The organism is Desulfovibrio simplex, assembly GCF_055387835.1.
In genome coordinates, this window is record NZ_AP042377.1 from 1617672 (window position 1) to 1733014 (window position 115343).

Sequence of the window (115343 nt, forward strand, 5' to 3'; positions counted from 1 at the left end):
TGGACAACCCTGTTCACCTGGGATGCGGACAATATCGAAAGCTTGCGGGCGTCAGGCTTTGAGCATGTTTTCTATCTGCCCCTGGGCACGGATCCTGAACGCTTTCATCCCGACAAAGGCGCGGATGCTCCTGCTGCGTGGCAGGCGGATCTCTCCTTTGTGGGAAATTCGATGGTGTACAAAGTGGGCGGGCGCCTGAAGCACGGACGCTTTCCCCGTGCCCTGCTGCTCCCCTTCAATGAGGTTTCACAGGCTTTTATGGAGAGCGAGCAGCGCTCTGTGGCCGACTTTCTGCGCGATGCCTTTCCTCAGGTATTTGCCCTGTATGAAGCCCTGCCAGATAATGAGGCAAGGCTTGCTTACGAAACCGCCGTCACCTGGCAGGCCACGCGCCTGTACCGCAATGGCTGCGTGCGCCGCCTTTTGCCCCTGAAACCGCTTATTGTGGGTGATGACGGCTGGAAGGCGGAATTCAGGCACGAGCCTGTCCAACCGCGCTATCTGGACGCGCTGAGTTACTATACCGACCTGCCGCGCTTCTATTGCCGCTCGCTGGTGAATTTCAACTGCACCAGCAAGCAGATGAAAGGGGCGGTGAACCAGAGAATTTTTGACGTGCCCGCCGCCGGAGCCTTTGTTCTTACTGACTGGCGACCTCAGATGGAACAGCTCTTTGAACCGCATGAAATGATCTGCTACCGTGAGCCTGATGAAGCGCCGCATCTGGCGCGGCACTATCTGGCCAACCACACCGAACGCAAGACCGTCGCCCTGCGGGCGCGCAAGCGTGTTCTGGCCTGCCATACCTGGGCCCACCGCCTGCAAACGCTGCTACAGCACATGCGTCAGGTATACGGAACCCCTGCCGCCAAAACTTCCCCGAGGCACAGGGAGCGCGCATGAGCGCAGACCCCATACTTGTCCTTCAGATGCACCGGATGGGGGACCTGATTCTTACTGTCCCTCTGCTCATACACCTGCTGCGTCATCGCCCTGAGCACGAACTGTGGGTCACAGCCGAACCACAGTTTTTTCAGGGGCTCATGCCCCTTTTGCCCAACGTGGTTTTTTTCCCGCCAAGTCATTGCAATGCACTGGCCGAGCGTCATTATGAACTGGCCATTAATCTGAGCAGCCGCCCGCAGGCTCTGGACTGCCAGGCGCGACTCAAGGCGTCCCGCAAGCTTGGGCCGGAACTGCTGGCAAAAAACAGCGTACCCGGCTGTTTCAGCAATCAGCATGTCCGCGGCTACTGGCAGTTGTACCGGGCCGCCCTGACGCAAAATAACTGGAACAATTCATTCCACTGGGCTGACCTGCACCTGCTGGACCTTTTTACACATCCCGACCTGTCGGGGGTTGCGCATCCACGGGCAAAGGCTGCCGGTACAAGGCGCGTTGGACTGGTGCTTGGCGCGAGCGAAGCGGCCAAACGGCCGGATGTTGATTTTTGGGCAAGACTGGCGCGCCGTCTGGCCGCAGAAGGCGCCCTGCCACTGCTTCTTGGCGGCCCTGCGGAACAGAAAATGGGGCGTGAAGTGGCCCGTAAAGCCGGACTGCACGGCGCTGACCTGTGCGGACGCCTGTCTCTCAAAGACTTGGCGGCGCTCATGAGCACACTGGATCTGTGCGTCACCCCTGATACTGGCCCCATGCATCTGGCGGACATGACAGGCGTGCCGATTCTGAACCTTTCGATGGGGCCGGTCCATGCCCGTGAAACAGGGCCGTCGTCTCCAGGGCAGTATGTATTGCGCGCCGCCATGAGCTGCGTCGGCTGCTGGCAGTGCCATCGCAACCAGCTTTATTGCAAGCAGGCCTTCACGCCACCCGGTGTGGCTGCCCTGATTTTGAGCCTGCTGCAGGCGTCTGAGCGTCCGGCTGTGCCTCCGGGTTTGGCCCTGTCCCGTACCGGACGCGACGCTCTGGGGCTGCACAGCCTTGAAAGGCTGGATGCTCCGGCAGAAAAAAGTTGCCGCCCGCTGCTGGAAGATTTCTGGCAGGCCGTCTTTCTTTTTCTCTATGACCCCGACCAGCGCGTTTTACTGGTACAGAGGCTCGAAAAGCTGCATGCCGCCTTTCCTCGCGTGACGAAAAGCATTACCACGGGCCTTGCCGCGCTGTGCGGGCAGTGCGCGCAACATCTCAGGATGTCCAGATCAGGCTTGCCGGGCGGCTTCTGGCGTTCTCAGCCGCCCGCCATACGTCTTTTTACAGGCTACCTTCATATGCGCTTGCAGAATGATGGCTATTCCTCCCATGCCTGGAACAACGCGCTGAAAACTCTGGACGAAATCAGTTCTTTTTTCACCCGGTTGCCCTGAGAATCTTTCCTTCCGCCAGCATGGCCCAGCTTTTACGGCCTCGTCCTCTTTTCCGCCCAATCCCGGCAATACTTGCCTCCGCCGCCGGGCACAAAATTCGCAACATTATAATATAATTTATTTTTTATTTTGGAACACTCTTTGAATGGGATGGGCATCAAGGAGTGCATGATGCAGATTATTCCCACCAGCGCCGGGGCATTCGATGCCATCATCAGCAGCAGCAAGGAAAACTCTTCCTTTGCGGACTTTTTCGCTTCCGTGCATGACGCTATCGACAGCATGCAACAGGGCAAAAATGTTTCAGTAAGTTCGGCGCTTGAGGAAGAGCAGCCCGCAGCCGCTGCGCCCAAGGTGCAAAGCCCCTACAGCCGCGCCACTACAAACGGCGTAACATACACGCTGGATGAGGTGTGCTTCACCAAGCAGGAGCTGGCGCAGTTGCGCTACGACCTTGTGAAGGCCGGAGCGCCAGAAACCGCCCTGAAAAAACTTGATGCCCTGGCAGGACAGCCCGACGGCGCAACGCTGGCTCAGGTTATGGCCAGCCTGCAGACCTTGAACGGCGCTCCTCAACTCAGTGATGACGATAAGGCCCAGATCACGTCGCTGCTCAAAAAAATAGACTCTTCGGGCGTTCTGGATGCGCGGGTGCAGCAGCTCATGGCCGAAGGCAAGGGAGAAGCGGCGCTCGGCACTGTCTATGCTTTTGTTTCGCAGATGGACGCCACCACGGTTCTTGAGGTTGGCGCGACGGAAGCCCTTGCCTTCGGACGTGGGCTTGGGCTTGACTCCTCAAATCTGCAGACGCTGGCCAACAGTTTTGGCGGCAACAGCGGCGTTAATCTTCTTGTGGGGCAATTTTCCGCCCTCATGGCTCCTGCAAGCGGCTTTTTCAATGAACAAAAGAGCTCTCAAAAGCAGTTGGACGCCGCCCTGCAAACGACCTTGCAACCCCTTGTCAGCAAGGCCCGCGCCCGTACGGAAAAAGAACGTCAGGCGAGCGCCCTGCGCATAAAAGAAGCCCAGCAAAGCAAGGTTCTCATCAGCAAAACGGTATCCAAGAACAGCCGTCAGATGCTGGACGAGACGTTGAATGCCGCTGGCAACGAAGGCGCAAGGTCCGTTGACGCCGAAAGCGTACTGCGCCAGAGCGACGCCATAAGCAGAAAGCTTGACGGCAGTCAGAGCGCTGGCATTGGCCATGCAGGCAGCCAGGACGCAAAAGCCACTGCTGACACAGGGTTTTCCAAGGCTTCTTCCAACAGGGAGCAGGCAGCCAACACGCAGGGCGTCACCAACAGACGATCCGAGGACACTCCCCTGACGCGTACGGCTGATGAGCGCCAAAACGATACAGGCCGCCGTCACACAAGCGAAAATCACCAGGACGCCAATGCCGATACTGGGCGTGATGCAACATGGAGTGAACTCACCCGCAAAGTTGAAACAAGCCCCCTCTTTACCATGCGGCAGGACACTCAGGTCGCGGCCTCAATGATGCAAAATCCCACTGTTGCCGTTGGGCAGGCCGAAGCCGTTTCGCAGCCCGCACCCCTGGCCAGATACGTTGGGCAGCAGGTTGAGCAGGGCCTGCTTTCAAGTGCCCGCAATGGCACCACCCGCCTCGACCTGCAATTGCACCCGCAGGAACTGGGGGCCATCACCCTCAGCCTCAGCCTGCGCAACGGCGAAGTCAGCGCGACCATACGCTCGGAAAAGACTGAAACAGCCGAAATAGTCACCCGTCAGCTTGAAGCCATCCGCACCAACCTTGAACAGCAAGGGCTTAAAGTCGACAAGGTAGAGGTGCAACTGAACTCCCGCCAGCAGGACGAAAATGCCTGGCAAAACCTGGATCAACACAACTCATGGCAGGAAGAAGATGCCCGGCGTGAAGAACTTGCGCGGTTAAAACAACTTTCAACAATGCGAAACTCTTCAGATAATCATGAAGACACCATTTTGGAACAGCCTGTGCATTCTTCTGCCCATGCGGCAAGATATGCCACCCGTTCATTAAATGTGGTGGCGTAAAAACAGCCGAGCGTGAGGAACAAGCCATGGCCAGCAGCATAACAACGTCACTGAACCAGACCAACAATGAGTTCAATACCGCCCTGAGCAAACAGAAGGGCAGTAATCTGGACAAGGACTCCTTCATGCTTTTGCTGGTAACGCAGTTCAAGTATCAGGATCCGTTGAACCCGATGGAAGATAAGGAATTTATTGCCCAGATGGCGCAATTCTCCAGTCTCGAACAGCTCATGAACCTCAATACGAGCATGCAGGGGCTTACAGATGCCACCAACAATCAGCAAATGATCAACGCCACGTCGTACATTGGCAAGCAGGTGACGGTTACGGGCAATTCCATAGGCAAGACGACCGACGAGACCACCAAGGAAGTCACCATAACACGTTTCCGGTACGCCCCTGAAAATAATACCGTTGGCGGCACCATCACGGTTCGCGATGCCGATAACAATGCCGTCTACGTTGAAGAAATCAGCGCCAAGAACAAAGGCACGACTTACGAATTCTTATGGAACGGCAAGAACACTGACGGCACTGTGGCAGGCGATGGCGTATACACGGTCAGCCTTGTACTGCGCGACAGCAACGGGGACGCGGTTCTTTCTGACCAGGTGGTGGACGCCAAGGTAACAGGCGTTGTGACTGATAGCGGCGTGGTCTACCTCGGCCTTGAGGGCGGCCAGCTCATGCCCCTTGCCAATGTACGCCAGGTCATGTTGCCCGCGACTACAGCCGCAACTGAGGACAAGGATTCCGGCACAAGCACGGGCACCGATACAGACACCGGAAGCGGCACTGCCACCACGAGCAGTAAGGTAGCCAGCAGCGCAGCAGCCATCAGTAAGGCAGCCAGTGATGCGGCAGCCAGCAGCGCAGCGGCCATCAGCAAGGCAGCCAGTGATGCGGCAGCCAGCAGCGCAGCAGCCATCAGCAAGGCAGCCAGTGATGCGGCAGCCAGCGGCAAGAGCCTTCTTGATGACGTCAACATCGGCAACATCAATCTGAGTGACGTGCTTTAACGACAGTAAACCGGTAAAAAGAGCCAGGCCAGCGCACGCCAGCGTGCCCGCTCAGAAAAAAGATATCCCCCTATCCAAGACACGGAGGAAGTTATGGGTCTTTCAGCCAGCATGTGGACAAGCGTTTCAGGCCTGCTCACCCACGGCCAAAAAATGAATGTGGTCGGCAACAATATAGCCAACGTGAGCACTCTTGGCTTCAAGAGTCAGCGTATGGACTTCAACGATTATCTGTACAGGAGCATAGGCACCACCAGCGGCACCAACCAGATCGGCGCGGGAGCCGGCGTGTACGCCATCCTGGGTGATTTTTCGCAAGGGTCGCTTGAAACCACCAACTCAGCGACTGACCTTGCCATTGACGGCAACGGGTTCTTCCAGGTGCGTAAGCCCAATAGTGAGCAGATGTACTACTCACGCGCTGGCGACTTTTATTTCAACAAAAACCGTGAACTCCAGAATCCTGAAGGCTATTTGCTGCAGGGATGGAAGGTCAATAACGAAAAGAAGCTGACTTTCAACAACGGCGCGACCAACCTTGGCAACGACAAACTGAGCAAATCAGCGTACGTTGGCTCAGGCACCCCCACCGACATAGTGCTGGACAGCTGGAACATCATCCCCCAGCAGACCACCAATGTCACCTTCACAATGGGTCTTACCAATGATGGCAATGGCGATCGCACCACAAGCTCCACCAGCCCCATGACCGCACTCTTCGATCTGTGGAATGGAACAAGCAATCCCCCAATGGCCGATACCGCCTATGCCACGCAGTCCACCATTGATGTTTATGATGAAGGCGGCGGCACCCATACACTGACGGTCTACTATGACCAGGTTGACGCCAGCAAGACAGATTCCAGCGGCAATACCATATACAACATCAAAGGATTGCCCGCCGGGTACACGGTGTATGAATATCTGGTCACCATTCCCCCTTCGCAGGACAACCGCAGCTTTGGCGGCGCAGGCTACGACGAGGCCACCAACACCTGGACTACTGAGCCGACCAAGTTTTACAACGACCCCACGGCTGGCACCAATAAGAATGCGGGTGTGCTCATGAGCGGCGTCATGATCTTTAACGCCAGTGGCCAGTTGGTCAACCAGACCGCCTACACCTATGGCGCTACGGAAACTCCTGCCGCCAACGATCAGGTGGCCGTGGATCCCTCGCTCAAATCTTCCTGGCAGCCAACCAAAGTATCCAGCAACGGCCTGCCGGTTTTTTCCGCCAACTTCACGGGACAGCCCCTGTCCAACAGTGTGAGTGAAACCATGTCCAATGGCGGGGGAACTCCTGTAAGCCAGGTGCAGAATTACATTACAGAACTGGACTTCGGCCTCAAAAGCATGGGCACTCCTACGTGGACAAATAACACGACATCACTCGCCGATCTCGCGGTGCACAGTCCTACTCCACCGGCCACGACGCCTCCTCCGTATGTCGACTATTCCAATGTTCCCATTATGGGCAACGCGCAACGTCAGGAATACGCCAGTGTGGCCAATACCACGTCCTACACCGTACAGAACCGCACGCAGGATGGCTATGCTTCAGGCACATTGAGCAACGTGAGCATAGATAACTCCGGCGTCGTTCACGGTGTCTATTCCAACGGCAAAACCTTGCCCCTGTATCAGATCGCCATGTACGATTTCCAGAATTACCAGGGCTTGTACCGCGAAGGCGGCAACCTCTTCTCTGCTACAAATGATTCTGGCGAACCGCGGCTGGGTGTGGCGGGCGACAATGGCTTTGGCACGACACGGGCCTACAACATCGAACAATCCAATGTGGATATGACCACAGAATTCGTGCAGATGATTTCGACCCAGCGTGGCTTCCAGGCGAACTCCAAGGGCATAACCACGGTGGACACCATGCTGGAAACCGTTATCGGCATGAAGAGATAGCAGGCAAGCTGTTTGAAAGGATGGAGGGGGCGGCTCAAGCGCAGCCGAAAGCTAACCTCTCCACGGCGTTGGGGATAGCGCTGTGCCCTTTCGTTCCGTGCAGGCGTCGGCCATTACGGCCGACGCCTTTTTGTAAATCAGCACCACCTGCTAGAGGGTGGTGCTGATTTTGTATGGAACCTTCAGGCCAGCGCTATACGGCGATTTTATATCGGCAGATGGCCTTTGAGGGTGAGCGTCCTAAAGGAGCTGAGCAAGTCCGCCTCTGCGTGCAACGACGTGGATACCCCGCGCTTACGCCTTGATATCAAACGCCTGCCCAGGACAGTTGCCAGAACACTTTCAAGCAGTTTCAAAGTGAAATTACCTCACTGTAAAGCCTGCTCCGGGCAATGCGGCCCCGCCTGTCAGCCCCTGACAACACTTTGTGTAACATGACGAAAAAAATTGTAAATTTCTGCTTGACACTTTGCCATTTTTTCACTTAAAAGAACACCTCACAGCGCGTCCCCATCGTCTAGCCGGCCCAGGACAACGGCCTTTCACGCCGTCGACAGGGGTTCAAATCCCCTTGGGGACGCCAATTTTTGGTTTATAAAGAGCGGCAAGGTACAAAATACCTTGCCGCTCTTGCTTTTTAGCGATTCGGGCTTTCTTCCGAATCCAGCCAAATCCAGGCTAATCCAAGAGCTTTGCGGGTATTTTTGCGGATATCGAAATGCGGTAGTAGTTCGATATCCGTTTTTTCTTTTAATGCTCTGAAATATAAAAGCATTATTGTCCAAGCGGGTATCCTTAAATCCACACTAATTCAAGGAGAACCGACATGGCATTGACCGATTTTCAGATCAAAAATTTGAAGTACACTGGCAAGCCCATGAAAGTCGCCGACGGCGGCGGCCTGTACCTCTACCTGTCTGCTTCCGGCAAAAAACTCTGGCGTCTGGGCTACTATTTTGAGCGCAAGGCAAAAGTGCTCAGCTTTGGAGAATATCCGGTAGTCACCCTGCAAAAAGCCCGTGAAAAGCGCATGGAGGCCAAACAACTCCTGGCTGACGGCATTGATCCTGCCGCGCAGAGAAAAATCGTCAAAGAAGAGCAGATATCGGAAGTGAAGGACATGTTCCGGAATATCGCCCAGGAATGGTTCGAAGCCCGGACAACCGACTTCACGGAAAAGCACCGGGGAACGGTCATGTACCGCATGGAGAAGTACATTTTCCCGGTCATCGGCACTGAACACATCGCCCGGATGGAAGCCCTGGATATTCTGAAGGTCATCCAGCCCATTGAGCAGAAAGGCCAGAATGAGACCGCCCGCCGCCTGCTGCAAATCATCGGGCAGATCTACCGTTTTGCCGTGATCACAGGACGGGCCAAGCGAAATCCGGTCACAGACCTTTCCGGCGCGATACGCCCCAGAAAGGTCACGCACAGAGCGGCCATCACCGAGCCGAAAAAGGTGGCCCAGCTTCTGCGCAATATTGATGACTATGACGGCTATTTCCCCATCGTATGCGCTCTAAAGCTGGGGCCGCTGGTCTTCGTCCGCCCAACCGAACTTCGAGCCGCAGAATGGAGCGAGTTCGATTTTGAAACCAGCGAATGGCGCATCCCGGCCACGCGCATGAAAATGAAGCAGATACACATCGTGCCGCTCTCCAGGCAGGCGGTGAGCATCCTGAAAGAGCTGCAAGAGTTTTCAGGCAGCGGAAAGCTCCTTTCCCCTTCCATCCGCACTGTAACGCGCCCGCTGGCCGACGCCACCGTGCTCAACGCCATACGCCGTATGGGCTACGCCAAGGATGAAATGTGCATCCACGGTTTCCGTTCCCTGGCTTCCACTCTGCTCAACGAACTCGGCTACAACCGGGACCGGATTGAGCGCCAGCTTGCCCACGGTGAAAGGAACGACGTGCGTTTTACACTCCAGGACCTGCACCTGAGCTTCCGTCAGCACAAGGCCTTCCTCGGTGGACTTCTTTTCCAGGGCGCGTAGGCGCTGTTTCATGGATGCCAGCCCATGTCGCATCCAGATGGAACGCACACTGGGGGAGAAACAAATACACCTTGTTTGCGCAACTTGTTACTGGCCCGCACTTGCCCGTGGGTGGGAAAATTGATGGCAAAAGTGGTCACGGCGGCTTCCGTGGCTTCTTCAACTGACGCGGCAGGCCTTGGCTATGTTGCCGAGTTCGGCGGCGAGATTCAGAAGTCCGGTCTTGTGTTTGATGACGTCTTGAATGATGACGGTTCATCCCCACGCCTGTGGGGAACACTAATCCGCGACGTGCGCAGTGATGAATCTGTGCGGTTCATCCCCTCGCGTGTGGGGAACACAGTATAGTCATGGGATGGCCTCTGGCAAAGGTTTTTAGCTTGTCCATGCATATCCGCTTTACGCGGGTGGGCCATCCCATCCTTTACATCTGCATTTAAACCAGTCTGGCAATGTGCTTCATGCGGTCACCAGGAAGCAAAGCCACCGGCGGCACATCAATCAGCGTATGGCAACCGGGAGCAAGGCGTGTGGTGGCCCTGGCGCAGGATACCAGTACTTGTGCCGTCAGGGCAGGGTTGTCTATGCGCATGTCAAAGCTCAGGCGCTGGTTGGAAGTACTCCCAGAGGCGCCGATACGCTCCATGAGTACGCCGTGCGAGTTGTCAGCCACAGAATCCAGCTCTTCCTGGCTACTTACTTCGCGGACATCCAGGGGATCGCTGCTGAAATAGGGGTCAGCGGCGATCCGTTGTTTGATGTCGGCAAAAGAGGCCCCGGCAGCGGGAAGGACATACACCAGCCGTGAATGTTTGCCTCCGCCGACAGGAATTGTAATGGAGCAGGCATTTTCCACTCCGGCAATAGACCTTGCAGCTACGGAGTGCCCCATGGAGCGGCCACGCCCGAAGTTGGTAAAGGTCGTTCCTACCGGGGTCATGGCTTCAAAAAGCGCGCGCAGGACCGAGTCCGTCCCTGGGTCCCACCCCGCCGCTGTTATGCACGTCCGGCCAGATGCCTTGGCCACCTGATCCAGCTCTGCGACCAGCTGGGGAATTTCCGAATGAATATCAAAACTGTCCACGGTATTGATGCCCTTTTCCATGTAATGCCGGACATCTGCAGGAACATTGCGTGATGGCCCACAAATAACTGCAACATCGGGTTTGCCCTTGGCCGCCATAAGGGCGTCAATGGAAGCATAGTCCGGCAGCCCCCGCAGAGAAAATGCCTGCGTTCCCAAAGACGGGGCGCGCCGCACCACGCCCAGGCAGTCAAAATCCCGGGCGCTTAGCAGGCAGTCTATGACGCCTTTACCGATATTGCCCAGGCCATGCACAGAAATTTTAATTGGATTCATGTGTTGCCTCCCATGATGTTTACTTTCTTGTGGTGTATGGTGCGCACTCCAATAAACCTCGGGGCCATGCGCGGAACCGAAACAGATCGCCCAGCCGTAACTGATTACGGGGCATATTCAACCATGCCCATGAACTTTCAGACGAGAAAGGGAACCTACTGGCGTAAGTTCCCTCATGGAAAATTTTTTATGTCTGTAAACCGGGCCGGGAAACGTGCCTATCCGAACCGTGAACCGCGTGGAAACGTTTTAAAACACGTATCCCCGGCATGCCGACAGACGCGAAGAATTGTCGGCTAAAACCGGGTGCGTGTCCATTGCTTTTTCACCTGATGAAGCGTTGTCTGTTTACTGGATTTTGCATCTCACGGATGCCAGGAGCCCAGCTACTGCGAAAATTTCAAATAATTTTATATAATTATTTTAGCGCTGATTGCCAAAAAAGCATGTGCACTGCCTGGGGTGGCGGATATCGTACACTGTGCAACCAGATGCGGCATCAATGGCGCTGGCCCGGAACGATCAGACCAATATGCCTGTACTGCTCGGACAGATATTGCACAAGATGTGCGCGCAAGATGGTATTTTTTTCGGCAATAATTGATTGCAAATCAGGAATAATTTCAGATGTTCTACGTGCAGACAAATTAACAGCAAAAAATAATTTATAACTATGTTTATTATTATACAACAATGAATGAGTGGCATTCATTATATGTGTAATGCCATAACAGTATGCGAAACCGGCAGATTTGGCCTTCCCCATTTGTCGATTCAGCTGTACATTGACAAAATGATTAGTTGGTTAAATTTAAGGCCCACAAAGATCGTTTTTAGGGGATTAGCATCATGAAACTGCCATCATTGCCTCCAATATTAAAATTTCAGGTTGTCGTTAAAACCCTGGCCGTTCAAGCGTCTATCTTATTAGGCATCTTGTTTCTGTTCTGGGGTTTGCAGCGCGCGTATTCAGCGATTGACGCCACAACATTTCCGGAACCCATGCCCATACCTGCCGAGGCGGACAAACTGCCGGAAATCGAGAAAGGAAAAATCCTGCTGGATTCCATTACCTTCCAGATGCGGCGCGAGTTGAATTCCACCTTTGGCTGGAGCCTCAACGACATCATTTTTAACCGTTTTGTAATGGACAATCGCGCCTACCGTCAGTATGGCGTATACCACGCAACCCGGTTTCTCCTTGACCTCTATTCCAGCCAGATAGCCAAGCTGGGCAGCAGTGACCGCGAGAGCGAGTTTTTGTACAAAGCGCGCATCAACAGCTTTGCCATTGATCCGCGCAGCTTCATGCTCCCCTCCGCCGAAGGCTCCTACAAAAAGGGCTTCAAATTGCTGGAGGATTACAAAAAATCACTGGACAACGGCACTGGCGTGTTCAACTGCCGCTCGGATGACCTGTATGCGTCCTTTGTGGCCGTAACCGGCGAAAATATGCTGGGGTATGCGTTGGGACTGTTGCAGAACGCACAGGACATGCCGTTCTACACGCTGGATAACCGTATTTATGAAGTGCAGGGCATTGTGCTGGTTCTGCGTGATTTTATACACACCCTGTACATGCTGTATCCGGAAATACGGGCCAAAAACAATGAAGAAAACATGGTTTCCGCCATGTCGTATTTGACCCGCATCTGTGACTACGATCCTCTGTACATTACGTCGTCCTTCAACTCCGGCGAGCTGGTTTTGTCGTACCTGCTGTTTGCCAAAGCCCGCCTGGAGGATATCCGTAACAGCATTCGCATGTAATATCATGACGCAAAAAGGCTGCGGAGAATTTACAGAAAAATTCTCCGCAGCTTTTACATGCTGTCATGCAACACATTTATCATATGACAGTACAAATTAGCTGATGCGCAGCGCGTTATTTATGTTTTCAACAGAATCCAGCCGTCACTGACGGCTGGATTCTGCGTTTGGGGGTCCGCTCTCCCGGCATGCCTGCATATGCAGGTCAGGATTGATCCTGTGGCTTGCAAAAGATGTCGTCCCTATTGCCCCGCAGGAAGGAAGGCAAACGGCGCTGTTTCCTTGAAATGCGCCGAAGCTTCCCCGGAAAAGATTGCCCCGTTCTGGAGAGTCAGCTTTTTCACCTGAGCTCCAGGCTTCAGATCCAGCTTGTCCATAGAAACCCAGAAGGTGTTGGGGCTGGTGGCAGAGTCAAAGTAATAGGTCAAATTTTTCTGGTCGGCGATGGAGCGCCAGATGGTCGAAGAGATATTCGGCTGGCCGGGAGTGGTGATGCCAAGGGGCACGCTTACCGCGCGCTGAAGGCTGATCATGCTGGCAATGGCCTGATTATTAAAGTTTTTTCCGGGAACGGCATCAATGTAGTTTTTGTCCACAGCCTTGGGGATGGCATCAAGAAAGAACGAGGCACGGGCAAAGCGGTCAGCCGCGCGGTTGGTCCCCGGCAAAAAAACCAGCCCTCCAATTTCCTTCCAATAGGCATTCAGGGCAAGCTGCTGATCATAGCTCGGCGAGTTGGTCATCACGGTGTAGCCCTTACCGTGATGTATGACCAGTTTACCCTTGATATACTCAAAAATGGCCGAATCGCCTGTAACATCGGAAATCGCCAGATGCATTGTGCTTGCGGCCCCATTGGGCAGTTTTGGAGCCGCGATCTGAAAGGGTTCGTTCTTGAGCGCGGCTACTGTTTCCGCAACAGTGGCGAAATTGTCCAAAACATACTGAGCCCAGGTCGCTATGGAGATGACGGGTTTTTCAGGATCCAGCTGGCCATAGTCTGACTCCGCCAGATACAGGATGCTGGTCACAAGCCCCTTTTCATTCATTCCATCCGTTGTCCCCGCATCATACCCGGCGGCAGTGACGCTACCGTACTTTGATACCCAACGCACAGATCGGCTTCCCGCTGCTCCATTTTTATTCATCCCTGCCGGAAAAGCCCACAGGTTGGTGCCCATGTCTTCCTTCCAGTCCATATTCCGGCCTGTAATGACGACATTGCCGTCGGCAGAGACGTACAGCGTCCTTGTACAGGCCAGCACAGGTTCGCAAGAAATTGCCGCAATCAAAAGCAAACTGATCGCGGACGAAACCCACCTGAATATCTTTATCTTATGGATCATAGAACGCTCCTGTGAGCAGGTGTTGGTGATAAAATAAAATGCGGGACGGCATCGAGGCAGGCTCAGTTGCCAAAAGCAAACTTGGCCACATTGGCGAAAACAGGCACAGGGGCAGCCCGCAAAATAACCATCGCAGTAACCAGTCCAAAAATTAAAAATAAAAACAGCTATCGTCAAACGTAATATCTTGTTTTGAGTACCCCTTCGACCAAACAAAATATGGCTGACAACAAAGAGCAGACACATACAAAAGCCTTTGAAAGCGGCATTGCCAGGAACGGTTGTACTGCCCCCATGCAAACATTCCCTTTTTAGTACAAAGCTAAACTGGGATCTCCCATACGTAACTATAAGCTTTCACTGTAAAATTATCTGGGAAGTTCTGCCTCACACTCGCGAAATATGGCATGGCCCAAAACAAAAATTGCCTACCCGTCAGACAACCGGTCTACTACGAACTATATGTGCCCCATGAAGACGATAACAGCAGTTGCCGAAGTTCGGCGCACCATATTCTCGAAGCCGGGCAGGCCATCATGGCCGGAAAAGGGGGTTCAGCCGTTGGGCTGACTGAAATCCTGAACGCAGATGGTGTGCCCGAAGCCATGCGTAGCGCGTTGCGGATTGGGACCACCAAAATTATGCAGCGCCTGACCAAAGCAATAGAAGAAGCACGCGCTGATGGCTCGCCGGCTGTTGAGGGCGATGCTCTTTTCTTGGCCGAGACTTTGTACGAGCTGTGGATGGGGGCGAGCCTTCTCGAAAAAATTACCAGAAATGACGAGCCGCTGAAAACCGCTATGGCTGCAACTCGCCACATTTTCAATATTTCCCCGGCCCAATAAGGAGGTTATGGAGCGGCATCGCATTGCCGACAAGTAAATCTGTTTCTACTTTATAGTCGACCGGTCTAATATGAAACACGTCAGCTTAGTCAATAAAAAAGGGACCCTATCATGAACAATTTCACTTTTTACAACCCGACCCGTATCCTGTTCGGCAAAAATACCATCGCGCGACTGGATGCGCTTGTCCCTGTAAAGGCTCGCGTGCTCGTTCTGTACGGAGGGGAAAGCGCACGAAACAACGGCACTCTGGACGAGGTGCGTGCGGCCCTCGGCGACCGTGTGATGCTCAGGAATTTGGCGGCATAGAGCCCAACCCGGCCTTTGAGATATTGATGTGAGCCGTTGAGCAGATCAAGCGAGAAAAAAATGACTTCTTGATTGCCGCGGTGGCGCCACGGTTATTGACGGCACAAAAGTCATCGCCGCAACCGTCTGTTTTGAGGGCGACCCCTGGTCCATTATGGAAACGCATGGCTCCAACGTAACCCAGGCTCTGCCCTTCGCCAGCGTGCTGACCTCGCCGGCGACCGGATCGGAAATGAACAACGGCGGTGATACCCCGTAGCGCAACGCAGGCCAAGCTGCCCTTCATGAGCCCCCGTGTCTTTCCGCAGTTTTCCATACTTGATCCGACCAAGACCTTTACCTTGCATGAAAAACAAGTTGCCAACGGCGTTGTTGATGCCTTTGTTCATGTTGCCGAACAGTATCTGACCTATCCGGTCGATGCCCGCGTTCAGGACAGGTTTTCCGAAGGGCTGCTGCAAACCCTGATTGAGATCGGTCCGAAACTCATGACTGACAAGCAGAACTACGACCTTTGCGCCAACCTGATGTGGACGGCGACCCTGGCGCTCGACGTACTGATCGGGGCGGGCGTTCCCCAGGGCAGGTCAACCCACATGACAGGCCATGAACTGACCGTCCGTTACGGCATCGATCTCGCGCGTACCCTGGCCATTGTGCTGCCAGCCAATCTGCAGGTTCGGAGAGCGGCGAAACGTGAAAAACTTCTGCAATACGCCGCCCGTGTATGGGGCATCACCAATGGAAATGAAGAAGAACGGATTGACGCCGCCATCGCAAAGACGCGGACGTTTTTTGAGGGTCTCGGCTTGCCGACCACTCTGCCCGCATACGGCCTTGGCCAGCAGGATATCGACGCCATTGTCGGGCAGTTTGCAGCGCACGGCATGACGGCGCTTGGCGAAAAGAGCGACCTTACCCTGGCGATCAGGCGGCGTATACTGGAAGCAGGCCTTTAATCCTGCATGGTCAAGCATTCATCAACAGTAACACAATATCCGCCAATATTGGAGGAAGTCATGGCCTCACGCCACAACCAATCCGTACCCCGACGAAGTGCTGAAAGTTTTTCCTGATGCGACTGACAGCGAGGTGGATCAGACGCTTGATGACGCCCACAATGCCTTTCTTTTATGGAAAGACACCCCTTTTTCCGAGCGCAAGGTCATTTTGCAACGCGCGGCGGACTTGTTGCGCGAGCGGGCCACCGACTAAGCGCTGCGCAGTCGCTTATAGGACACTACCGGGCAACCACGACTGCCAGATATGTTCGCAGTGCGGGCCTTTACGGAGACCAGACGGTGATCCTGGCCGACTTGAGCGATAGCGATATCTCGCAAGCTGCTGCTGGGCTGCTTAAAACGGCGATGCCCCATGAGGTCGTAACTCACGGGGCATCTTGTCACCAGTAACTTGTTACCAAGTTCCGGCTTTAACTAAAAGAGTGTTTAACTCATTGGAATTATTTGGCGTCCCCAAGGGGATGGACAGGTACGTCCCAAATATCGAAGATAATATATTATTTGCCGAAATCGTTTTTGTCAATATCAGGAAAAATACCTGTAAAGACGGGATGTTATAAAAGATATTGTTGGACGGTGTTGGATAGGGAGTGATATTCTGCCGGTTCCCCTGAAGAAACAAAAAACGAGATCCGGCCATTGACTTCCCGTGTCGATACCAATAAATAATATTTATTGGTATCGACAGCAGAGAAGGCGCACAATGAAAAACACATCCGTTTCCCTTGGTGAATACTTCACCAATTTTATCGACACCCAAGTGCAGGCCGGGCGTTACGGCTCTGCCAGCGATGTTGTCCGGGCCGGGCTGCGGCTTCTGGAAGAGCATGATCTCAGGCTGAAAGCATTGCAAGAGGCGCTCAAAGCCGGAGAAGAATCGGGCGAGCCCGCTCCCTTCGACAGTGACGCCTTCCTCGCGAAAATGCGGGCCAAACATGCCGAAAAGTAAGCGTAGTTAACCCCGTCGAATTCGATGGGGTTAGAGTTAGCGTCTGAATTTTGCCACCGACGGTGGCAAAATTCAGTCAAGATGCCACGCGGTAAAATCACTGCCGCTCTGGAATATATGCGGAGCATGGAGGAATAACATGTCCAGACGGTTACTCGATAAACTTCCCAAGATGATGGAAGGCCCTGAATTTGTCGACGCATGGGAGGAATCCAGTGAGGAATTCTCCATTGCCCGCAAGGCTGTCTATCTGCCTGTGCAGGATCAGAAACTGCTCGCCAAGGCCTTGTTGGAAGAAGCAGTAGCGGAAGCTACGCCTTTTCTCGAAGATCTGACCTCCGAATATGCAGAACGGGTGGAAGAAAAGTGAATTTTTCTGATGCCCTGCATGGGCAAGAATGGCTTCTCCAGCGGCAGTGTGCATGAAAATCCTCAGCTACAGCGACTTACACCTTGAATTCCCACATGCCTGGAGTCTGCCGCCAGACATTGACGGGGATGTCCTGGTGCTCGCTGGTGATATCATTACCTTCAGGAATTTTACTCCACTGGAAACTCTGCTGCGTGATTGGGAGAAGCCTGTTCTGTTTGTCGCCGGGAACCATGAGTATTATACGCGCATACCCATGCGGGAGGATGAGGAAGAATTCAGGGTCTGGCTGGCCGAAAAACTGCCACAGGTACATTTTCTACGCGATGAAGGCGTTACTATTGGCGGCGTTAATTTTTTCGGCGGCACGATGTGGACGAATTTCAAATCCGGCAATACCAAATCAATGCGCTACGCGGAAACAGCTTTGAACGACTTCCGCTATATCCGTAATGATGGAATATTCACTCCAGAGTCCAGTATTGCGCAGCATCAGCAGTTTATTGTCGCCTTGGAGCAAGGGTTTAGTACGCGACCACCCGGCCCCAATGTTATCATCACGCACCATGCGCCAGTTATAAATCCCAGGTCTCAATATTTGTTGAGTCCGCTGGAACCGGCATTTGTCTCATACGAAATGGGACGCTATATTGAAACATACGAACCTGACTTATGGATATATGGGCATACCCATGAATGTGACGCCCAGCGCATGGGGAAAACACGGATTATTTCCAACCAATTAGGATATCCTCATCGCTCCGGAGGCTATGAAAGCACAGGGGGCTTTGATAATTACGGATGCCCGGTTGAGGTTTGACATCACTCCTGCTTGGCTGCTCTCTCAGATGAGAGTAAGGTGGGGGCATCTGAATATGTGCCGATGAGGGAACAGTTATGAGTCGCAGTGTTCGCAAAAAACCGATTATGAGCTGGACAACCTGCCGTAGCGAGAAGGACGATAAAAGAATCTGGCATCGCCGCTGGCGGGCTCATGAGCGGACGGCTCTGGCCTCCTCTCCCTTGGGTGACGAAGATGGCAATCTACCCGTCTCTGTGAATCAGCTCAGCAACGTCTGGGATATGGGAAAGGACGGACGGCAATATTGGCCGCTCGCCAAGCAGAAGAAAACCGCCAGACGCTTCGCCCGCAGAATCGGGCGTGGCCGCAAGGAGCGCAAGGCGCTGGAAGCGCGGCTTATACATAAATTTATGGGAAAGTAGTATGAAGAATTATCCGGCATTGCTGAAAGAAGTAAAAGACCGCATCCGACAGGCACAGATTCGGGCCACACTGTCCGCCAATGCGGAAATGCTTTTCATGTATTGGGAAGTTGACCGTATTATTGATGAGCAACGAGATGCCGAGGGCTGGGGAGCTAAAGTTATTCAGCGGCTTGCTTTGGATATCCGCAACGAATTGCCGGAAGTCAAAGGTTTTTCAGAAAGAAACCTCAAGCGGATGCTCGCTTTTTATAAAGAATATAGCAGCTTGCAAATTGGGCCACTGCCGGTGGCCCAATTACCTGACGTAATCGAGCCTTCAATCAGGCCACTGCCGGTGGCCCAATCTAAGGGAGAAGGGGCAACGGATCAGAGTGCAAAATTGCTTGAATATGTCCTGCACCTCCCGTGGGCGCATAATGCTCTACTTCTTGGAGTTAAAAGTATTACGGCTCGCCTCTGGTATATGGCGCAAACCTTGGAACATGGCTGGAGCAAGGACTGGCTGATTGGACAAATCAAGGGCAACGCCTTTGAACGCCAGGGCAAAGCCGTCACAAATTTTGTCACCCACCTTCCGGCACCACAGTCCGCCTTGGCGCAAGAGTCTTTGAAAGATCCCTACCTTTTTGACTTCCTGACTTTGGAAGAGCCTTTCCATGAGCGCGAGCTTGAGACCGGCCTTGTCGCCATGTAGAGAAATTCCTGCTGGAACTCGGCGCTGGTTTTGCCTTTATCGGCAGGCAGTATCATGTGGAGGTCGGTGAGCAGGATTTTTACATCGATCTGCTTTTCTACCATACGCGCTTGCGCTGCTATGTGGTTATCGAACTCAAGCGAGGGCAATTCAAGCCCGAATATGCCGGGAAGGTTAATTTTTACTGCTCTGTGGTTGACGACTATTTACGGCATGAGCACGACAATCCGACCATCGGCCTGATTCTCTGCCAAACCCATGATCGGGTTGTTGCCGAATACACTCTGAAGAATGTGAACACCCCCATCGGCGTTTCCGAGTATGAATTGACCCGCGCTCTCCCGGACAATCTCAAGTCCAGCTTGCCTACAGTGGAAGAAATTGAGGAACGGCTGGAAGAAAAGTAACGGATGGTCTCTTAACCGTCAGTGCATTGTGCGCTTGCTGATGGTGTAAAATCTGCCACGTGATGGTTGATTTTACACCATCAACTTTGTCGGCCCATAAAATAAAACAAGGAATTTCCTTTCTTCAAAAATCACGTCAAGAAAAATCTTCGCAAATATTTGGTTGCGGCAAGTTGCAGTACGTTGTTGGAGGTTGCGATGTTGCCTCACCTCGGAATTTCCTAAAAAACCTATGGTACGGTTTCTCCATACAAAAGTAGCAAAATGCTTGCTACAGCATGGAGGATTGTACAATGGCGGTTCAAAAAGAAAAGAAGGAAAATCCTGTTCATATCCCAATGCGCTGGATGCGTGTAGAAGAAGCTGCGCAATATCTGCGTGTTTCAACGGATTTTCTGAACAAGGCGCGAACAACTAAAAACCCGAATATTCCTTTTACCCGCATTGGCGGGCGTGTTCTCTACGACCGGCACGCTTTGGACAGCTTCCTGGAATCGCTGGAAAAGATCTGATTGCCCATGCCGTCGCCCTCCGGCAACCGCTGCGGGCACAATCCATACAGTCCGCGCCTGAATGCCGCCGTTTCCATCCCCAAAGGGAAAGGCGGCTTTCCGCGCATTCTCTCCCTGGCGGCGGAGCGGGCCAAGGCCTGGTATTTTCATCCAAAGAAATGCCCGCCATTGCAGATTCATTCCGGCAGGCAGATCCGGAGCGAGCGCCGGGAGGCCTGCCAGATCGTCCTGGAAAGCATCCTGCGGCATCTTGATCTGGCGTCGATGTGTCTGGGTACACCTACTCTGGCCAATGGCTTCATCGACATCGACATAAAGACCATCTCGCACGACGCCGGCATCGGCCAGCGTCGCTGTGAACGGGCCATTGCCCTGCTCAAGCGGGCAGGCTTCATGCGCGTCCAACAACCCAGGCGGCAAAATGAAGAAGGCTCGTACTTTGGCTGCCAGGCCATCCGCATTGTCACCGAAACACTTTTTGAGTGGCTGGGGCTTGGCCCGATGCTCCAGAGAGAACGGGCCAGAGCCTCCGAACGGCTCCGGCGCAGAGCCCAGAAGGCCAATCGCAGGCTGTCGGATTCCATGCGCCGCGCGGTGCAGGGGATAAAGAAGGCGAGCTTCATTCCCCACCCATCACCAGACAAAGAACAGCGGACGCTGGCCTGGAACCGTTCTTGGGGGCAGTTGGTTCTGGAAGGTCTGGAACCGCACGAGGCCCAGCGACGAACCAACGAGTCCTTGGGGTATCCACAGGGATACAGCCCTGGCCAGGAATATCTACGACGATGACGGCAGATTGGAGTACAGTGAAGCCCCTTCGGAGGCTTTTTGCGTTTCAGTGCCCTGAAACAGGCTGCAAGCAGCATAGTGTCGTTAAAAACTCTCAAAAGAGAAACAGCAATAGCTTGGCATGGCTGCTTTTCTTCTTTCAGGCATCAAGGGGCTTGGGCTCAGAAGAATAGGTGTCGCAAGGTCTGGCCGTATATGTCGCGCATAAATCCCCAAGAGGCAAAAATGAAGAAAGCGGAAAGCAGCGCCCTCGGCGCGGCCACGAGGGGAAGAGATGAATAAGCCGCGCTCAGAACACACCTTAAATGTCTTGCACGGCATAATCATATATGTTCCCGGACAAACGCCGCTCGCTCTTCAATCGACGCCAAGGGGAGCAAGGCGATATCATATCCCAGAGCCTCATACGTGTTCACCATGGCCTCAAATGTGGCCACCGCTTCCGCCCAGGTCTGCTTTCGCTCCGCGTCGTCATGAAAAATTTTCCGCCAGGGCGGAGCGATGAATACTCGTTTGTTATAACGGAATTGTTCAGCCGCCGACTGAGTATGCGCCGGCACATCCAGACCGTAGACACGCAAATAGCCGACCACGTCCGGCACCCCGCGATCAAAAAAGATCGGCCCTTCAAGGGAACCGGCCTCATGGTACGAACGCAATTCCCAGCCGAGCATCAATTCCGCAAACGTCTGCCGATCCGCCCAGGGCAGCGCGGAGCCTCCAATGAGCACTTGATCCTGAATAATGGCCCGCCCGGCTTCAGGCATGGTTGTGCAGCCCAGGTCTTTCAGGGCCATGAGTAGTGAGCTTTTACCTGAAGCCGGGACCGCCGGAAATGATGTGGAAATTGTTATGTGCGTTCATAGATTCGTCTTCATGCTTCAAGGCCATGCCTCAAGGTTATTCAAACAGAGTATCTCTGCGCCTCTATTCTGAAAAGTCTTAATGCTCCTTGCATAATGTTGCAGGAATCTGAACAGTTTTCAAACATCTATAAAATATATTGCAGCATCTTGAAACATACTGAAATCACAGCGCATTTGCAAAAAATGTTCAACATCCCGTGATATACTGCAATCTCTTGAGAGGACAGGACAAGGGAGGTGGCCCCACCTTTTTGGTGTTCCCCCTCCCGGCCTGCCCTGCGGGGCTGGCTTACTCGCCTGCGGCTCGACGCAAAAACAATTAGCTGTCTTGGGGGTATTGCTCAAAAGGTTGTTTGTCATTCAAAAGAGTACTCTTTGCCCTTGACCCAAAGGCAAAAAGCGTCCAAGCGGCTAACATATAACCTAAAACTTACTTTTTTAGCCACTTGTATTAATTTACCATCAGCTATAGTCTTGTCCAATTTTTATCCTCAAACAACAACTGGGGCAAATATGGCAACTGAAGAGAGCAATAATATGCCGTCTCTTTGTAATGTAATATTACAAGGGGTTATGGATCATTTTTTACACCCTCTACATAAATTTGCGGCAGTACATCCACAGTATATCACTAAAATTCCAGGATTTCTTGTATCTCCTCAGGCGATTAAAATATATGTGGGGCGGACCCATGTCGCAATTGAGTATTCAGGACCAGAGGTCGTTGAGGAGTTACCTGAAGATGGAAAAGCAGTAATTGATATTTATTACCATGATATGTCACTAAAGGACATAAACATTTTGGAAGAAATTATTGGATTTGACTGTGAGTCTGATTCCACCACAAAAATACAGCTTCCTTTGTCAAGCATAATAGAAAATGGAATATTTTTTACAAATCGCGGCTTCGACAAACTTCAAGAATTGGGTTGGAACTTTGCAGCTCAGAGTAGTGTAGTTGGGTTTAATGCTTTTTCTCCGTCTTTCATGCCTAAAGAATTCGTAAGAATTATTAACACTTCATTTTTTAATTCTGAACCAAAAGTTGGATTGCAAACTAGGCATATAAAATGGCTTGATGCTATACCTGTTGAGTTTGACCCTAGTGATGATGAGTATGATTCATTTGAAATACCATTTAATTTACTTTTTGAGTCACTTAAGCACGCAGCAACATACATTTATCCAATGCCAGACGGGTATAAAAACTCTAAACTCTCAAAAATAAACAAATTTATTGAATTCTGGGGTGATGAATTAAAATCAGAAACTGATATTACAAGATTTCTTTCCAGTAGTGATAATAGTTTTATTCTGACCATGAGGTTTTGCTCTCAAGATGTTTATCCAGAACTTGAATGTATTTGGCAAAGCGAAAAACGGAAAAATATCCGACCAGATTTTTTTCTCTTAATACCAATGGATATACTGACATATTAGAATTCAAAAGACCATTTGTATTTAAGAATACAATAGTAGGTTCAGAAAATAGAGAAACTTTTTCGCGTTGGTTACACTCTTATATAGCTCAGACTAGAGTTTATTCTGAATACTTTGACGACCCAAATAACAGAGCGTGGTTTGAAAATAAATATGGATTCAAGGTCTATAAGCCTCGCCGATGGCTGGTGGTTGGCAGGAGAAGTGATTTCTCAAATGATGTGTGGCATAGTATCATTTCGGAATTTCCGACAGTCGGTATAATTACCTATGATGATTTAATAGATGGTGTTATCGCTCAACTGTATAAATAATACTAAATTAGAAGATCATGGTGGGTATGATATGAGTAATGCAGTGGGTATTGATGAAATAGATTTTTCAATTTTTAAAGTTGTATATGTTTTTAGTAATAAATACCTGTCTTCTTCTGAAGTATTACTGAATTTGCCAAAAGAAGACGTTTTAGAAGAGCTATTAACTCTAAATTTGGTTATGTATATTGATATAATGAATGAACATCATGCTATAAAGATATCAAAATCTCAATCTTATGATATAGATAATTATTATGAATCTATTCGTGGTCTAAAATATATTTGTGATAAAGAAGATGCGATTGGAATAGAATTTATGGTAGAAGTTGATAATTTTTTTGTATCAAGATGTTGGAGACCATCTTTACGCAGAAGATGAAGAAAATGGAGAAGCTTATGATATAGATTATGACCAAATGGCTAAGATTTGTATAATGTATAATATTTGCGAAGAATTGGATAAATTTTTAATAGCATGTAACATTGCTTACCCTTTTATTTTTTATATTTCAAAGCGATTACATTTCATTGATGGCGAACCAGAAGGTATTGATGTCAATGAATTTAATTGCATAAGAATGTTCAATGATAGTTTTTACAAGGTTGGAGACTGGCCTAAATTGGAGGGTCTAAATTTACTCAATACATATTTATGGGTAAATGGTCATATAGACTTATTTAGTGGGAAAAGTGATAAAAAATTGGGAATTGCACTCTGTGCTTTTTTAAAGCTGATACGTAATAGAGGGGTTGGGGGATATATAGATATGCTATGGGCGATGATTGGCATTGAAGCAATATTTAATGACAAAGAAAAAGCAACTGAAGAATCAATATCTAGTCAAATTATCTCCAAGTCACAATTTCTGTTTGGAGAAAGCCCAACATTTAGGAAGGTATTAAAGAAAATGTACTCTACTAGGTCGTTGTTTATTCATGGCAACCTTAAATTTCCTGGGCTATTCCCATTTGAAGAAGACGAGGAGCAAGGCATTACTAAAGCTAAAGAGTTGGCTATAATTCTCTTGATGGCTAGCATCCAAAAAGCAGTCAAAAATAACTGGGGTGACATTCGTTTTGGCTACAACGTCTATGCTTATGAAGAGTAATTAAATTTATCTGGATAGTTTGGCAAAAATATTTTAATCTATCTCTCTTGTTTAGGGAGTATCAAAGTTTGAGGTGTCAGCTCTGAATGGAATTTTTGTAATAGCCCTAAAATTTAACAAAGCTCAATCTTGAAGTCTTTATCATCAAAGTTTTCAACTACAGCTATTTCCCATTCCGCTATCAAGTGGAATTTTTTTGCAACACTGTCTTCGGTATATACGGAACAACTCCAAGTCACTCTTCCTAGATGATTATATAAAAAAGGACCTGGATTTCACCCCAAGTCCTTGAAAAATGGCGGCTAGGGAAGGATCGAACTCCCGACTGATCGCTTAGAATGCGATTACTCTATCCGGCTGAGTCATGGGCACCTTAATAAAATTAACCTGGAAATCAGCTAGGTTCTGACACCCGCCTTATCAATTCCCGTATCTCCTCCACTCGCCAGACGGTGGTACGCGGCCCCAGCTTGACCGGCTGCGGATACTTGCCGTCTTTCACACCCTGCCACCATGCCGAGGCGCTGATACCCAGTACATGCAACACCTGGGGCAGCCGGGCAAAACCCTCCTGCGGCAACGGAAGCGGTGTTTTGGTTTCTCTCGCCATAATCAGACGCCTGTTTGTTCTTGGCGAACCTTGTCGCGCAGAGTTTTAAGGTAATCGGCCCATTCATCCATCATGCGGCGGCGTTCCGGTAGATACTCCGCATAATTGTACGCGGCCCGGACGCCGTTCCGGTCGCCGTGGGCCAGTTGGCGTTCTATCCAGTCTCGGTTGTAGCCGAGTTCGTTCAGCATGGTGGAGGCCATTGCCCGAAATCCGTGCTGAGTCATTTCGTCTTTGGAGTAACCAGCCGCCCGGAGAGAGCGGACAAGGCTGATCCGGTTCATGGGAGTGTCTTTTTCAGTGTTGCCCCTGGCCGGAAAAACATATTGGCCCTGGCCGGAGAGCTGGTGGACTTCCCGCAGGATTTCCACTGCCTGACGCGCCAGCGGAACGATGTGCATTTGCCGCATTTTCATCCGTTCCCCAGGGATGCGCCATTCGTTCTTTTCAAAGTCTATTTCTTTCCATTGCGCCAGAGCCAGTTCAACAGGGCGCACGAACACCAGAGGTGAAAGCCGCAAGGCGCAGCGCACCGTAAAAGTTCCCTTGTAGTCGTCCAGGGCGAGCAGCAGCTTGCCTATGCCCTTTGGCTCTTTTACCGCCGAAAAGTGCTTGTAGACCCTTGGGGTCAATGCTCCACGCAAATCGGCGGCGATATCGCGTTCCGCCCTGCCTGAGGCGATGGCGTAGCGAAAAATGCGCCCGCACTCGTTCAAGGCCTGATGCGCCATGAAGCCCGCTCCTTTATCTTCGGCTCGACGTAAAGCCTCCAACAACTCCGGGGCGGTAACGCTTTTGACTGGACGTTTGCCGACGGCCGGGACACATATTTTTCCATGCGCCGCAGGATGTGGTTTTTGTATGCCGCCGTCCAGTTGACCGAATATTTTTCCAGCCACTCCAGAGCGATTACCTGAAAAGAGTTCTTGGCGGCATTGACGGCAACTGCTTTGGCTTCCCGCTTGGCCGTGCTGGGGTCTATGTTGTCCACCAGCAGCTTTTTTGCCTCCTCCCGGCGCTCCCGCGCTTCCTTCAAACTGACGGCGGGATATGGCCCTATGACCAGCAGTTTTTGTTTGCCCATGAATCTGTAGCCCAAGCGCCAGGACTTGTTGCCCTGCGGAGTGATGTAGAGATACAGCCCGCCGCCGTCCGAGTGCTTCTGTGCCTCCCCGTTTCCTTGCTTGCGCTTTACGAAAGTATCTGTCAGTTTCATGTTCACCCTCCAGTTGTAAAATCTTCATAATTTCAGCCATATCCAAGCGAAACAAGCGCCGAAAACGTACCAGCAAATGTACCAGCAATGGACGTGTATTTTGCCGGATTTCACTGGTTGCATGCCCGGTCAAAATTTCCGGTAATACTTTGATACTACTGGATAAATGCGCCTTAAAAGATTGTCTGAAATTGAAAGTATCGTTTTCCGCTTTGTTCAACATCTCTCGTGCTGAACTGGCGATGAAAGTATGCGCCTTGTCGCCGCCTTCACCGCTGGGGAACATCTCCCGAAGCAGTTTTTCATGGGGCGTGGTCACCATTTCTTCAAACAAGGCCTTGATGGTACGGCTCTCATCGGCCAACATGCACGACAAATCGTAAAGCGTGGCGGTGCGGCCCTGGCTGTGTCGGATCATGATGCAGCAGTGCAGGAGCGCACCACTGAGCATGGCGAACGCCGCTTTCGACCAGTGATCCTCCAGGCCTTTGCCGTTGGGATCGACCAGCATGGCGGCCATGTTCTGCACGTCCGGAATCACCATCAGCGTATCCAGGCGGAGTTCTTCCAGGGGGTTGAAAGCGGCGGACGCGCCGGAAGGATCGGAGGGGTCGAAGCGCAGCACAGCCTGGCCCTGCGATTTGCGCCATCCGGCTGTGAGCGCCCAATTCTCGCCCTTGATATCCAGCACGATGCTGGAGCCTTCCCAGGCCAGGAGCGTGGGCAGGATCAGGCCGATACCCTTGCCGCTTCTTGTCGGCGCGAACACCATGATGTGTTCCGGGCCGTTGTGCCGCAGGTAAAGCTGCACCTCCTCCGGCTTTGATTGAAACGAGCGCCAGAGTGAAGCCAGCCCGGCGTACTTCTTGAGCCAGCCGCCCACATAGACGCCTTTGCCCTCAAAGTAGCCCATCGTGCGGATTTCTTTCTCTTCCGCCCAGCGGGCCGAACCGTGCAGGTTGGCATTGGCCCTCAGTTTTTTCATGAAGGCCATCCAGTAAGCGATGACGATGAATTGTGGCAGCAGAAACAGCGCCTGGCTGTGCGTTATGGCCTGTTCAATGAAACCGTAGGTATCGCTGGAGCCGAATTTTTCCTGCCAAGCGATCACCGACCAGAGCGCGTACCAGGGGAGTCCAAAGGCAACGCCCCACGGTTCGCCGAGCGCCGAGTGATAGCTTAAATAGGCGGCGATGCGCTGGGTTGCCAGCACCAGGCTGGCCAAGCCGAGCAGAAGCATGAACGGCAGATAGAGCCAGCGCAGGCCGCTTTTCTTTTTCTCCGCGCCCAGGCCGTATTTTGCGGGCATGACATTCTCCGATGGAGGCCGTCATGCGGCGCTGGGCTGAGGCGCGTGGCCCGCAAAGTGCGAATACGGTTAGCGCCGATTGCTGTACGGCTGCTGAAACACCAAATCTTTGGTGACAATCACATTGAACTGATAGCCGGGCCGGATTTCCAGCGTGGGCTTGATGTTGATGTTTTTTTGCAATAGCTGGAGCGTGGCCTGGCCGAGTGGTGCGGCCAGGGCGGAACCCATTTCGTCCTGCAAGGTCGGTGTCTGGTTTCCCTGCCCGGAGTTGCCGGAAGTATTCAGGGCGTCCATGGAATAGGACATGCCGCCCGTGATCATGCTCATCAGGATGGCCGAACCGAAGATGCGCAGATAATGGTTGTTTACTTCATCCGTGTACCCGGCGTTGCCCGCCATATCCGCGCCGGGCATGGCTCCCAGCGTGACGGCGGAACCGTCCGGGAACACAAGGCGGTTCCAGGCCACCAGCACCCGTTCCTGGCCGTAGATGACGCGGGAATCATACACGCCGAAGAGCTTTGCCCCTTGCGGAATAAGCAGTTGCCGCCCGGTTGCCGTGTCAAAGACGTTTTGGGAAACTTGGGCAATGATGTTGCCCGGCAGATCGGAATTGATGCCCGTGACCATGACGCCGGGGATCACCGCGCCGGTTTTCAGCTCCAACGGCTGGCCAGCCGTACGGGTGTGCGGCAGAATCCAGGTTGCATCTTTTTCCGCCCGGCTGAAAAAGGCTTCCTTATCCTTGTCGGCGGCGGGATCGTAGCCGTTTTCCCGCAGGGCGGAGAGATCGCGGCCAGCATCCGGGGCGCTGCCACGCCGCTGATCTTCCCGCAGCATCGCCGCCTGCTGACCAGATTGGCCAGACGTGTCTGACTTTTTCTTTACACCGAGGGGCGCGGAAAGCGCCGTGAGCTGAGCCTGCGCCTTCATGCGGCGCAGGTTTTCCAGTTCCTGACGGTACTGATCCGGCTGTTCTGACGACTTCTGCACCACAATCAGCGGCTCGCGCCCGCCCGCCGTTTTCGGCTCCGGAACAACCAAAGCCGGGGAACCGGCAGGCGGTTTCAAGGCGAGGCCTTTGCCTTCGCCCATGAGCAGGGGCCGCTCTTCTTCCTTGATGTCCACTTTGGGTGTTGCTGCCTGTTTTTCTTCCTGGTTGTGAGCAAAATTCACGCTGTAGACCAGGATGCCGAGCAAAAAGAGCCCGGCCAGCAGCACGGCATAAAGCGGCCAGCGGCTCATGCGGGCCACGCTGACCTTTTTCACCGGTTCCAGGCTGTTGGGGGTTTTGTCGCTCATATTTCCCCCTATCGCATGGCGTCCATGCCCGAATCCCAGGCATGGCGGGCTTTTTGTTTTGCCTGGTCAATAACGGAACGCCGGAACTCCTGTTCCGTGCGGCTCTGGCCGGCTTCCGGCTGACCGCCGGCAGTGTATGACCGGGCAAAGGCCTTGCCGTCCGAAAGCCGCAGTTGCAGATACCAAGCGCTTTTTTCGTCCAGAGCATCCAGGGTATAGGCGACGACCAGCACATCAGCGGATTCCGCAGCGGCCAGAGTGAAGCCCTTGGCCCGCAGGCTTTTTTCAAAGGCGGCGGCGAACTCGTTGCCCGCATCCTTGGCTTGGAGCAGATGCAATGAGGTGTAGCCGGGTGGGTACAAGGCCGTAAGGCAGGACACGGCATCGTCGGCAATGGCCGAGACCGCGCCGCGCTCCGGCAGCGGCCCGCACCAGGAGCCCACCGGCCCGTGCACCGCGCAGCCGGAGGCCAGCAGCACGGTCAGGCAAAGAGAAAGGAATATGGCTCGCATCACTTATTCCCCCTTATGACTTCCACTTTTTCCTGATCGCCGCCCACGCCGATAATCAGGGCAATGCGGTCAAAGAGGCCGTCTACGATCATGGCCAAATCCTTGACCCGGTAGTTGACCAGCACATCCTGTTTGCCCTTGCGCACCAGCAGCACGGGCATTTCTCCGGAGGTGGATTTTTCGGGCAGGCGGATGAAGGTCTGCCGCCCGTCATCGTAGACGCGCTCAGGCTTCCAACTCGCCTTGCCTTTGACCTCATAATTGAAGTTGAGGGCGGACAAGTCCGCCGCTTTGCCGTCCACTGTGGTGGACTGCCACTCCTTTTCTTTGGCGTCCCTGGCCTGTTTCCAGGCGGCCAGCTGTTTCAGGCTTTCCGAATACAGAAAGCCCACATACGGCGTATGGCCGGAACGCTGGGATACAAGGCGTAAATGGTACACCCGGCGGTCGGTGGTGATGACGGCGGAGCTTTCCAGGCCCGCGTCCACAGGTTTGATGAAGAGGTGCGCGGCGGCATTCGCGCCGGAACCGGCTGTACCGGAATCCACCATCCAGCGGGAGGAATCGCCCACCACGATTTCATGCACGGTTTCCCCGGCCTGCAATTTCACATCGCAGACCTGCATGGGCGCGGCCACAATGGTGGGCAGGCTCGCGCCATGCACATAGACCACCTTGCCGCCGCCCGTGAGCACGGGTTCAACGCTCTGGCGCGACCAGTCTCCGGAAATCCGGAGGGCCTTTTTCTCGGCGGCGGTCAGCGGCACGGTTTTGGGGCTCAGGTAGTCGATTTCGGGCACGGCAGCTGCCGCTGTGGCCGAATTGCTCGGCGCGTTACCTGCTTCGGCTTGCAGCGCCGGGGGCCAACCCTCCGGAACCGGGGCAGCGGCAAGGGCCGGAGTAGCGAACAGTGCGAAAGCGCAGACAAAAAGCAGTATCTTTTTCATGAGGAACCTCATTCCTGATTATTCTGGGGCTTGACAGGAGCCGGAGCGCCGACCACCTTGCCGGCCGAAAGCGCGGTGATGTAGACGCCGCCGGGGTTGCGCAGAATCACCGCGTCAACGGTCGGCGGATTGATCTGGATCGTCACCGTGGCTTCATAGCTGTGGGAATCCAGCAGAACGCCCGCATGACTGCGCACGCTCTCCACCCATTCCACGCGGTAGGAATCGGAGCTGACCGGCAGGGGCAGGCCTTTGATCTCCACATGCACCAGCTTGCCGGATTTGGCGATTTCATAGGGGTTGTTGGCTTCGTACCACTCGCGCAGAACGCCCTTGGCGCTTCCGGCCATGAAAAAGGACAGGCGCTCGATCATTTTTTGCTGGAGTTCCACGTCCGCCGTGACCGTGCGCCAGGAACTGACGCAGGCCGCGATTTCCGCCAGGATCAGGCGCTGCGGCGTGGCGCTGGCCCTGTCCGCCCGCGCCACCACAGCGGATTTGCCCAGCTTGTCCACCTCGATAATGTAGGGAACCGTTTTCACCTGCCCGGCCTGCATGACGTTGCCGGTGAGGGAAATGCCGGTGAGCAGCAAGCAGATGAAGGCGACCATGCGCCATTGCGCGGCCCGGCTGATATAGGAGCCGCACCGCTCCAGCCATTCTTCCCGTCCGTTCAGATAGGGATTGTCTCTTTTGCCAAGCGGAGCGGCAGGCAATGGCGCTTCCGCCTTGGAATTTTTGAAGCGCATAGACGATCTCCGAAAAGGCCGTCTTGCGGCGCTGGGCTGGGGCGCGAGGCCCGCATGGTGCAATGTGGCGGCAGCCGACTATTTGTCGCTGTTTTGGTTCATTTTTTTGCCCGTTCCAGGCGTTCCTGCATTTCAGAACGTGTCCGGGTGCTGAGATCCTTTTCACCGGAGGTTTTGGCGTCTTGACTTGCTCCCCACAGGGCTTTCGCTACGCCCATAGCCCCCGTGCCTTCCATTCCGGCCACCTTGGCGGCGTCCTTCACGTTCTGCACGGTGTTGCTTCCGGCGACCATCGCGCCGATGGCCGCGCCGCCCACAGCGGCGGCGGAAGCGGTTAGCGCCGCCCCGCTGGAAACGTGCGAACCGTTGATAATGCCCGCGCAGACATCCGGCAGGGATTTGACCAGGGCCAGCAGCACCACCGACGCGCCGATGACCACAAAGATGTCCTGAAGCTCCGCCGTGGACGTGGAAAAGCCTTCGATAAAGGCGATGCCTATGCCCAGCACGAATTGCATGACAAAGAGTTTGAAGGCCACGGCCAGCACATAGCGGATGGCGTTGACGGCGTAATCCTTGAGAAAGGAACTGCCGCCGAAGGCCACCAGGATCAGCGCCGCCGCCATGGCCACCATGGCTTCGCACTTGATGAAGACCACCTGGGCGGAGATGAGCGCGAAACACACAATGATCACCAGAGCGGCGATGAGCAGAGCGATGGAGTTTCCCGGCGACCAGATGGAGAGTTTGTCCAGCACCAGCTTGACGAGCTGCATGCCGGTCAAAAACGGCGACTCCGAAGAGTAGCCGCCCGGCGTCAGTTCCTTGCCAATCGCGCCGAGCCCGTTGATCAGATTTCAGGCCCATTCCTGGTAATAGTTGATGACGGCCAGGAAAAACCCGGCCATGAGCAGAAGCATGACGAACTGTTTGAAGATGTCGGCAACCTGGTCGCGGTTGAGCGCCGCCTTGATGCCCAGAAAACACACCTCCAGGATGACCAGCCAGCGGAACACGACCAGGGCGTAGCGCTTCAAGGTCGGCTCCCAGGTGCTGGTTTTGTTGTAGAACTCGCGCACCAGCGTGGACACGAAATCTTCATTGGCGGCATGGGCCTCGCTGACGCCGATAAAGACCGCGCCCAGCGCCAAAGCGAGAACGGACAGGGGCAGATAATTCCGTTTCATGGAAACACCCGCCTAAAACGGGTCGGGCTTGGCTTTGGCCCTGCCGATGCGGTTAGTTTTCAGGGTGTTCCGCCAGGCCTCCTCAGACATCTGGCTTTCCTTTTCCTGCTTCATCTGGCTGGCCAGTTGGGACTGCACCTGCGTGGCCATGAGTTCTCGCAGTTGCCGGGATTCCTGCACCTGGAGGGCGGAAAGCTGATTGCCCGCCATGATGGCCTTTTGCTGGCCGTCCGGCGTGGAAAGCAGATTGTCGATGTATTGCTGGAACCGCGCCGGATCGCGCTGCAAGTCCGCAAGCTGCTGGCCGGAAAGCTGGAACGTGGCCTGTGACGCGGTATCCACCGATTCCGCCCACTTGTCCCATTCCTGGCGGTAACGGCGGTTGGCTTCTTCCACTTGGGCCGGGCTGGCTCCGGCCAGAGTGCCGAAGAGCGCCTGCTCCGGGAACAGGTTGGTGAAAATCTCGCCAAGGGCAACGATGTCGCCGCGCTGTGTGCGCAACGTGCTGGAAAGGCCGGCCAGGCGCATCAGACTGTTTTTCAGCTCATTGACCAGGTTGGCCGGGAGCTGTGCCGTGTTCTGGAGCATGTTTTCGTACTGCTCGATATTTTGGCGCACCATCTCAATCTGCTGGCGCGTCTGCTCCACGGCCTCCTGGTACTGCTTGAGGGCGTTGGAAAGCTGTTCCACATTGGTGATGCGATCCAGCATTTGCACCAGCATGTTGCTGCAATTTGTGCAGGTAACGGTAAGCGCATGAGCGGGCGTGACGAGCAGCACCAGCACGGCAAGGCTCAAAAAATACTTTTTCATACGAACTTCCTTATTGAGGGCCGGGAGGCCGAAACCTCCCGGCGTTGTGGTCACGCCGCGCCGCGCTCGCGCAGCCAGGCCGCCTGCCATTTATCCGGGCCGTATTCCGAAGCCAGAGCGCGGATGCGGGCGATGCTCTCCTTGTCGGACGCGCCGACGAAAGACAGCGTTTTGCCTTTGAGGGCGAGCTGCACCTTGCGCCGCCCCTGCGGACTGACGATGTAGTAGTCCTGCTTGGGAGTGCTGGTTTTGAGGATGTGGATCTGTTTGTCGTTGAGACCCATGCTCGTGTAGAGTTCCTTCTGCCCGGCGTCTTCGGCGGCGCTGTTGGGCAGAAAAATCTTTGTCGGGCAGGATTCCGCCAGAACGTCCAGAATGCCGGAGTTTTTGGCGTCGGAAAGGCTCTGCGTGGCCAGGATCACCGCGCAGTTGGCCTTGCGCATGACTTTCAGCCATTCGCGGATCTTGGCCCGGAACACCGGATGCCCCAGCATGATCCAGGCTTCATCCAGCACAAGGATGGTTGGCGATCCGTCAAGGGCCTTTTCAATGCGCCGGAACAGGTAGGTCAGCACCGGCACCAGGTTTTTGTCGCCAAGGTTCATCAGGTCTTCGATCTCAAAGACCATGAAACGGGAGAGGTTCAGGTTGTCGGAGTCCGCGTCCAGCAGCCGCCCCATGGCTCCCTGCACGGTGTAATGCTGGATGGCTTCCTTGATCTCCCGCGTCTGAACCACATGGTAGAAGCTGGTCAGAGAGCGCAGATGCGGCGGGTTTGCGGCCAAGGTCAGCATGGCCGTGTGGATGGCGTTGCGATGGCTGGGCATGACCGTGAACTGCTGCAACTCCATGAGGGAGACGATCCATTCTTCCGCCCAGGCGCGTTCCTCTTCCGAGTCGATGCGTTGGAGCGGCGCAAAGGCGAGCTTTTCCGCGTTGCCGATGGTGTAATGATCGCCGCCCGCCCCGAAGCAGAGCGGAAACAGGCTCATGCCCTTGTCAAAGGCGAAGATCCGGGCGTTTTCATAGCAGCGGAACTGTGCGGCGATGAAAGCCAGCAAGGTGGATTTGCCCGCGCCGGTCGGCCCGAATATCAGCGTATGGCCGAGGTCTCCGGCGTGGATGTTGAACCAGAACGGCGTGGAGTTGTCCGTCATCAGCACGGCCAGCGGTCTGGAGTTGGTCGGATAAAACGGGCAGGGATTGACCGGGGAGCCCGTCCAGACCGAAGACAGCGGCAGCAAATCCGCCAGATTCAGCGTGTTGATCATGGGGCGGCGCTGATTGGCGTAACTGTTGCCCGGATGTGTGCCCAGCCAGTCCTCCAGGCAGTTGATGGATTCGATCCGGCAGCCGAAGCCCAGCGTCTGCACCGTGCGTCGCAAGTCCCGCGCCCAATCCTGCAAGCGCTCCGGATCGTCGTGCATCAGGACAATGCAGGAAGTCAGATAGCCCGCGCTGACATAGCCGCCTTGGACTTCCGTGAGCGCGGTTTCCGCGTCCTCGGCCATGAGCAGGACGTCACGGTTGGCGTGGGCGTTGGGGTTATTGAAAAACTGATCCAGGAATCGGTAGACCTGCTGCCGCCAGCCCTTGCGATACCCGTTGATCTCCTTGGCCGCGTCATACTGATCCAGGCAGATGAAGCGGCTGGAGAAACGGTACTCCAGGCCCAGAGCGTCCAGATCGCGCAGCATGGCCGGGTAGGATTCCTGCGGCAGGCCGTCCAGGGACAGCACGGCCAGATGACGGTTGCCCAGGCGCGGAATGATGCCGCCCACCAGGTCTTCACTGCCGAGCAGTGCGTCCAGATACATGGGCGTTTTCGACACCCGCACAGGCTGGAGTTCGCCGGAGACACAATGCTGGAGATGTGAGAGCAAATCCGACTGGAGCCAGGCGGAGCCGTCCGCATCTTCCACTTCATAATCAAGCAGCCGCTCCATGCGCAGCACGGCGGAAAGCGCGTCTTCCAGCTCTTCCAACATATTCCGGAAGTAGGCCAGGGCCTTTTCCAGAGCGCCGGACGTGGCAACGCCCGCCTGCGCTTTGCCCGCGATTTTCGCAGCCTGGAAGTTGGGTTTGTAAGTGACAGTCAAGACGGTGCTGGTGCTGAAGCACCTGTTGCCGCTGAAGTGCTCCCGGCGCTCTTCATCAATGAGCCGCGTCACCGGATCGGGGAAATGGCTTTTCTCCGGAGCCGGATACGCCCTGTGTGAACTGCGGATGGCGTCCATGTGCAGCATCCAGCCGCTGCCCAGCAGTTTCACCGCGCTGTTGAAGCGGCTGGAAACCAGAGCCAGATCGCTTTCCGTGGCGCTGGCCGTATCCTGGCCGCGCACTTCCCAGCCCGCCAGAAGCGAGCCGTCCTTATTCAGGATGACGCCGGGCTCGATGAGTGCGGCATATGGCAGCAGGTCCGGCAGGCCTTTGGTTTTGGCGCGGTAGTCGATGAGCTTCAACATTTGAAGCCTCCCGCCGTGCGCCAGCGGCTTGCCCTGGCCGGATAAAACTCTTGCTGTTTGACGTGCCGCAGCCGGACCCGGCTCATGATCGAATCGGCCTTGGCCATGCGCCGGAGCGCGAATACCGCCGCGATCCAGAACATGATGGCCGACACGATGGAAACCGCCGTCAGACCGCCCACGCCCACCAGCAGCGCGATCAGGGCGCTGGTCATGACCAGTTCCCGTTCCGCGCCCAGCACATGGGCATGCCGGTGCAGCGATTGGTGAATGGGGAGAAAACGCCGCTACATATCCGTTGGGCCGCTCATATTACGGCTCCGGAGAAAGAAAAGGCCGAGTTCACGATGCTGGCGGCAAAGGCGATGAAGGAAATGCCGAAGACCACGGACAGCAGCAGCTTGAAACCGCCGCTGATGTCGTCTTTGTTCATGATGAAGATGACGCCGCACAGCGCCATGGCCACAATGGCGATCCATTTGCCGGCAGGGCCGGTAATGGTGTTCACCACCCGTTCCAGGGGGCTGGAAAATTCCGTGATGCCGCCTGATGCGGCGGCGATGTCAGGAAAGCAAAGGCAGACGGTCAGCAGGCCGAAAACGGCCATAGGCTTCAGGCAAGAAAAGCGGGAATCAGCGGTGAGAAGAAGGCGTTTCGCGTACATAACGATCTCCATCATGGAGGCCGTCATGCGGCGCTTGGCTGGGGCGCGTGGCCCTCAGATGCAGGCGGGTTTTGCAGCGCGGGCACTGAAGTTCGATGTCTCCGGCTTCAAGAGCGCCACGCGCCAGCAGGCGGTTGCAGTCCCGGCAGCGAATCTCCGGGGGCGTTGTGACGGGCGCTTTCATAAGGAACCGTCCTTATGCGGCGCTCGCCGTGTAGAGCGTGTCTGTTTCATAGAATTCCTCCTTGTGGTTGAACCTGTTGACTTTGACGATGCTGGAAATTCGCCGCTGATTGTCCGGCGTTTTTTCCGTGTAGACAGCCAGATCCACGGCCCTGCCGATGAGTTTCTGCTTGGGGCCGAGTCCGGCTTCCTCCACCAGTTCTTCCAGGCGTGGTAAGGCTTCTTCCGCGCTGTCCGCGTGGAAAGTGGAAACGCCTCCCGGATGGCCGGTGTTCCAGAGCTTGAGCATTTCCAAAGCGGCGGCGTCCCGCACTTCGCCCACCAAAATACGCTTGGGCGCGTAACGCATGCTGACTTTGGCCAGAGTGCGCATGTCCACGTTGGCCAGCACGGAAGTGCGGAAAAAGACCGCGTTGGGGCTTTTTGATTGCAGTTCCGCTGTATCCTCCAGGATAAGCAGGCGATGCGTGGGCGTGAGCCGGTCAATGGCATCGATCACCGCGTTGACAAAGGTTGTCTTGCCGGAAGATGTGCCCCCGACCACCACGATGTTCAGGCGGCGACAAACCGCGTCTTCAATAAGGTTGACGGCCTCCAGGGTGAGGGAACCTGCAGCGGCGTATTCCGCCAGGGTAAATACCCGGCTGGCCTTCTTGCGCAGCGAAAAAGACGGCCCCGGCCCGACAATGGGCGGGAACGTGCCTTCAAAGCGAGAACCGTCCAGGGGGAATTCGCCTTCTACAATGGGGCTGCGCTCATTCACCGTGAGGTTCAGGCCGCTGGCCACCTGCGAAAGAATGAGCCTGCTTTGCGCTATCGGAATTTTCCCGATGCGATCATGATCCCGGCCATACTTTTCAATCCAGAGCGAGCCGTCCGGGTTGAGCATGATCTCGATCACTTCCGGATCTTCCGGGGCGTTCATGAACAGCGGACCACAAGCGTGGCGCAGGCCCTCCAGCAGGCGTGGATCGTCGCAGGGGCGCATGAGCATCAGCGCACCGCCTTCAGGACGAAAACCGCCACGTTGAGCAGCGCCGAGACCGCGACAATGGCCGCGAGCCATGTTGTGCTGTTCTTGAAGGCCTGAAGCCTGACCGCGTGATCGTCAAAGACTTTACGGATGCCTTCCACCGAAGCGGAGGAAAGGCTGTCCGTCAGTTGCCCGACCGCAGCCGCCACGCCGGAGACATAGGCGTCTGTTTTATCGACCATCAGTCGGTCCAGGCCTTCTTTGTGCCGGGTCTGGAGTTTTTTCACTTCCGTCAGGTGCGCGTTCAAAATGGTGACGACCATAAGAATGGGATCGGCCTTGTCCACAACCTTTTCATGCGCATGGGCGAGAAGCGCCCGCACCTGCTCAAGAGAGAGTCCCGCGCCATCCGGCAGGATGTTTTTGTCTTCAAGTGTGGCGGCGAGTTCTTTCACTTCTTTCATATATTCAGCGTCAGACATGCGCCCCCCTATGCGATGGCGGCCAGTTCCACCACGGACACAAACTCGTTCCAGTACCGGGCCAGACGCGAGCGCATGACAATGGACTGACTGGAGTTGATGCCCGTGGCAAAGCTCTGGCGCTTGGCGAACAGCATTTCCAGATCCTTGCCCAGCGTGGCCTTGTTACCTTGGGGGATGGTGATGACCGCATGAAACTGGCTGCCGAACTCCTGATAGACCTTAAATTCTTCAAAGGGGCGGTCATCCATGCGGATTTCTCCGAAATAGGGATTCAGCCAGACCACGAGGGGAGAGCCGGGAAAGCCCATTGCCAGGGAACGCAAGCCCAAAGCCGTATCGGCAACGGCCTGCCCTCCCGTAATGACGGTATGGAAATAGACGTTGTGGCCGCTTTCCGCTAGAATGCCCAACACATCGTTTTCCCTGATGTAACTGTTGAGAGCCAGAAAAGACGAAGCGCCGTTATCCACAATGACGTGCGTTTCCGGGGGAAGTCCGGCGATGATGTTGATCAGTTCGTCAAACGCGCGGGGATCGATGTCGCCGTTTTTCAGGATGTCCAGGCGTTTCACCTCAAATTCCTTGAACCCCGCCAAGGTGGCGTTTACCGGGTCAGTGTCAAAGGCCATGACCTCTTTGCCAGGTGGCGCAGCACCTGGTACAGGATGACAGCGATCATGGATTTGCCCACGCCGCCTTTGCCCTGCTGAATAAAATGAATGGTCGCCATAGCTGGTACTTCCTTTTGGTTAAATGGCTTCTTCGGGATTCATGTCCCGTGGATCGGGAAATTTACCGCTGGACGCCGTGACATGGCGCGGCCCTGCGGTACGGGCAGGAGTCGCCGGTAGCGCCGATTTCGGTTTTGGGGCGGGCTGCTGCTCGCCAGGCCGATGTTTGTCCAGGGACAGACGGCGCATGTGGTAGCAAAACGCCCCATAGGACATGGTGATTCTGCCTTCGTCCTTCAGGCGGCGGTGAATCTGGGAGTGCTTCCAGCTTTTCTGAAGAAATTCCTTGATATTCTCCAGACAAGCCACAAATTCAATTCCCGCCATGTTGTTGGAAAGGTGCTTTTGGTCAGAATCCATGGCCGTTTCCTTTGGCCTCGCCATAGCCAAAGATTTTTTCGCAGAACCTGGAGCGTGGGGAATACAGTGAAATTGTGTATTTTTTTCGCCTGCGGTCTTCAATATCCGCCAGTGAGCTTCCATCTTCCGTAACCTCCTTCAATAAATTTTGAGGAATTTCCTTCTTTACTTAACAGGAATTTTTGAATAGACAAGAAAGGAATTTCCGGTGTATTGGGTAAAACCGGAGGCAAGACATGACAACAAAAAACAATTTTGCCATGGCGCTGGAACGGGCTTTTGTGGAGCTTGTGGCGAACAGGGTGAAACAACGCGGCTGGAAGAAAGGCGAATTCGCGGCCATGCTCTGGCCGGATGACACGCCGAAAGCCGCAGCCGCCAGGTGGACGGCCATGCGTAATCAGGCATCCAACACAGGAAAGCCCCAAGGCGTTCAGATATCGGATGCCCAACGCATGGCGGAAGTGCTGGGGGAAGACCTCAGCTACCTTCTGGCTGTGGCAAAAGAACAGGCCTGGACGCAACCGGGGGAATAAAGAAAAACTCCAAGAAGTAATTTCCTGGAGTTTTCACAACATTTTCCTTGTTAGGATGGATACGGCTTTTTATGAAGGCTCCCAAGCAAATGTCCATCTCCGATCAGGAGATCGACCTTGAAAAGGCCATCGCCGCCGCCCTGGAGAAAATCCTCGCGCCGGTCGCGGAGGTGATTTGCGAGATGGAGCGTATACGCCGGAAAGAATATCTGACGGAAAAAGAAGCGGCGCTGTTGTTTTCGTTGTCGGCGGCGACACTGAAGACGCAGAGGCGTCGGGGAGGAGGGCCGAAATATGCACGTAAGGGAGCACGAATTCTTTATTTACGAAAGATGTTGAGGACTATCTACATAAGTAAAGATTGTTTAGGCTTCATTGAGAGTACCCTTGATCCGCGTATGGTGTTTAAGCTCATAATAAATTAAACTATTGACCAAAGACACATATTCACATCGCGAACACCCTTTAGGACAGCAGATGATCGACCCAACGACGCAGGCCCAGCTCAAAGAGGCGATTGCAGATTGCATAGGCTCTGACCGTGGTATTTTGGATGCTCTTAGAGAAGAAATCCGCCCTCTTAAATCTGCAACTCGTCAAATACAACCGCGAGCTACAACATCTATCTCGTTAGTAGCCACAGATGGTGGAAATAACCAGCTGCAGTTTGATCCATTTTTAATTCAACTTGTTCGCGTAGTTGACAGCAGCAACAATGAATATTGCTTAGAGGCTGTGTCCCCGACGACGCCGCTTGAAAAGCTCGACAAATTTCAATTTAATTCTGACGGCACACCGCGAACATCTCTCGGCAAGATGATGAGCTTTTTGGGCGTTGATAGCTTAGCTAAACTGTCCCATATGATCAGGCCTACAAGAAAGGGTGAGCCGGTATCCCCCAGTTGGGTTCAGGTATACAGAGAGCTCGTTGAGTGGGCGATTTTGTTTGCACTGCTCGACAAAGACTTTGGAACGGACACCTTGATTATTTGTGATGGCTTACTGAGAAGTAAGGTTTTTGCTCAAGACCTCTTCCCCAAATTACTCAACGGCATGAAGAACCGTATAGAAGCTCACTACACTAACAGCCGCCGACAAATTTTACTTGCTGGCGTAGCAAAACACAGCAAAGTGCTTTCTCGTTATCGCTTGGCGATGGCCTTGGAGGGCGTTCTCCTGACGGATTATCCCGCGTATGTAGAAGTGCCAAGAGAAGTTGAAGAACGCGCATATGTTTGGTCAGAGTTTGCACGGGGGGATGATCGAGCAAGTGATGGGGGTGAGGTAAACAAATTTGTCGGTGGGAAAATGTTTTTAGTTAAGTTTGGGAATCGTAAGCGTGATCCTATTTGGCCAGTTGATATTTTCCTCCCACAAATTTCCAGTTCTCAACTGATTTTAGGCTCTATGCTAACGGATGCGATCAACGGCTTTCCTGTTCCACATTATCCGCGCTGTTTGCAAAAAGCACACGAAAACGCTGCGTTGGTCGATTTTGACTTTGATATTTTGCAAGACTTCATTTACGAGGGAGTTCGTGGGAGTCTTGGGGCGCAAGCAGAGCTGCTAGATGCTTTTCAGTTGCAAGACGCTGACCCTGCTCAGCGTAGGTATAGTTAAGGAGAAGACATGCCTGATATCCAGCTTTTTCCTACAGAGCAGATAGTCGGTATTTTTCGAGGGTTCCAGCAAGGGGGAATGGAGTTCCATGCGGATTTGGTTTTACCTTACCGCAATGAATTTCAAAATATACCCATGCATGGACAGTTCATCCTTGTCCAACTCGAAACACCTGATGAAGCCGTTCTAGGCCGTATTGCGTCTTTTTCTTCAGAAGGTAAGCTTTCTCACGGTTCTGGGGAAGAGTTTAATATTAGAGCCGTCCGCGATGGTCGACCAATTCCGGAAGATTTGCGCGAACAATATTTGAAGTATCGTGTGAATATAAGAGTTCTTGGAATATTGAGAAAAAATGGCAACGGACTAACATTTGTTCCATCACATCGTCGGTTGCCCCATGTGGGAAGCAAGGTAGCCTTTCCAAGCGATGAGGTATTACGTGAAGTAGCTGCACACAATCTAGAAGGAGCGCCGATTGGGCATTTGGCTTTTGGTGAATATATATATGCCAACGGTTGCAAAAATTTTGAAACACAAGAATGGATGCAACTCCTTTCACCTGAAGTCCAAGTTCACTTTCCCATTGAATCACTGGTTGCGCGAAGGAGCTTTGTCTTTGCACGTGCAGGCTTTGGTAAGTCAAATTTGAATAAATTACTTTTCAGTAGACTTTACAAAAATACGCCTCATGTAACCAAACGCGGAGACCGTAGAGTACCGGTGGGTACTGTAATCTTCGATCCAGATGGTGAGTATTTTTGGCCAGATGATAAAGGCCGCCCAGGATTGTGTGATGTTCCTGATTTGGAAGACAAGTTAGTCGTATTTACTGATCGCAGAAGTCCTAGCCCCTTCTATCAATCTTTTGTTGCTGGCGGTATAAGATTAGATATTAGGAGATTACGTCCTAGCGATGTCATTGCAATCGCTCTTTCGCCAGAACGCCAAGATCAGCAGAACGTTCGTAAGCTGCGTGGATTATCGCAAAACAGATGGGAAGATTTGGTTAATATTATTGACGAAAATGGCAACGCGACACCATTAACAGATATTTGTCGTTTGTTAGATCTTGACCCGCAGCGACAAGAAGCAGAAGCTCTTGCGGCACGCGGAAATATGACTGCAATAGTAAGAATGCTGCACAGTAGAAGCAGCCAACTCATGGATATGCTTACGCAGGCTCTTTCTGACGGCAAACTTTGTGTTATTGATGTCTCTCAAATGCGTGGTGGGCAGTCCTTAATTTTATCCGGATTAATTCTAAGGCGCATTTTCGATCGAAATCAACAAGAATTTACTGCGGCTGATCCCAATACCATTCCTACTATTGCGGTAGTTGAAGAAGCTCAGTCTGTATTAAATGAAAATGCGCCAGCAGCTGAACCATACGTAGCTTGGGTAAAAGAAGGCAGAAAATACGATCTTGGGGCACTGCTAATTACTCAGCAGCCTGGGAGTATTCCCGTTGAAATTCTTAGCCAGGGAGACAACTGGTTCATTTTTCATCTTTTGTCTGCGGCCGATCTTGCTTCACTAAAACGTGCCAACGCCCACTTTAGTGACGACCTATTGAGTTCTCTTTTGAATGAACCAATTCCGGGGCAGGGAGTGTTTTGGAGCTCAGTTGGCGGGAAGCCATATCCTATCAGCTTGCGTATTTTATCTTTTGAAAAAGAATTCAGCATGTTGGATCAGGAATATAATCGGCCAGCAGGAAACACTTATGCTCAAGCATTATTAGGGAATGTAAGTAGTTGTAATTCCCCTGCATCTGTCGAACCTTGTCAGGCAACTCCACCAGCTGGACTTCTTGAGCCTATAAGAGAAGATGATTGTGCCCCTATCGATGTCATGGGAAAAATTAGAGAACAAGCTATCGAAGCCCTGAAGCTTGATCAAAACCTCATTGATAAAATTGAATCTCATGAAGGTGTCGCCTGGGGAGCGATTAAAGCCTTTCTGCTTACCAAAATTCCACAGCATCTTGATGATAGAGATACATTTGCCTATCAATTGGTAAAGATCGCTATGGACACATTATATGGTTCTCAGGATAGTGGTTGGGAGGCCTATCGTAACCCAGAGCGAAACGGTACATCCTATGTTCGCTCAAAGGGTTAGCCCGTGAAAAAGATTCCAGATGCTGCCCTTAATGGGCTATGCCCATACTTCACAATGTTTCCACTCGATTTTCCCTTTAAGATACTTGCCCGAAGGGCGCGTAAGGGGAGCCTCGTTTTGGATCCTTTTTGTGGCCGAGGTACCACTAATTTTGCAGCAAGGCTATTGGGATTAGACTCTCTGGCGGTTGATTCAAGCCCTGTTGCCACTGCGATTACAGCAGCAAAGCTCGTTGCCGTAACGGCAGAAGAGATCGTGGGCGAGGCCCAAAAAATCCTTGAAGAAAACGGCAATTCAGACATACCGCAAGGAGAGTTCTGGGAATGGGCTTTTCATTGTGATGTCCTGCGATCTGTCTGCATACTGCGGGATAGCTTTTTGAAAGACTGCACTACTGGACCGCGTATCGCCCTCAGAGGGGTAATTTTGGGTGCCCTTCATGGGCCGAGACAAAAAACATTTGCCAGCTACCTTTCAAACCAATGCCCACGCACTTATGCGCCTAAACCAGCTTATTCAGTCCGCTTTTGGAAAGAAAAACAACTTACGCCTCAGCGCGTTGACGTGATTGGCGTTATCTCACGCCGGGCAAAACGCTATTATTCTGAACTCCCTACAGTCTTTTCCGAAGTGCGCTTATCCGATAGCCGCCAGGGACACTCTTTCTCCCTTGGCAACGGTTCTTCTGGGTTTAATTGGATCATTACCTCTCCTCCGTATTATGGAATGCGAACCTACATTCCAGACCAATGGTTAAGAAATTGGTTTGTCGGGGGGGCTGACACTGTTGATTATAGCAACGACAGGCAAATTGCCCATTCAACTCCAGAAATTTTTGTGGATAATTTGCATCGTGTTTGGCAAAACGCGGCCGAAGCGTCTAATCCTGAAGCCAGATTAGTCATTCGTTTTGGCGGCATATCTGACCGCAAGGCAAATCCGCTTGAGTTAATCAAGCAGTCGTTGATCGACAGCGGTTGGCGACTCTCGGCTATACGAAGAGCGGGGACATCAGAAGAAGGCAAGCGACAAGCGGATTCATTCTTGCGAAAAAAGTCCGTTCCGTTATGCGAATATGATATTTGGGCGAAGAAAGCTTAACCGCGACTTCTTCTATGCATGCTTCCTTCGAAATATTTTTCTGTTAGCTATTAGCCTTTTTTACTTCTGCAATCATTATGTGATGAAGTTTTTCAAGGTTTTTCTGGGTAAGATCTTTAAGCGATTTTAGAGGTTTCTTTAAGCCAAGCTTAATCTCTGCGACTTGGTATAATTGCTCTTTTGATAAGCCGAGCTCATTGGAACGTGCATAAATTGGCTTGTAAAAGTTGCTTCCATTTCTCAGTATTTGTTCTTCTGAGTTTTGGGCGTTGCATAGCTATCTGAGCGTATAGCCAGGCAATTGCCTTTTCCGAATCGCTGATAGCAATTTCTTTGTAACTGGTAACCGCGAACTCTTTTTTTAAGCTCGCCCATATTTTGGTGCCAGCTGTTTTTGCTGCCTTTCCAGCAGCTATATTTAAGTCAATGTACTCTGTAGCAAGTTCTTGAATTTTTCTAGCTGTCTCGTTGGATATATGCTTTCCGCCAGGGTCTGTCGTGACAACCGTTTTCTTGACGACTCTCTCCGTCTTGATGGTAACATCACCGCCAGCAACAACATTATTGTTGCCTCGAACATTTTGGACTTGATGAGAAGAGTTAGCGGATACGGGTTGGTTTAACTCTTTGACATTCGCGTACCAATTATCACGAATTTTTTTAAGCTCCGCTTCTGAAAACTTTCTCCCCTTTGGATGTTCAGGATTGTAGTGCCCAACCTCTGCATGACAGTCAAAGCATAAGGGTATACAATTTTCGAATGTGTCAGATCCCCCCTTACTTTTTGGTTTAATATGATGCAGTTCGATCCTAGTTCCACAGAATTTTTGACAAAGACAACAGCACCTTTGGCACGAAACAAGAGCGTCATCAACAACAGCTTCAGAAAATCCCATGCCTATTAGTCTCCATATATTTATACGTCAATATTCTATCTTTTACAAAACGCAATACTGAAAAGTTCCAGAATTAACTCTGAGACAGCGATAGTTCGAGACTTTTACTATACTTTCCGCAAATTCTTCTAGGAAGAAATATCCTGAATCTTTGTTGATGTTAAAAAACTAAAGACATTTGTATAGCTAATGCCCTCTTCAGAAATTTTTGTAGCGGCATAATTGCGCCAATCCAAGTTGCCTGTTCCAGGAAAATTCACCCATAACTCTCTTATAACGCTCATCGCTTTTTCTGCCCATTGGGTCAAGCTATCAGCATGAATGAAACACAAGCTGCCAAGGTGTGGCCTTGCTGCATCATCAACGAATAATGCCCGAGAACAGAAAACGGGAGCGAAGGTGACGCCTGGGAGTTTTTCTTGCAAAAAATTTGGATGCCCATTTGCTTGCAATACTTTTCTTTTAGGAATGACTGCATTTTCTTCTGTGTCGGTATAGTCTTCAAATACGATTCCAGTGTTGCCAATAAACCACCAAGGATCTGGGCCACCTTGTTTTGATGAGTTGTCCGCAAGAAGTCCTAATAGTTTCCCAAGAGAAACCTGCGCCGCCTCAAAATGGTCTGCGTCTTTTCCGCTTAATCCTTGTCTGATTTCATTGAAATATTTTTCTATTTTTCGGCTGTTTGACCTGCCAAATTTCTCAAATAAAAATTCTATAGATTCAACTTGTTCTGATATAGTTGGATCATATACAGGACTAAAATGAGCTTCCGGAAAAAAGCGAGTTAGGCTTCTAAGCCATGGGAGGCGCTCTGCGGCAGAAGCAGCAGACCGGTAGCTCTCCCTTGCTGCATCCAAGTCAGAAGGACTGCCGGCCATAAAAGATGCATTGCCACATAAGTATAGCCAGAGGGCTCTATAGCCTCTTAAGTCGTTTCCACTCAGATGAGACAATGCATCCTTACTCGCATTGAGTGCTCCAGAATAATCTTCATTCCATAAACAGTCTTGATATCTCACTTCATATTTTACGGAGGATGCTAACTCATTACTGGCAGGGAGCGGTGATTGTTCGAGGGAATCACGCAAGCCAATGATAGCTGCATCTGCTGCATCCCATTCTTTGCCGTGAGCAATAAAAAGGTCGATATTTTCTTCAAGCAGACTAAATGACGCCCCCTTTGACTGTTCAATCCCGAATATAATTTCGGCTTGAGCTTCTGGATGTAAACATCTTCTGTTTTCAATTTTATAAAAGAACTCGTGTAGTTTATCTCCTGTTATTAGTACTAGGGCATAGTCTGTAGAGGAACGGGTACATCTGCCAATTGCCTGAGTCACACGTGTTTTTAAACGGTTGCAAAAAAGAACAGCTGAACCTAACCTGCTGACAAAAAAGCGTTCTTGGAGATTCGTTGATTCAGGCAGTCCATTCAAAATCAAGTATCGGCATTCATCACCTAAAAAATCTATCCCATCATATCTATTTGCCAGTATTGCCAGTGCATTATCTGTATCAACAAATTCTTTTTTTGAAGTTTCGATATCCGTAGCATTAAACACCTTAAATCTCTGTACTGCTTCTGTTTCGCTCGCAAGGTTCGCAACTTGCTCACTTGCAGGGTTGCTAGGTGTTAATATTAAGGCCCTACCAAATTTTTTAGCCCATTTAAGCGCTTGAGATAGTGACTGTCTTTCACTTGTAAATGCCATGGGAAAAACAATAAACCGACGCCCAATACCTTGTTTATCCCATCCTTCGGGGGCTGGTATTCTATGAATTTTTTCGCGCCCAAAAATTCTCTCTAGGTCCCCACCTTCACCGAGAGTCGCAGACATATATATTCGTTGTTTTGCCTGCAAAAATGGGTCAAAACTTTTTGTCGGAGGAGTTAGTGGACGAATCAGTATAGAATGAGCTGAGTAGTACAAATGGCAAGCTAAAAGGTGATCGCGGATCATTATCCACTTAAAATAGAGTTCGCCTTGGTCCGCACTAAGCTGTTCATCAAGTAGACTGATAAGATTATCTTTAATCGTTAATAAGGCTGGAGTTGGCAACTTATTCACAAAAACTGTGTCTAGCTGGGGGTCATCCCTATAATCATAACGCGTCCTATCATAATATGGCATATGCTTTTCTAGTGCAGACCAAACCGATTCAAAAACAACTGGGGACTCAAAGCGCTTTATATTCAAAGACCAAAATGAGGTTACGTAGTTTTCAGCGGAATGGGCATCGTCAAAAATTAATGTCTGGACATCACGGAAAAAAGGGTTTGTATTAAAAAGAGAACTGTATGTAGTAACAGCAATTGTATCCCCAGTTAAAAACCTTGATTTATCAGATTCAGGGTAGCCCCTCTGACTTCCAACAAACCCTGTGGCTTCAATGCCATATTTCTCATGCGCTTGAGCCACAACCTGATGAACCAATTGCCGTGTAGGGCAAAGAAAAACGCATCGTTCTTGAAATTTCCGCCTCCGCCACTCCGCAATGAGGAGCCCCACAAGTGTTTTTCCGCTACCTGTTGGCAATTCTAGTGCAAGGTCTGGCTCGCCTTGGTTGGCTACATACGCCCGCAACATATCTGCCTGCTGTGACAGTAGACCCTCAACCGTTCTATTTCTAAGATCTCTGAAGAGGGATTCGGGGCTTTGTTCAGAAGAGGCGGGGGGCGTTGGAATTTTGAAAGCCATATAAACCTCACATTTTTTCATAGATGCCCTTGTTCGTTCACTTCATGGTATAATACCATCGAATAAAAAGCATCTCCAACAAGGTTGGAAATATTGCATTACATCCAAGGATATCGTTTCGGTAGAATATTTTGAGCCCAAAATGCGAAAAGGGCTCAGGGCAAATACCGTAAGCCCTGGTAATCTCAGATTAGAGATATTTTTTGAGTTCAACATCTTGAATTTAATAGGTGAACTTCATTCCACCTGCGCCCCAATTCGTTCAATAAACTCCACAATTTCCTCCGCCCGCCAGACCGTTGTGCGCGGGCCGAGTTTCACCGGCTTGGGGAAGCGGCCTGTTTTGCAGCCCTCCCACCAGGCGCTTTTGCTGATGGGGACAAGTTGCAGGACTTGGGGGAGCCGAAGAAAACCCACTTTGGGAATGCTTGTCATGGTAGTCATTGTTACACCACCTGATAGGTCTTTGGTATTTGCTGGAAGCGTATCACGACTTTTTTGGCGAGCCGTTTTGTACGTGAAAAAGTATGGTTTGGGGAGTTATTGGATGGCATTGCATTGTACTATGTGGACAAATTTTTTGTTGGCAGGGTTTGATAAATCCATGTTTCTGTCTTTTTGATGGTTAAAGGTGGCTGCAACAAAGAAGCTGCGCACCGCTCGAAAGCAATGCGCCGCCTGATGGTATGGAGACCGCCTTATTATTTTTCCGCTTTCAGTTTATCCAGATAGTCGGCCCATTCCTGCATCATCCGCCGTCGTTCCGGCAGATATTCAGCGTAGTTGTAGGCCGCCCGCACATCGTTCCTTTCGCCGTGGGCGAGCTGGCGCTCGATCCAGTCCCGGTTGTAGCCAAGTTCGTTGAGCAAGGTGGACGCCAGGGAACGGAAGCCATGAGTGCTCATTTCATCCTTGGCGTAGCCCATACGGCGTATGGCGTTGAGCACGGTGGCGTCGGCCAGCGGGCGCGTTACAGTGCGGATGGAAGGGGAAAGGAGCTTGCCGTTGCCGGAAAACTCTTGCAGCTCTTACGGAATTGTTACCGCCTGCCTGGAGAGTGGCACGATGTGCATCTGCTTCATTTTTATGCGCGTGGCCGGAATGCGCCATTCGCTGGTCTCAAAATAGAACTCTGTCCACTCTGCGCCCCGAAGTTCGGTCGGACGAACGAAGACCAGCGGAGCCAGCTTCAGAGCGCACACGATAGGGAAATAGCCTTCATAGGCATCAATATTGCGCAGAAGCTGGGCCACCTTTTTCGGTTCGGTGATGGCCGCTCTGTGCGTGACCTTTCTGGGGCGTATCGCGCCGGAAAGGTCTGTGACCGGGTTCCGCTTGGCCCGGCCTGTGATCACGGCAAAGCGGTAGATCTGCCCGATGATTTGCAGCAGGCGGCGGGCGGTTTCATTCTGGCCTTTCTATTCAATGGGCTGGATGACCTTCAGAATGTCCAGGGCTTCCATCCGGGCTATGTGTTCCTCGCCGATGATCGGAAAAATATACTTTTCCAGGCGATACATGACCGTGCCCCGGTGCTTTTCCGTGAAGTCGGTTGTCCGGGCTTCGAACCATTCCAGGGCGATATTCCGGAACATGTCCTTCACTTCCGAGATCTGCTCTTCTTTGACGATCTTTCTCTGCTCGCCGGGGTCAATGCCGTCAGCCAGAAGTTGTTTGGCCTCCATGCGTTTTTCACGCGCCTTTTGCAGGGTGATTATCGGGTACTCGCCAAAGCTGAGAACTCTTTCCCGACGCTCAAAATAATAGCTCATGCGCCAGAGCTTTTTGCCGGAAGGGGACAGGTAGAGGAACAAACCCTCGCCGTCCGTCACTTTCATTGGTTTTCCGGAGTACTTCAAATTTTTGATCTGAATATCCGTGAGTGCCATGCCGATCTCCTTGGTTTAGGGTGGATTTCAGGATACCCGTCTGGACGATAATGCCTATAATTTCATGGCATTAAAACAAAAACCGGATATCGGATTGCTAACGCATTTCGATATCCGGGAAAATATCCGGTTTACTCTTGGATAAGCCTGGATTTGGCTGGATTCGGCAAATGGCCCGAATCGCTAAAAAGCAAGAGCGGCAAGGTATTTTGTACCTTGCCGCTCTTTATGAACCAAAAATTGGCGTCCCCAAGGGGATTTGAACCCCTGTCGACGGCGTGAAAGGCCGTTGTCCTGGGCCGGCTAGACGATGGGGACGCACTATGTTTTTTGGCTGGGCTGCAAGGACTCGAACCTTGATTAACGGAGTCAGAATCCGTCGTCCTGCCAATTGAACGACAGCCCAACACGAAGAGTGTGTATATGTGATGGTCGCCCGACTGTCAAGCAAGAATTCTAAAAAACTAATTTTTCTTGTCTACTCCGCGGGTGGGGATATCTCCACCTGCCCTTCTGGCTTGGCGCGACAGCAGATGAAAAACCCGTTCCGCGCGATAAAAAAAGCGTGCACTGCCACCGGCAGCAATCCGCCGCTGCCCCACACCACCAACGGTTGGCATGCCCTACTCCCGTTATAGCGTGTCCGCTGCCAGAAGCCTCCCGGTGCAAGCTTTCAAAAAAGCGTCCCATCATAAAGAAGCAACTACCCGGGCCAAAGGCGCTGCCCAACTGCCAACACGAAGCCCGGCTCCAAACCATCTGGCAGACAGACCCGTTTGCCGGATGGGTATACAATCTGCTTCATACCCATTCTTTCACAATCCATTCGGGCTACAGCCAACTGAGTCCCACTTTCGCTCCTTTTGAGCTGATCATCTTTGAGATCATACCCTCCACAAGACGGGCATCTCGTGCTTCACTGCGTGTAACCACTTGAATTAACTATACTTACGACTTCACTACGGGCGGCTCCGAACGCGGCCACTCAGGTATTCCGCGTTGAAATTGTTCAGACCGGCATTCAGGTGATTATGCACAGTCAGTCCTTGGCGTGGACTCAAACAACCCGCTAAAATACAATAATATGTGACATGGAATAGGAATATCTAACTTTATAAATAGAATAACATATACTATGGGGCGTATTATTTGCTGGTAAAAATTATTTTGAGCACTCACTCAAAGAGTACAAAGATACTTGCGCTATCAGTTTTCTCATGCTACCCATACTAAACAACCAAACCTCTAACCTATAAGAATTTGTGAAAAAAAATGTTTATAACCTAACAACTGCACAATGTCGGAGGAAGACAATGGAAGACAAAGGACTGCTGGGCAAGATCATAGCCATTATCCCCGGCCTTGCACTGATGGTCGGCACACTGGCGATACTGCGTATGTATGTGGTTCCCTGGCTGGGCGGCATAACGCTTTTTGGCATTAAGGGCTGGCCCGTTCAGGTGTTGAGCCTTAACTATATCCTGCTTTCCATCATTGCGGGCATGCTGTTCCGCAACGTGCTTTTCGGAGGCCAGATCCCCGCCTGGGCTGATGCTGGCTTTCGCACAACCCGTCTGTTCATAAAAACAGGCGTTATCATGCTGGGCTCCCTGTATACGCTTCAAAGCCTTCTCAAGCTCGGCATCAGCGCCGCGCTGCTGATCATGGCCTTTGTGTTTGGCACAGTCTTCCTCATCATGTTTCTGAGCAAAGTATGGAAAGTTGACCGCTCTGTGGCGGCGGTTATGGCCGCGGCCTGCGGCGTGTGCGGCGTTTCCGCCGCTGTGGCCGCAGCTCCGGGCGTGCGTGCCAGACCGGTAGACCTGGCGCTTGCCATAGCCACCATCCTCGGTTTCGGCATTGTGACCATGTTCATCAGCCCCTTTATTGGCAAAGCTCTTAACCTGTCAGACCTGCAATACGGTGCATGGGTGGGCACAGGCATTCTGAATTCAGGTCAGGTGCTTGCCACATGCCTTGCCTTCAACCCGGTAATCGCACCTGGAACAGCCGTTGCTTATGGCGAAGTGTGGAACGTGGTGCGCGTCATCAGCATCCCCTTCGTGGTGTTTGCCATCACCGTCTGGTACTGGAAGGGTGAAGGCGAGGCCGAGCATATCAGCCTCAAAGAAATCCTTATCTCCAAGTTCCCCATCTTCGTTCTGGGTTTTTTCGGCATGACGGCCCTGTCTTCTTTAGGACTGCTCGGCGCCGAAGGGTCTGAGACCCTGCATTTTCTGCGTGACTGCATGCAGTGGATCTTCGGTATCGGCCTTGTGGGACAGGGGGCGTACATCGACTTTCGCGAAATCAAGGCCGCTGGCGGCAAGCCTTTGCGCCTTGGCCTGACAGCGGGTATGGCAAAATATGTGTTGGCTCTTGTCGTTATTTTGTTGTTCATGCCCAAAACCGGCGCATTCTAGTCAAAGGAACATACAATGAGTAACGAAAAGCAGAAAATGACAGTATTTAAAAATGACCGGCATGAAGATGTCGCTTCCATCATTTTCGCCGGGCTTGTAGTACTTTTCGTGCTTGGCTACATGGCCTTTATTGTGCCCACGGTGAAAGTGAAGGCCAGTCAGGATGGAAAGCTCATTTCCGTAGCGGTAGAAAAAGGCGCTCAGGTCAAGAAGGGAGACACTATATACACCCTCGAAGTTGTTGAAAAAAAATGGAAAGATAACGTAATGGAAGAAAAGGTGGTCACCCGCGACGTGAGCGTGAAAGCCAATGGCAAGGTGCTTGAGGTGCCGGGCAAACCGGGCTCAGCGGTGAAAAAAGGTAAAGATACCATTATTGTACTGGACCATGAAAAGGGCACATTACCTTAATGATGACAGCAACCCCTCAAAACATCCTGCTGCTCCTTGATGAGGACAGCCCCGCCGCAGTTGAAGCCGTGCGTATTGCTGAGGCAAGTTCCGCCCGGTTGACCGCACTTTTTGTGCTGGACGCGACCTGGAACGATTATGTCGGGCATGACTGGCTTTCCGGCAGTGGCTCGCGGGCCGATTTCATCGACTACGTGCAGCAGGAAGAAGAAAGAAGCTCAGTAAAAGCCTTTTCCCGCCTTAGAAGCCTCGCTGGCGAAGAGATGGAAATCCAGTGCATCATCAAGGCCGGCAATGTGGTGGACGAAGCCAGACGCGAAATGGGCAAAGGCTATGACCTTCTTGTGGCCTCCAACCCCTTGCAGCGGGGTCTTGAGCGGATTCGTGGCAATATTGGCGCGCTCTGCGAGAATGCCCCCTGCCGGATACTGCTGGTACCAGCGGACCGTTGATACATCGGCACGCTCTGCCGCTTTGCGGTGAGGCCGCGCCCAAAGCCAACCCCCCGGCATGCTGCCTCCCCATCGATATGGGGAACAACAGCATGCCGGGGGTTGCGTATGCGCCTGCAAGGCATACCTGCACTATGAACGCGCCGTAGGCAAAGCTACCTCATTGAAAAGCCCTGTCGCGTACGGCCCTGGCCTTGCAGATAATTTCAGGTCGATACTCGAAATGCATGATGTCATACTCGTGCCATTTACCGCCCCAGATGAATCCTGCCTGCTCCATACCGCTGACAATGGCAGAAGGATAACTGAACTGAAGCGGATGCGGGCGCAGCTTGCTCCAACGCCAGTAAGGAGCGATGCGCGAGCTCAAATCCACCGCGATGCCAAACGCATGCGGACTTAAACGAGACTCCCCCGCTATGCGTCGCCACATGAAGCCGCCGTCCATTTTAAGAAAAGCCTTCAACTGTGGATCCTGACGTACAGCTTCACCAAGCGTCGCGTCAGCCGCTGCCAGAGCCTTGCCCGCCGGGGTCGAAAGGCGCAGGGGCTGTCCCAGGAGCCTTACAGGCACAAGCTGCTTGCCCACCTGCGCGGGCGTGCTTCCATAGAGGGCAGCCAAAAAATCATACGAACGCTTTCTGCCCGGCGATACGCCAAGGGGAGTATCTGGCCGTTCGGGGTCAAGGGGGTACGGGTCCGCCATGCTGGTACGAACGTCCACCACCCAGCCATCAGCCGTTTCCGGCCCGGTGCCCACACCTTCCGGGGAACCATGCCGGGAATAAAGAACCCGGCCCTTGTCCCCTACCAGCAGCCACAGGCCATCTTCATCGGCAACCAACCCGGTAATCTGTGGATACGAAGCTTTAAGGCACTGTATGTCCAGGCGAGTGTTCGCGTCCAAATTATCAAGATCATCTGTCATTTCTGTTTTCGGGACAGGGCCACTGTCGCACAGCGTGCGGCTGCCGACCGGAGGCGCGACAGCCTCGGGCATTGCGGCGGTACTGCCGCCAGGCGGAGCGGAAAAATGGCCGGGGCTCCCAGCGCCCTCATCAGCGGCAACAGGCGATGCTTCAAACAACGGCAGGCTCAGGCACAAAAAAAAGACAAGGGTTCGCATTACGGTACGTGTCATGTCCACAACCTACTCGCGCCGTGCTTGTCAAGGCAAGCGCTTTTGCGTACATCTGCGCCATGCCTACCTGGAAATTTTTTTTGGTCACGTTCGGCTGCAAGGTCAATCAGTACGAAACCCAAGCCCTGCGTGAGGCATGGCAAAACCTTGGCGGCGTGGAATGCTCCACCCCGACCAAGGCTGACGTTGTCTGCGTCAACAGCTGCGCCATCACATCCAAGGGTGAGAGAGACGCCCGCAATGCCGTTTTTCGTCTGCGGCGCGAAGCCCCGAAGGCCCGCCTCATTCTTACGGGCTGCGCGGCGCGCCTGTTTGCCGATTACAAGCCGCGCCCCGGAGCGACATGGGCGGCCCCGGACCTCCTCATCGCGCAGGAGCATAAAGATGTCCTGCTGCAGGGGCCCTGGGTTACCCCTCCTGTCGGGCTGCACAGCCTGACGACAGATGCGGAACACCCGGCGGGGACCTCCCATACAGAAACGGATAACAAACCCGCCTCGGTGATTCCATCCCTTGCCTCCGCCACCAAAGGCAAAACCAGCGAGCCCTCACAGCCGCTGGCATTTCCGCCTTTTGCCATTTCCACCTTCAAACGCGCACGTCCCGTGCTCAAGGTGCAGGACGGCTGTGCCCATCGTTGCACCTACTGTATCGTTCCCCTGACACGAGGTCGGCCCCACAGCCGCCCGGTTGAAAATATCGTTGCCGAGGCCCGGCGGCTGCTTGAAGCCGGACATGTTGAAGTCATGATTTCCGGCATCAATCTTGGCCAGTATGGCCGTGGCGACGAGCGCATGGGGGACTTCTGGGATCTTTTACGCACGCTGGATGCAGCGCTGACGCCTGAATTCGCCGGGCAGGCGCGTTTTCGTATCAGCTCCCTGGAACCGGGGCAACTCAACGAACGCGGGCTGGACACCCTGCTCGGCTGTCGCCTGCTTTGCCCGCACCTGCATATTTCTCTGCAGCACGGCAGTCAGAGCGTACTTAAACGCATGGGGCGCGGACATTACAACGCCGCCATGCTGGAAAAAGCCGTAACTCTGCTGGGCGCGCATTGGCCCGTCATGGGGCTGGGTGCGGACATTATCGCCGGATTTCCCGGTGAAACCGAAGAAAACGTACAGGAACTGCTGGCGCTTATTGAGCGCCTGCCCCTGACCTACGCCCATGTATTCCCCTATTCTCGCCGTCCGGGCACTGCTGCCGAGCGCTTTGACAAGCAGGTGCCCCATGCGCTCAAGCTGGAACGCGCCGCCAGAATCCGCCAGGCCGTCGCGCAGAAGCAACGCGCTTTTCTTGAGGCACAGTTGCGGCTCCCGCACATGTTGCTGGCTGCGGATGTTGCAGACCTTGCAGACGGTTCGGGTGTTGCGGATGTTTCGGGCCCTGACCTGAAAAGGCCCGAAGGCGGGGCCGCAAAGCCCCTCAAGGGCGTCAATGAATACTACGCGGCCTGCTTTATGCCCCGTACGCCACTGGCAATGAATGAACGCGCGCACCCTTCACATGGCGCACAGCCTCGCTCGGGCTTGCTGGCTGTTCGCCCTGTGGCTGTGACGGATAAGGGATTGCTTGTGGAAGAACTGCCCGTTTCCGATGATCGGACGGCATAGGGCATTTTCATTCTAGAACAGATTAACTTTGAAATGCTTCACATTTCAAAGTTTTCATTCAACCGAAAAATGCGATTTGCGGTAGCCGTTAGCGGGTCTTTACCGCTTACGGATAGCGACAGCCATCAGTAGGCTGTCCGCTCAATTAACCAATGCTGTCTTTATCCGTAGCTTCCTTCGTCGCAACGGCTAAAGCTCGGCTGAATCCACGCCACGTTGTGGCGCGCTACACGTTCGTGCAGCGTTAGAGCATTTACACTTTTTCAAAGTTAAAATACTCTAAAAATGCTCTGGCTGCATGAAAGCCGCTCGCCGTGAGGGCGTGTACGCAATCAGCACTGTTATGAGCTGCATCCAGGCTGAAATGGGCTGCTACGCGCCGTTACAAGAGTGTCACAAGCGCTGAGACGACCTATGCACGGTAACGGCCATCAGCGTCTAAGCCTGCCATAAATAATCAAGACAATCATGGCTCCAAGCACGGCAATAAAGAAGCTTGGCAAATTGAAGCCGGTAACTTTTCCAAAGCCCAGCGAAGTGCCCACAAAGCCGCCCACACAGGCCCCCACAATGCCAAGAAGGGAAGTCATGACAAACCCGTCTTCCATCCGACCAGGCATGATGAACCTGGCTATGGCGCCCGCGATTACTCCGAAGATTATCCACAAAATTATGCCCATACTGTTCTCTTTTTGTTGTTCGCCCATGCTGTTCGCCCGCGGGAGCAGCAACAATTGACCGTTCTAGAGCAGATTGACTTTGAAATGCTTCACATTTCAAAGTCTTCATTTAGCCAAAAATGCGATTTGCGGTAGCCGTTAGCGGGTCTTTACCGCTTACGGATAGCGACAGCCATCAGTAGGCTGTCCGCTCAATTAACCAATGCTGTCTTTGCGGCAGCCGTTGCCCGCAGGGCTTACGGATGGCGACAGCGATTGTATGGGACAAGCCGTGTCGTTACGCATGCTGTCTTCAAGCGTAGTTTCCTGCGTCACAACGCTTGAAGCATCCGTAGCTTCCTTCGTCGCAACGGCTAAAGCTCGGCTGAATCCACGCCACGTTGTGGCGCGCTGCACTTTCGTGCAGCGTTGGAGCATTTACACTTTTTCAAAGTTAAAATGCTCTAGTTCCTGGAGCAGAATCCCCGAGAAGACGGACAGCCTCGCAGCGTCAGGCCGGTTGGCGGCTTTGCTTGGGCGGAATGGGAGCACTGGCGTCCTTGCTGTCTTTTTTATCATCAAGCTCGACAACGTAAAGATTTCCGGTGAGTTTTCCGGATTTGTCCCGCTGCTCATTCCATTCCGCAAAAAAAATGTTTTCGTAGGAATCGTAGCCCTGCTTGTGCAGTTCGGCTTTCAACCATGCCTCATCCTTGTCGATCACTTCAAGAGCGGGTTCAAGGACTGCCCCATTGTTGAGCACCACATTGGAAATATGGGGGTCTTCCCTTTTCTGCACCGTAAGCTGGCCATTGGGCTCTATCTGGGCATTCCAGATATCTTTCATGGAATGAATGCCCTGCATTCTTATGAGCGTCGCAAAATCGCCGATATCAAGCCCTGCGTCACTAAACTTGTCCTGTAGAAACTTCCCCTTGATAACAATGGGGATGGGTGAGCCGACTATCATTTTGCGCCCTGATTCTGTACGCATGCGTAAAGAATTTACGATTACGATAAGAATTTGCCATATGACGAGAACAAGAACAAATTGTGTAATTCCTATTGCGGGATTGTATATTACACCACCGATAATTCCGCCCATGACAAAGTTGCCGATAAGATCAACCGACGTCATTTGCGCAAGCTGGCAACGATTTGTGGTGCGAAAAACAAAGATGAAGGTGGCAAGGCCCACGGCAAGTTTGACAGCGATGTTGCCGTAGAGCTGGACTGACTGCCAGAAAGCTTGGTCCATAGCAGACTCCGGGGGAAAGGAGGTTGAGGCGGGCTGAAAGACAGAAAGGCGGGCAGGCGGGCGAGAATTCTTACCCTGAAGCAAGATTATAGAATGCAGGCAGTAAATGCAACTGGCAGCCACGGGAATGCGGCATGCTGCGCTGTCAGGTCACTTTTTCTGTACAAATATCCAATCCGTATTTTTGTTTCCGGCGGAAGGTATTCATACCTTGGCACAAACTGCTTCTCATGGGCTGGAACGCTTCAACCGGGCCGCAGGCGACATGACCGGCCAATCACACAAATCCCTTGCATCCCATCGAATGCACAGCAGGATCAGACGGCAGCGGTCAGACCAGAATAACGTTGAAAAGCTTCACATTTCAATTTTTCATCTGCCGAAAATGGGATTTTTGGCCGGCTACACGCCACGTTGCGGCGTACTGTCATGACAGGGCGGCCACGACTGAGAGGAGCATCCTTGAGGATATGCTTTACAGGGCCTACGGCACGGCCTTTTCGCCGCATGGCAGCGCTGACAAAGCGCGCTCGTGCAACCGCCAGAGCATGCGCAAAGTGAACCTGCCCCGAAAAACGCCTGTCTCAATCGAGCCCCTTGAGTTCAGCGGCACATACCTTGTTTCTACCTTCATTTTTTGCCTGATACAATGCCTCATCCGCAAGCCTGATGACATGCGCCTGCAAGGCGCTGCAACTGTGCGTGAGGGCCCAGGAGGCAAGCAAACCCGCGACCCCCAGGCTGGCGCGCAAATATACAGTTTTGCCGTCGTCCAGGGTCAGGGGCGTATTTTCTATGGCAGCCCTGATTCTCTCTGCTGCGGCGACCCCTTGTGAGAGATCGGTGTCAGAAAAGAAAAAGATGAATTCTTCGCCGCCGTAGCGCCCCATAATATCTGTTTGCCGCAGACTGCTTTGAGCCATGGAGACCACAAATTTCAAGGCATTGTCGCCTTCAACATGGCCATAGGTATCATTGAATGCCTTAAAATAGTCGATATCCAGCAAGCAGAAGCAGCAATCCTTTTTCAGGGCGATTGAACCAACCAGGCTTTCCTGTGTAAGCGCAAAAAAAGAACGGCGGTTAAAAACCCCAGTAAGCGGATCATGCTGCGCAAGATACTTGAACTCGGCTTCACTTTTTTTCAGTTTCAGCAGTGTATCGCTACGTCGCTTCACTTCCTCCTGAAGGGAAACTGCGAGGTTTGTCAGAGCTTCTTCTTTTTGCTGCAAAGCCTTGATGGTCGTTTCAAGCTGCACCACCATCTTATTGAACGACGATGAAAAATCGCCCATAAAGTCCATTCGCTGGGTGTAGTCTCCCTTTTCAATCTGCTGCACCTTCCAGGCCATATGCCGCAGGTTGGCCTGTAAAGCCTTGCAAGAACCTGCTACAACGCCTCGCAACTGAATTTGTTGCGAGAGGTCGCCGCAGGCAAATGAAGCCATTATTTCGCGTAGGGCCAGGATTTTTTCATGAAACTGAATAAACACCGCATCTCCAGAAAATTCCTCTGGAATTGGCGGAGGATCCATCGCATCAAGCAGTCTTTCGGCATGATCAAGAACCATGTGGGCAATTTTGATGCGATCGTTATCGCTCATAACATGCACTATCCCGGTAGATGTCGTACAATTTTAGCCAACAGCTTCGGCACTGAACCGGCAGGTTCGAGCGCCTGTGCACCAGCAGTCAACTTCACGAACTTTAAATTTTTTACCTGTGTAATTTTCAAGAATACCCTGAATAAAACCCTCATCATACACACAAATTTGTTCGCTTGTGTCAGGGAGGCCAGAGCAGTCAAGGTCTTCTTCAACATTTAACGTAAAGGTCATATCTTCCAGGTTGATGGATTCAACCCGAAAGATGCCGATGCCCAGTTCTTTAAACTTCTCTTCAATGGTCGTTACCAGGCTGGAAATATCCTCAGCCTCCAGGCAGAACTTGTTGTAAAATTCCCTTCCGGCAATGGCGCCTGCCTTGCGGAACATATCATCTGTCTTTTGGTGCCCAAATTCTTCTTCAAGTACATCACGCAAAGTGTATTGCAGTAACCTGTAAACCTCTATCCGTGTTGTTGGACCAAGGCTTGGCCTCGCAATGGCCATTTTTTCGCCTATGGTGCTCCAGGAAAAAGTATATTTTCTTTCCGTTGTCATTTGTAATGCCATCCTCAGCGCATTTGCAGAATTACACGTGATAACGCTCAATCCTGCTTATTTGTCAAAAAATCCGCAACTCGTCCGACCAGGTCTTCAGAGGGGGTCAAAACTTCCTCGCCTTCTTTCCAGGCGGCGGGGCATGCCTGATGAGGATGTTTTTCAACATATACATAGGCCTGCATTTTTCTCATCAACTCAGCCGCATTTCGCCCAACATTGTAAAAGTTGATCTCTGAACCAACCAATACGGACTCGGGGTTGATGATGAACGTGCCGCGCAAGGCAGTTCCTGCTTCCTTGTCATAGACGCCAAAAAATTCAGCAATCTCACCAGTCGTGTCAGAGGCCATTTGAAAACTGACACTGCTGAGCAGCCGCTCGGCCTTGCACCATGCAAGATGTGTGAATTTTGAGTCAGTCGAGATGGAAATAACTTCAACACCCATATCTTTAAGCTGTGTGTAATATTTTCCAATGTCAGCCAACTCTGTGGGACAGACAAAAGTGAAGTCAGCAGGATAAAAATAAAGAATTATCCATTTACGCTGCAGGCTATATTCAGAAAAACAGTGTTCTTCAAAGCTGTCTGTTTTTGGGTTATACGTAGAAAACGTAAAATCTTTTATTTTTTGGCCCAGCCGGACTGAACACAGATTATTGTTTTCATTGGCTTCTTGCATCAGATGATTCCTCACTTACAATCCTTTAATCGTTGCAACCGGTCTGCGTAAAAAACAGAAACCGTACGCGGTATCCGCACAGATGACCTTTCGTATTCAGCAGATGGCATTTTTTACAAAGGTATCAAAGCATCCCAAAAAATGCGCAGCACATGGGGTCACTCTTTATGAAACAGTCTTGCTACTGGAACAAAATACCCCACGCAACGCAACAATATCATACTACAGATATAACAATAAAAACAATCTAATGGTCATATTTGTTGCTAAAACAACAAGCAAACCATAACAAACTGCAATCGCAGCAAGAAATACCGCATATCCTCCACAGGCGCTTCCAAGTTTAAATAGAAAATGGATATGGCCTTTGCCAAATTTTTTGGCTTTGCAAAACTCCTGGCGGACCCCCCTGAAGGAGGTTCACCGCTGGGTATCCAAACGGTTGCAGCAAATTTTGCCAGGCAAACAGCATGCTGGTTTATTTTTGCGCGCAGGCAGGGCCTGCAACCATAAAAAGTAGTTACAGGCTGCCCGATTGTTTTAACAGAGCCCAGTTATTCCTAAAAAAAGCAACTGGCTGATGTGATAGATTATTTATACAATATATTTTTTTATGGACTAAAAATTTCCGCAAAGCGTCCTTATTCAAAAGGCCAGCCTTGCAGTCAGTACGGTTCTCGTCAGACGGGCCATCATGTTTGTTGCGCTGCAGCCACTCTCAGGTCCTTGCGTTCTTACCCTTCAGATAATCACATTATACGTAATGACAAGCGAATCTATATGAAGGGTTGCAGCAATCCACAGCCCGCCACTCGCCCCAAAGAAAACCGCCACACAAAAGGCTCATACGGTTAAAAACCCTGTCGCAAAACACCCTGCGCAAAACCAGGCCGACACGCGACAATACCAATCAATCAGGCAAGATACTTGAGTATTGCGCCGCAACAGATACCCGCGCGCGTAAAAACACCTCGGCTTTGGCGCTGTTTTACGATCAAAAACACACGCGCGGCTGCGCACAAACCACTTGCCGTGATACGCAAGCGCGGCCTGTCTGCGCTGCCACGCGCCCAAACAGGCGTACGTAACGGCGTGCCGTATCCCTTGAACATGTGCATTCTTATAGCATTTTCGCATTGAGAATGGATATTCTCAATGCTTCCAAGACGCCCGCTTCGGCGCGTGACCGCACAAATAAATAGCGGTACGGTTCAGGCAAGCCCTTCGGGCGCGTTAGCCGTTGCAGCGTCAGCGGCTTACGGATAACGAAAGCGACTCTTTGGGCAAGATTTTTGCGTAACTCATTGCCGTCTTTGCGGCAGCCGTTGCCCGCAGGGCTTGCCTGAACCGTTGACGGAACCGTCTTACGGGGCAGGACAGCATCGCTACGGATGGCGACAGCGATTGTATGGGGTGAACTGTGTAGTTACTCAGGCTGTCTTTATCCGTAGCTTCCTGCATCGCAACGGCTGAAGCCTGCGTCACAACGGCTAAAGCTGCGCTTGCGCAGCCGCCAGAGCAATTTCAAAGTGAAACTGCTCTAAAGGTACTCAAGCGTAAAATATTTTTTGCATATATGCATCAGGGCATATGGGGAAGTTTCTATATTCAGCGATAATCACTGACTCTTTTTCTCACCACCGTTCTGGGTCTCGATCAGCTTTCCTTCAGTATTGCAAAGCCCGACCAGAACCGTTTTTCCATTCACGGCAACCTTGAACTGGCCAAAGCGGGCATTTTCATAGTGCCGCGCGGTTCCTTCCTGAAAATAATATGCAGTGGCCGCGGTTATGACCCTGTGCCCACGGAGCTTGTAGGCCAGATAGAATTCATCGTTCCGCAAGGGGCTGCCATCGTCCAGTCTGACAAAGTCCGCCGCCTGCGGTACGGGCTCATTGCGCACCCGCAGCACGGCGAGCCCTTCAGCCCCAGCGTCCGTGCCGGACGCGGCTTTCGCCTTACGTAGCGCGTCATGGATGCGGTCATTCACCGTATACCTGAGGTCCATATAGTCACCCATGAGCAAGGCACGCGGGTCAACAGGGGCAAGAGGCAGCAGGATTGTTTTGCCCTCGGCAAGCACTGTTTCCATTCGCTGTACAGAAACGGCGTAACCAGTAAAAAACAGCCCCAGTACAAGCAGGATATAGAGCTTACGCACGGCCCGCCTCCTCTATGGATGATTTTGTCTGCCAGACCCGCAGAACCAGGGCAAGCAGCAGCAAAACAAGTCCTGATGCGACGAGATAGGTGGACTTGGCGGAAAAAGGAACCGCAAGATTGTAATAATAAAAGACCATGTACGCAAAAAAATACACCAGCACTGCTCCCTGCATGACAGCATTGCCCATCTGTCTGGCCATAACGAGCCCAAGAAGCGCCAAAGCCGCACCCGGCAAATACCACCCAAGCACAAAAAGCAAGGGCACACTGGCCATACCCGCCGCCCGTGCGGTCAAGCTCTGCTTTCTTGTTAAAAAAATGATCATAACCGTCACCCCTGCGGCTGCTCCCAAGCCCATGCCCCCTGATCCCCAGAGCGGCAGATCCAAAAGACTACCGAGACCGTAGGACAAGCCAAGGCTCCATATCTGGATCACAAGCATGCCCGTATATGCGCCAAAAAACCATGCGTCAGTGGTTTGCCCGCGCATACTGCCGCGCCAGCGTTTTTCTTGGAGGCAAAAATATGTAAGGGCCAGGCTCAGCAAAGCCCACCAAACCGGAGGCAACAAGAGGGCGATATCAAGCCTTGCGGAGTCCGCAAAATCCTGCCTCACGCTTGTATAGATCAAATATGAAATTCCGTGGGCCACGCAGCCCACAATGCCAATGGCCGACAAAAACGTATACGCGACGTTGCGCATAAGAACGCTGATGGCGACAAGCAGCGCAGCAAGCACAAAGCATGCAGCTATCACACTGTCGAGGCCGAGAAACAGCGCGATGGCGATTCCGGACGTTCCCGCGATTGCCAGCGCGAAGCCAAAATGCCGTGAAAACAACTTGTCGCCAGCCAGCATGGCCCGGCCCAAAAGCAGCACTGGCACAGAAACAATGAAAATGGTCAATTCTTCATGTGAACTGATATTCAGCGTTTCAAACAGCAAGAAACCCAAAAAGCACATAAAAAGAACGGCCGCCAGCCAACCGCCCAAGGCCAGCAACAGTTTGATATACCAGGGCGAGTACGGCTCTTTTGCGTCGGGCGCGGGATCGTCGCGCAGCGCCTCGCCATGGGCCTGAAGGTTCTCCCACAGCATCTGCCATGAAACGCCGGGGCGGGCACGCCCCAAAAACCGTGGCAAGTGGACGATACGCGCGGCTTTTTTCCCTTCTTCCGCCGACATGACTTGTTGCAGGTGCAGTAACATCTTCGCCAGCCCTGCCGTAAGGCCGGTAACAAGCAGGCCCCAAAACAGGAATGCGCCAACAACCCCAAGGCCAAAAAACAGCTCGGCCTCGGCCAGGGCAGCAAGCAGAACAGCCGTCCCTGATCCGAGCAATGTCGCCAGCATAAAGAGGTCTGGTTCTTTTTTCCGGTACCACCACCAGGCGAGCCCGGCCATTGCCACGGCAAAGTAGGGGACAATCTGATGCGGCAGCCACAGCTGCCACGCATCAGCCCATTTGTATGAACCCCAAATGCCCTCAATCAGGTAGCATGACGTTCGGACTGTCAAATCAAGAAAAAGCAGCCTGGGAAGCCACCGCGACCGCAACCAGCTCTGCGAGTCTTTTTGCCCTGCCCTTTGTGCCGCCCACTCCCAAAGAAGTATGGCGCACGCAATGGCCACCAGCCATTCAGGAATCGCAAAAAACTGGCTGAAAGCGTCAAAGGGTGATGCAAGGTTACGCCCAAGCCACAAGGCGATAAACGCATTGCCCGAAAGCCAGGCGGCAAACCACAGGCCAGCCTGCCTGCCCACGAGTGCAAGCGCGACCAGCAACACCGTCCATACCCTGAACAGTTCCCAGAGTTCCGCTCCCGTCTGGTAGGTCTGGCCGAATACGGCCAGCAGTGGACCCATTGCCACACCGCAAACCAGCAGCAGAGCCTGTCCCGGACGCGAATCCGGCCCCACGGCCACAGACCCGATGCCCGCACTGGCCACAATCACCCCCACAAGCGTCATGCGCGCAAAAGGCTGCATGTCATCCCAGTTCCAGGCGATAAAACAGATGATTCCCGCCAGAAAAAAAAGAACTCCGCCAAGCAGAAAAACCTGACGCCAGTAAGTCAGCCAGGCTTTGCCGTCTGGCCGGAAACCGCAAAAATCAAGAGCCTGAGACCATGCGGAAGGTGAGATTCGGCCCGAATCACATAAAAGGCTCAGGGAATTGCGGGACAGAGGCGGTAAAGAGTCTTTGGAATTGGAGGCGGGGTCTGGAGATTGTATATTCATATCAGAGTATGAAGAAGCGTCTGTTTTGTTCATTATCCTTTCTCTTTCATTGATAAAATCCTTGACAACCCTGTTGCATATGCTGTTTTTCCGCCTATTGTATAACATACTATGGGGCAATGGCGAGTATATTCGACACAGCCATTCAATTATATAAAGATATGTACATATATTAGAATAAAAAACAACACGGTGCCCAGAAACAAAAAAGCGGGGCCCGAACCCCGCTCTTTTGCAATGTCGTCATGATATACGTCAGCTGAAATAACCGCTCTGGCGCATGAGCTCCTGCCCGTTGGCGAGTGAGGGCAACAGGGTAACAATCATGATAAAATAATGTATGGCCACAATGCGGAACGAATATTTCGGCAAAACAAAGATGAAAATAAAACAGATGGCGGCAATGGCGAAAACCAGTATATTAGCCGCCTGCGATCCCCATGCGATGTCCACAAGCCCGATGAGCGCATAGACGCCCCAGGCCAGGGCCATGGCGCAAAGAAAGAACGTGTTAAAGCGTGGCTGCTTTCGCCAGCACTCAAGATACTCAGCTATCATCTATTTTCCCGTGTTGGCCACAGGGCCGAGCCGGCTTCCAATGGCAATGCTCGCGGCGATATTGCGGGCCGCTGTGCGCAGGTTGTTCTCCCCCGCCTCCAGAGCTTCGGCAATGGAGCACGGGCTGGAAAGAATGCTGAACACCGCGTCAATGCCGTGGCTATGCACAACATCGGCATCATGACGCAACGAGCCGCCGATGGCGATGACAGGCTTGCCGTGGAGCTTGGCAACGCGGGCAACGCCCACGGGAGCCTTGCCAAAGGCCGTCTGCCCGTCAATCCGGCCTTCGCCTGTAATGACAAGATCAGCGTCACGCACCACAGCGTCCAGCCCCACGGCTTCGGTCACAATCTCGCTTCCGGGGCGCAGACGGCCCCCAAGAAAGGCGTACATGCCACCGCCCATGCCACCGGCTGCGCCAGCGCCAGGGATTTCGGCCATATCCACGCCAAGATCGCGAAGCGTAATTTCGGCAAAATTTCTGAGGTAACCGTCAAGCTGCTGCACCAGTTCCGGCGTTGCGCCTTTCTGCGGGCCAAAGATGGCCGACGCGCCGCGCGGGCCGCACAGGGGATTATCCACATCGCAGGCCACGTCAATGACGCAGTGTTTCAGCCGTTCGTCAAAAGTAGACATGTCGATGCGGGCCAGTCTGCCAAGGCCGAGCCCTGTGGCTTCGATTTCCTGTCCGTCGGCATCCAGCAGCCGTACGCCGAGGGCCTGAAGCATGCCTGCTCCGCCTTCGTTGGTGGCGCTGCCGCCAATGCCAAGAATGAATTTGCGGGCTCCGGCGTCGAGGGCGGCGCGGATAAGCTCGCCCGTGCCGTAGCTTGTGGTTTTCAGGGGGTTGCGTTTTTCCGGCGGCACAAGTCCCAGGCCGCTGGCAGTGGCCATTTCGATGACAGCCGTGCTGCCATCGCCTGTAAGTCCGTAAAAGGCCTCCACTGGTTCGCCAAGAGGACCTTTGACCGTCACAGCGATGCGCTCCCCGCCTGTGGCCTCAACCATGGCCTCCACCGTGCCTTCGCCGCCATCGGCCACAGGAACCTTGACGTAGTCGGCATGCGGAAACACTTCTCGAAAGCCCAACTCAATGAACGTGGCTACCTGCAGGGCTGACAGGCACTCCTTGTACGAGTCCGGCGCAATGACAATTTTCATGAAATGCTCCTTGTGGATGACGCTGACGTTCAGCCAGGATTCAGTACGTCAGGACAGTATAGAAATGGGGGTAACGGCTCCGGGCCAGGAAGGCAAGCACCCCGGCCCGGGCAGCCGAAAAGGCTAAAGGAACATTTGCAGCAGAAGCGTGCCGCCAAGACCAAGAACAGCCGCAATGGTCGTACCGGCCGTATAGGTCGCATACATCGACCCCATGGGGATGCCAAGCGACTCCTTGACGAACCAGAAGCCGGAGTCCGTCACGTGCGAAGCGCCAATGGCGCCAGCGCCGATAACAATGGCCATGAGGGCCGGATCAAGATTGGGATTGGCGCCGAGCACAGGCAGAATGAGCCCCGCCGCGGTCATCATGGCCACAGTGGCGCTGCCCAGGGCAAAACGCAAGGTGATGGCAATAACCCAGGCGAGGATCAGGGGGCTGATATGGATGCTGGTGAGCACCTGCTTGAGCACAAGACCCACGCCGCTGTCGGTGATGATCTGGTTAAGCGCGCCAGCCGCGCCGATGACGAGCATGATGGAGGCCAGGGGAGCCATGCCGGCTTCACTGAAGCGTCCCAGCTGGTCCCAACTGAAACCACGGCCAAGGCCCAACACAAAGTAGGCCACCACCGCCGAGATGAACAGGGCGATCATGGGCGTGCCGATGAAGTTCACATAGGTCATGTAGTAAGGCGGATTCTGCTTGTCGATGCTCAGTTCCACGACGGTCTTGGCGATCATGAGCAGCAGGGGCAGCAGCACCACGAACAGGGTTCTGCCGAAGGGCGGCAGTTCCGATTCCTTGCGGGGTTCGGTGCCAGCGTAAGCGCCGGTCAGGGGAACGGGGGGCAGGCGCTTGGCAATGAACTTGCCATACATGGGCCCGGCAACGCAGGCGGCGGGCAGTCCCACAAGAAGGCCAAAGAAGATGACCTTGCCCACATCAGCCTTGAGCAGGTCGGTGACCGCCATGGCCGCGGGGTGCGGCGGCACGATGCAGTGAACCGTTGTCAGGGCCACCACAAGAGCCATACCCACCTGGATGAGGGGCAGCTTGGATTCCTTGACAATGGAGAACATGAGGGGCGTCAGCAGAATGATGCCCACCTGAAGAAACACAGGGATACCGCAGACGTAACCGACAATCATCATGGCCCAGTGCGCCCTGGACTGCCCAAGGATGCGAATGAGCGTCCGCGCCAGCCTTTCGGCAGCGCCCGAAACTTCCATAAGTTTGCCGAGGATGGCTCCAAGGGCAAGAATAGGCGCAAGAAAACCCAGGGTTTTGCCAAGGCCGCCTTCAAAGGCCACGACAATTTTCGCCAGTTCCATATTATGCGTCAGCGCAAGGAACAGACTTGCGGTTGTAAGGGAAACAAATGCATGAATCTTGAACCAGATACACAGCACAATGACTATGGCAATGGCAATGGCAAGCATTGTCATTGAATAGCCAATACCAAAGGCTTGGGCGGTTCCCATCATCACTCTCCAGACAGATGGTTACTGTGAAAAGCCGGAGCGACCGGCCTCAAAAACTCCAAAAGAGCCCCCCCACCCCTCCGGGGGACTCTTTTTACGGAACAATCCTCAGACATTGGCCCTTTTAAAACTATATGCATACAGCGCTGCAAGGCGGATGGCCTCCACCATGCTCACGGGGCTGGCCTTGCCCTTTCCGGCAATGTCAAAGGCCGTGCCATGGTCAACCGAGGTGCGCAGTATGGGCATGCCCAGAGTGAGCGAGATGGTGCGCTCGAAATCCACCATCTTGGTGGCGATGTGCCCCTGGTCGTGGTACAGTGAAAGCACCGCGTCCCACGCGCCCTTGAGGGCAAAGTGGAAAACCGAGTCCGCCGGATTGGGGCCGTGCACGTTGAAGCCGCGCTTTTTGGCTTCTTCAATGGCGGGCACAATCTCCACATCTTCCTCGTTGCCGAACAGGCCGTGTTCCCCGCAGTGGGGGTTCAGGCCGGCCACCACGATACTGGGATTATCAATGCCCAGCAGGCGCATGGCTTCGGAACAGCGGGCGATGTAGTCGAGCACGCGGTCTTTTTTCACGGCGCGGCAGGCGTCCATGAGGGAAAGATGGCGGGTGAGGAAAAACACGCGCAGGCTGTGCACCTGAAACATGGTGAGGGGATCTTTCGTGCCCGTAAGGTCGCCCAGAATTTCTGTATGCCCGATGTAGGGCACTCCCCCTGCCTTGAGGGATTCCTTGTTGATGGGCGTGGTGGCCAGGGCGTCGGTCTTGCCTGCCAGGGTCAGCTCAACTGATTTTTTGATATACTCAAAAGCAGCCTTGCCGCAGTGCGCCTGCACCTTGCCATAGGCAAATCCGGCCAGGTCCACATTGTCCAGATTCAGAATGTTGGCCGCACCATCGCGCCAGCCTTCAAGATTCTCGTCCACCTCATTGAAGTCGGGGCTGACGTTCATGATGGCGGAGGCGCGCTTCATGATTTCGGTATTGCCCACCACAAGCACGCGGGCCACACCGGTCACAACGGGGTCCACCAGAGACGCCGCCAGAATTTCCGGCCCGACACCGGCCGGATCGCCCATGGGGGCGCAAATCAACGGTTTCATATTGAATATCCTTGTTTTTGTAATTTCAGGAAGGGGATTTCGCCGGCAACGCCAAACGCCGCAACACTAGAGCATTTAACACTTGAAATGCTCGCTTACGGCAGGCAAAAGCCTGCCTTCTCGCATTTCGTGGCAAGGATTTTCAGGAAAATCCTTGCAGAGCAGTTAACTCATTTCATTCGTTAACTGCTCTAGGCCGGGCGTTTGCGTGTGGAAATCTTGGTGAAAAGGTATTCCACGCATTCCACCAGACTGCCCTTGTCGCCGACAAAGCCGCCCTTGGTTATCATCGGCAGATCGGCCTGAACGCCGCCGATAATATGCCCGTACACGGCCAGGGGCAGAACCTGGTCGCGCACCGTAAACCCACCCGCTTTCAGCTTGCGGATAACAGACACCGTGACTTCTCCGCCCGAAGTGTACAGGCCGCCAATGCGCAGGTCCTCGCGGCGCAGCACCGCATCGGTCACGTTGGCTATGGCTTCGTTTATGCGCTGCGAAATCTCCGAGTGCGTGATGTTCATCTTGCGTGACATCTCGTCCAGAGAAAAAACGTCTTCCTTGCTGGCGGCAGTGCAGACGCCAAGTACGGTGGTGCCGTCCGGCGGCGTGGCGACGGCATCAAGCACCCGCGCGCACTCGCTGGCGGCTTCGTCCTTTCCGGCCAGAATCTTGCGCACGTTCATGGGCACCAGATGGCAGGGATGTGCGAGGTGCAGGGCTTCCATCTGAACACGGGTAAGCTCGCTGGTGCTGCCAATGGCAAGAAACACACGATTTTCATATTGCGAGCGGGGAGCCTGCACGCGCACGGCCGCCAGTTCGGCAGTGAACGGGCCGGGATCAACCGACACCAGGGGATACGGGGCATCGGCCAGAGACTGCGCGATGGTGGCGATATCTTCATCAGCCACAGCATCGCACACCACAACCCGGCACCCTACCGCACGCAAATCTTCAATGGCCTGACGCACGATAGCCGCGCCGCCCAGAATTTTTTCAAGGGGGACAAATCCGCACTTCATGGCGCTCTGCCCGGCAAAAATCCTGAGAACGGACGTGTCCTTAACGGGCGTGGCCGCATCCTGTGCAATGGGCGAGCGCTCCAGAGGCACGCCGTGCACGATCTGGTAGCCGCCCACGCAGATACGCCCGGAAGACGGATAGGACGGCACCAGTACGGCAAGCGATTGCTCATGGCCGTAGCTGTCGTCCATTGCCTTGATGGCGGCCTCAATCTCCGCGCCCACGTTGCCGCGCAGGGTGGAGTCCACACGTTTGGAAACCAGCGCGGGCTTTTCGGCGCAGAACATCTTTACCGCCGCGTACACGGCGTCCCACGCTTTCTGGCGTGAAAGCAGGCGGCTTTCCGCATTCAGCGAAACCGCGGTGAAAGCCGAGAAATACTGGGGGTCCCACTTGTCCAGCCCAAGGCAGGTGGCGCTGGAAAACCCCTTGGCGGTGAGCAGCGCCCCATTGGCGTTGGCTCCTGTAAAGTCGTCCGCAATTACAGCTATATTCATGGCAAACTCTTTTGGTCCTCGCGGCGCTTGGCCAGACCGGTACAAAGGTTTGAAAAACGGATAGCCCTGATCAGGCTCCGGCATAAAGCAAACGGGCTCCGGCGCCTTCAAGGGCCTGCCGGGCGTCATGACTGATGCCTTCGTCGGTGATGATGCGATAAAAATCCTCCACTCCGGCCACACGCCAGGGGCTGAATTTCGCATATTTTGAAGAATCGACCAGAAGAATGCTCTTGTCCGCGCTGCTCATGAGCTGAATCTTGCGATGCATCTTCTCAGAAGAGCTGGTGGTCACGCCGTGCTGGGCCCCCCACACGTTGATGCCCACAAAGGCCACGGTGGTGCGTATACGGCGCAGATACGCCACAGAATCGGTATCGTTGCAGGCCCGGCTGATAGGGTCTACCCGGCCCCCGGTAAGAAAAACCTCAATATGGGGATAGCCGGAAAGGAGCAGAGCAATTTCGAGGTCCGGCGTAACCACGGACAGGTTCTTGAATGGCAGTGAAGGCAACAGGCGCGCCAGTTCAAGGGTGGTCGTGCCCGCATCAAGGCCGATGAACGAGTCATCCTGTATAAACTCGCATGCGGTGCGGGCTATGGCAACCTTGGCCTCCAGCATGCTGCCCGCCTTGTGGGACCGGGGAATGTCGTGCGCCTCAAACCCCACGGGAACAGCCCCGCCCCAAGTAATTTCAAGCTGCTTCTGCTCTTCCAGCACCTTGAGGTCACGGCGCACCGTCATGACAGAAATGCCAAGGGCTTTTGCAAGCTCTCGGCTGTTGACCGCACCCTGGCTCTTGATGAGACTGGCCATCTTTCTACGGCGTTCGACTGGCAGCATGGCAAACCCTGTTTCTGTGACAGTTTGATGTTGCTTTTTAGTCAATTTTGTTATTTTTTGTTATGCTCGCTTATGATTAAATCGTCAAGACGTCAAACGGAAAAAGCCCCGGAACTCTTCTCCGGGGCTTTGATATTTCTATATGTTTTTTTCTGACTTGTTACTTTTTGTTACTCTGCACCCATTCCTCCATGATCTGACGCGGGGTTTTCTGACGCCCCAATGACACACTGCGCTTCGGCCTGCATTGACCTCTGGCCGTACGACCAAGCGGTACGGCCCGCCCCCGGCAGAGCAGGAAACGCCATGGGCCGCAAACCAGCACCCGCAAACCAAAGCCCAGAGCATTCCTGCCTGCTTCGCAAGCTTGAAAGGTCGGCACGTGATTGGCTTTTTACATCCCTTGCATTCCGCCGAATGAAGTACTACTGCCCCAGGCCATATTTCTTCATTTTTCTGTAAAGAGTCGTTCTGGCTATGCCCAGCGTCTCAGCAGCCTTGCTGATGTTCCCCCCGGCTGCTTCCAGTGTTTTACGCACCATGCTTTCGCACAGGTCGTCCATGGACGCGTGCCCCGGCGCAACCTCCGGCTGCACGTCAGCCAGACCCGCCACATTTTTTCCAGAAATATGGCGGGGCAGGCAATCAAGCCTGATGGAAGCCCCGTCAGAAAGTACCAGGGCTCTTTCGCACACGTTCTGCAATTCCCGCACGTTGCCCGGCCAGGGATAGGTCTTGAGTTTTTCCAGCACGGCCGGCTCGACGGTTACCATAGGCAGATTCATACGCGCGCAAAGCTTGCGCCAGAATGTTTTTGCCAGCAATTCCACGTCGCCCTTACGCTCTCGCAGAGGAGGCAGTTCGATTTCCACGACATTGAGACGGTAATAGAGGTCAGACCGAAAAGCTCCCGCCCGCACCTCATCCGCCAGATTTGCATTGCCTGCGGCGATCACCCGGACGTCAAGATGAACGAGGCGATTGCTGCCAAGAGGTGAAAAAGCCATCTCCTGAAGAACGCGCAAAAGTTTGGCCTGCACTGCCAATGGCAGGCTGTTCACTTCATCCAGAAAAAGCGTCCCGCCATTGGCGGTTTCAAGTCGGCCCTTCTGCCCGCCCTTTCGCGCTCCGGTAAAAGCCCCTTCTTCATAGCCAAACAGTTCGGCTTCGATAAGATCATTGGGAATGGCGGCGCAGGAAATGCCGACAAAGGGCTGGCCGGGATCATTTCCGGCATTGTGAATTGCCTGGGCGAAAAGCTCCTTGCCAGTGCCGCTTTCCCCAAAAATGACGATACGTGAAGCCATGCGGGAAGCGCGCCGGGCGAAATTGATAGCCTGCCGCAGAGCGGGGCTTGCCCCAAGAATGTCTGTGAACTGGTATGTTGCTGCGTGAACTGGCGTGACCTCACGGGTCGGCGGAACAGCACTTCAGGAGGTCGGTGGCGGGCCGCTGGCAGTTCTGCTCCTGTTTCGTCCACCCGCCACAAGCATGTCCGGGTTCAGGGCAAGGGCCATGCCCACGGATTTTCCCGCACTCAGCTCCACAGGGGAAAATGTGCAGGCAATGCGTTGCGGCCCCTGCCCTGTCAGGAATGTCAGGGTGTCATGCCCTTGCCGCTGCCCGGCCAGGGCCCGTCGCAACCTTTGCGCATCAAGGGAGCTTACCAGGGAAACCGCGCTTCTGCCCGGAAGCTCAAGTTCGCCAGATGTGAACAATGTTGATGCATGCCTGTTGGCGTGGGTAATGCCCCCATTGCCGTCAAGCACCAGCAACGGGTAGGTCAGGGAATCGTGGGCATTCCGCAATAAAGCCTCAAGCTTCTGCCCGGTGGTTTCTATGTTCTGCTGGCGCACGCGCATGCCTATATAGTTGGCAAAGGTGGTCACCAGAGCGAGCGCCTGTATCTCGGGGCTGGCAATATTGCCCGAAATGGTCAGCACGGCCAGGACGCCCGAGGCATCGGCCAGAACGGGAGCAGAGGCGCAGCGCCACGAATGCAGACCAGCATTGTAATGCTCATAGCCGTAGATCTGCACAGGACGATGCCGTTGCAGGGTCATGCCTATGGCTGAAGCGCCGACCTTATCGATATTCCTGTCAGCGCCGGGCATGTTGTACTGGGTACGGGCCACATCAAGCAGAGCCTTGTCACCTACGGTAGCAAGAATATGCCCGGACGAACCGGTAAGAATTGCCATGTGACCGGTGCCGCTGATGCACGAATCAAGCATCTCAAGCACCGGAGCCGCCGCATTGAGCAGCACAGCGGACTGGCTGCACAAATCGGCAAAGTGCTCTCTTTCCAGCACCGGCACATCAGGAGCCCGCACGGGGTCAATGCGGGCATCGCGGCTGAGCAGCCAGCCATCCAGGATGTGATCGGGCACACGCCCCCGGATTTCACCGCCGTCAATGAAATCCTTCCAGGCTTCGTGAACCGTTTGCTGGTACACGGGATTTTGTGGTGAGAGATCGACCGGAAGACATCTCATGTCATCATTCCTCCTGGTCGTGTAGCGGAAGCAAACACGACTGTAGCGTTATGCTACAATTGTTTTTATATTATCAATCTAAAAAATTTTGTGCAACACTGACGATTCAGATGACATCGACATTTTCTGCGATCCCGCGCACTGTTGGCAGAATTTTTGCTATTATATAAAATTAACAATCGCTACATGCCATGAGCACATATTTTTAAAACAAAAAACTTTTATATATAACATTTTCATATTCACTATCATCAAAAGATGGAATGTACATACTTTCCATATAAAACTGCATTTCCGCATACCAAACGATACAATTGCGCATGAATGGCGGCTGCGGAGCGACAGTGAACACCTTTACAGGATATGCCGGTCTGCATCCCTTCACCCTCAACAGACGGAGACGATGTGATGCCCGAATATGAAGCATTTTTAGACGTGGCCATGCGGGCTGCGGACGTTTCACGCCAGATACTGACTGAGCACAGGCAGAAATACTTGCGTGGAAACTACGATTTCAAAACTAAAACAGACGCCAGCCCGGTGACGGAAACTGATGAGCGCGTGGAACGTGAAATACGCTCGATCATTTCTGGCGCGTTTCCAGACCACGGCATGCTTGGCGAGGAATATGGGGCCGATGCCGCCACAGCCGAGTACGTGTGGGTAATCGACCCCATTGACGGCACCCGGCAGTTCATTGTGGGCTATCCATTTTACGGAACGCTCATCGCCCTGTGCCGCAACGGCATACCCGTGCTCGGCGTTGTGGAAATGCCCGTCATGGCTGAGCGCTGGGTGGGCGTGAAGGGGAGGCAATCCACAGTCAACGGCCTGCCCATACAAACCCGTCCCCATACGGACCTCGCCACCGCCCTGGTGGCTTCCAGCAATACCGAATTTGTCTTTGACTCAGACAGGGCAGCATACAATCACCTCATTGCATCCACCAAATGGCGCGTCTACGGCGGCGCATGTTATGGCTACATGAGTCTTGCGGCAGGCAAGATCGACCTCTGCTTTGACAGCGGCATCATGCGCGAAGTGGATTATTGCGCGCTTGTGCCCATCATTGAAGGCGCGGGGGGCGTCATGTCCGATTGGGAAGGCAATCCTCTGACCATGCACTCCGGCATGCAGGTTCTGGCATGCGGCGACAGCAGGCTGCATGAACAGGTCTTGCGTGAAATCAGGGCACACCGCTAGAGCAGAGTACCCTTGCGGATGCACAATCGTAAAATTTCAGGCACATCCGCTCCGGCGCTTACCAACGCAAGCAAACTGCACTTGCGGCTTCACGGCAAGCACCCACTTCCGCAGTCGCCAGAGCAATTTTACAGTGAAATTGCTCTGGCCATTCGGTGGCATGTCCGTCCATTTTGCACCAAGGATACGCGATGTTAGACTTCCTCAAGGCCTCGCCTGCGCGCCCGGTTACCAAGAGCTCAGAAGAGATAGACAAAGACTATGCCTATTGGCGCATACACATGATGGCATCCATATGGTTGGGATACGCCATCTTTTACTTCACACGCAACAGTTACAAGTCCATCATGCCGGCCATGCTCAAGGACCTTGACTGGCAGCTCTCGGACGTGGGCATCCTGAGCACCATTTTCTATATCGTTTACGGCTCGTCACGGTTTTTGGGCGGCATCATCAGCGACAAGTCCAATCCACGCTATTTCATGGGTGTTGGACTCATCGTCACAGGCATCATCAACATTGCCTTTGGTATGAGCTCGTCACTGCTGGCACTGGCCATTCTCTGGGGGCTCAACGCGTTCTTTCAGGGATGGGGCTGGCCGCCCTGCACCAAGATTCTCACCACATGGTACTCCCGCAACGAGCGCGGCTTCTGGTGGGCCGTGTGCAACACCTCGCACAACGTGGGCGGCGCCATCATTCCGCTGCTCGCCGGGTGGCTGGCCATACACTACGGCTGGCGCTACGGCATGATCATTCCGGGCATCATAGGCATTGTGGTGGGCATCATCCTTTGCGTCATCATGCGGGACAGACCGGAATCCATGGGACTGCCCAGGGTGGGCGAATGGCGCAAGGACCAGCTGGAGCTTGAGCAGGTCAAGAAAAGCAAAAACTCGCTCACCACATGGCAGGTGTTGCGCCTCTATGTATTCACCAACAAATACATCTGGCTTCTGGCCGTTTCCTACGTGCTTGTGTACGTCGTGCGCATCGGCGTCAACGACTGGGCCAACATGTACCTTGTGAAGGAACATGGCGTCGACCTGCTTGTGGCAAACAGCGCCATCACCATGCTTGAGATCGGCGGATTCATCGGCACCATCGTCGCCGGATGGGGATCAGACAAGCTGTTCAAGGGCAACCGCATCCCGATGAACATCATTTTCATGCTGGGCATCATGTGTTCCGTGGGCGCGCTCTGGCTTCTGCCCCTGACCTCAAAACTCGCCCTTGGCTCCGTATTTTTCCTGATCGGCTTTTTCATCTTCGGGCCCCAGATGCTCACTGGCATGGCCGCCGCCGAAGTCTGCCACAAGGAATACGCAGGCACGGCAACAGGCTTTGTCGGACTTTTTGGATACCTGGGAGCCGCCTGCACAGGCCTGCCGCTGGCAATGATCATCGAAACCACAAGCTGGAACGGCTTCTTCATCGTCATGACCGCGGCATCACTGCTTTCAGCCATACTTATTGTGCCCATCATTGGCGGAAAGAAGTAGATCCAGACAAGGTGTAGCACAAGGCTACACCTGTAGTATTGTGGCGCATCCATATCTGTAGCATGGCGCGCACAGGCCAAAAGCGACCAGAAAACAGCCTTATTTTCTATGTAGTTATATTTTATCTGCTGTTGGTAGCTTTTTTGCTAGAGACGATGCACAAACATCCAATGGAGGATACATGAACAACATTCACGGTATTTTCGCAGTAACGGTGACGCACTTTCATCAGGACGGCAGCATCGACTACAGCGCTATATCCAATCATATCCAATGGCTGCTCAAAGCCGGCGTACACGGCATCATGCCCGTGGGAGCCACCGGCGAATGGCCTGCGCTTTCCACTGACGAACGCAAGCAGGTTGCCGAATTCACCATGAAGGAAGTAAACGGCAAGGTTCCGGTCATTGTGGGCGCCATTTCGCCCAACGTCGATGTTTCGGTTGAACTGTCAAAACATGCAGGCTCCATAGGCGCTGCGGGCGTCATGATCCTTCCTCCTCCCGGCGTGCACCCCAGCCAGCACGAAATCTATGAATTCTACAAATACATTTCCGGCAAAAGCCCACTGCCGGTAATGGTCTACAACAATCCCGGCAGTTGCGGCGTGGCCGTGTCCCCTGAAACCCTGGTAAAATGCGCCCAGTTGCCCAACATGGGTTTTCTTAAAGAATCCAGTGGCGACATCATGCGGCTGACCCGTTCTGTGGACGAGGTAGGGGACAAGCTGGTGGTTTTCTGCGGGTGCGAAAGCCTGGCCTATGAAAGTTTTGTCATGGGCGCCAAGGCCTGGGTTTGCGTGCTTTCCAATATTGCTCCCGCCATGTGCGTCAAGCTGTACAACCTTATCGTCAAAGAACACAAACTAGCCGAGGCCCGGCAGATATACCGGCAAATGCTGCCCTTGCTGCGTCTGCTCGAAGACACTGGCGAGCTCTGGCAGGTGGTCAAACACGCGCTTGCGCTCAAGGGATTCGGGACAGGCACGTTGCGCATGCCCAGGCAGCCCATTTCTGAAGAAGTGCGCGTCGAGCTTGAAAAAGTACTCAAGCAGACCGACTTTTGCTAACTTTTTTCATGAGGGGCAGCTTTGTGCCGCCCCTCATGAACATTCCAGAAAAACTGAAGTTAAGGGAACTACCATGAGCAGCAAACACACCGCCAGAGCCGTTGTCATCGGCGGGGGGGCGGTAGGTACAGCCGTGGCCTGCTATCTTGCCATGGACGGGGTAGATGTAACCCTTGTTGAGCGTGGCGAGTTCGCCTGGGGATCCAGCCGCCGCTGCGACGGCCATGTGGTCACCTATGATACGCCGCCCGGCGCATATAGCCAGTTCTGCAAATACGGGCAGGACATGTTTCATGAGGCAGCAAAATTTCTGCCCGTGGATTTTGAGTTTTCGCCCGAGGGGCTCGGCCTGCTGGTTGATGACGAACGGGATCTCGACACTGTGCGCGCCAACTATGAAGGCAAGAAAAATGAAGGCATTGACGTCACCCTGTGGGACAGGGACGACCTGCGCCACCACGAGCCCAATATTGGCGACGGCATTCTGGCCTGCCTGAATTTTAATGGCGACTGCAAGCTTAACCCCATGCGGCTTTGTCAGGGGCTCGCCCTGCATGCCGAGGCCAACGGCGCCACCCTCATGACCAGGACCAGCGTCACCGGCCTGCGTACCGACGGAGAACGGATCACCACGGTTGAAACGGACAAGGGGCTCATCCATACAGAAAACGTCATTCTTGCCGCAGGCGTCTGGACTCCCCTGCTTGCCGACATGGTAGGCCTTGCCGTTCCCGTCAGACCACGCCAGGGGCATGTTCTTGTGACCGAGCGCGTGCGCAATCTGGTGGGCAAAAACTATGCGGAATACGGCTACCTTCTGGCAAAGGGCGGCAAGACGCGCAGCAATGCCACGCCTGAAATGGAGCACTTTGGTGTTGCCTTTGTGCTTGAGCCCTCCCACGCGGGAACAATCCTGCTTGGCAGCAGCCGTCGCTACGTCGGCATGGACATCCGCCCCGATCCCAGGGTCATGCGCATTATCGCCCAACGCGCCCGCCATTTCTACCCTGCCCTGGCAGATACGAGGGTCATCCGCTGTTATGCGGGGTTGCGTCCCTGCACTCCGGACGCCAAACCCATCATTTCGCCCACACATCTTCAGGGGCTTTTTGTCGCCACCGGGCATGAAGGAAACGGCATAGGCCTTTCACTCATTACGGGCAAACTTATTTCAGAAATGGTACGGGGGCAGGATCCTTTTATGGACATCAGCTATATGAGCCTCGACAGATTCGGCTCTGGCGCTGCGGCACTTTCCGCCACAACAGCCACCGCCTGAGGAGGACAATCGTGTTTGTCAAGACTACCCCTTCTGCGGGCAGGCAGGTGACCATTTATTTTGAAGACCAGCCCCTTGAGGTTGAAGAAGGCATATCCGTGGCCGCCGCCGTCCTTGGGCCGTCGCACGGCTGGACACGCACCACGCATGGCGGGCACAAGCGTGGCCCATATTGCCAGATGGGCGTCTGTTTTGAATGCCTCATGACCATTAACGGCGTCCCCAACCAGCAGGCCTGTCTCGTTCCTGTGGCTGAAGGCATGCGGGTGAACCGCCAGAACGGGGTACCCGACTTCGGCAAGGAGGGCTGCAATCATGCGTAGCGTATGGGACGTCATTATTGTCGGCGCTGGCCCCGCAGGCATGTGCGCAGCCATCGAAACAGCGCGCCAGGGACTGCACACGCTGGTACTTGACCGTCAAAGCGAACCCGGCGGTCAGATATTCAAAAGTGTCGGCTCCTCTGCCCTCGTTAACCATCTTGGTTCAGACTATTCTGCCGGTCGGCCGCTGGTGGAAGAATTCAAGAACTGCGGCGCGACTTTTCTGCCCAGCGCCAATGTATGGGATACAGCCCCGGACAGGATATATTTCAGCATACAGGGGCAAAGTCGCTGCGTGACCGCCCGACAGGTTGTGCTCGCCACGGGAGCGATGGAGCGCCCTGTTCCGCTGCCAGGCTGGACCCTGCCCGGAGTGATGGGCTCCGGGGCTTCGGATATTCTGCTCAAGTCAGCCTCACTTTTGCCCCAGGGTCCTGTGGTGCTGTGCGGCAACGGCCCGCTCATTCTTCAGGCTGCGGTGCATATGCACCACTTCAAGGTTCCTGTGGCTGGCGTGCTGTTCACGGGCAGGATCAGCAACCTGCTGCGGGCCATGAAACATATCACCGGTGCCCTGGCCCGTCCCGGGTATTTCTTGCACGGCATCGGCATGGCCGCGCGAACCGTTTTCACGCAAAAATGCACCTTTGCCGTGCGCGACCTTATGCTCGAACAGGTTGAGCCGGAACGTCTGAACATCAGTTTCACCAGCATGGGCGGCGGCCAAAAGAGCCTCCAGGCTGCAACCGTGCTTTTGCATGAAGGCGTCATTTCCGAAAGCCGCATCACCCGTCTGGCCCGATGCCGCCATACCTGGGATGAACGCCAGCGCTACTGGCACGTGAGCGCCGATGTGTGGGGCCAGACCAGCGTGCCCGGCATACGCACGGCTGGCGACGTGGCCCGTGTGCGCGGCGCGGCAGCAGCACAGGCTGAAGGCCGGCTGGTTGGCCTGGACGTCTGCCACGAACTGGGCCGCCTGAACATGAGCGAACGCAACCGGCTTGCAGATTCCCACATGCGCATTGTCAGACGTTGCCAGGCCCTGCAGCCATTTCTTGATGAATACTTCGCCCCTGCGCCGTCCCTTCTGCAGCCTGCGGACGATGCCGTGGTCTGCCGTTGCGAAGAACTCACGGCCCGGGACCTTCAGCAGACCATCAGACAAGGGTGCTTTTCGCCAGATGGCCTCAAGGCCCATGCCCGACCCGGCATGGGCACCTGCCAGGGCCGCATGTGCGGACAGGCAGTGGCCGAAATGATCGCCCATGCCCAGGGGCTGCCGCTGGATCAGTTGCCGCAGTATACGGCCCAACCGCCGCTCTTCCCTCTCAGTCTGGGGGAGTTGGCGGACATGCTCATGCCCCCTGACCTCAACTAGAGCATGTAACCCTTGAAAGGCTTGCTTACGGCAGGCAAAAGCCTGCCTGCTCGCATTTCGTGGCAAAGATTTTCAGGAAAATCCTTGCAAAACGGTTAACTTATTTCATTCGTAAACTGCTCCAGAGCGGATTACCGTTGAAAATAGGCAGTATCTACGTTTTCAACACGCCCGCTACAGCGCTTAACAGCGCAGACAAACTGCGCGTGCGCCTTCACGGCCAGCGACTGCCCACGCAGCGCCCCAGTAATTTCAAAATGAAATTGCTCCAACCGCAAAGGCTTTTACAAGAGGAGAACCCCAATGTCCCAGTTCCTTACCTGCCAGGAGTATGAAAATCTGGCTGCCAACCTGAAATATCCGACCCAGGCCTTCATTGGCGGCAAGTTTGTTCCTGCCGCTTCGGGCAAAACCTTTGCCACCATCAACCCCGCTACAGGCAAAGAGCTGGCTCAGGTTGCAAGCTGCGGCAAAGAAGACGTGGACAAGGCCGTGTCTGTGGCCCGCAAAACCTTTGATTCCGGGGTGTGGTCCAAAATGCACCCCACCGAACGTAAAAAAATCTTTCTCAAACTTTGCGAGCTGATGGAAAAACACATGGTCGAGCTTGCTGTGCTTGAGAGCATCGACAGCGGCAAGCCCATCCGCGAAAACCTGTGCACCGACCTGCCTGAAACCATCGAATGCCTTGAGTGGCATGCCGAATTCAGCGACAAGCAGTACGGCAGCACCTCGCCTTCCGGCAACCTCAAGCGGGGGCTTATCGTGCGGGAACCGGCAGGCGCCGTTGCCTGCGTGCTGCCCTGGAACTTTCCCCTGCAAATGGTCGGCTGGAAGCTTGGTCCCGCTCTTTCCGAAGGCAACAGCGTCATCATAAAACCCGCCAGCGTCACCTGCCTTTCAACGCTGCGACTGGCCGAACTGGCGGCAGAGGCCGGGATTCCAGAAGGCGTGCTTCAGGTGTTGCCCGGCCCCGGCGGCCTTGTGGGTGAAGCCCTGGGCCTGCACATGGATATTGACGTTCTTTCGTTCACCGGTTCCACCGATGTGGGCCGCCGCTTTTTGCAATACTCTGCCGAAAGCAATCTGAAGCGTGTGGTACTGGAGCTTGGCGGCAAAAGTCCCTTTGTACTGCTTGAAGACTTCACCGACCTTGAGTTCGCCGCAACCCACGCCTGCTCCGCCGCATTCTGGAATATGGGCGAAAACTGCACCGCCAACTCGCGCATTATCGTGCCCGCGAGCAAGAAAGAAGCCTTCTTGGACGCTTTTGTGGCAATCCTCAGCGGATGGCAGATGGGCAATCCCCTTGATCCCGCCAATGCGCTGGGGTCAATGGTCAGCGAACAGCAGTTCAAGACTGTCATGGGCTATATTGAAAAAGGCAAAGCCGAAGGCGGGCACGTTGTCACAGGCGGCAAGGCGGCCCCCATCGGCAGCGGCCTTTTCATCGAGCCCACGATTTTTGACAACGTGGGACGCGATGCCACGGTGGTGCGCGAAGAGATATTCGGCCCTGTCACGGCCATTCTTACGGCCACCTCTGATGAAAACGCGCTGGCCATGGCCAACGACACCTGCTACGGCCTGCACGGCTCCATCTTCACCGAATCGCTGACCAAGGCGCACGCCTTTGCCAGTGAACTCAAAGCTGGCACCGTGTCCATCAACTGCTTCAGCGAAGGCGATAACACGACGCCCTTTGGCGGATACAAACTTTCCGGCTTCGGCGGCAAGGACAAGGGACGCGAGTCCCACGACCAGTACACCGAACAGAAGACCATATTCATCAACCTTGACAGATAGCCGCGACAGGCCTGGTCAGCCCGCCTGATGAGGAACTGGCCAGGCCGTAACTCAAGAGGAGCCGCCATGAAACTGTCTCACATGATCCAGACCATTGACACCCATACGGCTGGCAATCCCACACGCAACGTGGTGGCTGGCTGCCCTGCTGTTCAGGGAACAAGCATGCAGGAGAAAATGGCCTACGCCAAAGAGCATCTCGGCTGGCTTATAAGCTCTCTCATGCTTGAACCGCGCGGGCACAGCAATATGTCAGGCACCATATGGGTTCCCCCGTGCAATCCTGAAGCGCATATGGGCATACTGTTCATTGACGCTGGCGGGCTCATGCCAATGTGCGGACACAGCACCATCGGCTGCGTCACGGCCATGCTTGAAAGCGGAACAATTGTTCCTGAAGGCGACGTGTGCAACGTCAATATAGACACCCCCGCCGGCCTGGTGCGAACCAGAGCGGAAATGAAGGACGGCAAGGTCACTCGTGTGACCTTTCGCAATGTTCCCTCCTTTCTGTTCTGTTCCGGCATGGTCGACGTGCCCGGCATAGGTGAGGTGCCCTATGATGTGGCCTATGGCGGCAATACATACGCCATCACTGACGCCAAATATTTTCCTGGCCTGAACCTGCGCTCCGGCTACCGTTCCGTCATTGAAAAAGCCGCCCAGGCATTTGGTGGAGCCGTTCGCAAGGCCGTGGATTTCAAACATCCGGAACAGCCCTTTATCAATGTCATCACCCACGTGATGTTCTACACCCAACCTGACGATCCCAAGGCAACGTACCGTAACACAGTGGTTTTTTTACCTGATTCTCTCGACCGTTCCCCCTGCGGCACGGGCACTTCCGCGCGAGTGGCTTCACTCTTTGCCAAGGGCGAACTGGGCCTGAACCAGGAATTTGTGCATGAGAGCGTCATAGGCACCCAGTTCACGGCGAGAATTGTGGAGCCCGCCACTGTGGGCCCCTGCAAGGGCGGCGTGCCGGAGGTAAGCGGAACGGCCTACCTCACGGGTTTTCACCAGTTTGTCATTGACCCTTCGGACACGCTGGGCAAGGGATTCAGGCTGGATTAGGCAGGATGGCCTTTGAGGATGCGCATTCTCAAAGCTTACGCACGCCCCTGCGTCGCCGAACAGTGCAGGCAAACCGGCGCTTGCGTCTTCACGATAAACGCCAGCTCACGCTGCCGCCAGATAAATTTCAAAGTGCGATTACCCTGACGCGAGTTACCTTGAAAAACCGGCACTGCTTTTGTGATGCAATGACTCCACAGGAAAAGATAAAAAGCGCTCGTATTTGCGGTCTTCCGCAAACACTTCCTGACATGTCGTAACACCTCTCTGTTTTCCACGCAGGCTTTGCGCCAGAATCCGCGCCATTCTCACTCTCCCCGGCGCAAAGCCTGCGCATTTCAAAAAAATTGCGCCATATGTGAATCCTCAAGCCTTGATCTGCATGACGATGTGGAAGGGCTCATACGTAAATATTTCGCCTGCATTTACACGGCAATGAAAAAGATGCGCCGCAGCCCTGCTCGAGCAGACAATCTGGGGTTGCGCCTGCACTACGAGCGCCTGATCGCACAGCCACCGGAGCAATTTCAAAAATGCTCTGGCTCCATTTTTTCTATCCACGCTGCTGCGCGCTGCACCATGCCGAAGTGTGCTGACGCAAAACATCCGGACCACACTCTTAACAAACATCATTGATTCAAAAAAATACATCTGTAGCATTTTGCTTCACTGCAATAAAATGATAATTATAATAGGTATATTTATAACTTAATTATTGCAGATAGTTTCATTGTGGCAATATTTTTGCACATTACCACAGGTATGGACCTACCAATATACAGTTGATGCCATTTTAATGTGGCTATTGAGTGGGAAAATGTTCACGAGCTGCTTAAATAACATCGGATACCTAATACACAGTGGGAGGAAGATTCTATGCCTGAACAAGGAAAATTCAAAAAAGAATTGAATACCACAGACCTCACGTTTGTGGCGCTGGGGGCTATTTTTGGATCCGGATGGCTGTTTGGAGCAAGTTATGTTGCGCAATACGCGGGACCTGCAGGAATCTTTTCCTGGATCATAGGTGGTATCACAGTATTCTTTCTTGGCCTTGTATATTGTGAACTTGGAGCGGCCTTACCCAAGGCTGGCGGCATCATTCGCTTCCCTGTTTTTTCTCACGGCGAGCTTGTCGGGTATCTGCTCGCCTCACTGACGGTCATTGCCTTTTCAAGCCTTATCGCCATTGAAGTGGTGGCCGCGCGCCAGTATGCTGCGGCATGGTTGCCCTGGCTTACGGCGGACGCCTCCGGCTCACCAACCCTGGCAGGCTGGATAGCCCAGCTTCTGCTGACGGTTTTCTTCTTCATAATCAACTATAACGGCGTTAAATCTTTCGCCATCGCCAATAACATCATCAGCCTTTTCAAATTTGTGGTCCCCGCTCTGGTGATGGTTGTTCTGATGTACTACTTTCAGCCGGAAAACCTGACGGCGCACGGCTTTGCACCGTTTGGAAGCCACGGCGTGCAGATGGCGGTAACCGCCGGGGGTGTCATCTTTGCCTACCTTGGCCTGACCCCAGTGGTAGCGGTGGCCAGCGAGGTAAAAAATCCCCAGCGCACCATTCCTATTGCCCTGCTGCTGTCCATCGTGCTTTCCACCATTATATACATCGTACTGCAACTGGTTTTTCTGGGCAGCATTCCCCCGGACATGCTTTCCGAGGGCTGGGGCAACATAGCAGCAAAGTTTTCTCTTCCCTATCATGACATCGCTTTGCTGCTGGGTCTTGGCTGGCTGGGCATCCTTGTGGTGGCCGATGCGGTCATCTCCCCAGCCGGCACCGGCAATATATACATGGTCGCCACTCCGCGGGTCATTTACGCATGGTCGCGGAGCGGCACGTTCTTTAGCCGCTTTTCCGCTGTGGACAAAAAATCGGGTATCCCCCGTCCCGCGCTTTGGCTTACGTTGGCTCTTTCCATTTTCTGGACCATGCCCTTCCCTTCCTGGAAGGAACTCATCAATGTGGTTTCCGGCGCCCTGTGCCTCAGCTATGCGCTTGCCCCCATTGCCTGTGGCGCGCTTCGCATAAACGCTCCTGACTTACCCCGCCCCTTCCGGGTTCGTGCCCTGGCAATCATCTCGCCGCTGACCTTCATCATTGCCTCCCTTATCGTGTATTGGTCGGGATGGAGCGTCATTTGCTGGCTGTACCCCATAGAGCTATTGCTGTTTGTTACATACATCCTTGCCAGTAAAAAAGTGCCGACCCAGCACGTGAGCCTGCAGCAGCAAATCAAGTCATCACTCTGGCTTGTGGGCTACTACATACTGACCTTGATTATTTCCTACCTTGGCTCCTTCGGGGGCAAGGGAATCCTGACGGCGCCCTGGGATGTGGTCGCCATGGGCCTCGTGGCTCTGATTTGCTATTATTGGGCCATGAAAACGTGCCTGCCAACGGCCAATATCACCGAAGCCCCCGACGCTGATTAACATTTTTGCGTCCACCCTTAACCCATGCGCCGGAGCTTAACGCTTCGGCGCATGCCTTTGTTTATGCGGCAAGACTGCATGATTCAAAACCACATAAGGCTTACACTCGGCATCTTGCGACACACAAAAGATTAATGGATGGCATGTTGCGTACGCAACACGATGCTCAAATGCATTAACGCGACAGATGCGGCGCTTTTTATCATAGCTGTATAATACCAATATCTTTAATTTCCCCTAATTACATATTATATTACACTATATTACATCAAAAAATCTATGCAGATATAATGCTTTTAAAATAATAAAATTATGATATATAGTGCAAGAGTGATTTCGCCGTGAAATTGCCCTGGCGACTGCGGAGCAGGCGCACGCCGTGATATGGTGGCGCGGCCTATCAGCCGCTCCCGAACATTGAAGCAGGCGAGCCATAAGCTTTGATAATGTACTTACAAAATCACCCTGTTCCGCAGAAAGGATGCGAGCACTTCCCACATCCGGAAGAATTTTCGTATCCGCCTAAACTGCAACACTAAACATATGTTGAAAAACAATGCTCAGGAGATCATATGAACAAATTATTAACCTTCGCCTTGGGGGTATGCCTGACATGCATTTTTGCCAGCAGCGCCATGGCCAGCAACGATATTGTCACCGCCTCCGATCATGAGGCCGTGCTTGAAATCGCCAAAGGTTTTGGCAGTGCGGACTTGAGCACAACGGGCAAGGGAACCCCCGTCCTCAAGGGACGTATGGACGGCACCAAGTACGCCGTGTGGTTCGCTGGCTGTTCTGACGGCAAGAGTTGCAGCACCTTGCAGTTTCTTGGCGTGTGGAAGATCAAGGATTTTCCGTTCGAAAAGGTCAATACCTGGAATGCCCAAAAAATGTATACCAGAGCATATATTGACAAAGACGGAGATCTCATCCTGGAAATGGACGTCTTCATGCGCTATGGCATGACCAAGAAGAATCTGGAAGAAATGTTCGACCTGTGGCAAACGTCGCTCAAACATTTTTCGCAGCAGCTTTCGCAAAGTACACAGCCCTAGCGCGGATCAACATTTGGAATACGCATTCTCAATGTTTTCGGCACTCCCGGTTCGGCGCTTACCAGCGCAGACAAGTCATGCTTATGCTTCACGGCGTACGCCTGCCCACGCAGACGCCAGGGTAAACTTCAAAGTGAGATTACCCTAACCACCGAAACGGGCGTAACTTTATCATAAACCACAAAAAACCGGCCCTATGGCCGGTTTTTTTGTGGGCTAGTGCCAGCCGCCATAAAAAACGGGGGTATGAAATTGCCGCAATCGTGTCCACGCAGCTTTATCGTATCCCCTGCGCAGCGATTACTTCGCCCAATAAAATCTGCCTGCAGCTTGCACCAGCCACGTGGAGTTCTCCTGTTATCCACCGTTGATATGACGCCACATCCAACACCAGACGCACGATATTTTCACGCATATTGCCTACCTACCGCACAGAAAAAATCCTTCCCGGACGCACAATGCGGATTCATTCCTCACCAGATTGGCTTTTTACCTTCGCTTACAGCCATTTATCCAATACATTCCACGCCCATAAATTATTAATAATATTCTCACTCAGCATATTAACAATAAATCAGTTGTATACGTGTAAGGGCTTTTACACCGCATAAGAATTATCTACTTAAATATTAGACAATCATATATTTCACAATAAAATACCATATAATTTGGTGATTCAAAACACTACAAATGTAGCATTACGACTCACACATGTGTATATTTCATCTATTAATTTTTTTCAAACATCGCAATAATTCCACACTGTTTTAAACTTGGCAATATTTTTGCAGTTATGGAGCATTAATTTCATATATCCAATGCAGCAATAACATCATTTGTATTCACATATTAACCAATATCAGCATAAAAAAAACAGCATCAGTTAGCAACAAATATCAAATAACACCACATCTATATGTTAATAGAAAAGACACATAGTAAGCAAAAATGAAAAATGCACCCAATATGGCGAAAATACTCATAGTAACGATGAATGGTGATACCATGAGCAATAATATAAAAGTATCAGGATCAAGCATTTTTACCTATCAAAATCCACACTTGGCGCCAATAACGTCATGGGATGGATATTTGTACTGCCATTATGGACACACAAAAAAAATCGTCGCTCACTGTCCAATAAAAAATTCAGAGACTGTCAAACGCTACACACGGTTTTTCTTTTCCAGTCCGTGCTTGTTTAGTGGCACGGCCGGAACAAAACGCGAAGCTCCTCCCCCCCCGAGTTGTGGCAAATATGGTTTTGCTCACAGCCGTCGCGCCACCCGGTGCATAATGGAATCCTCATCCAGCAAAGCGCGCCCCTCTCCATGTCGCAGCCATGTTCACGTATCGGGCACAACACAAGCCCCCGGCATGGCTGCACACCGGATGCTCTTGCAGGGGCGGAATGCCCCGACAAACAGCCTGCATGCCCTGGCTCGGCGTGCAATCCTCCCCGCAAATCCGGTAATGCCGCACCCTGACGGACTCGACGTTTATTTCAACCACGCTGCTTACGGTACTTGTATCGCTGTCGCCGGGTTCATTCTTTGCGATGCCAATTCTGACTGCGCGAGGGTCGCCGCAAATACGGCATCCATCAGATTTGCCGGCACCGATACTCATGCGGATTGCGTGGCTGCGCCCTCGAGGCAACCGCGAGGAATGCAGGGGCGCCATGTGCAAGCCCTGAAAAACCCACCCGGCAATCAGACGACATGAAGCTGCCGCCCGAAGCAGCAAAATCACGCAAGTAAATACAGCGAGCTCAGAAGAGTTTCACCAGCCACACATATATTCTTCATAACCTTTGAGACAAGGATACGCCATGTTAGACTTCCTCAAGGCCTCGCCTGCGCGCCCGGTTACCAAGAGCTCAGAAGAGATAGACAAAGACTATGCCTATTGGCGCATACACATGATGGCATCCATATGGTTGGGATACGCCATCTTTTACTTCACACGCAACAGTTACAAGTCCATCATGCCGGCCATGCTCAAGGACCTTGACTGGCAGCTCTCGGACGTGGGCATCCTGAGCACCATTTTCTATATCGTTTACGGCTCGTCACGGTTTTTGGGCGGCATCATCAGCGACAAGTCCAATCCACGCTATTTCATGGGTGTTGGACTCATCGTCACAGGCATCATCAACATTGCCTTTGGTATGAGCTCGTCACTGCTGGCACTGGCCATTCTCTGGGGGCTCAACGCGTTCTTTCAGGGATGGGGCTGGCCGCCCTGCACCAAAATTCTCACCACATGGTACTCCCGCAACGAGCGCGGCTTCTGGTGGGCCGTGTGCAACACCTCGCACAACGTGGGCGGCGCCATCATTCCGCTGCTCGCCGGGTGGCTGGCCATACACTACGGCTGGCGCTACGGCATGATCATTCCGGGCATCATAGGCATTGTGGTGGGCATCATCCTTTGCGTCATCATGCGGGACAGACCGGAATCCATGGGACTGCCCAGGGTGGGCGAATGGCGCAAGGACCAGCTGGAGCTCGAGCAGGTCAAGAAAAGCGAAAACTCGCTCACCACATGGCAGGTGTTGCGCCTCTACGTATTCACCAACAAATACATCTGGCTTCTGGCCGTTTCCTACGTGCTTGTGTACGTCGTGCGCATCGGCGTCAACGACTGGGCCAACATGTACCTTGTGAAGGAACATGGCGTCGACCTGCTTGTGGCAAACAGCGCCATCACCATGCTTGAGATCGGCGGCTTCATCGGCACCATCGTCGCCGGATGGGGCTCGGACAAGCTGTTCAAGGGCAACCGCATCCCGATGAACATCATTTTCATGCTGGGCATCATGTGTTCCGTGGGCGCGCTCTGGCTTCTGCCCCTGACCTCAAAACTCGCCCTTGGCTCCGTATTTTTCCTGATCGGCTTTTTCATCTTCGGGCCCCAGATGCTCACTGGCATGGCCGCCGCCGAAGTCTGCCACAAGGAATACGCAGGCACGGCAACAGGCTTTGTCGGACTTTTTGGATACCTGGGAGCCGCCTGCACAGGCCTGCCGCTGGCAATGATCATCGAAACCACAAGCTGGAACGGCTTCTTCATCGTCATGACCGCGGCATCACTGCTTTCAGCCATACTTATTGTGCCCATCATTGGCGGAAAGAAATAAGTCTGCTGTTCACAATTCCCGATACAGGGGGGACCGCGGATCTCCCCTGCTGTTCGCCCTGCTACGTTTACTGACACAGATGCCATATCTCATCCCCCTTAAACCTAAGGAGAAATAATGAAACGCATCGCGACACTTTTTCTGGCTGCCAGTATGCTGCTCAGCGCAGTAACCGGAGCCAGCGCCATTGACTTCAAAGCTATGGGACAGTGGCGCTGGGGGTTTGGAACGAGCGAAATATCCCCCATGAAACAGTACCGTAACGGCAACGACGCCAGCCAGACCAAGGCTAACAGGGAAGACGTGTTTCAGGCGGCCCAGAGACTGCGCATACAGGTGGATGCTGTGGCATCCCAATCATTGTCTGGAACGGTGTACTTTGAAATTGGCACCATGCAGTGGGGTAAAAGTAAGAACGGCGCGGCCCTGGGCGCTGACGGCTCAGACCAGATAAAGCTCAAGCGCGCTTACTTTGACTGGATTGTGCCCCATACAGCTCTTGGAATCCGCATGGGCATTCAGGGCGTGGAACTGCCCAAGGTGGCGGGCGGCTCGGCTGTCATGAAAACTGATGTGGCAGGAGTGGCCGCTTCCTACAAGTTCAATGAAAATTCCGGCGTCACAGCCCTTTGGGCTCGCCCTCTGAATGATAACTACGATGGGGGCGGTAATCCGAACCGGCAGAATTACCTGGACAATATGGACCTGTTCATTCTGTCGCTCCCCCTGAAATTTGACGGAATATCCGCAACGCCCTGGGTCATGTACGGCATGATGGGGGCCAACTCCCTTAAGAATTATAAGGGTAGCGGCAGCAACTCCTGGAATACGGCTGACGGCAACCTGGAGTACACGTTGCGCCCGTACCCCGGCATGACCGGCGCGAAAAATATCGGCGACACCGACAAGGGATATGGCAACACTTTCTGGATGGGACTCCCCATTACACTGTCACTGTGGGAACCGTTGAATATTGAAGTGGACCTCAACTACGGCTACGTTGAAAGTATGGGGCGCTTTACTGCCTCGAAAAATGGCGTGGGCAAACGTTCCAGCACCGAGCGCCAAGGGTTCATTGGCAAAGCCCTGGTTGAATACAAGATGGATTGGGGCATTCCGGGTATCTTCGGCTGGTATGGCACTGGCGACAGCGGCAATCCCAAGAACGGTTCTGGCCGCATGCCTTCCATAGTCCCCAACGGCAGCATGACCTCTTTCATGGGTGACGGCAACCTGGGCTGGATCCGGCAAGACTTCAACGTGAGCTACTCTGGTAGCTGGGGCTTGGGCGCACAGGTGCGCAACGTAAGCTTCATCGATGATCTTACCCATACACTTCGCGTGGCCTACTGGGGCGGCACCAACAGCACAGGCATGGTCAAATATATGGATTCCGCCTATGCCTGGAGCGGCGGCTGGAGTAAATCCGATGGGCCTTACCTGACGACGAATGACGGACTGCTCGAGTTCAACCTGATAAACAGCTATAAAATATACGAAAATCTTGAAATGAATATTGAGTTGGACTACCTCGCCAACTTTATGGACAATGACACGTGGAAAAAAGCCGGAGCGCGAAACACCAGCTTTGACAAGCAGGATGTATGGAAGGCTCAGGTAGTTTTTGAATACACCTTCTAGGGCAATCCGTCCTGACGGTTCGTCCTGTTCCTGGCCGCGATCCGCCGGATTATCCTGTGGTCGACGCAACCGGCCTGCCGGATATGCGCCATGCGCCCAATTACAGCCACGGTGCGTATGATCAGGCTTGGCTCCACTTCAGCGGTTCAGGTTATCAAATAAAAAACCGGCCTTTCAGGCCGGTTTTTTATTGCCAAGAATGTTTCAACAAGGACAGTACGTCAGGCCCAGGTCCCTCAGGAGGTAGACCCGACCGGATTGACGGAATCCGCAAAAGGATACGGTCCGTCAAAGGTCACATTCGTCGGAATCTGACAGACGTGCGTATTCAAGGTCTGGTTTTCCCAATGGTGCAAAAGATACCCCGGCGTTTCCATAACGAAGGTATCCCCGCCTCCGGGCGAAAGATCCAGGTCTATCTGCATGGCCGCCGAGGGCGCGGTCACGCACAGCCGCCCCTGCCACTGCGTGATTATGGGCCGGTGCATGTGCCCAAAACACAGCCGCACCTGTGGATTGTCCGCGATCACAGCGGCAAACTTCTGCTGGTTTTCAAACGGTTCGTCCATAACGCCAAGGCCCGTTGTGAACGGCGGATGGTGCATGAAAAGCATGGTCTGCACCTGCGGCCTTTTGCGCAGCTCGCCGGTGAGCCAGGTTTCCACAGCCGGAAAAAAATGCCCCGAATGCGAACCGGGATGCGTGCTGTCCAGCACGATCAGGCGCAGATCGTCCATTTCAACCGTGTAGCAGATGTGTGGGGCAACATTGGCGTCCGAGGGGCACCAGTCCTTCAATTCGGCCTGCATCCTGTCGCGCCTGTCGTGGTTGCCGGGCAGCGCATAGATGGGGATGTTCAGGGGCGTGAACGATTCCACCAGAATACGGTAGGCGTTCAGGTCGCCGCTGTCGGCCAGATCACCGCTGAGGACGATGATGTCAGGCTTTTGCGCCATGCTTTTCAGGTGCGCCAGGGTGGCGTCCAGGCATCGGCGTGTGTCGACCACTCTGAACGACAGCTTGTTGTCGCCGCGCAGATGTGTGTCAGATAATTGCAATATACGCATGATCACCCCTGATATTACAGCTTTGCCCCGGCCTGGGCGGCGTTGAAAGCCTGCGCCTGAAGCTCGGCTCTGTTGTGCCTGCGCTGGATGGTGAAGGCGGAAAGTGCGCTGGTTGCGGCCGCAATGAGCACAAAGATGCAGATATAGAACGGATTGCCGTCATTCCACTGCATAAGTGCCGTACACACGCCAGGCACGATACCAGCCACAAGAAAGCCCGGGAACTGATAGACTATTGATATGCCCGTATAGCGCACCTCTGCCGGAAAAAGATCAGAAAAGAGCGCGGCTTCCGGCCCGAAAACACCTGCATAGCAGATACTGAGAGGAATGGCTATAGCAAGGCCTATGATGAACATATTGCCGCCGCTGCCTTGCATGAGCCAGAACGCCGGGAATATGGTCAGGCCGCAGGCCAGACTGGCCAGGCCGTAAATGCGGCCCCGCCCGAAACGGTCGGCAAGACGTCCGGCGATAAGAATGAAGGGGCACATCAGCAGCGCCGCTATCATGACCGCCGTCAGCGCCTCGGTGCGCGTGACGTTGATATACTGCACAAGATAGCTGATGGAAAATACGGCGAGCACGTTGAAGAACACGCCGTCAATCCAGCGCGCGCCCACGCCAAGGGCGATATTGCCAGGATAGTTTTTGCACACCGCAACGATGGGCATGACCTTTTTTTCAGTATGACCCTCGTCCTGAACTTTTCGGAATTCGGGGGTTTCAAGGATGTGGGTACGCACATAAAGGGCAATGGCGATAAGCACGATACTGAGGATAAAGGCGAGCCGCCAGCCCCACTGCATGAACTGCTCATTGGTCAGCAACCAGGAAAGCAGGGCCACCACGCCGGAAGCAAGGCAAAGCCCCGTGGCCAGACCCATTTGCGGAATACTGGCATAAAATGCCTTTTCGCGCTCATTGGCGTATTCATAGGTCATGAGAACCGCTCCACCCCATTCGCCGCCAAGGCCAAGCCCCTGACACAAGCGCAGTGTTTGCAGCAGGATGGGGGCGGCTATGCCGATGGACGCGTAGGTAGGCACAAGCCCTATGCCCACAGTGGCAATGCCCATGATAAGCATGGTAAGGATAAGCATGCGCTTGCGGCCCAGTTTGTCGCCGTAGTGCCCGAAGATGAAGCCGCCCAGCGGGCGCGCCAGATAACCGATGGCAAAGGTGCTGTACGCCAGGATGGTTCCCATGAAGGGATCCGCGGTGGGGAAATAGAGCTTGCTAAAAACGATGCCAGCCACGACCCCATAAAGGAAAAAATCGTACCACTCAATGGTGGCACCGAGCAAACTGGCGATAACCACCTTGCGCATTTCTTTTTTGCTGGTGGTATGTTTATCCATTCCTGCGTTGGGCATGCTCCCTCCACGGCTGCTGGCAGGGATTTGCCCTACCGCACGACACTTAAAAGTTTTAATAGAATCTACAACTACTAGTAAAAAATAATTAAATTTTTTGAGCTAAAAATTAGCTCAAAACTTAACCCACGCACATAAAAAGGCGCTTTGCACTCGGATTATCACGCTGCAGATTTTTGTGTCAATTGAAATTTTATTAAAGTTTTTAGCTTATTTTATTGACTCGCCAACGTGTACATGGGAAGTTACGGCAGTTGAAAGATGCTGCCATTCCCGATTCGCTCCCTGCCCGACCATGTGGCGGCATTACTGCGGCGGCGATGCCCCGTCCCACGGAGCCCGCGCTATACCATTGCTCTGGCGCCAGCGCGCGGCCGACCACGACCGGACACGGCCGCGGCGTCTGCCCACAGTGCTCGCTGCAGCGCCCGCAACACTTGACCGTAGTATTTGTTCGCGCCATATGCCCGAACCGCTGGCGAGATCCACTGCGGGGGGGCATGCTACCAGGCACAACCTGTGGGGTCGGGCCCGTATGCCCCGCTGTTTGCGGCACCGCGAAACGATATGGCCACAAGCTGAAAATTTTTGGTACTATACCTCTCAAAGACCACACGCAGCGGGAATAAAGGAATTAAAGATGACTCCTGATGGTGAAAACCCGAGAATCGCCAAAAAAACCACGCTGAAGGACGTAGCCCGCGTGGCGGGCGTATCCTCCGCGACGGTTTCAATGATACTCAATGGGCGTGAAGGCGTATCCTTTGCGGAAGAAACCGTGAAAGGGGTTATGGCCGCCGCCGCCAAGCTGAACTACGGCCGCGAGCGCCGGGCCAAACCTCTCATAGAGGGCGGGCCTGTCATATTGATTGTCGTGCCCAACGTCACCAACCCCTACTACGCCACCATCATCCAGGCCGTGCAGCAGGCCGCCGCCGAAAAAAATTACGCCACCTGCATATCCACCACCTACCGCAGTCTTGAAAGTGAACTCGCCGCGGTCCAGTTGGCGCAATCCACCGGCATGGCGGGCATCATCTTCACCATGCTGGCTCATCCGGATGAAGTTCTCTCACGCGTGGGAGGCAAGATGCCCGTAGTGGTCATGGGCGACAGGCGCGTTGACCTCAGTGTGGACACGGTTGAACTGAACAACTATGATGCAGGCAGCCTCATTGCCCGGCACATGTGCGAACTGGGCCATAAGCATATGGCCTACATTTCCACAACGCTGGACTCCTGCAACTCTATCCGCATGCAACGCCTCAAGGGTCTACAGACCACCATCAGCCAGCTTTGCCCCGAAGGAACCCTGCTGGTCAAAAGCCGCACCATCACGCCAAAGGTTGAACTGGATAACCTGCTCATAGAGCACAGCGTTGGCCATGAGCTTGCCCGAGGCTGCTTTGTGGATAAAAAAATCACCGCTTTCATAGCCGTAAACGACATGGTCGCCTATGGCGTCATGGACGCCGTGTTAGAAGCGGGCTTCAGCATACCCGGAGATTACAGCGTTTGCGGCTTTGACAACCTTTTGCCGTCACAGTTCGGCAAAGTGGCCCTGACCTCAGTGGAACACTATATTCAGGATAAAGGGCACAACGCCCTGGAACTGCTGCATGCGAGAATCAGCGGCCAGATCTCAAGCCGCAACATCACCAGGGTTGAGATCAGCCACAAACTCATCGTACGCGCGTCCACGGGATTGCCCCGGACACGCGCAATATAGCGAACCACGCAGGCCAGATGCCTTTATTCTCCCCGCATGCGTTTCGGGGCAGCATGCCCAGGCAGTTCGGGTTGAAAATACCGTGGCAATGCGTGGGCAAGCGCTTGCGTGATGGCGGGACAGCCGGGGATACGCGCTCTTACGCATCCCGATGGGGTTTTCATCCGTCAGAGCATCTTAACCTTGAAAAGAGTTAACATGCTCTGACGCTGCACAAGAGCGCCGTGCGCCGCAACGCGGCGTGGAGTCTGCCTAAAATCGCATTTTCTGCAGAATGACAAATTGAACTATGCGGTATTTCAAAGGTAATCTGATCCAGAATACAAACCAAAAAGGCCATCCGCTCTGGTTGCTGCGGCTCTGCGGAGCGAACAGCCGCAGCACAGGCCGTTTACGCAATATGGACACATAGCAGGATATAACATGCTGGAAACCACCGTCGTAGTTATCGGGTGCGGGGCCACGGGCATCGGCGCCCTGCGCGACCTGAGCATGCGAGGCATCCCCGCCGTTCTTCTGGAACAGGGGGGTATAGCCCACGGCACCAGTTCGCGCTTCCACGGTCTGCTGCACAGCGGAGCGCGGTATGTCGTCAATGACAACGAGTCCGCCCGCGAATGTATTGAAGAAAACATGATCGTGCGCCGCATCGGCAGGCAGTGCGTCGAAGAAACTGAAGGATTTTTCGCGCTCACACCTCAGGATGATCCTGCCTACGTTGAGAAGTTCCTTGAAGGCTGCCGCGCGGCGGGCATCAGCGCGCAGGAGGTCGAGGTTGCCGAGGCTTTGCGCCTTGAGCCGAACCTTTCGCCCCAGGTGCGCCGCGTTTTTCGAGTGCCGGACTCGTGCGTTGACGGCTTCCGTCTGGTTCTGCATAACTCCATGTCTGCCCAAAGGCATGGCGGGCGCGTGCTCACCTACCATGAAGCCACGGGCATACAACTGGGCAACGGCCGGGTGCAGGGTGTTACGGCGGTTAACCGTCATACCGGAGAACGCGTTGAAATCGCCTGTCAGGTCGTGGTCAATGCCGCCGGTTCATGGGCCGGGCACATTGCGGGCATGGCGGGACTTGATGTTTCCCTTTCACCCGACAGGGGCACCCTGATTGTCTTCAATCACCGCTTTACCTCCAGGGTAATCAACCGGCTGCATCCAAGCGGCGATGGCGATATTTTTGTGCCCCACGGTTCCATTACCATTCTGGGCACCACATCCGCGCCCACAGACAGACCGGATGACACAACGCCCACCACTGAAGAAGTGCTGCGCCTGCTCGACATTGGCGAGCCGCTTTTTCCACAGGTGCGCCAGTACCGCATTTTACGCGCCTTCGCCGGAACGCGCCCCCTGTACACGCCGGGCGGCGCTTCAGGGCGCAAGGCCAGCCGCAACTTTCATATTGTCGACCATGCCGATGAAGGGCTTGAGGGCTTCATCAGCATCTTTGGCGGCAAACTCACCACCTACCGTCTCATGGCCGAACGCGTCACCGACAGGGTTTGCGCAAAGCTCGGACACAGCGCGCCGTGCAAAACCGCCGAGGAGCCTCTGGTTCACGATGTGGATGAAAGCACCCTCAAACGCGCGGCCCGCTTTTTTCCCATGCAGGGCTTGCGCCTCATGGCCGACCGCCTGGGGGACGACCTGCCGGGCGTGCTGGAGCTTGCCGAAAAACAGCCAGACAATCCCCTGCTTTGCGAATGCGAAATGGTGAGCATGGCTGAAATCGAATATGTGGCACGCCAACCTGCCATTTTTTCCCTTACGGACATCCGCCTGCGCACGCGCCTGGGCATGGGGACCTGTCAGGGGGCCTTTTGCTCTCTGCGAACGGTGGGCGCGCTGACCGAGCATGGCGTGCACCTGGAACTGAAGCCCACGGACAATGTCCGGCGCTTTTTACAGGAACGCTGGGGCGGTCTGCGCTTTGCCCTGTGGGGCATGCAGGCCCGTGAAATGGAGCTGAGCCGGGCCATATACGCCTCTACCCTCAACCTTGACGGAGCCGAACATGAGCAGGATTGCTGACGTTCTTGTGGTGGGTTCCGGCATGGCCGGTTTTATGGCTGCCCTTACCGCCGCCAGCCGGGGAAAAAAGGTGCGTATGCTCACGACCGGCATGGGTTCTCTTGCCATCAGCGGCGGTACTATCGACCTGCTCGGCTATGTTGACGGCAGATATGCGGCCGATCCCTGGGCAGGCGTGGCTCTGCTGCCTGCCAGCCATCCCTACAGGCTTATGGGCGAAGAAACCGTGCGCGAGGCCTTGCATTTTTTCCAGCAGCACATGGCTGATCAGCACTGGCCCATGCGGACGGCCACCAACGCCGACGGTCAGCCCTGCAATGTGCATATGCCAACTATTATGGGCACGCTCAAGCCCACATATCTTCTGCCGGAAAGAGTGAATGTTTCTGCCCTGACGTCCGCGCGCCGCGTACTTGTGGCCAGCGTGGAGGGACTGCGCGACTGCCGCCCGGCCCTGATCATAAGCCAGTTGCGCCGCTACAGGTCATGGGCCGACAGGGAATTTTCCGAGTTGACAATGCCCTCCCCGCTTGGAGAGGCCCACCGCAGCGCAAGCGCTCTTGACCTTGCCCGCCTCATGGACAAACCCCGGAGCCGCCAATGGCTCACCGACGCCCTCGCAGCCCGTGCGGGCTCCTGCGACCTTGTGCTGCTGCCGCCTGTTTGCGGCAGCAAAGCGCAGCCGGAAACCTGGCAGGCCATTGAAAAAGCTGCGGGATGCCCGGTGGTGGAGATGCTGTCCATCCCCCCCGGCGTGGGTGGCTTGCGCCTGCGTGACGCCTTGCTGCGCGCGCTGCGCGGTTACGATTTCGAGATGGTTGAAAACGCCAGGGCACTGCGCGCCGAGACAGACGGCGACTCATGCACGGCCCTTATAGCTGAAGCTTCAGGCCAGGAACGACGACACGAAGCCAGAACCTTTGTCCTTGCCACCGGGGGCATTCTTGGCGGCGGTCTGGCGCTGCAACCCGGCATGGTACGTGAAAACGTCATGGGACTGGATGTGGCAGCGCCTGCCAATGTGGAACAGTGGTCTTCACCCGAACTGTTTGGCAGACACTTTTTTGCCGAAATGGGCGTGCGTGTCGACAATGCCATGCGCCCGACGGATTCCCAGGCGTCCGTTCACTGGCCCAATGTCTTTTTTGCGGGGCGCAGCCTTGGCGGATACGACTATGCGACAGAAAAAAGCGGGCACGGCGTTGCCGTGGCCACGGGCTGGCAGGCGGGGCGCATGGCTGCCGCCGCTGCGGAGGAAGGAAGATGAGCGTCCGTATCAACCCTGACAACTGCATAGCCTGCACCACCTGCGTGGTGCATTGCCCTGTTGCCGATGCGACGCCCAAATTTCTTGGCCCGCGCATGATCGGCCCGGCCTATGAACGCTTTCGCCTGCTGGGGCTGAACGAAGACCCGTCGCTGCACTACTGCTCAAACTGCAAAAACTGTGATATTACCTGCCCGCACGGCGTTCCTGTATCCAGCCTGAACATGATGGCGCGAGCCGACCAGTGCCGCAAGACGCCTCCCGGCCTGCGGGACTGGGTACTGGGCCATGGCGAGCTTATGGCCAAATGGCTGCACCGCATCCCGGCTGCCCTGAAAAATTTCGGCATGCTCAACCCGGTCACGCGCCAGGTCCTGCACAGGCTTGGCATCCACCGGAGCGCCCCGTTGCCCGCATTTGCGCGCCGCAGTTTTCGCAGTCTCGCAAAAGAGGTGCGCCAGCCAGAAACCGGGCGCAGCGTCGTTTTCTACCCCGGCTGCTATGTTGACGTTTATGATCCGCAGACCGGGCTGGATATGATATGGGCCATGAACCGCGCCGGCTACAGGGTTATTGTGCCGCAGGATCTCGTTTGCTGCGGCCTGCCTATGGTGGCCAACGGGTTCTGGCAGCATGCCAGAAGCAACGCGGAGCATAACCTTCGCGCGCTGGCGCAGTGGCGCGACCAGGGCCTGCCCGTGGTTACCGGCTGTCCCAGTTGCGCCCTGATGTTTCGCGTTGACCTGCCGGAATACTTCCCTGATCTGGGGGAAAGATATGGAGCCTGCCGCCTGGACGACGCGCAGGATTTTCTGCTGGCCTGCGCAGATTCCGGCGAACTGGACCTTGCGCCAGCGGCTTCGCGTGCAAACCAGCCCGACATGAAGATCATGTATCACGCGCCCTGCCATCTGCGGGCCCAGGGCAATGGCTTGCCCAGCCTTGAACTGTTACGGAGGCTGCCCGGCGTCAGCGTAACTGACGCCCATGCGGGATGCTGCGGTATTTCAGGCAGTTACGGCTTCAAGACAGAAAAATATGAAATCGCCCGGCAGGTCGGGTCTGCCCTCTTTTCCACCATACGTGAAAGCGGAGCGGATATTTCCGCTTCAGAATGCGGCACTTGCCGGGTGCAGATTGTGCACGGCAGCGGCACGCCCTGCCTGCACCCCGTCAGCATCCTGCGCGGCAGGCTTGAGGTGTAGCGCAGGCCATGCTCAGGTGAGGCGCAGCCCGGCCCAAGACCGTGGAAGGCACGCGACTTCACGGCGGAAACGTAGATCAAGATCATAAACAGGCGTCTGTGCCAGCAATACGCTGGCACAGACGCCTGTTTGCTCTTTTAGACCAGATTAACTTTGAGAATGGACATTCTCAAAGTTTAAGACACGCATGCTTCGGCGCTTAACAGCGCAAATAAATAGCGGTGCTGTCTTCATCCGTAAGCCCTGCGGGCAACGGCTGAAGCTGCGCTTACGCCTTCGCTGCGGGCGCCTGCTCACGCAGTCGCCAGAGCAATTTCAAAGTGAAAATGCTCTAGAGCATTTAACAATTGAAATACTCGCGTACGGCAGGCAAAAGCCTGCAAGCTTTTCAAAGCTCACATGCTCTAAAATAAGAATTTTAGGGGGTGGGGGCGTGGGGGAGGAGACCCTTTTACAAAAGGGTCCCTCCCCCACAAAGCATTTCAAAACGCTAGGATTTGTGCTAGCGGCTGTATATTTGCGGGTCAAGACAGCAGGGCTGACGCAGACGCATCTGGCACGCGCCCCACGAAAGCCCCACGCCAAAGCCCTGCAATACGACGTTCAGGTCTCGTTCGCGGACAACGGATGCCAGTTCGCCGCAAAGCACGCCGGGAATAGACGCGGAGTTCAGATTGCCGTAGAGCGGAAAAGTGGCAGAAGGCGCTTTTTGTGCAGGGATGGCGGATTTTTTCGCCACCGTTTCAACAATATACCTGTTTGCCTGGTGCATGATAAAATAGTCGATCCCCGCGGCGTCGCAGCCGGAAAACCGCATAAGATCACGCAGCAGCCTGGGCTGTTCGGCCATGGTGAACGAAAAAATGCCGACGCCGTCCATATGCAGGTCATCAAGCGAACGGATACTTCCGTCATCATATGTCTGCTCGGCCCCGGTCACCGCGGATGCGGGCATACGCGCGCCGCCCGCCGGAATGTACAACTTGTCCAGTTCACGCCCGTCGGCACGCAGGACAAAATACGTGTTTTCCGCATCCGGGCAGTACCGAACCCAGGCGGCGCTTCCCGCATCCCCAAAAATGGGCGCTGTGGTATAATCCTTCCTGTTCGCCGCGCGGGAAAGGGTGTCGCCCGCGCAAAGCAGCACGCCGCCGTTGCCCGAGGCGCGGGACATCATGCCAGCCAGCCACAGTCCGTACACAAAGCCGGCGCACCCCTGACAGACATCGATTGCAACGGTTTCTTTTGAAAGCCCAAGGGCGGCATGAAGCACGTAGGCGTTGCCCGGCATAAGATAGTCCGGGGTCTGGGTAACGGAAATGACGGCCGTGACATCCTGACGCTCAATACGCATTTCCTGCATAAGCGATGTGGCGGCCTGACGGCACAGGTCGCTGGCGGTGGTTCCGGGTGCGGCAACGCGCCTTGCATCCAGCCCCAGCCGATTCTGAAGGCGGGCCAGTTGCGACCGGTCATTGCCCCAGTACTGCGGCTCATCCTCAAGGCGCTGCATATTTTCACCCAGCACTACGGAGCAGCCCGCAAGCTCCACATTGTCCAGCATATAATTGCCCATACCGCTCCATCCAAGTTTTTTACCGCTGCTAATCAGATAAGATACCGTATTTTCAGAAAAGGCGAAAGGCGGCGGAGCACAGCCGGACCGTGAGAACCGTCAAAAAAATACGGCCCAGGATTCTCCTGGGCCGTATTTTTTGTCTGGCCTGAAGTCTAGCCGCCGCTTTCGGTGGTCAGTTGCACATACATGGAATTGCCGCTCCCATCGTTGTATTCAGTGTAGGTCTCGCCATTCAGCACCTTGGTCTCAGCGCTGGCTGTCCATCCCGAATTCACGATAGAATCATTGGATGTGGTCCGGACGAAAATATCGGTATTTTCGTTGGCGCTGTTCCTCAGATCGAACAGGCGGTCCAGGCTGTTGCTGTCGCCGAACATGGATTCGTCACCCGAACCTACAAGGTCAAGCAGGATGCTTTCATAGCCGTCGCCCACATCGCCGATATTGTGCAGAGTCTGGTCAAATCCGTCCTGGTCGGGATTTTCCGCGCCGTTGAACCGGACAAAGAGCAGATCATTGTCTCCTGCAAGATTATCGTGAGAACTGAAGTCATGCTCATAGGCGTTAACCACCATATCCAGGTTGGTTCCCTCCTCGATGACCCGTACGGCAATGTCGTGGCTGCCGACGCTGCTCAGGATCAGGTTGTAGGCGTCCGACCCCATATCCACACCTTGCAGGATGATTTCATTGAAGTTGTGGATATTGTTATCAATAGCCCCGCTTTTAAACCATTCCTTGTAGTACTGCATGAAAGTATCATGGTCGGGCGCGGAAAGGATCAGCAGATTATACCCGTCACCACCATCAATATTGAGACCGTTGGGGGAGCCGATGTCCACCGCGCCGTTGAGCTTCACAATGTCATCGCCGCCGCCAGTCTGTATGGTGACGCGTCCGGTGCCGTCGGTGACAATGCCGCCGTTGATTTCAACATAATCTCCGCTATTACCGGCTGAAACTATCTGCACATGACCATTGTTGATGGCTTCAATGGCTATGCCGTTGGTCATGCTTTCAAGGTCGGTGCCGACCTTGGCGGAGATGATGACCCTCAGGGCAGTATCCGAAGTCCCGCCTTGTACGGCATTGGAGATTGATACGACTCCTCCTGACCATTGACTGCCCTCGGCATCCACATGAATTCCAACGCTGTGGTGGGCGTCTGCAGCCTCGATATTGACGTCATTGGAGACGATATGCACGCTGCTGCCCTCAACCGCGGCAATGCCGGTACTGCTGGACGTGCTGCCTGCCTCGGGATTGCCCGTGGCCTTGACAGTCAATGAGTCCGCCCGGATATCCATGACTGAAAGTGGGGAACCATATAAAGAACCTCCGCTATTGTGGGCCAGAATTCCTGTATTGTGCCACGCGCCTTCAGCCGAAACAGTGAGGTGCCCTGTGGGAGCATACTCGTTGTTTACGCTCTGTCCGTAGCCCAACGAAGTCGTATTTTCCCGGTTTTCCTCAGCGTCTGAAAAAACGATAAGATTATGCCCGTCGGCTTCAATGCCTACACTGCGGCTGTCTGCCGACAAAACGGCTCCTGCTTCGACCCTGGCGCTGATTTCAGCTTCCTTGGCTCCGAGAGCTAATGCGTAGGTGGGCTGATTATTGATATAATAACCGCCATAATCATCTGCATAAAGAGCATAGCCTGCGAAAATGCCTGTAGCGGAGGTAGCGCCGCCATTGTCTACGGCTGTCACGTTTAGAGTAAACCGCTCATCCGCGCTGATGACAAAGGTTTCCTTTTTATGCGTGTGGGTGGCGTTGATGCCGATAATGTGGTTTATGGCTGAACTGCCGTCTTTACCAACAGTTCCGGTTAAAGTGATATTTTTCCCCGCAATGGAAGAAGATGCCTTCACAGCGGAATCGGGAATAAATTCAAATTGATAAGCAGGAAAAGCCGTTGCCCCGTTGTAGTGCACCACGGCAATATTCTCGCCGTTGGCGTTTACTGAGAGGTTCACATCTCCCTGTTCTGCATGCAACGAGGCCGCGCCGTTGCTTATCTCAAGAGCGGAAACCCATTCCTGACCGGAACCTTCAGACAGATGCTTACCCTGCATGGCCACATCCACATTGATGTCGCCATTTTTGGAAGTAATGTTCACATCGCCAAACTGGGCATTGATGCCTGCGGCCTCAAAACCGCCGTCCTGCGCGCCCAGATTCAGGCTGACATTCACATCCTTTTCAGCTTGAATATCCACAATAGTCTGCTGGCCGTGACTGGAGGTGAAGTCCTGACTGTATCCATATTGGTCAGGCTCGAATTTGTCTGCCAGATATTGGCGATAAAGGGCCGAGATATACTGGTACTGTTGGTATGTTGAGGAAAACCCCCCTTCTCCGGGCAGATCGTTGGCCCCCAGGCCAACACCGGAAAACACGCCGAAAAAGCTGGAAGAATCGTCCAGCGATCCGCTCTCGGTCCTGTTATTGACGGTAATGTCAACATTGCCATCAGCAGAAGTTATGTTGACGTGCCCGTTATCCGTGGCGGCAACCCCGGCAACTGCGGTATTCACCCCTGCCGTTCCCGTCAGGTCCGCGCTGACCTGTACATCGCCTGTGGTGGCGGTGAGACTGACCTCGGAATGATCGAACTCCCTGCCTTCGAAAAAGCCTGCGCTCCCGCTGGGCGTCCCAGGAGTGCCGGGATTTTCCAGTATGCCCCCATCAGCGCGCACACCGGTGATGACCACGCTGTTGGCAGCGGATCCGGCCGCCACGGAAGCAGCGCCAACGGAAACACCCTGCGCCTCCAGAGAAACGCTGCCTCCTCCTGTCGCGTAAGCGCCGCTGACATAGGCGGCGCCGTCCGCTGAAAAACTGGGCTGGTCGCTTACGGTCTGGATGCTCAGATCACCGCCGGTCACCCGAATTTCGTTCTGGGCGGTTGTGCCCTGAGCGGCTACCGTTGCCGTTACGTTTGCCGTGTAATTAGTGGTGTTTTCACCGGGGTAGCCCAGCCAAGCGTTTTCATCAGCAAACCCGGACAGAGGTTCGTGATGTGCCACACCCTGCAACACAGTGGTGTTATCATTATTGCTGATGCGCAAGGAGCTTGTGCCCGACTTCAGGTCAATATCAAATCTGCTTTGCCCTCCGTCAGCGGTGAGCGACGTTTCAGTGAGCTGATAGTGCATTTCGCGCCCGCTGCCCGCATCATACGCGCCTTCGCCCGCCGGAGGATGCGGCAGCTTGATGGCTGCGGCGATATCAGCCGTGCTGGCGTTGGTAAGGTGCGCGCCATGAGCGACTTCGCCGGCCCAGGTCTGGTCTATTACCTGCATGTCGGCATCTTCCGGCGCCTTCCAGGTGATGTTTGTCATGTCATTGTGGTCGGCGGTGGAAGCAACCCGCACTCCGTGGCTGGTCTGCTGACCGTTGCCGTCAGTGAACACCAGGGTGTAGTTTTCAGGCCCTGTCGCGCCACCAGAGGAGTTGGCAAGAGTGAAAACAAGCTCGCCCTTTACCGGATCATACACAGCCTGATAGCCGTCGAGATCAAATGTCCAGGTTCCGTCGGCATTGGCCGTTCCGGTATAGCTTATGCTGCCGTCAAAATTGGTGATGGTAAGGGCATTGCCCGCCACATCGCCACCAGCAAGGCGCGCCAGATCAAGGTGAACTTCGGGATTATCCTGCCCGTCCGCGCCAAGAAGCGCCACATTGGAATATGTGAGGGAATATTGAACTGGAGGTTGGGGGCCATCACCGCCACCGCCAGATCCGCCGGAACCGCCAGGGGCGGGAGCCTGTCCCGCTGCTGCCGCAAGCAGGGAATTCTGCGTACCAGGATCACTGAAAACGCTTTCTGTGCCAGATTCATAGCCCACCCCGTCCAGATGCTCCACGCCACCGGCAAGTTCGCTTCCGCTGAACTCATTATAACGGGCGGAACGCTCCGCTGCGGAAGGTCCTTCCGCAGGGGCCAGATCAGGTCCAAAGGCGCTGAAAAAATCCGCGCCGCTGAAGAGCTGTCCGTCCACTTCAAAATCCGGGGTATTATCCTTGCCGTATTCAGTATAAAAGTCAGCAACCTTGATGCTGCCCCCATCTTCGAAGCGGAAGATAAGGTCATTATCAGCTTTTTCCAAAGTAATGTGATTGGCGGAAAAATTCGAAACAAATCTGGCCCCTTCCGCTGAAGAAACCGTAACCTGCTGCCCGGCAGCAGGACGAACAAGAGAAATATTACGCATATAGCCCCCTGATCCAAGTCGTGACGCTTGGGTCAAGAACACAAGGCAGAGCTCTCAGACGATATGCCTGAAAAAAGCAGTGCCGGATTACATATAAAAAGGGATATTATAGGGGAGACCCGGAAGAATAATCGGGAATCCGGGGAGAGAAGGACTCTCCCCCAGCCGACTCTTTATTCAAAAACAAACAGTTGGCTGATTAGACAAAAAGGAAGGTGAATATATAAAATCCACACTTCTGGCTGAGCAAGCATGCTTAACTACCTTTCGAGTAGGAAAAATAAATACTGAAATGCCATCTGTCAATAAGCAAGCATCAAATTAAATTGAAAACAACACTGTCTCAGACATCAAAGCTGAGAATAAAAAACAGATTAACATATATCACACATAAAAGATTCAAGTCATCTCACCATGATAAATAACACCCTATGGTATAATTTTTACGCAATAACAAATAAAAAAATATTTGATTTTTAACTCCAGCTACAACCGTTTGAACCTGTGCCCCATAGGAACCTTTCCAATTCTGATCCGTAAAGGGCGTGCGTGTGGCGGCAGAATATTTTTCAGATGCCGTCGCAAAACGTCTATGTCGATTTCCGCTCCCTCCTCAGCCTGACATAGCAACTCCACATGCATACCGGTCAGAGGATTGGGCACTCCTTCGGCCTTCGCCAAGTTCACGCCCGGGAAAGAAAGAGCGGCGCTTTCTACCGCGGCAGGCAGTACCTTGAGCCCCCCGACATTGATCACACTGTCAGCCCTGCCCACAATGCGCAGCCATGGCCCGTCACATTCCACCAGGTCCCTGGTATTGAACCAACCTTCAGCATCAAAGGGAGAAGGCGCATTGAGGTATCCCAGCATCCTGTTTTCGGCTCTGATATGCAGTTCACTGTCGCGGACGCGGCTTTCCACACCCTCACCGCCAATCTGTATCCAGAGTTCGTCGCGCTTTCGCGTTCGCACCCGCAGGATACCCAGTTCAGACATGCCGTACGTCTGCCGGAAGTCCACCCGCGGCAGAAGGCCCGCAACGGCTGACAGTGTATTCTGGTCCATCTGTTCGGTGCCGTAGGTGACAAGACGCAACGACGGCAGATCGGCTCCGTCCAGAAGGCCGCTGTGCACCAGCATACGCAAAAACGTCGGTGTGGTGGGCAGCAGTTGAACGCCATGTGAATGAATGTCGTCAAGCACGGCGGGAACGGTGCGAGCCGTCGGACGCACCACAAGACCGTTGTTGTACAGCATATGAAACAGCGTGTTCAGGCCGCCGATATGGTCGAAGAGCAAAAATCCCAGGGTGGTCCATGCCGGACGCGGCGTGGCAAAACGGGCAAGAAATTTATCAAAATCATGCACAATGGCCTTGGGCCTGCCCGTGCTGCCTGATGAAAAAAGAATCAGCCCGGCGTGACCCTGAGAACGCAGCCGGTCCAGCAAAGGATGGGCGGTCTGCCGCTCTTGCCGCCGTACAAGCTTGCCGTCGGCCATGACAACGTCGACATGCCCGGTTGCAAAACAGTATTCGTGCTGCGCGTGATTTGCCGCCACCAGCGGCATGATGATGGCCCTTTTGTCCACAAGGGTCAGCAGATTCCGTATGCCTGCCGCGTCAAAGTCTCCCACAAGGGCCACCACATCACCGGGGGCAACGCCGACACACTGGTTTGACGCCTGCGCCATGTCGGCAAGGCTGAGACTTTCCCCCGGCCCGATCAGGAACGGACGGCGGGGATCAGCGCTGCGCTGACAGAGATCGTGATACAGGCTCACACGCCACCCACATGAAGGCATTGGCCGGAAATCATGCCGCTTGCGTCATCCAGCAGCCAGCGGACTGTCTGCCAGACGTCTTCAAGGACACACTGGCGGCGAATAATCTGCCGTTCCACCAGAGCGTCGAGCTTGCTCTGGGGGACCTTTGCCGTGAGTTGCGTGGGAATGGGGCCGGGAGCCACCGCATTGACCGTGACCCCCCAGGAGGACATCTCACGCGAAAAAGCCCGCGTGAATCCTTCCACACCAGCCTTGGCGGCCACATACGCGCTCTCGCCCTCAAGCCCCAAGGCCACGGCAATGGATGAAAAATTTATAATCCTGCCGCCTTTGCGGCGCGCCAGCGCGCGTCCGGCCTGCGCCGAGCAGTACATGGTTCCGAGCAGATTGACTTCCACAATACGGCGCATGGTCTCTGGCGGCGTTGTCACGGCAAGGTTCATTGACGCAATGCCCGCGGCATTGATGACGCCCCACAGCGGCACATGCCGCAATCTGGCAAAACAATCAGCCACCTGATCCGCCATGGCCACATCGCAGGCAAGCGTTTCGCACGGCATGTCGGCGGGGGGCGTGCGGCAAAGCCCCGTCACGCCATACCCCCCCTGCATGGCGCGCATGGCCAGATGCCGCCCCACCCCGCCGCTGATGCCGGTTATGACCACATGTCGGTCCGCCATGTCACTCCTCCTGCCCAAGCGTCGGCAGGGAATATATGTATTCTGCCAGGCTGCCTATGGTATGGTACGGACTGTTCTTTGCTGACATCATACTGTCATGAGTCCACGTGAAACGCCTGTTATTATCCGTGCAATAGTCTTCGAGAGCCAGCATGAGTTCCACCAGCATCAAGGAAGAAAGCACACCCCCCTTGCCCAAAAGGGGAGTTGTTCCGTCAATCTGCGGGGCAGCCCCCGTTTCTTCCGACAGGATTCGCAAGATGGCGGCATGGATAAAATCCAGAACATCTTTCTTCATCATTTGCAATAACTCTCTATTTAGTCATATACTAGAGATTAAAAATGGCTCGGGCAGCAAATACGCTATCCGTGCTCTTCCCTTTGCAAAAGAAATGTGGTCATGTGGCAGAAGTCCTTGTTCGCACAGTAACCCACAATAAAAGTTGTTATTTTCTAATACTGGCAAACAGGGCCCCACTGAAAATAAATTAAAAAAGACATTCCTTCAAATGGCAAGCGCGGAGCCGCCATACGGCGTGACCTCGCAGCCGGGGGAAAGAAACATGACCAATGTACGCTTTAAGCACGCGGCCCTTGCCGCCATAAGTTCCGTGGTAGCCGGACATGCGGTATCCGTTGAAGACGAGCTTGAACACTTTTCAGACAGTCCCGCACAAGCGAAGCGCTTTACCGCTGTCAGCGGGTTGCACACGCGCCGTAAAGCCGATGATGACGTGACGGCATCAGACATGTGCGCTCAGGCGGCACGGGCCCTGCTGCGCCACACCAATACCCCTTCAAACGATATTGGCGCTGTTTTTTTTGTCAGCCACAGCGCGGATTATCTTTTGCCTGCAAGCGCCGCCATTTTGCAACACAGGCTGGGCCTGCCGCGCAACTGCGTGGCCATGGACATGAATGCCGGATGCGCAGGCTTTATAAACGCCCTGTGGATGGCGGCAAGCCTTGTGGAGTCGCGCGCCTGCAAAAAGGTGCTTCTTCTGGCCGGTGACACCCCTGGGCGCTTTCAGCCTGCCGCCAACAGGGTGGTGGGGCCCATCTTTGGCGATGCGGGAACAGCGGCGCTGGTTGCGTATAGTGAATCCCCCTCGCCCATGAGCTTTGCCTTCGGCACAGACGGCGGCAAGCATGAGGCCCTGGTCATTCCCGGCGGCGGAAGCCGCATACCCCAATGCGCCTCAGAAGGAGCGGACAGTCCGTTCAATCAGACCGTATGCGACGACAAGGGTAATCCCTGGACCCTTGGCGGGCAGTGCTCCATCTGGATGGACCCCATGGGAATATATACCTTCAGCACGTCTGTCGTCCCTCCGCATATTAAAGAGCACCTGCTGCATGAGGGCCTTGAAGCGCAAAATGTGGACAGGCTGTTTCTGCACCAGGCAAACAAAATCATTGTTGATTCCATTGCCAAAAAAGTCGGCATACGCAAAGAAAATGTCCCCACTGAGTCCCTGGGCCTTTATGGCAACCTTGGGGTCGCGTCCGTTCCCGTTCTTATCTGCGCCCACTATGCCCAAAACAGCTCCACCCCCGCAGCCAAAGGACATGCAAACAGTATGCTTTGCTCGTTCGGTGCCGGTCTTTCGTGGGGCTCGGTAATACTTTCCCTTGATAAAACAGTGGTTTTACCGGTATGCGATTACATAAAAGAAGAAAAAACAGCGTCACGAGCCGAACGCATTGCCCACTGGCACAATAAATTTTCAGGGCACACCCCAAGCTGAGGGAATAGATATGATTATTGACCCCATTCTCCCACAGGGCCCCTCCATAACGCATCACGAGATCGAACACGTGACTTCCGCCTGCGCGACTGGCTGGAATATGAAATCCGGCAGCTATATCAACGCATTCAGGCAAACAATGGCCCAGATCACCGGGCAAAAGTACGCACTGGCGCTTTCAAGCTGCACCGGGGCCATGCATATTGCCCTTAACGCCCTTGGCCTGAAGCGGGGCGACGAGGTGCTGGTGCCGGATCTGGCGGATTTTGCCGTGGCGGCCTGCGTGATGTATTGCGGAGCAATTCCGGTTTTTTGCGATGTAGACCCCGACACTTTGTGCCTTTCAGCCGAGGATGCCGCCCGCAAGATAACTCCCAACACCAGGGGCCTGATTGCGGTGCATCTTTACGGGCAGCCGTGCCGCATGGCGCCGTTGATGGACCTTGCACCCAAACACGGCCTGTTTATCCTTGAAGACGCCACACAGGGCATCGGAAGCCGTGACAATGGCCGCCCGGCAGGGTCATTCGGCCACTTCGCCGCATTCAGCTTCAAGGGCAACAAATCGGTTGTCGCCGGAGAAGGCGGCATGCTGCTCACGTCAGATGACCGGCTTTTTGGCCGCGCGGCACGACTGGCAGCGGGAGGTCGTTCGTCCGACAATCCCTTTGCCTATGATCTTGTTGGATTCAACTACTCCATCTCGGCGCTTCAGGCGGCTTTGGGTTTTGCGCAGACCAGCCGCCTGGACGACCTTGTGGCCAAGAAAAAACAGATACATTCTTGGTACAAAGAACGTCTGGCCGACATGCCGGGCATTCGGCTGAACCCCGTGCCGCAAAACAGCGAACCCAGCTTCCTGACCAACCTTCTTTTCGTTGACGACCAGAACATCCAACGCAGCAGACTGATCATGCAACTGCACGCAAGCAGCATCCTGGTTGAGCCTGTGTATTTTCCCCTTTCCTCAATGCCCATGTTCAAACAGGCGCAAACGCCTGCCGCCCACGCCGCTTCGGTCAAGGCCATCTGCCTGCCCAGCGGCCATAACCGTACAGAAGAAGAAGTGGACTACATTTGCGCGGCCATCAGACAACTGCTCGCGGAACCAGGGCGTGACCGGGCTGAAGTGCCGCCGTCCGGCTGGCTCAAGTATAAATCAGACACGCTGGAATTCTTTGCGAAAGCCAAAAATAAAGGCTTTGCCATTCCTTTTGAACATGACGGGCATTCCTATACACTTAACGCTGTAACAGCAGCCGACATTCAAGATGCGAATCTGGTCAAAACATTCACCCGCTGGCGTGAAGCAAGCTCCATTGCCTTTCTTACACGCACTGCTGTGACCGAAGAAACCATGCATCAAATCTTGAATAATTATATCAGTGCGTTGCCTGATTACATCCTGTTTTTTATAGCGGATGACAAACATCTGTACGGCCAGGTGGGCCTTAATGATTTTGCCTTTCAGAAACATGAATGTTGCATTGACGGGCTTTATATTGAAAGCAACGCTCCCAAAGGACTTGCGGCAGCCGCCTGCGAAACCATATTCGCCTGGGCAAAAAAATCGCTTGATATTAAAAATATTTTCAATCATGTGGTGGCAAGCAATAAAAAAGTACGCCTTCTCGCAGCGGCCCAGGGTTTCAGGGAGATAAGCCGTACGGCCCTGTACAGGGAAGAAATTCCCGGCGGTGAAATATTCCGCCCGATGTACATGCCGGGGCATGATACCCCTGACGAGTACCTGCTTATTTGCAAAAAAACACTCGTCGGCGCTGAAACGTCTGGCACTGAATAACCTTCAGTCTTGTTGCGTTTTTTTGGCTTCGTTGCCAAAGCCCACAGCCAACCCACTGAAAAAAGGATACTTTATTATGATCAGCCAGGATGAAATCCATAAAATACTTGCTGAAGCCTTTGAGATGACCCAGGAAGGCAGTGAGGTTTCCCATAAGTACAGCCCCTCCCTGCCGTTAATGGGCGTTGATGGCATACTGGATTCACTTGATACGATGCTTTTTTTGGATAATATTGATGATCTCCTTTCGAGAAAAATGGGAAAAAGCGTTGCCGTGGCCATGGATTCGGCCTTTGAACGCGAAGAAAACCCATACCGGACCATGCAGTCGCTGGCCGAATATCTGACGTCGGTCCTGAATGGCGAAGGTGGGCAAGACTAGGCTTTCCTGCATGTCATCCGGTCCCGGCATACCAGCAGTATGCTTGATGCCGCCCTTTGCGCTGCTCTACGGAACTCTAAAACGGGATGATGTTAGCCATGCAACCTCAAGAAGACGCCCGCGCGTGCCTGCAGGAACTTCAGCAAAAGCCACCGACGCTCCCCTTTGAGCCGGATCTGCTCCCCATGCTGTTTGCAGCGACGAAAAACAGCACGGCCACTCCGGCCAAGGGACTGGTGGCGCTTATTGAGAGGAATCAAAAACTGACAACCCGGGTTCTCGCCACAGCCAATTCCGCAGCCTATGGACAGGAGTTCAAAGTTTCCACGCTCCACCGCGCCATAAATATCGTGGGCTTGAAAACCATAAGGACGCTGGTGGTTATGGTGGGCATGGCCGCCGTCATCAAAGGGGCAAACCTGCCCAAAAGCTTTGACATCAAGGAATTGTGGAAGCACGAATTAACAACCGCCGCCATTGCCAAGATTCTGGCTGCCGAGCTGGGGGGGCCTGACGGCGTGTGGGGTCCTTCCGCCGATGAAAAAAACCGCCTGCTCATGGACCCGGACGAAGCGTATATCGCCGGCCTGCTCCACGACATTGGCAAGGTTTTTTTTGCCACCAGCCGCCCGGAACTCTGGGAAACCGTGACAACCACATGCAAAGAATGCGGCCGCCAGTATTTTGAGGTCGAGAACAGCTACTGGAGCATGGATCACGCGCTTATCGGCGCGGTGGTCCTGTACCAGTGGAAGCTGCCTCTTATACTGACCGAGCCCATCAACTGGCACCACTCCCCCGAACTGGCGCCAACATGCAAGATAGAGGCGCAGCTTCTTGCCGCAGCCAACATTATCGCTCGCACCCCGCCTGACGCCCAAGGAAGACTCTGTGAGAAAGCCGTCGCGCTTTTACCGGAAAGCTGCGACCTGCCCACCATCACTGCGGCAATAGCGCAATATTTTGCCACCACTGATACTGAAGCTTTCTCTACCTTTGATGCGTAGCCTGCGCGCCGCATAATCAGCAAGCACATTTCTTGAGGCAAGGATGCAGATAGAGCGTGGTCTGGATAAATTACTGCACGGTCAGTATGATGAGGCACTGGAGGCATTCTGCCAGTCCAGTACCTCACCGCAGGCTGAAAAGCTTTGTCAGGTAACCAAGGCCCTCGCAGAAGCAAAAAGCTACGCGGCGGAACTTGCGAAGGGGAATCTATCCGCTTCTCCGCCTGGGCCTTCAAACCCTTTTGCCGCCGAACTCCAGACGCTGCACGTGAACCTCAAGCGTCTCGCGCGGCAGATGCTGATGGCGACCGCGGGCTATCCCGCGTTGCCCAGCGACTATATGGGCGACCTGTCCGAAGGGCTTGAATTCGTCATAAGCCAGGCGGCCACCCTCAAAGAGCAGGCCGAGTACGACAAAAGCCATGATGTCGAAACAGGTCTTCTCAACCGCAAAGCTTTTGTACGCTCGGTTCGCGATATTCTTCAGGAACACCCCGACGGCATCGGAGTGCTCTTTTGCTGCGAGCTGGACAACATCAAGTATATCAATGACGCCTACGGCTATGACAATGGCGACCTCTACCTCAACAGGGTTGCGGAGGTGCTGGAGGCATGCACCTACGGCACAACCCAGCTTGCGCGTCTGGCTGGCAACGAGTTTGCCGTTTATGCTCATGGCTTCAGCAACGAGGCTGACGCCTTCGGCTTTGCGCAAGGTTGCCTGAAAACCCTGCTCAACACCCGCATCATGCTGCGCGACGACGAAGTATGGATACGGGCCTCAAGCGGCGCCGCCGTCTATCCCCACGACGCTCTTGAAAGCGATATCCTCATGAACTGCGCCTACCATGCGCAGCTTGAGGTCAAAAGCCGTAACAGGGGAACCCTGATGCGGTTCTCCCCCGAAATATACCGCACAAAGGCCAATGTGCTGGGCAGGCAGGAAAAGTTGAATGAGCTGATCGACGGCAAGATGCTACGCTTTGCCTTTCAGCCCATTGTAAGCCTGCATGATGCCCGGATCGTCGGCTATGAAGCGCTGATGCGTCCGACAATACCGGATTTTTCCAGCCCGCTGGACATACTCGCGCTTGCCGAAAACCAGTCCAAGCTCCTTCAGCTTGAAAAAATCACGTTTGAATTGATTT

At 53.9% G+C, this 115343-nt stretch carries 105 protein-coding genes, 4 tRNA genes and 3 pseudogenes (2 of these 112 cut by a window edge); 55 read left to right on the forward strand and 57 right to left on the reverse strand.

Annotated elements, in window-relative coordinates; all coding sequences use genetic code 11:
- From ACZ5DH_RS06550 to ACZ5DH_RS06580, 7 genes are all read left to right on the forward strand, one after another.
- On the forward strand, window positions 1-903 hold the 3' portion of the coding sequence (locus ACZ5DH_RS06550) for a CgeB family protein (RefSeq protein ID WP_464256279.1). The gene continues 879 nt to the left of window position 1, outside the view; 903 of the gene's 1782 nt are visible here — the last part of the coding sequence; its start codon lies beyond the left edge, outside the window; the stop codon is at window positions 901-903.
- On the forward strand, window positions 900-2324 hold the full coding sequence (locus tag ACZ5DH_RS06555; RefSeq protein ID WP_464256280.1) for a glycosyltransferase family 9 protein: 1425 nt from the start codon (window positions 900-902) through the stop codon (window positions 2322-2324). Before ACZ5DH_RS06550 ends, ACZ5DH_RS06555 begins: the two co-directional genes overlap by 4 nt.
- Window positions 2325-2492: 168 nt before the next feature.
- Complete coding sequence (locus ACZ5DH_RS06560; protein ID WP_464256281.1) at window positions 2493-4361, forward strand: flagellar hook-length control protein FliK; 1869 nt, start codon at window positions 2493-2495, stop codon at window positions 4359-4361.
- 26 nt (window positions 4362-4387) lie between these two features.
- Entirely contained in the window at window positions 4388-5380 is a 993-nt protein-coding gene (locus ACZ5DH_RS06565; RefSeq protein ID WP_464256282.1) for a flagellar hook assembly protein FlgD, read from the forward strand.
- A 93-nt stretch (window positions 5381-5473) separates the two neighbouring features.
- Window positions 5474-7300, forward strand: coding sequence for a flagellar hook protein FlgE (locus ACZ5DH_RS06570; protein WP_464256283.1), 1827 nt, complete (start codon window positions 5474-5476; stop codon window positions 7298-7300).
- A 506-nt stretch (window positions 7301-7806) separates the two neighbouring features.
- Window positions 7807-7883: transfer RNA gene (locus ACZ5DH_RS06575), tRNA-Glu, on the forward strand.
- 243 nt (window positions 7884-8126) lie between these two features.
- Entirely contained in the window at window positions 8127-9299 is a 1173-nt protein-coding gene (locus ACZ5DH_RS06580) for a tyrosine-type recombinase/integrase (protein ID WP_464256284.1), read from the forward strand.
- Here ACZ5DH_RS06580 and ACZ5DH_RS06585 read toward each other — a convergent pair.
- Together ACZ5DH_RS06585 and ACZ5DH_RS06590 are read right to left on the reverse strand one after the other, a co-directional pair.
- Window positions 9222-9548, reverse strand: a pseudogene (locus ACZ5DH_RS06585) (IS481 family transposase); the annotation flags it as partial. The gene ACZ5DH_RS06580 and the pseudogene ACZ5DH_RS06585 overlap by 78 nt on opposite strands.
- 187 nt (window positions 9549-9735) lie before the next feature.
- On the reverse strand, window positions 9736-10659 hold the full coding sequence (locus ACZ5DH_RS06590; RefSeq protein WP_464256285.1) for a diaminopimelate dehydrogenase: 924 nt from the start codon (window positions 10657-10659) through the stop codon (window positions 9736-9738).
- Between the two features lie 1002 nt (window positions 10660-11661).
- Here ACZ5DH_RS06590 and ACZ5DH_RS06595 point away from each other — a divergent pair.
- Window positions 11662-12429, forward strand: a complete 768-nt coding sequence (locus ACZ5DH_RS06595) for a DUF2333 family protein (RefSeq protein ID WP_464256286.1) — start codon at window positions 11662-11664, stop codon at window positions 12427-12429.
- A 242-nt stretch (window positions 12430-12671) separates the two neighbouring features.
- Here ACZ5DH_RS06595 and ACZ5DH_RS06600 read toward each other — a convergent pair whose 3' ends face one another.
- Window positions 12672-14021, reverse strand: a complete 1350-nt coding sequence (locus ACZ5DH_RS06600; RefSeq protein WP_464256287.1) for a linear amide C-N hydrolase — start codon at window positions 14019-14021, stop codon at window positions 12672-12674.
- Window positions 14022-14182: 161 nt separating this feature from the next.
- On the opposite strand from ACZ5DH_RS06600, the gene ACZ5DH_RS06605 reads away from it, so the two are divergent.
- From ACZ5DH_RS06605 to ACZ5DH_RS06660, 12 genes are all read left to right on the forward strand, one after another.
- Window positions 14183-14620, forward strand: a complete 438-nt coding sequence (locus ACZ5DH_RS06605; RefSeq protein WP_464256288.1) for a TetR family transcriptional regulator C-terminal domain-containing protein — start codon at window positions 14183-14185, stop codon at window positions 14618-14620.
- A 111-nt stretch (window positions 14621-14731) separates the two neighbouring features.
- A complete protein-coding gene (locus ACZ5DH_RS06610; protein WP_464256289.1) occupies window positions 14732-14929 on the forward strand; it encodes a hypothetical protein in 198 nt (65 codons plus the stop codon).
- Window positions 14930-15213: 284 nt separating this feature from the next.
- Window positions 15214-15888: a hypothetical protein gene (locus ACZ5DH_RS06615; protein WP_464256290.1), complete on the forward strand. Its 675-nt coding sequence runs from the start codon at window positions 15214-15216 to the stop codon at window positions 15886-15888.
- 37 nt (window positions 15889-15925) lie between these two features.
- Complete coding sequence (locus ACZ5DH_RS06620) at window positions 15926-16144, forward strand: aldehyde dehydrogenase family protein (RefSeq protein ID WP_464256514.1); 219 nt, start codon at window positions 15926-15928, stop codon at window positions 16142-16144.
- 510 nt (window positions 16145-16654) lie between these two features.
- Window positions 16655-16900, forward strand: coding sequence for a type II toxin-antitoxin system ParD family antitoxin (locus ACZ5DH_RS06625; RefSeq protein ID WP_464256291.1), 246 nt, complete (start codon window positions 16655-16657; stop codon window positions 16898-16900).
- Between the two features lie 139 nt (window positions 16901-17039).
- Window positions 17040-17270, forward strand: a complete 231-nt coding sequence (locus ACZ5DH_RS06630; protein ID WP_464256292.1) for a hypothetical protein — start codon at window positions 17040-17042, stop codon at window positions 17268-17270.
- A 52-nt stretch (window positions 17271-17322) separates the two neighbouring features.
- The gene (locus ACZ5DH_RS06635; RefSeq protein WP_464256293.1) at window positions 17323-18090 is read left to right on the forward strand and encodes a metallophosphoesterase; all 768 of its coding nucleotides are present in this window, start codon (window positions 17323-17325) and stop codon (window positions 18088-18090) included.
- A 77-nt stretch (window positions 18091-18167) separates the two neighbouring features.
- Window positions 18168-18494: a hypothetical protein gene (locus tag ACZ5DH_RS06640; protein WP_464256294.1), complete on the forward strand. Its 327-nt coding sequence runs from the start codon at window positions 18168-18170 to the stop codon at window positions 18492-18494.
- A 1-nt stretch (window position 18495) separates the two neighbouring features.
- A complete protein-coding gene (locus ACZ5DH_RS06645) occupies window positions 18496-19191 on the forward strand; it encodes a DUF1016 N-terminal domain-containing protein (RefSeq protein ID WP_464256295.1) in 696 nt (231 codons plus the stop codon).
- Between the two features lie 38 nt (window positions 19192-19229).
- Window positions 19230-19598: a PDDEXK nuclease domain-containing protein gene (locus tag ACZ5DH_RS06650; RefSeq protein ID WP_464256515.1), complete on the forward strand. Its 369-nt coding sequence runs from the start codon at window positions 19230-19232 to the stop codon at window positions 19596-19598.
- A 293-nt stretch (window positions 19599-19891) separates the two neighbouring features.
- Window positions 19892-20110, forward strand: a complete 219-nt coding sequence (locus ACZ5DH_RS06655; RefSeq protein WP_464256296.1) for a helix-turn-helix domain-containing protein — start codon at window positions 19892-19894, stop codon at window positions 20108-20110.
- 6 nt (window positions 20111-20116) lie between these two features.
- The gene (locus ACZ5DH_RS06660) at window positions 20117-20899 is read left to right on the forward strand and encodes a hypothetical protein (protein ID WP_464256297.1); all 783 of its coding nucleotides are present in this window, start codon (window positions 20117-20119) and stop codon (window positions 20897-20899) included.
- Between the two features lie 323 nt (window positions 20900-21222).
- Here the strand turns inward: ACZ5DH_RS06660 and ACZ5DH_RS06665 are convergent, their stop codons facing one another.
- A complete protein-coding gene (locus ACZ5DH_RS06665; protein ID WP_464256516.1) occupies window positions 21223-21753 on the reverse strand; it encodes an AAA family ATPase in 531 nt (176 codons plus the stop codon).
- 249 nt (window positions 21754-22002) lie between these two features.
- Between ACZ5DH_RS06665 and ACZ5DH_RS06670 the strand changes: the two genes are divergently transcribed.
- From ACZ5DH_RS06670 to ACZ5DH_RS06685, 4 genes are read left to right on the forward strand one after another with little or no spacing between them, the layout of a single operon-like run.
- Window positions 22003-23205, forward strand: coding sequence for a hypothetical protein (locus tag ACZ5DH_RS06670; RefSeq protein WP_464256298.1), 1203 nt, complete (start codon window positions 22003-22005; stop codon window positions 23203-23205).
- Window positions 23124-23519 carry a Shedu anti-phage system protein SduA domain-containing protein gene (locus tag ACZ5DH_RS06675; RefSeq protein ID WP_464256299.1) on the forward strand — a complete coding sequence of 132 codons (396 nt, stop codon included), beginning with the start codon at window positions 23124-23126 and terminating at the stop codon, window positions 23517-23519. Before ACZ5DH_RS06670 ends, ACZ5DH_RS06675 begins: the two co-directional genes overlap by 82 nt.
- Window positions 23491-23901, forward strand: a complete 411-nt coding sequence (locus ACZ5DH_RS06680) for a hypothetical protein (RefSeq protein WP_464256589.1) — start codon at window positions 23491-23493, stop codon at window positions 23899-23901. Before ACZ5DH_RS06675 ends, ACZ5DH_RS06680 begins: the two co-directional genes overlap by 29 nt.
- A complete protein-coding gene (locus ACZ5DH_RS06685) occupies window positions 23861-24631 on the forward strand; it encodes a hypothetical protein (protein ID WP_464256300.1) in 771 nt (256 codons plus the stop codon). Before ACZ5DH_RS06680 ends, ACZ5DH_RS06685 begins: the two co-directional genes overlap by 41 nt.
- A gap of 296 nt (window positions 24632-24927) precedes the next feature.
- Here ACZ5DH_RS06685 and ACZ5DH_RS06690 read toward each other — a convergent pair.
- From ACZ5DH_RS06690 to ACZ5DH_RS06790, 21 genes and pseudogenes are all read right to left on the reverse strand, one after another.
- Window positions 24928-25004 (reverse strand) — tRNA-Arg (locus tag ACZ5DH_RS06690).
- 21 nt (window positions 25005-25025) lie between these two features.
- Window positions 25026-25241 carry a helix-turn-helix transcriptional regulator gene (locus tag ACZ5DH_RS06695; protein WP_464256301.1) on the reverse strand — a complete coding sequence of 72 codons (216 nt, stop codon included), beginning with the start codon at window positions 25239-25241 and terminating at the stop codon, window positions 25026-25028.
- A 2-nt stretch (window positions 25242-25243) separates the two neighbouring features.
- Complete coding sequence (locus ACZ5DH_RS06700) at window positions 25244-26017, reverse strand: tyrosine-type recombinase/integrase (RefSeq protein WP_464256517.1); 774 nt, start codon at window positions 26015-26017, stop codon at window positions 25244-25246.
- Complete coding sequence (locus tag ACZ5DH_RS06705) at window positions 25954-26457, reverse strand: Arm DNA-binding domain-containing protein (RefSeq protein WP_464256518.1); 504 nt, start codon at window positions 26455-26457, stop codon at window positions 25954-25956. The genes ACZ5DH_RS06700 and ACZ5DH_RS06705 overlap by 64 nt, the downstream gene beginning before the upstream one ends.
- 295 nt (window positions 26458-26752) lie before the next feature.
- Window positions 26753-27766 (reverse strand): annotated as a pseudogene (locus tag ACZ5DH_RS06710) (type IV secretory system conjugative DNA transfer family protein); the annotation flags it as partial.
- 69 nt (window positions 27767-27835) lie between these two features.
- Window positions 27836-29071, reverse strand: a complete 1236-nt coding sequence (locus ACZ5DH_RS06715; protein ID WP_464256302.1) for a TrbI/VirB10 family protein — start codon at window positions 29069-29071, stop codon at window positions 27836-27838.
- 8 nt (window positions 29072-29079) lie between these two features.
- Window positions 29080-29586: a hypothetical protein gene (locus ACZ5DH_RS06720; RefSeq protein WP_464256303.1), complete on the reverse strand. Its 507-nt coding sequence runs from the start codon at window positions 29584-29586 to the stop codon at window positions 29080-29082.
- The gene (trbG, locus tag ACZ5DH_RS06725) at window positions 29583-30530 is read right to left on the reverse strand and encodes a P-type conjugative transfer protein TrbG (protein WP_464256304.1); all 948 of its coding nucleotides are present in this window, start codon (window positions 30528-30530) and stop codon (window positions 29583-29585) included. The genes ACZ5DH_RS06720 and trbG overlap by 4 nt, the downstream gene beginning before the upstream one ends.
- An 8-nt stretch (window positions 30531-30538) precedes the next feature.
- Complete coding sequence (locus ACZ5DH_RS06730; protein WP_464256305.1) at window positions 30539-31279, reverse strand: VirB8/TrbF family protein; 741 nt, start codon at window positions 31277-31279, stop codon at window positions 30539-30541.
- Window positions 31280-31377: 98 nt separating this feature from the next.
- Window positions 31378-32133, reverse strand: coding sequence for a type IV secretion system protein (locus ACZ5DH_RS06735; RefSeq protein ID WP_464256519.1), 756 nt, complete (start codon window positions 32131-32133; stop codon window positions 31378-31380).
- A 3-nt stretch (window positions 32134-32136) separates the two neighbouring features.
- Entirely contained in the window at window positions 32137-32466 is a 330-nt protein-coding gene (locus tag ACZ5DH_RS06740) for a hypothetical protein (RefSeq protein WP_464256306.1), read from the reverse strand.
- Between the two features lie 12 nt (window positions 32467-32478).
- Window positions 32479-33279, reverse strand: coding sequence for a P-type conjugative transfer protein TrbJ (trbJ, locus tag ACZ5DH_RS06745; RefSeq protein WP_464256307.1), 801 nt, complete (start codon window positions 33277-33279; stop codon window positions 32479-32481).
- A gap of 50 nt (window positions 33280-33329) precedes the next feature.
- The gene (locus ACZ5DH_RS06750) at window positions 33330-35744 is read right to left on the reverse strand and encodes a TraG/VirB4 family ATPase (protein WP_464256308.1); all 2415 of its coding nucleotides are present in this window, start codon (window positions 35742-35744) and stop codon (window positions 33330-33332) included.
- Window positions 35738-36016 carry a conjugal transfer protein TrbD gene (trbD, locus tag ACZ5DH_RS06755; RefSeq protein ID WP_464256520.1) on the reverse strand — a complete coding sequence of 93 codons (279 nt, stop codon included), beginning with the start codon at window positions 36014-36016 and terminating at the stop codon, window positions 35738-35740. The genes ACZ5DH_RS06750 and trbD overlap by 7 nt, the downstream gene beginning before the upstream one ends.
- Before the next feature lie 35 nt (window positions 36017-36051).
- Window positions 36052-36408 carry a TrbC/VirB2 family type IV secretion system protein gene (locus ACZ5DH_RS06760; RefSeq protein WP_464256309.1) on the reverse strand — a complete coding sequence of 119 codons (357 nt, stop codon included), beginning with the start codon at window positions 36406-36408 and terminating at the stop codon, window positions 36052-36054.
- Window positions 36377-36592 (reverse strand): Com family DNA-binding transcriptional regulator, encoded by a 216-nt coding sequence (locus ACZ5DH_RS06765; RefSeq protein ID WP_464256310.1) that lies wholly within the window; start codon window positions 36590-36592, stop codon window positions 36377-36379. Before ACZ5DH_RS06765 ends, ACZ5DH_RS06760 begins: the two co-directional genes overlap by 32 nt.
- A gap of 12 nt (window positions 36593-36604) precedes the next feature.
- Window positions 36605-37585, reverse strand: coding sequence for a P-type conjugative transfer ATPase TrbB (gene trbB / locus ACZ5DH_RS06770; protein ID WP_464256311.1), 981 nt, complete (start codon window positions 37583-37585; stop codon window positions 36605-36607).
- Window positions 37585-38046: a hypothetical protein gene (locus ACZ5DH_RS06775; protein WP_464256312.1), complete on the reverse strand. Its 462-nt coding sequence runs from the start codon at window positions 38044-38046 to the stop codon at window positions 37585-37587. The genes trbB and ACZ5DH_RS06775 overlap by 1 nt, the downstream gene beginning before the upstream one ends.
- Before the next feature lie 8 nt (window positions 38047-38054).
- Window positions 38055-38678: a P-loop NTPase family protein gene (locus tag ACZ5DH_RS06780; protein ID WP_464256313.1), complete on the reverse strand. Its 624-nt coding sequence runs from the start codon at window positions 38676-38678 to the stop codon at window positions 38055-38057.
- Entirely contained in the window at window positions 38654-38779 is a 126-nt protein-coding gene (locus tag ACZ5DH_RS06785; protein ID WP_464256314.1) for a hypothetical protein, read from the reverse strand. The genes ACZ5DH_RS06780 and ACZ5DH_RS06785 overlap by 25 nt, the downstream gene beginning before the upstream one ends.
- Before the next feature lie 19 nt (window positions 38780-38798).
- Window positions 38799-39140, reverse strand: a complete 342-nt coding sequence (locus tag ACZ5DH_RS06790; protein ID WP_464256315.1) for a hypothetical protein — start codon at window positions 39138-39140, stop codon at window positions 38799-38801.
- Between the two features lie 236 nt (window positions 39141-39376).
- Here ACZ5DH_RS06790 and ACZ5DH_RS06795 point away from each other — a divergent pair, with 236 nt between their 5' ends.
- From ACZ5DH_RS06795 to ACZ5DH_RS06815, 5 genes are all read left to right on the forward strand, one after another.
- Window positions 39377-39676 carry an immunity protein gene (locus ACZ5DH_RS06795; RefSeq protein ID WP_464256316.1) on the forward strand — a complete coding sequence of 100 codons (300 nt, stop codon included), beginning with the start codon at window positions 39377-39379 and terminating at the stop codon, window positions 39674-39676.
- A gap of 71 nt (window positions 39677-39747) precedes the next feature.
- Window positions 39748-40101 (forward strand): hypothetical protein, encoded by a 354-nt coding sequence (locus ACZ5DH_RS06800; RefSeq protein WP_464256317.1) that lies wholly within the window; start codon window positions 39748-39750, stop codon window positions 40099-40101.
- Window positions 40102-40153: 52 nt separating this feature from the next.
- Window positions 40154-41296, forward strand: coding sequence for a hypothetical protein (locus ACZ5DH_RS06805; RefSeq protein WP_464256318.1), 1143 nt, complete (start codon window positions 40154-40156; stop codon window positions 41294-41296).
- 9 nt (window positions 41297-41305) lie between these two features.
- Window positions 41306-43417 (forward strand): ATP-binding protein, encoded by a 2112-nt coding sequence (locus ACZ5DH_RS06810; RefSeq protein ID WP_464256319.1) that lies wholly within the window; start codon window positions 41306-41308, stop codon window positions 43415-43417.
- A gap of 3 nt (window positions 43418-43420) precedes the next feature.
- Window positions 43421-44518 carry a DNA methyltransferase gene (locus ACZ5DH_RS06815; protein ID WP_464256320.1) on the forward strand — a complete coding sequence of 366 codons (1098 nt, stop codon included), beginning with the start codon at window positions 43421-43423 and terminating at the stop codon, window positions 44516-44518.
- Window positions 44519-44712: 194 nt separating this feature from the next.
- On the opposite strand, the gene ACZ5DH_RS06820 is transcribed toward ACZ5DH_RS06815, so the two are convergent.
- The 8 genes and pseudogenes from ACZ5DH_RS06820 to ACZ5DH_RS06855 all read right to left on the reverse strand — a co-directional run bounded on the left by ACZ5DH_RS06820 (window position 44713) and on the right by ACZ5DH_RS06855 (window position 50625).
- Window positions 44713-45414: an HNH endonuclease gene (locus ACZ5DH_RS06820; RefSeq protein ID WP_464256321.1), complete on the reverse strand. Its 702-nt coding sequence runs from the start codon at window positions 45412-45414 to the stop codon at window positions 44713-44715.
- A 128-nt stretch (window positions 45415-45542) separates the two neighbouring features.
- On the reverse strand, window positions 45543-48137 hold the full coding sequence (locus ACZ5DH_RS06825) for a DEAD/DEAH box helicase (protein ID WP_464256322.1): 2595 nt from the start codon (window positions 48135-48137) through the stop codon (window positions 45543-45545).
- 216 nt (window positions 48138-48353) lie between these two features.
- A complete protein-coding gene (locus ACZ5DH_RS06830) occupies window positions 48354-48560 on the reverse strand; it encodes a helix-turn-helix transcriptional regulator (RefSeq protein WP_464256323.1) in 207 nt (68 codons plus the stop codon).
- Window positions 48561-48817: 257 nt separating this feature from the next.
- A complete protein-coding gene (locus ACZ5DH_RS06835) occupies window positions 48818-49063 on the reverse strand; it encodes a tyrosine-type recombinase/integrase (RefSeq protein WP_464256324.1) in 246 nt (81 codons plus the stop codon).
- Between the two features lie 81 nt (window positions 49064-49144).
- Window positions 49145-50005 (reverse strand): annotated as a pseudogene (locus ACZ5DH_RS06840) (tyrosine-type recombinase/integrase).
- Window positions 50006-50246: 241 nt separating this feature from the next.
- Window positions 50247-50323: transfer RNA gene (locus tag ACZ5DH_RS06845), tRNA-Glu, on the reverse strand.
- A 13-nt stretch (window positions 50324-50336) separates the two neighbouring features.
- A tRNA-Gln gene (locus ACZ5DH_RS06850) sits at window positions 50337-50411 on the reverse strand.
- A 58-nt stretch (window positions 50412-50469) separates the two neighbouring features.
- Window positions 50470-50625: a hypothetical protein gene (locus tag ACZ5DH_RS06855; protein ID WP_464256325.1), complete on the reverse strand. Its 156-nt coding sequence runs from the start codon at window positions 50623-50625 to the stop codon at window positions 50470-50472.
- Window positions 50626-51318: 693 nt separating this feature from the next.
- On the opposite strand from ACZ5DH_RS06855, the gene ACZ5DH_RS06860 reads away from it, so the two are divergent.
- From ACZ5DH_RS06860 to ACZ5DH_RS06870, 3 genes are read left to right on the forward strand one after another with little or no spacing between them, the layout of a single operon-like run.
- Window positions 51319-52428 (forward strand): YeiH family protein, encoded by a 1110-nt coding sequence (locus ACZ5DH_RS06860; RefSeq protein WP_464256326.1) that lies wholly within the window; start codon window positions 51319-51321, stop codon window positions 52426-52428.
- Between the two features lie 15 nt (window positions 52429-52443).
- A complete protein-coding gene (locus ACZ5DH_RS06865; protein WP_291301536.1) occupies window positions 52444-52839 on the forward strand; it encodes a biotin/lipoyl-binding protein in 396 nt (131 codons plus the stop codon).
- Window positions 52839-53291, forward strand: a complete 453-nt coding sequence (locus tag ACZ5DH_RS06870; protein WP_464256327.1) for a universal stress protein — start codon at window positions 52839-52841, stop codon at window positions 53289-53291. The genes ACZ5DH_RS06865 and ACZ5DH_RS06870 overlap by 1 nt, the downstream gene beginning before the upstream one ends.
- 160 nt (window positions 53292-53451) lie before the next feature.
- On the opposite strand, the gene ACZ5DH_RS06875 is transcribed toward ACZ5DH_RS06870, so the two are convergent.
- A complete protein-coding gene (locus ACZ5DH_RS06875; protein WP_464256328.1) occupies window positions 53452-54432 on the reverse strand; it encodes a M15 family metallopeptidase in 981 nt (326 codons plus the stop codon).
- A 59-nt stretch (window positions 54433-54491) separates the two neighbouring features.
- On the opposite strand from ACZ5DH_RS06875, the gene ACZ5DH_RS06880 reads away from it, so the two are divergent.
- A complete protein-coding gene (locus tag ACZ5DH_RS06880) occupies window positions 54492-56048 on the forward strand; it encodes a MiaB/RimO family radical SAM methylthiotransferase (RefSeq protein ID WP_464256329.1) in 1557 nt (518 codons plus the stop codon).
- A 431-nt stretch (window positions 56049-56479) separates the two neighbouring features.
- Here the strand turns inward: ACZ5DH_RS06880 and ACZ5DH_RS06885 are convergent, their stop codons facing one another.
- Window positions 56480-56728: a GlsB/YeaQ/YmgE family stress response membrane protein gene (locus ACZ5DH_RS06885; RefSeq protein WP_464256330.1), complete on the reverse strand. Its 249-nt coding sequence runs from the start codon at window positions 56726-56728 to the stop codon at window positions 56480-56482.
- A 490-nt stretch (window positions 56729-57218) separates the two neighbouring features.
- Window positions 57219-57965 carry a DUF421 domain-containing protein gene (locus ACZ5DH_RS06890; RefSeq protein ID WP_464256331.1) on the reverse strand — a complete coding sequence of 249 codons (747 nt, stop codon included), beginning with the start codon at window positions 57963-57965 and terminating at the stop codon, window positions 57219-57221.
- A 106-nt stretch (window positions 57966-58071) separates the two neighbouring features.
- On the opposite strand from ACZ5DH_RS06890, the gene ACZ5DH_RS06895 reads away from it, so the two are divergent.
- The gene (locus ACZ5DH_RS06895) at window positions 58072-58398 is read left to right on the forward strand and encodes a hypothetical protein (RefSeq protein WP_464256332.1); all 327 of its coding nucleotides are present in this window, start codon (window positions 58072-58074) and stop codon (window positions 58396-58398) included.
- A 151-nt stretch (window positions 58399-58549) separates the two neighbouring features.
- Here the strand turns inward: ACZ5DH_RS06895 and ACZ5DH_RS06900 are convergent, their stop codons facing one another.
- The 13 genes from ACZ5DH_RS06900 to ACZ5DH_RS06960 all read right to left on the reverse strand — a co-directional run bounded on the left by ACZ5DH_RS06900 (window position 58550) and on the right by ACZ5DH_RS06960 (window position 74395).
- Entirely contained in the window at window positions 58550-59569 is a 1020-nt protein-coding gene (locus ACZ5DH_RS06900; RefSeq protein ID WP_464256333.1) for a GGDEF domain-containing protein, read from the reverse strand.
- Window positions 59570-59602: 33 nt separating this feature from the next.
- A complete protein-coding gene (locus tag ACZ5DH_RS06905) occupies window positions 59603-60127 on the reverse strand; it encodes a V4R domain-containing protein (protein ID WP_464256334.1) in 525 nt (174 codons plus the stop codon).
- A gap of 47 nt (window positions 60128-60174) precedes the next feature.
- Complete coding sequence (locus ACZ5DH_RS06910) at window positions 60175-60810, reverse strand: peroxiredoxin (RefSeq protein WP_464256335.1); 636 nt, start codon at window positions 60808-60810, stop codon at window positions 60175-60177.
- Between the two features lie 1618 nt (window positions 60811-62428).
- On the reverse strand, window positions 62429-62971 hold the full coding sequence (locus ACZ5DH_RS06915) for a GDYXXLXY domain-containing protein (protein ID WP_464256336.1): 543 nt from the start codon (window positions 62969-62971) through the stop codon (window positions 62429-62431).
- A complete protein-coding gene (locus ACZ5DH_RS06920; protein WP_464256337.1) occupies window positions 62964-65249 on the reverse strand; it encodes a DUF4401 domain-containing protein in 2286 nt (761 codons plus the stop codon). Before ACZ5DH_RS06920 ends, ACZ5DH_RS06915 begins: the two co-directional genes overlap by 8 nt.
- 222 nt (window positions 65250-65471) lie before the next feature.
- Complete coding sequence (locus tag ACZ5DH_RS06925; protein ID WP_464256338.1) at window positions 65472-65774, reverse strand: hypothetical protein; 303 nt, start codon at window positions 65772-65774, stop codon at window positions 65472-65474.
- Window positions 65775-66938, reverse strand: coding sequence for a glycerate kinase (locus ACZ5DH_RS06930; protein WP_464256339.1), 1164 nt, complete (start codon window positions 66936-66938; stop codon window positions 65775-65777).
- Between the two features lie 123 nt (window positions 66939-67061).
- Window positions 67062-68426 carry a GntT/GntP/DsdX family permease gene (locus ACZ5DH_RS06935; protein WP_464256340.1) on the reverse strand — a complete coding sequence of 455 codons (1365 nt, stop codon included), beginning with the start codon at window positions 68424-68426 and terminating at the stop codon, window positions 67062-67064.
- Between the two features lie 105 nt (window positions 68427-68531).
- Window positions 68532-69533, reverse strand: coding sequence for a 4-hydroxythreonine-4-phosphate dehydrogenase PdxA (pdxA, locus tag ACZ5DH_RS06940; protein WP_464256341.1), 1002 nt, complete (start codon window positions 69531-69533; stop codon window positions 68532-68534).
- Between the two features lie 191 nt (window positions 69534-69724).
- Window positions 69725-71056, reverse strand: a complete 1332-nt coding sequence (locus tag ACZ5DH_RS06945) for a four-carbon acid sugar kinase family protein (RefSeq protein WP_464256342.1) — start codon at window positions 71054-71056, stop codon at window positions 69725-69727.
- A gap of 70 nt (window positions 71057-71126) precedes the next feature.
- Window positions 71127-71900, reverse strand: a complete 774-nt coding sequence (locus ACZ5DH_RS06950; RefSeq protein ID WP_464256343.1) for a DeoR/GlpR family DNA-binding transcription regulator — start codon at window positions 71898-71900, stop codon at window positions 71127-71129.
- Between the two features lie 425 nt (window positions 71901-72325).
- On the reverse strand, window positions 72326-73267 hold the full coding sequence (locus ACZ5DH_RS06955) for a sigma-54 interaction domain-containing protein (RefSeq protein WP_464256521.1): 942 nt from the start codon (window positions 73265-73267) through the stop codon (window positions 72326-72328).
- A gap of 63 nt (window positions 73268-73330) precedes the next feature.
- Window positions 73331-74395, reverse strand: coding sequence for a PAS domain-containing protein (locus tag ACZ5DH_RS06960; RefSeq protein WP_464256344.1), 1065 nt, complete (start codon window positions 74393-74395; stop codon window positions 73331-73333).
- 408 nt (window positions 74396-74803) lie between these two features.
- On the opposite strand from ACZ5DH_RS06960, the gene ACZ5DH_RS06965 reads away from it, so the two are divergent.
- The 8 genes from ACZ5DH_RS06965 (at window position 74804) to ACZ5DH_RS07000 (ending at window position 84032) form a co-directional block, all read left to right on the forward strand.
- The gene (locus ACZ5DH_RS06965; RefSeq protein ID WP_464256345.1) at window positions 74804-75598 is read left to right on the forward strand and encodes an inositol monophosphatase family protein; all 795 of its coding nucleotides are present in this window, start codon (window positions 74804-74806) and stop codon (window positions 75596-75598) included.
- Between the two features lie 191 nt (window positions 75599-75789).
- Window positions 75790-77100 (forward strand): MFS transporter family glucose-6-phosphate receptor UhpC, encoded by a 1311-nt coding sequence (uhpC, locus tag ACZ5DH_RS06970; protein WP_464256346.1) that lies wholly within the window; start codon window positions 75790-75792, stop codon window positions 77098-77100.
- Window positions 77101-77281: 181 nt separating this feature from the next.
- Window positions 77282-78169, forward strand: a complete 888-nt coding sequence (locus ACZ5DH_RS06975; RefSeq protein WP_464256347.1) for a dihydrodipicolinate synthase family protein — start codon at window positions 77282-77284, stop codon at window positions 78167-78169.
- A gap of 73 nt (window positions 78170-78242) precedes the next feature.
- The gene (locus tag ACZ5DH_RS06980) at window positions 78243-79448 is read left to right on the forward strand and encodes an NAD(P)/FAD-dependent oxidoreductase (protein WP_464256348.1); all 1206 of its coding nucleotides are present in this window, start codon (window positions 78243-78245) and stop codon (window positions 79446-79448) included.
- Between the two features lie 11 nt (window positions 79449-79459).
- Window positions 79460-79771 carry a (2Fe-2S)-binding protein gene (locus tag ACZ5DH_RS06985; protein ID WP_464256349.1) on the forward strand — a complete coding sequence of 104 codons (312 nt, stop codon included), beginning with the start codon at window positions 79460-79462 and terminating at the stop codon, window positions 79769-79771.
- The gene (locus ACZ5DH_RS06990) at window positions 79764-81152 is read left to right on the forward strand and encodes an FAD-dependent oxidoreductase (protein WP_464256350.1); all 1389 of its coding nucleotides are present in this window, start codon (window positions 79764-79766) and stop codon (window positions 81150-81152) included. Before ACZ5DH_RS06985 ends, ACZ5DH_RS06990 begins: the two co-directional genes overlap by 8 nt.
- 303 nt (window positions 81153-81455) lie before the next feature.
- Complete coding sequence (locus ACZ5DH_RS06995; RefSeq protein WP_464256351.1) at window positions 81456-82958, forward strand: aldehyde dehydrogenase; 1503 nt, start codon at window positions 81456-81458, stop codon at window positions 82956-82958.
- 66 nt (window positions 82959-83024) lie between these two features.
- Window positions 83025-84032: a proline racemase family protein gene (locus ACZ5DH_RS07000; RefSeq protein WP_464256352.1), complete on the forward strand. Its 1008-nt coding sequence runs from the start codon at window positions 83025-83027 to the stop codon at window positions 84030-84032.
- A gap of 153 nt (window positions 84033-84185) precedes the next feature.
- On the opposite strand, the gene ACZ5DH_RS07005 is transcribed toward ACZ5DH_RS07000, so the two are convergent.
- Entirely contained in the window at window positions 84186-84338 is a 153-nt protein-coding gene (locus ACZ5DH_RS07005; protein ID WP_464256353.1) for a hypothetical protein, read from the reverse strand.
- 570 nt (window positions 84339-84908) lie between these two features.
- On the opposite strand from ACZ5DH_RS07005, the gene ACZ5DH_RS07010 reads away from it, so the two are divergent.
- The 4 genes from ACZ5DH_RS07010 (at window position 84909) to ACZ5DH_RS07025 (ending at window position 92315) form a co-directional block, all read left to right on the forward strand.
- The gene (locus tag ACZ5DH_RS07010; protein WP_464256354.1) at window positions 84909-86477 is read left to right on the forward strand and encodes an APC family permease; all 1569 of its coding nucleotides are present in this window, start codon (window positions 84909-84911) and stop codon (window positions 86475-86477) included.
- A 572-nt stretch (window positions 86478-87049) separates the two neighbouring features.
- A complete protein-coding gene (locus ACZ5DH_RS07015; protein WP_464256355.1) occupies window positions 87050-87532 on the forward strand; it encodes a YbjN domain-containing protein in 483 nt (160 codons plus the stop codon).
- Window positions 87533-89363: 1831 nt separating this feature from the next.
- Window positions 89364-90674: an MFS transporter family glucose-6-phosphate receptor UhpC gene (gene uhpC / locus ACZ5DH_RS07020; protein WP_464256356.1), complete on the forward strand. Its 1311-nt coding sequence runs from the start codon at window positions 89364-89366 to the stop codon at window positions 90672-90674.
- 117 nt (window positions 90675-90791) lie between these two features.
- Window positions 90792-92315 carry an outer membrane homotrimeric porin gene (locus ACZ5DH_RS07025; protein WP_464256357.1) on the forward strand — a complete coding sequence of 508 codons (1524 nt, stop codon included), beginning with the start codon at window positions 90792-90794 and terminating at the stop codon, window positions 92313-92315.
- Between the two features lie 236 nt (window positions 92316-92551).
- Here ACZ5DH_RS07025 and ACZ5DH_RS07030 read toward each other — a convergent pair whose 3' ends face one another.
- The gene (locus ACZ5DH_RS07030; RefSeq protein WP_464256358.1) at window positions 92552-93382 is read right to left on the reverse strand and encodes a phosphodiesterase; all 831 of its coding nucleotides are present in this window, start codon (window positions 93380-93382) and stop codon (window positions 92552-92554) included.
- Between the two features lie 14 nt (window positions 93383-93396).
- Entirely contained in the window at window positions 93397-94758 is a 1362-nt protein-coding gene (locus ACZ5DH_RS07035) for an MFS transporter (protein ID WP_464256359.1), read from the reverse strand.
- A 640-nt stretch (window positions 94759-95398) separates the two neighbouring features.
- On the opposite strand from ACZ5DH_RS07035, the gene ACZ5DH_RS07040 reads away from it, so the two are divergent.
- The 4 genes from ACZ5DH_RS07040 (at window position 95399) to ACZ5DH_RS07055 (ending at window position 100990) form a co-directional block, all read left to right on the forward strand.
- Complete coding sequence (locus ACZ5DH_RS07040; RefSeq protein ID WP_464256360.1) at window positions 95399-96487, forward strand: LacI family DNA-binding transcriptional regulator; 1089 nt, start codon at window positions 95399-95401, stop codon at window positions 96485-96487.
- 423 nt (window positions 96488-96910) lie between these two features.
- Complete coding sequence (glpA, locus tag ACZ5DH_RS07045) at window positions 96911-98518, forward strand: anaerobic glycerol-3-phosphate dehydrogenase subunit GlpA (RefSeq protein WP_464256361.1); 1608 nt, start codon at window positions 96911-96913, stop codon at window positions 98516-98518.
- A complete protein-coding gene (gene glpB, locus ACZ5DH_RS07050; RefSeq protein ID WP_464256362.1) occupies window positions 98502-99785 on the forward strand; it encodes an anaerobic glycerol-3-phosphate dehydrogenase subunit GlpB in 1284 nt (427 codons plus the stop codon). Before glpA ends, glpB begins: the two co-directional genes overlap by 17 nt.
- Entirely contained in the window at window positions 99782-100990 is a 1209-nt protein-coding gene (locus ACZ5DH_RS07055) for an anaerobic glycerol-3-phosphate dehydrogenase subunit C (RefSeq protein ID WP_464256363.1), read from the forward strand. Before glpB ends, ACZ5DH_RS07055 begins: the two co-directional genes overlap by 4 nt.
- A gap of 502 nt (window positions 100991-101492) precedes the next feature.
- Here ACZ5DH_RS07055 and ACZ5DH_RS07060 read toward each other — a convergent pair.
- The 5 genes from ACZ5DH_RS07060 to ACZ5DH_RS07080 form a co-directional block, all read right to left on the reverse strand.
- The gene (locus ACZ5DH_RS07060; protein WP_464256364.1) at window positions 101493-102566 is read right to left on the reverse strand and encodes a 3-oxoacyl-[acyl-carrier-protein] synthase III C-terminal domain-containing protein; all 1074 of its coding nucleotides are present in this window, start codon (window positions 102564-102566) and stop codon (window positions 101493-101495) included.
- Window positions 102567-102721: 155 nt separating this feature from the next.
- The gene (locus ACZ5DH_RS07065; protein WP_464256365.1) at window positions 102722-106789 is read right to left on the reverse strand and encodes a hypothetical protein; all 4068 of its coding nucleotides are present in this window, start codon (window positions 106787-106789) and stop codon (window positions 102722-102724) included.
- A gap of 486 nt (window positions 106790-107275) precedes the next feature.
- Window positions 107276-108571, reverse strand: coding sequence for an ANL family adenylate-forming protein (locus ACZ5DH_RS07070; protein ID WP_464256366.1), 1296 nt, complete (start codon window positions 108569-108571; stop codon window positions 107276-107278).
- Complete coding sequence (locus ACZ5DH_RS07075) at window positions 108568-109254, reverse strand: SDR family NAD(P)-dependent oxidoreductase (RefSeq protein ID WP_464256367.1); 687 nt, start codon at window positions 109252-109254, stop codon at window positions 108568-108570. Before ACZ5DH_RS07075 ends, ACZ5DH_RS07070 begins: the two co-directional genes overlap by 4 nt.
- Window position 109255: 1 nt before the next feature.
- The gene (locus tag ACZ5DH_RS07080; protein WP_464256368.1) at window positions 109256-109555 is read right to left on the reverse strand and encodes a hypothetical protein; all 300 of its coding nucleotides are present in this window, start codon (window positions 109553-109555) and stop codon (window positions 109256-109258) included.
- A gap of 262 nt (window positions 109556-109817) precedes the next feature.
- Between ACZ5DH_RS07080 and ACZ5DH_RS07085 the strand changes: the two genes are divergently transcribed.
- From ACZ5DH_RS07085 to ACZ5DH_RS07105, 5 genes are all read left to right on the forward strand, one after another.
- On the forward strand, window positions 109818-111002 hold the full coding sequence (locus ACZ5DH_RS07085) for a ketoacyl-ACP synthase III (RefSeq protein WP_464256369.1): 1185 nt from the start codon (window positions 109818-109820) through the stop codon (window positions 111000-111002).
- Between the two features lie 10 nt (window positions 111003-111012).
- The gene (locus ACZ5DH_RS07090; protein ID WP_464256370.1) at window positions 111013-112806 is read left to right on the forward strand and encodes a GNAT family N-acetyltransferase; all 1794 of its coding nucleotides are present in this window, start codon (window positions 111013-111015) and stop codon (window positions 112804-112806) included.
- Between the two features lie 76 nt (window positions 112807-112882).
- Window positions 112883-113188 carry a hypothetical protein gene (locus ACZ5DH_RS07095; protein ID WP_464256371.1) on the forward strand — a complete coding sequence of 102 codons (306 nt, stop codon included), beginning with the start codon at window positions 112883-112885 and terminating at the stop codon, window positions 113186-113188.
- A 98-nt stretch (window positions 113189-113286) separates the two neighbouring features.
- Window positions 113287-114195: an HDOD domain-containing protein gene (locus tag ACZ5DH_RS07100; protein ID WP_464256372.1), complete on the forward strand. Its 909-nt coding sequence runs from the start codon at window positions 113287-113289 to the stop codon at window positions 114193-114195.
- 43 nt (window positions 114196-114238) lie between these two features.
- Window positions 114239-115343, forward strand: the 5' portion of a protein-coding gene (locus tag ACZ5DH_RS07105; protein ID WP_464256373.1) for an EAL domain-containing protein. It continues 572 nt past the right edge of the window; only the first 1105 of its 1677 coding nucleotides appear in the window; the start codon lies at window positions 114239-114241; the stop codon falls past the right edge of the window.

Bases quoted from the DNA above. Each gene is read 5' to 3' on its own strand.
- ACZ5DH_RS06910 (WP_464256335.1), bottom strand. From the start codon at position 60,810: ATGCAAGAAGCCAATGAAAACAATAATCTGTGTTCAGTCCGGCTGGGC.
- ACZ5DH_RS06890 (WP_464256331.1), bottom strand. From the start codon at position 57,965: ATGGACCAAGCTTTCTGGCAGTCAGTCCAGCTCTACGGCAACATCGCT.
- ACZ5DH_RS06730 (WP_464256305.1), bottom strand. From the start codon at position 31,279: ATGCGCTTCAAAAATTCCAAGGCGGAAGCGCCATTGCCTGCCGCTCCG.
- ACZ5DH_RS06675 (WP_464256299.1), top strand. From the start codon at position 23,124: ATGTATTTGGCAAAGCGAAAAACGGAAAAATATCCGACCAGATTTTTT.
- ACZ5DH_RS06760 (WP_464256309.1), bottom strand. From the start codon at position 36,408: ATGTACGCGAAACGCCTTCTTCTCACCGCTGATTCCCGCTTTTCTTGC.
- ACZ5DH_RS06995 (WP_464256351.1), top strand. From the start codon at position 81,456: ATGTCCCAGTTCCTTACCTGCCAGGAGTATGAAAATCTGGCTGCCAAC.
- ACZ5DH_RS07065 (WP_464256365.1), bottom strand. From the start codon at position 106,789: ATGCGTAATATTTCTCTTGTTCGTCCTGCTGCCGGGCAGCAGGTTACG.
- trbB (WP_464256311.1), bottom strand. From the start codon at position 37,585: ATGCTCATGCGCCCCTGCGACGATCCACGCCTGCTGGAGGGCCTGCGC.
- ACZ5DH_RS07095 (WP_464256371.1), top strand. From the start codon at position 112,883: ATGATCAGCCAGGATGAAATCCATAAAATACTTGCTGAAGCCTTTGAG.
- ACZ5DH_RS06925 (WP_464256338.1), bottom strand. From the start codon at position 65,774: ATGATAGCTGAGTATCTTGAGTGCTGGCGAAAGCAGCCACGCTTTAAC.
- ACZ5DH_RS06580 (WP_464256284.1), top strand. From the start codon at position 8,127: ATGGCATTGACCGATTTTCAGATCAAAAATTTGAAGTACACTGGCAAG.
- ACZ5DH_RS06800 (WP_464256317.1), top strand. From the start codon at position 39,748: ATGAAGGCTCCCAAGCAAATGTCCATCTCCGATCAGGAGATCGACCTT.
- ACZ5DH_RS06785 (WP_464256314.1), bottom strand. From the start codon at position 38,779: ATGGCGACCATTCATTTTATTCAGCAGGGCAAAGGCGGCGTGGGCAAA.
- ACZ5DH_RS06640 (WP_464256294.1), top strand. From the start codon at position 18,168: ATGAGTCGCAGTGTTCGCAAAAAACCGATTATGAGCTGGACAACCTGC.
- ACZ5DH_RS07035 (WP_464256359.1), bottom strand. From the start codon at position 94,758: ATGCCCAACGCAGGAATGGATAAACATACCACCAGCAAAAAAGAAATG.
- ACZ5DH_RS06570 (WP_464256283.1), top strand. From the start codon at position 5,474: ATGGGTCTTTCAGCCAGCATGTGGACAAGCGTTTCAGGCCTGCTCACC.
- ACZ5DH_RS07060 (WP_464256364.1), bottom strand. From the start codon at position 102,566: ATGGGCAATTATATGCTGGACAATGTGGAGCTTGCGGGCTGCTCCGTA.
- ACZ5DH_RS06790 (WP_464256315.1), bottom strand. From the start codon at position 39,140: ATGGATTCTGACCAAAAGCACCTTTCCAACAACATGGCGGGAATTGAA.
- ACZ5DH_RS06960 (WP_464256344.1), bottom strand. From the start codon at position 74,395: ATGAGATGTCTTCCGGTCGATCTCTCACCACAAAATCCCGTGTACCAG.
- ACZ5DH_RS06645 (WP_464256295.1), top strand. From the start codon at position 18,496: ATGAAGAATTATCCGGCATTGCTGAAAGAAGTAAAAGACCGCATCCGA.
- ACZ5DH_RS07090 (WP_464256370.1), top strand. From the start codon at position 111,013: ATGATTATTGACCCCATTCTCCCACAGGGCCCCTCCATAACGCATCAC.
- ACZ5DH_RS06990 (WP_464256350.1), top strand. From the start codon at position 79,764: ATGCGTAGCGTATGGGACGTCATTATTGTCGGCGCTGGCCCCGCAGGC.
- ACZ5DH_RS06715 (WP_464256302.1), bottom strand. From the start codon at position 29,071: ATGAGCGACAAAACCCCCAACAGCCTGGAACCGGTGAAAAAGGTCAGC.
- ACZ5DH_RS06655 (WP_464256296.1), top strand. From the start codon at position 19,892: ATGGCGGTTCAAAAAGAAAAGAAGGAAAATCCTGTTCATATCCCAATG.
- ACZ5DH_RS06830 (WP_464256323.1), bottom strand. From the start codon at position 48,560: ATGACTACCATGACAAGCATTCCCAAAGTGGGTTTTCTTCGGCTCCCC.
- trbJ (WP_464256307.1), bottom strand. From the start codon at position 33,279: ATGAAAAAGTATTTTTTGAGCCTTGCCGTGCTGGTGCTGCTCGTCACG.
- ACZ5DH_RS06860 (WP_464256326.1), top strand. From the start codon at position 51,319: ATGGAAGACAAAGGACTGCTGGGCAAGATCATAGCCATTATCCCCGGC.
- ACZ5DH_RS06600 (WP_464256287.1), bottom strand. From the start codon at position 14,021: ATGTGTCTGCTCTTTGTTGTCAGCCATATTTTGTTTGGTCGAAGGGGT.
- ACZ5DH_RS06820 (WP_464256321.1), bottom strand. From the start codon at position 45,414: ATGGGATTTTCTGAAGCTGTTGTTGATGACGCTCTTGTTTCGTGCCAA.
- uhpC (WP_464256346.1), top strand. From the start codon at position 75,790: ATGTTAGACTTCCTCAAGGCCTCGCCTGCGCGCCCGGTTACCAAGAGC.
- pdxA (WP_464256341.1), bottom strand. From the start codon at position 69,533: ATGAAACCGTTGATTTGCGCCCCCATGGGCGATCCGGCCGGTGTCGGG.
- ACZ5DH_RS06555 (WP_464256280.1), top strand. From the start codon at position 900: ATGAGCGCAGACCCCATACTTGTCCTTCAGATGCACCGGATGGGGGAC.
- ACZ5DH_RS07075 (WP_464256367.1), bottom strand. From the start codon at position 109,254: ATGGCGGACCGACATGTGGTCATAACCGGCATCAGCGGCGGGGTGGGG.
- ACZ5DH_RS06595 (WP_464256286.1), top strand. From the start codon at position 11,662: ATGCCCATACCTGCCGAGGCGGACAAACTGCCGGAAATCGAGAAAGGA.
- ACZ5DH_RS06870 (WP_464256327.1), top strand. From the start codon at position 52,839: ATGATGACAGCAACCCCTCAAAACATCCTGCTGCTCCTTGATGAGGAC.
- ACZ5DH_RS07010 (WP_464256354.1), top strand. From the start codon at position 84,909: ATGCCTGAACAAGGAAAATTCAAAAAAGAATTGAATACCACAGACCTC.
- ACZ5DH_RS07000 (WP_464256352.1), top strand. From the start codon at position 83,025: ATGAAACTGTCTCACATGATCCAGACCATTGACACCCATACGGCTGGC.
- ACZ5DH_RS06680 (WP_464256589.1), top strand. From the start codon at position 23,491: ATGGTGTTATCGCTCAACTGTATAAATAATACTAAATTAGAAGATCAT.
- ACZ5DH_RS06750 (WP_464256308.1), bottom strand. From the start codon at position 35,744: ATGTTGAAGCTCATCGACTACCGCGCCAAAACCAAAGGCCTGCCGGAC.
- ACZ5DH_RS06605 (WP_464256288.1), top strand. From the start codon at position 14,183: ATGGCCCAAAACAAAAATTGCCTACCCGTCAGACAACCGGTCTACTAC.
- ACZ5DH_RS07080 (WP_464256368.1), bottom strand. From the start codon at position 109,555: ATGATGAAGAAAGATGTTCTGGATTTTATCCATGCCGCCATCTTGCGA.
- ACZ5DH_RS06560 (WP_464256281.1), top strand. From the start codon at position 2,493: ATGATGCAGATTATTCCCACCAGCGCCGGGGCATTCGATGCCATCATC.
- ACZ5DH_RS07025 (WP_464256357.1), top strand. From the start codon at position 90,792: ATGAAACGCATCGCGACACTTTTTCTGGCTGCCAGTATGCTGCTCAGC.
- ACZ5DH_RS06930 (WP_464256339.1), bottom strand. From the start codon at position 66,938: ATGAAAATTGTCATTGCGCCGGACTCGTACAAGGAGTGCCTGTCAGCC.
- ACZ5DH_RS06705 (WP_464256518.1), bottom strand. From the start codon at position 26,457: ATGAAACTGACAGATACTTTCGTAAAGCGCAAGCAAGGAAACGGGGAG.
- ACZ5DH_RS06625 (WP_464256291.1), top strand. From the start codon at position 16,655: ATGAAAAACACATCCGTTTCCCTTGGTGAATACTTCACCAATTTTATC.
- trbG (WP_464256304.1), bottom strand. From the start codon at position 30,530: ATGAAAAAGATACTGCTTTTTGTCTGCGCTTTCGCACTGTTCGCTACT.
- ACZ5DH_RS06980 (WP_464256348.1), top strand. From the start codon at position 78,243: ATGAGCAGCAAACACACCGCCAGAGCCGTTGTCATCGGCGGGGGGGCG.
- ACZ5DH_RS06855 (WP_464256325.1), bottom strand. From the start codon at position 50,625: ATGCCAACCGTTGGTGGTGTGGGGCAGCGGCGGATTGCTGCCGGTGGC.
- ACZ5DH_RS07015 (WP_464256355.1), top strand. From the start codon at position 87,050: ATGAACAAATTATTAACCTTCGCCTTGGGGGTATGCCTGACATGCATT.
- ACZ5DH_RS06825 (WP_464256322.1), bottom strand. From the start codon at position 48,137: ATGAAAAAATGTGAGGTTTATATGGCTTTCAAAATTCCAACGCCCCCC.
- ACZ5DH_RS06965 (WP_464256345.1), top strand. From the start codon at position 74,804: ATGCCCGAATATGAAGCATTTTTAGACGTGGCCATGCGGGCTGCGGAC.
- ACZ5DH_RS06775 (WP_464256312.1), bottom strand. From the start codon at position 38,046: ATGTCTGACGCTGAATATATGAAAGAAGTGAAAGAACTCGCCGCCACA.
- ACZ5DH_RS06905 (WP_464256334.1), bottom strand. From the start codon at position 60,127: ATGACAACGGAAAGAAAATATACTTTTTCCTGGAGCACCATAGGCGAA.
- ACZ5DH_RS06590 (WP_464256285.1), bottom strand. From the start codon at position 10,659: ATGAATCCAATTAAAATTTCTGTGCATGGCCTGGGCAATATCGGTAAA.
- ACZ5DH_RS06695 (WP_464256301.1), bottom strand. From the start codon at position 25,241: ATGGCGAGAGAAACCAAAACACCGCTTCCGTTGCCGCAGGAGGGTTTT.
- ACZ5DH_RS06635 (WP_464256293.1), top strand. From the start codon at position 17,323: ATGAAAATCCTCAGCTACAGCGACTTACACCTTGAATTCCCACATGCC.
- ACZ5DH_RS07030 (WP_464256358.1), bottom strand. From the start codon at position 93,382: ATGCGTATATTGCAATTATCTGACACACATCTGCGCGGCGACAACAAG.
- ACZ5DH_RS06740 (WP_464256306.1), bottom strand. From the start codon at position 32,466: ATGAAACGGAATTATCTGCCCCTGTCCGTTCTCGCTTTGGCGCTGGGC.
- ACZ5DH_RS07085 (WP_464256369.1), top strand. From the start codon at position 109,818: ATGACCAATGTACGCTTTAAGCACGCGGCCCTTGCCGCCATAAGTTCC.
- ACZ5DH_RS07055 (WP_464256363.1), top strand. From the start codon at position 99,782: ATGAGCGTCCGTATCAACCCTGACAACTGCATAGCCTGCACCACCTGC.
- glpA (WP_464256361.1), top strand. From the start codon at position 96,911: ATGCTGGAAACCACCGTCGTAGTTATCGGGTGCGGGGCCACGGGCATC.
- glpB (WP_464256362.1), top strand. From the start codon at position 98,502: ATGAGCAGGATTGCTGACGTTCTTGTGGTGGGTTCCGGCATGGCCGGT.
- ACZ5DH_RS06565 (WP_464256282.1), top strand. From the start codon at position 4,388: ATGGCCAGCAGCATAACAACGTCACTGAACCAGACCAACAATGAGTTC.
- ACZ5DH_RS07100 (WP_464256372.1), top strand. From the start codon at position 113,287: ATGCAACCTCAAGAAGACGCCCGCGCGTGCCTGCAGGAACTTCAGCAA.
- ACZ5DH_RS06795 (WP_464256316.1), top strand. From the start codon at position 39,377: ATGACAACAAAAAACAATTTTGCCATGGCGCTGGAACGGGCTTTTGTG.
- ACZ5DH_RS06900 (WP_464256333.1), bottom strand. From the start codon at position 59,569: ATGAGCGATAACGATCGCATCAAAATTGCCCACATGGTTCTTGATCAT.
- ACZ5DH_RS06610 (WP_464256289.1), top strand. From the start codon at position 14,732: ATGAACAATTTCACTTTTTACAACCCGACCCGTATCCTGTTCGGCAAA.
- ACZ5DH_RS06880 (WP_464256329.1), top strand. From the start codon at position 54,492: ATGCCTACCTGGAAATTTTTTTTGGTCACGTTCGGCTGCAAGGTCAAT.
- uhpC (WP_464256356.1), top strand. From the start codon at position 89,364: ATGTTAGACTTCCTCAAGGCCTCGCCTGCGCGCCCGGTTACCAAGAGC.
- ACZ5DH_RS06920 (WP_464256337.1), bottom strand. From the start codon at position 65,249: ATGAACAAAACAGACGCTTCTTCATACTCTGATATGAATATACAATCT.
- ACZ5DH_RS06935 (WP_464256340.1), bottom strand. From the start codon at position 68,426: ATGATGGGAACCGCCCAAGCCTTTGGTATTGGCTATTCAATGACAATG.
- ACZ5DH_RS06805 (WP_464256318.1), top strand. From the start codon at position 40,154: ATGATCGACCCAACGACGCAGGCCCAGCTCAAAGAGGCGATTGCAGAT.
- ACZ5DH_RS06615 (WP_464256290.1), top strand. From the start codon at position 15,214: ATGAGCCCCCGTGTCTTTCCGCAGTTTTCCATACTTGATCCGACCAAG.
- ACZ5DH_RS06765 (WP_464256310.1), bottom strand. From the start codon at position 36,592: ATGAAAGCGCCCGTCACAACGCCCCCGGAGATTCGCTGCCGGGACTGC.
- ACZ5DH_RS07005 (WP_464256353.1), bottom strand. From the start codon at position 84,338: ATGGCGCGGATTCTGGCGCAAAGCCTGCGTGGAAAACAGAGAGGTGTT.
- ACZ5DH_RS06810 (WP_464256319.1), top strand. From the start codon at position 41,306: ATGCCTGATATCCAGCTTTTTCCTACAGAGCAGATAGTCGGTATTTTT.
- ACZ5DH_RS06885 (WP_464256330.1), bottom strand. From the start codon at position 56,728: ATGGGCATAATTTTGTGGATAATCTTCGGAGTAATCGCGGGCGCCATA.
- ACZ5DH_RS06865 (WP_291301536.1), top strand. From the start codon at position 52,444: ATGAGTAACGAAAAGCAGAAAATGACAGTATTTAAAAATGACCGGCAT.
- ACZ5DH_RS07040 (WP_464256360.1), top strand. From the start codon at position 95,399: ATGACTCCTGATGGTGAAAACCCGAGAATCGCCAAAAAAACCACGCTG.
- ACZ5DH_RS06630 (WP_464256292.1), top strand. From the start codon at position 17,040: ATGTCCAGACGGTTACTCGATAAACTTCCCAAGATGATGGAAGGCCCT.
- ACZ5DH_RS06945 (WP_464256342.1), bottom strand. From the start codon at position 71,056: ATGAATATAGCTGTAATTGCGGACGACTTTACAGGAGCCAACGCCAAT.
- ACZ5DH_RS06875 (WP_464256328.1), bottom strand. From the start codon at position 54,432: ATGACACGTACCGTAATGCGAACCCTTGTCTTTTTTTTGTGCCTGAGC.
- ACZ5DH_RS06780 (WP_464256313.1), bottom strand. From the start codon at position 38,678: ATGGCCTTTGACACTGACCCGGTAAACGCCACCTTGGCGGGGTTCAAG.
- ACZ5DH_RS06660 (WP_464256297.1), top strand. From the start codon at position 20,117: ATGCCGTCGCCCTCCGGCAACCGCTGCGGGCACAATCCATACAGTCCG.
- ACZ5DH_RS06950 (WP_464256343.1), bottom strand. From the start codon at position 71,900: ATGCTGCCAGTCGAACGCCGTAGAAAGATGGCCAGTCTCATCAAGAGC.
- ACZ5DH_RS06975 (WP_464256347.1), top strand. From the start codon at position 77,282: ATGAACAACATTCACGGTATTTTCGCAGTAACGGTGACGCACTTTCAT.
- ACZ5DH_RS06895 (WP_464256332.1), top strand. From the start codon at position 58,072: ATGCAACTGGCAGCCACGGGAATGCGGCATGCTGCGCTGTCAGGTCAC.